General features: G+C 66.0%; 110 protein-coding genes and 1 tRNA gene (2 of these 111 cut by a window edge). 46 read left to right on the top strand and 65 right to left on the bottom strand.

Annotated elements, in window-relative coordinates; all coding sequences use genetic code 11:
- The 3 genes from FEJ81_RS11620 to FEJ81_RS11610 all read left to right on the top strand — a co-directional run.
- Window positions 1-110, top strand: the final stretch of a protein-coding gene (locus FEJ81_RS11620; protein ID WP_138245446.1) for a HEAT repeat domain-containing protein. 916 nt of this gene lie to the left of the window's left edge; 110 of the gene's 1026 nt are visible here — the last part of the coding sequence; its start codon lies beyond the left edge, outside the window; its stop codon occupies window positions 108-110.
- 92 nt (window positions 111-202) lie between these two features.
- Complete coding sequence (locus tag FEJ81_RS11615) at window positions 203-592, top strand: secondary thiamine-phosphate synthase enzyme YjbQ (RefSeq protein WP_138245445.1); 390 nt, start codon at window positions 203-205, stop codon at window positions 590-592.
- 162 nt (window positions 593-754) lie between these two features.
- A complete protein-coding gene (locus tag FEJ81_RS11610) occupies window positions 755-1144 on the top strand; it encodes a hypothetical protein (RefSeq protein WP_138245444.1) in 390 nt (129 codons plus the stop codon).
- Between the two features lie 117 nt (window positions 1145-1261).
- On the opposite strand, the gene FEJ81_RS11605 is transcribed toward FEJ81_RS11610, so the two are convergent.
- Window positions 1262-1927 carry a glycerophosphodiester phosphodiesterase gene (locus tag FEJ81_RS11605; RefSeq protein WP_138245443.1) on the bottom strand — a complete coding sequence of 222 codons (666 nt, stop codon included), beginning with the start codon at window positions 1925-1927 and terminating at the stop codon, window positions 1262-1264.
- A 184-nt stretch (window positions 1928-2111) separates the two neighbouring features.
- Here FEJ81_RS11605 and FEJ81_RS11600 point away from each other — a divergent pair, with 184 nt between their 5' ends.
- Window positions 2112-2558, top strand: a complete 447-nt coding sequence (locus FEJ81_RS11600; protein ID WP_138245442.1) for a response regulator — start codon at window positions 2112-2114, stop codon at window positions 2556-2558.
- A gap of 68 nt (window positions 2559-2626) precedes the next feature.
- Window positions 2627-3361 (top strand): SDR family oxidoreductase, encoded by a 735-nt coding sequence (locus tag FEJ81_RS11595; RefSeq protein WP_138245441.1) that lies wholly within the window; start codon window positions 2627-2629, stop codon window positions 3359-3361.
- A gap of 21 nt (window positions 3362-3382) precedes the next feature.
- Here FEJ81_RS11595 and FEJ81_RS11590 read toward each other — a convergent pair whose 3' ends face one another.
- Window positions 3383-4732 (bottom strand): sodium-dependent transporter, encoded by a 1350-nt coding sequence (locus FEJ81_RS11590; protein WP_138245440.1) that lies wholly within the window; start codon window positions 4730-4732, stop codon window positions 3383-3385.
- Window positions 4733-5002: 270 nt separating this feature from the next.
- Here FEJ81_RS11590 and FEJ81_RS11585 point away from each other — a divergent pair, with 270 nt between their 5' ends.
- Window positions 5003-6547, top strand: coding sequence for an acyl-CoA carboxylase subunit beta (locus FEJ81_RS11585; protein WP_138246771.1), 1545 nt, complete (start codon window positions 5003-5005; stop codon window positions 6545-6547).
- A 4-nt stretch (window positions 6548-6551) separates the two neighbouring features.
- Window positions 6552-6920, top strand: coding sequence for a hypothetical protein (locus FEJ81_RS11580; protein ID WP_138245439.1), 369 nt, complete (start codon window positions 6552-6554; stop codon window positions 6918-6920).
- A 138-nt stretch (window positions 6921-7058) separates the two neighbouring features.
- On the opposite strand, the gene FEJ81_RS11575 is transcribed toward FEJ81_RS11580, so the two are convergent.
- Window positions 7059-8219: an SPFH domain-containing protein gene (locus tag FEJ81_RS11575; RefSeq protein ID WP_138245438.1), complete on the bottom strand. Its 1161-nt coding sequence runs from the start codon at window positions 8217-8219 to the stop codon at window positions 7059-7061.
- Between the two features lie 258 nt (window positions 8220-8477).
- Here FEJ81_RS11575 and FEJ81_RS11570 point away from each other — a divergent pair, with 258 nt between their 5' ends.
- Complete coding sequence (locus FEJ81_RS11570) at window positions 8478-10313, top strand: acetyl-CoA carboxylase biotin carboxylase subunit (protein ID WP_138245437.1); 1836 nt, start codon at window positions 8478-8480, stop codon at window positions 10311-10313.
- Between the two features lie 431 nt (window positions 10314-10744).
- Here FEJ81_RS11570 and FEJ81_RS11565 read toward each other — a convergent pair whose 3' ends face one another.
- Window positions 10745-11890 (bottom strand): TIGR04053 family radical SAM/SPASM domain-containing protein, encoded by a 1146-nt coding sequence (locus tag FEJ81_RS11565; RefSeq protein ID WP_138245436.1) that lies wholly within the window; start codon window positions 11888-11890, stop codon window positions 10745-10747.
- Between the two features lie 147 nt (window positions 11891-12037).
- Here FEJ81_RS11565 and FEJ81_RS11560 point away from each other — a divergent pair, with 147 nt between their 5' ends.
- Together FEJ81_RS11560 and FEJ81_RS11555 are read left to right on the top strand one after the other, a co-directional pair.
- Window positions 12038-12415: an Htur_1727 family rSAM-partnered candidate RiPP gene (locus FEJ81_RS11560; protein ID WP_138245435.1), complete on the top strand. Its 378-nt coding sequence runs from the start codon at window positions 12038-12040 to the stop codon at window positions 12413-12415.
- Entirely contained in the window at window positions 12412-13629 is a 1218-nt protein-coding gene (locus tag FEJ81_RS11555; protein WP_138245434.1) for a TIGR04347 family pseudo-SAM/SPASM protein, read from the top strand. The genes FEJ81_RS11560 and FEJ81_RS11555 overlap by 4 nt, the downstream gene beginning before the upstream one ends.
- Window positions 13630-13704: 75 nt before the next feature.
- Here FEJ81_RS11555 and FEJ81_RS24200 read toward each other — a convergent pair whose 3' ends face one another.
- The 3 genes from FEJ81_RS24200 to FEJ81_RS11545 all read right to left on the bottom strand — a co-directional run bounded on the left by FEJ81_RS24200 (window position 13705) and on the right by FEJ81_RS11545 (window position 14800).
- The gene (locus tag FEJ81_RS24200; RefSeq protein WP_267877908.1) at window positions 13705-13836 is read right to left on the bottom strand and encodes a DUF7577 domain-containing protein; all 132 of its coding nucleotides are present in this window, start codon (window positions 13834-13836) and stop codon (window positions 13705-13707) included.
- Window positions 13837-13932: 96 nt separating this feature from the next.
- A complete protein-coding gene (locus FEJ81_RS11550; RefSeq protein WP_138245433.1) occupies window positions 13933-14238 on the bottom strand; it encodes a CGCGG family putative rSAM-modified RiPP protein in 306 nt (101 codons plus the stop codon).
- Window positions 14239-14344: 106 nt separating this feature from the next.
- Window positions 14345-14800 carry a pterin cluster protein gene (locus FEJ81_RS11545; protein WP_175416407.1) on the bottom strand — a complete coding sequence of 152 codons (456 nt, stop codon included), beginning with the start codon at window positions 14798-14800 and terminating at the stop codon, window positions 14345-14347.
- 93 nt (window positions 14801-14893) lie between these two features.
- Between FEJ81_RS11545 and FEJ81_RS11540 the strand changes: the two genes are divergently transcribed.
- Window positions 14894-16276, top strand: a complete 1383-nt coding sequence (locus FEJ81_RS11540; RefSeq protein ID WP_175416406.1) for a heme-copper oxidase family protein — start codon at window positions 14894-14896, stop codon at window positions 16274-16276.
- A gap of 35 nt (window positions 16277-16311) precedes the next feature.
- On the opposite strand, the gene FEJ81_RS11535 is transcribed toward FEJ81_RS11540, so the two are convergent.
- Entirely contained in the window at window positions 16312-16911 is a 600-nt protein-coding gene (locus FEJ81_RS11535) for a hypothetical protein (RefSeq protein WP_138245432.1), read from the bottom strand.
- Window positions 16912-17006: 95 nt separating this feature from the next.
- On the opposite strand from FEJ81_RS11535, the gene FEJ81_RS11530 reads away from it, so the two are divergent.
- On the top strand, window positions 17007-18278 hold the full coding sequence (locus FEJ81_RS11530; protein WP_138245431.1) for a cation:proton antiporter: 1272 nt from the start codon (window positions 17007-17009) through the stop codon (window positions 18276-18278).
- 28 nt (window positions 18279-18306) lie between these two features.
- Here the strand turns inward: FEJ81_RS11530 and FEJ81_RS11525 are convergent, their stop codons facing one another.
- Both FEJ81_RS11525 and FEJ81_RS11520 read right to left on the bottom strand, forming a co-directional pair.
- Window positions 18307-20655 carry a catalase gene (locus FEJ81_RS11525; RefSeq protein WP_138245430.1) on the bottom strand — a complete coding sequence of 783 codons (2349 nt, stop codon included), beginning with the start codon at window positions 20653-20655 and terminating at the stop codon, window positions 18307-18309.
- Between the two features lie 340 nt (window positions 20656-20995).
- Window positions 20996-21628: a hypothetical protein gene (locus FEJ81_RS11520; RefSeq protein ID WP_138245429.1), complete on the bottom strand. Its 633-nt coding sequence runs from the start codon at window positions 21626-21628 to the stop codon at window positions 20996-20998.
- Between the two features lie 245 nt (window positions 21629-21873).
- Between FEJ81_RS11520 and FEJ81_RS11515 the strand changes: the two genes are divergently transcribed.
- Complete coding sequence (locus FEJ81_RS11515) at window positions 21874-22155, top strand: HalOD1 output domain-containing protein (RefSeq protein WP_138245428.1); 282 nt, start codon at window positions 21874-21876, stop codon at window positions 22153-22155.
- Between the two features lie 143 nt (window positions 22156-22298).
- Here FEJ81_RS11515 and FEJ81_RS11510 read toward each other — a convergent pair whose 3' ends face one another.
- The 3 genes from FEJ81_RS11510 to FEJ81_RS11500 form a co-directional block, all read right to left on the bottom strand.
- Window positions 22299-23051, bottom strand: coding sequence for a ribonuclease H-like domain-containing protein (locus FEJ81_RS11510; RefSeq protein ID WP_138245427.1), 753 nt, complete (start codon window positions 23049-23051; stop codon window positions 22299-22301).
- 66 nt (window positions 23052-23117) lie between these two features.
- Window positions 23118-25013: a putative sodium/potassium/calcium exchanger gene (locus FEJ81_RS11505; RefSeq protein ID WP_138245426.1), complete on the bottom strand. Its 1896-nt coding sequence runs from the start codon at window positions 25011-25013 to the stop codon at window positions 23118-23120.
- Between the two features lie 190 nt (window positions 25014-25203).
- Entirely contained in the window at window positions 25204-25860 is a 657-nt protein-coding gene (locus FEJ81_RS11500) for a DUF7504 family protein (RefSeq protein WP_138245425.1), read from the bottom strand.
- A 137-nt stretch (window positions 25861-25997) separates the two neighbouring features.
- Between FEJ81_RS11500 and FEJ81_RS11495 the strand changes: the two genes are divergently transcribed.
- Window positions 25998-26786 carry a DUF7547 family protein gene (locus FEJ81_RS11495; protein ID WP_138245424.1) on the top strand — a complete coding sequence of 263 codons (789 nt, stop codon included), beginning with the start codon at window positions 25998-26000 and terminating at the stop codon, window positions 26784-26786.
- A 48-nt stretch (window positions 26787-26834) separates the two neighbouring features.
- Here the strand turns inward: FEJ81_RS11495 and FEJ81_RS11490 are convergent, their stop codons facing one another.
- Together FEJ81_RS11490 and FEJ81_RS11485 are read right to left on the bottom strand one after the other, a co-directional pair.
- Window positions 26835-27194: a nucleic acid-binding protein gene (locus FEJ81_RS11490; protein ID WP_138245423.1), complete on the bottom strand. Its 360-nt coding sequence runs from the start codon at window positions 27192-27194 to the stop codon at window positions 26835-26837.
- Window positions 27191-28351, bottom strand: coding sequence for a thiolase family protein (locus tag FEJ81_RS11485; protein ID WP_138245422.1), 1161 nt, complete (start codon window positions 28349-28351; stop codon window positions 27191-27193). The genes FEJ81_RS11490 and FEJ81_RS11485 overlap by 4 nt, the downstream gene beginning before the upstream one ends.
- Window positions 28352-28492: 141 nt before the next feature.
- On the opposite strand from FEJ81_RS11485, the gene FEJ81_RS11480 reads away from it, so the two are divergent.
- Entirely contained in the window at window positions 28493-29359 is an 867-nt protein-coding gene (locus FEJ81_RS11480; protein ID WP_138245421.1) for a hypothetical protein, read from the top strand.
- Between the two features lie 68 nt (window positions 29360-29427).
- Here the strand turns inward: FEJ81_RS11480 and hflX are convergent, their stop codons facing one another.
- Entirely contained in the window at window positions 29428-30729 is a 1302-nt protein-coding gene (gene hflX, locus FEJ81_RS11475) for a GTPase HflX (protein ID WP_138245420.1), read from the bottom strand.
- Window positions 30730-31083: 354 nt separating this feature from the next.
- On the opposite strand from hflX, the gene FEJ81_RS11470 reads away from it, so the two are divergent.
- The gene (locus FEJ81_RS11470) at window positions 31084-31401 is read left to right on the top strand and encodes an FUN14 domain-containing protein (protein WP_138245419.1); all 318 of its coding nucleotides are present in this window, start codon (window positions 31084-31086) and stop codon (window positions 31399-31401) included.
- Window positions 31402-31441: 40 nt separating this feature from the next.
- Here FEJ81_RS11470 and FEJ81_RS11465 read toward each other — a convergent pair whose 3' ends face one another.
- The 7 genes from FEJ81_RS11465 to FEJ81_RS11435 form a co-directional block, all read right to left on the bottom strand.
- Window positions 31442-32167: a ribosome assembly factor SBDS gene (locus tag FEJ81_RS11465; protein WP_138245418.1), complete on the bottom strand. Its 726-nt coding sequence runs from the start codon at window positions 32165-32167 to the stop codon at window positions 31442-31444.
- Between the two features lie 141 nt (window positions 32168-32308).
- The gene (psmA, locus tag FEJ81_RS11460) at window positions 32309-33079 is read right to left on the bottom strand and encodes an archaeal proteasome endopeptidase complex subunit alpha (RefSeq protein ID WP_138245417.1); all 771 of its coding nucleotides are present in this window, start codon (window positions 33077-33079) and stop codon (window positions 32309-32311) included.
- Window positions 33080-33083: 4 nt separating this feature from the next.
- A complete protein-coding gene (locus FEJ81_RS11455; RefSeq protein ID WP_138245416.1) occupies window positions 33084-33569 on the bottom strand; it encodes an Rpp14/Pop5 family protein in 486 nt (161 codons plus the stop codon).
- Window positions 33570-33572: 3 nt separating this feature from the next.
- The gene (locus FEJ81_RS11450; RefSeq protein WP_138245415.1) at window positions 33573-34202 is read right to left on the bottom strand and encodes a class I SAM-dependent methyltransferase; all 630 of its coding nucleotides are present in this window, start codon (window positions 34200-34202) and stop codon (window positions 33573-33575) included.
- Window positions 34186-34890: an RNase P subunit p30 family protein gene (locus FEJ81_RS11445; RefSeq protein ID WP_138245414.1), complete on the bottom strand. Its 705-nt coding sequence runs from the start codon at window positions 34888-34890 to the stop codon at window positions 34186-34188. Before FEJ81_RS11445 ends, FEJ81_RS11450 begins: the two co-directional genes overlap by 17 nt.
- Window positions 34891-35190: 300 nt before the next feature.
- Window positions 35191-36009: a transcriptional regulator TbsP gene (gene tbsP, locus FEJ81_RS11440; protein ID WP_138245413.1), complete on the bottom strand. Its 819-nt coding sequence runs from the start codon at window positions 36007-36009 to the stop codon at window positions 35191-35193.
- 394 nt (window positions 36010-36403) lie between these two features.
- Window positions 36404-38545, bottom strand: coding sequence for a hypothetical protein (locus tag FEJ81_RS11435; protein ID WP_138245412.1), 2142 nt, complete (start codon window positions 38543-38545; stop codon window positions 36404-36406).
- 163 nt (window positions 38546-38708) lie between these two features.
- Between FEJ81_RS11435 and glyA the strand changes: the two genes are divergently transcribed.
- Window positions 38709-39956 carry a serine hydroxymethyltransferase gene (glyA, locus tag FEJ81_RS11430; protein ID WP_138245411.1) on the top strand — a complete coding sequence of 416 codons (1248 nt, stop codon included), beginning with the start codon at window positions 38709-38711 and terminating at the stop codon, window positions 39954-39956.
- Window positions 39957-40012: 56 nt separating this feature from the next.
- Here the strand turns inward: glyA and FEJ81_RS24195 are convergent, their stop codons facing one another.
- Window positions 40013-40144, bottom strand: coding sequence for a hypothetical protein (locus FEJ81_RS24195; protein WP_267877907.1), 132 nt, complete (start codon window positions 40142-40144; stop codon window positions 40013-40015).
- A gap of 132 nt (window positions 40145-40276) precedes the next feature.
- Between FEJ81_RS24195 and FEJ81_RS11425 the strand changes: the two genes are divergently transcribed.
- The 3 genes from FEJ81_RS11425 (at window position 40277) to FEJ81_RS11415 (ending at window position 43150) form a co-directional block, all read left to right on the top strand.
- Window positions 40277-41218 (top strand): hypothetical protein, encoded by a 942-nt coding sequence (locus FEJ81_RS11425; RefSeq protein ID WP_138245410.1) that lies wholly within the window; start codon window positions 40277-40279, stop codon window positions 41216-41218.
- 127 nt (window positions 41219-41345) lie between these two features.
- Window positions 41346-42158, top strand: coding sequence for an alpha/beta fold hydrolase (locus FEJ81_RS11420; protein WP_138245409.1), 813 nt, complete (start codon window positions 41346-41348; stop codon window positions 42156-42158).
- 98 nt (window positions 42159-42256) lie between these two features.
- The gene (locus FEJ81_RS11415; protein ID WP_138245408.1) at window positions 42257-43150 is read left to right on the top strand and encodes a bifunctional methylenetetrahydrofolate dehydrogenase/methenyltetrahydrofolate cyclohydrolase; all 894 of its coding nucleotides are present in this window, start codon (window positions 42257-42259) and stop codon (window positions 43148-43150) included.
- 144 nt (window positions 43151-43294) lie between these two features.
- On the opposite strand, the gene FEJ81_RS11410 is transcribed toward FEJ81_RS11415, so the two are convergent.
- The 3 genes from FEJ81_RS11410 to FEJ81_RS11400 all read right to left on the bottom strand — a co-directional run bounded on the left by FEJ81_RS11410 (window position 43295) and on the right by FEJ81_RS11400 (window position 46699).
- On the bottom strand, window positions 43295-43642 hold the full coding sequence (locus tag FEJ81_RS11410) for a PqqD family protein (RefSeq protein ID WP_138245407.1): 348 nt from the start codon (window positions 43640-43642) through the stop codon (window positions 43295-43297).
- Window positions 43639-45615: an OPT family oligopeptide transporter gene (locus tag FEJ81_RS11405; RefSeq protein ID WP_138245406.1), complete on the bottom strand. Its 1977-nt coding sequence runs from the start codon at window positions 45613-45615 to the stop codon at window positions 43639-43641. The genes FEJ81_RS11410 and FEJ81_RS11405 overlap by 4 nt, the downstream gene beginning before the upstream one ends.
- 373 nt (window positions 45616-45988) lie before the next feature.
- On the bottom strand, window positions 45989-46699 hold the full coding sequence (locus tag FEJ81_RS11400; RefSeq protein WP_138245405.1) for a DUF7117 family protein: 711 nt from the start codon (window positions 46697-46699) through the stop codon (window positions 45989-45991).
- A 315-nt stretch (window positions 46700-47014) separates the two neighbouring features.
- Between FEJ81_RS11400 and FEJ81_RS11395 the strand changes: the two genes are divergently transcribed.
- The 5 genes from FEJ81_RS11395 to FEJ81_RS11380 all read left to right on the top strand — a co-directional run bounded on the left by FEJ81_RS11395 (window position 47015) and on the right by FEJ81_RS11380 (window position 51794).
- Window positions 47015-47749 (top strand): hypothetical protein, encoded by a 735-nt coding sequence (locus FEJ81_RS11395; RefSeq protein WP_138245404.1) that lies wholly within the window; start codon window positions 47015-47017, stop codon window positions 47747-47749.
- Between the two features lie 352 nt (window positions 47750-48101).
- On the top strand, window positions 48102-48248 hold the full coding sequence (locus tag FEJ81_RS23190; RefSeq protein ID WP_006429946.1) for a hypothetical protein: 147 nt from the start codon (window positions 48102-48104) through the stop codon (window positions 48246-48248).
- A gap of 454 nt (window positions 48249-48702) precedes the next feature.
- Window positions 48703-48978, top strand: coding sequence for a PadR family transcriptional regulator (locus FEJ81_RS11390; RefSeq protein ID WP_006429947.1), 276 nt, complete (start codon window positions 48703-48705; stop codon window positions 48976-48978).
- A 117-nt stretch (window positions 48979-49095) separates the two neighbouring features.
- Window positions 49096-50394, top strand: coding sequence for an MgtC/SapB family protein (locus FEJ81_RS11385; protein WP_138245403.1), 1299 nt, complete (start codon window positions 49096-49098; stop codon window positions 50392-50394).
- A gap of 41 nt (window positions 50395-50435) precedes the next feature.
- The gene (locus tag FEJ81_RS11380) at window positions 50436-51794 is read left to right on the top strand and encodes an aminotransferase class III-fold pyridoxal phosphate-dependent enzyme (protein ID WP_138245402.1); all 1359 of its coding nucleotides are present in this window, start codon (window positions 50436-50438) and stop codon (window positions 51792-51794) included.
- A 65-nt stretch (window positions 51795-51859) separates the two neighbouring features.
- On the opposite strand, the gene purD is transcribed toward FEJ81_RS11380, so the two are convergent.
- Window positions 51860-53152 (bottom strand): phosphoribosylamine--glycine ligase, encoded by a 1293-nt coding sequence (gene purD / locus FEJ81_RS11375; protein WP_138245401.1) that lies wholly within the window; start codon window positions 53150-53152, stop codon window positions 51860-51862.
- Between purD and FEJ81_RS23185 the strand changes: the two genes are divergently transcribed.
- Window positions 53151-53291 (top strand): hypothetical protein, encoded by a 141-nt coding sequence (locus FEJ81_RS23185; RefSeq protein WP_175416405.1) that lies wholly within the window; start codon window positions 53151-53153, stop codon window positions 53289-53291. The genes purD and FEJ81_RS23185 overlap by 2 nt on opposite strands.
- A gap of 253 nt (window positions 53292-53544) precedes the next feature.
- Here FEJ81_RS23185 and FEJ81_RS24190 read toward each other — a convergent pair whose 3' ends face one another.
- A complete protein-coding gene (locus FEJ81_RS24190) occupies window positions 53545-53676 on the bottom strand; it encodes a hypothetical protein (protein ID WP_267877906.1) in 132 nt (43 codons plus the stop codon).
- Between the two features lie 225 nt (window positions 53677-53901).
- Here FEJ81_RS24190 and FEJ81_RS11365 point away from each other — a divergent pair, with 225 nt between their 5' ends.
- The 6 genes from FEJ81_RS11365 (at window position 53902) to FEJ81_RS11340 (ending at window position 60006) form a co-directional block, all read left to right on the top strand.
- Window positions 53902-54243, top strand: a complete 342-nt coding sequence (locus FEJ81_RS11365; protein WP_138245400.1) for a winged helix-turn-helix domain-containing protein — start codon at window positions 53902-53904, stop codon at window positions 54241-54243.
- 2 nt (window positions 54244-54245) lie between these two features.
- The gene (locus FEJ81_RS11360) at window positions 54246-54584 is read left to right on the top strand and encodes a DUF7521 family protein (protein ID WP_138245399.1); all 339 of its coding nucleotides are present in this window, start codon (window positions 54246-54248) and stop codon (window positions 54582-54584) included.
- A gap of 120 nt (window positions 54585-54704) precedes the next feature.
- Complete coding sequence (locus tag FEJ81_RS11355) at window positions 54705-55709, top strand: CPBP family intramembrane glutamic endopeptidase (protein ID WP_138245398.1); 1005 nt, start codon at window positions 54705-54707, stop codon at window positions 55707-55709.
- A gap of 335 nt (window positions 55710-56044) precedes the next feature.
- Window positions 56045-57061 carry a thymidylate synthase gene (thyA, locus tag FEJ81_RS11350; protein WP_138245397.1) on the top strand — a complete coding sequence of 339 codons (1017 nt, stop codon included), beginning with the start codon at window positions 56045-56047 and terminating at the stop codon, window positions 57059-57061.
- Entirely contained in the window at window positions 57058-57597 is a 540-nt protein-coding gene (locus FEJ81_RS11345) for a dihydrofolate reductase (protein ID WP_138245396.1), read from the top strand. Before thyA ends, FEJ81_RS11345 begins: the two co-directional genes overlap by 4 nt.
- Window positions 57598-57822: 225 nt before the next feature.
- The gene (locus FEJ81_RS11340) at window positions 57823-60006 is read left to right on the top strand and encodes a thioredoxin domain-containing protein (protein ID WP_138245395.1); all 2184 of its coding nucleotides are present in this window, start codon (window positions 57823-57825) and stop codon (window positions 60004-60006) included.
- Window positions 60007-60093: 87 nt separating this feature from the next.
- On the opposite strand, the gene FEJ81_RS11335 is transcribed toward FEJ81_RS11340, so the two are convergent.
- A complete protein-coding gene (locus FEJ81_RS11335) occupies window positions 60094-60465 on the bottom strand; it encodes a thioredoxin family protein (RefSeq protein WP_138245394.1) in 372 nt (123 codons plus the stop codon).
- 226 nt (window positions 60466-60691) lie between these two features.
- Here FEJ81_RS11335 and FEJ81_RS11330 point away from each other — a divergent pair, with 226 nt between their 5' ends.
- Together FEJ81_RS11330 and FEJ81_RS11325 are read left to right on the top strand one after the other, a co-directional pair.
- The gene (locus FEJ81_RS11330; protein WP_138245393.1) at window positions 60692-61675 is read left to right on the top strand and encodes a PLP-dependent cysteine synthase family protein; all 984 of its coding nucleotides are present in this window, start codon (window positions 60692-60694) and stop codon (window positions 61673-61675) included.
- A gap of 97 nt (window positions 61676-61772) precedes the next feature.
- Window positions 61773-62438, top strand: coding sequence for a hypothetical protein (locus tag FEJ81_RS11325; protein WP_175416404.1), 666 nt, complete (start codon window positions 61773-61775; stop codon window positions 62436-62438).
- Between the two features lie 25 nt (window positions 62439-62463).
- Here the strand turns inward: FEJ81_RS11325 and FEJ81_RS11320 are convergent, their stop codons facing one another.
- The 5 genes from FEJ81_RS11320 to cyaB all read right to left on the bottom strand — a co-directional run bounded on the left by FEJ81_RS11320 (window position 62464) and on the right by cyaB (window position 67899).
- Entirely contained in the window at window positions 62464-63093 is a 630-nt protein-coding gene (locus FEJ81_RS11320) for a DUF5804 family protein (protein ID WP_138245392.1), read from the bottom strand.
- A gap of 271 nt (window positions 63094-63364) precedes the next feature.
- Window positions 63365-64543, bottom strand: a complete 1179-nt coding sequence (locus tag FEJ81_RS11315; RefSeq protein WP_138245391.1) for a tRNA sulfurtransferase — start codon at window positions 64541-64543, stop codon at window positions 63365-63367.
- Window positions 64544-64618: 75 nt separating this feature from the next.
- Complete coding sequence (locus tag FEJ81_RS11310) at window positions 64619-65878, bottom strand: MFS transporter (RefSeq protein ID WP_138245390.1); 1260 nt, start codon at window positions 65876-65878, stop codon at window positions 64619-64621.
- A 170-nt stretch (window positions 65879-66048) separates the two neighbouring features.
- Window positions 66049-67254, bottom strand: a complete 1206-nt coding sequence (locus FEJ81_RS11305) for a methionine adenosyltransferase (protein ID WP_138245389.1) — start codon at window positions 67252-67254, stop codon at window positions 66049-66051.
- A gap of 102 nt (window positions 67255-67356) precedes the next feature.
- The gene (cyaB, locus tag FEJ81_RS11300) at window positions 67357-67899 is read right to left on the bottom strand and encodes a class IV adenylate cyclase (RefSeq protein ID WP_138245388.1); all 543 of its coding nucleotides are present in this window, start codon (window positions 67897-67899) and stop codon (window positions 67357-67359) included.
- Window positions 67900-67987: 88 nt separating this feature from the next.
- On the opposite strand from cyaB, the gene FEJ81_RS11295 reads away from it, so the two are divergent.
- Together FEJ81_RS11295 and FEJ81_RS11290 are read left to right on the top strand one after the other, a co-directional pair.
- Entirely contained in the window at window positions 67988-68953 is a 966-nt protein-coding gene (locus FEJ81_RS11295; RefSeq protein WP_138245387.1) for an FKBP-type peptidyl-prolyl cis-trans isomerase, read from the top strand.
- A gap of 90 nt (window positions 68954-69043) precedes the next feature.
- Window positions 69044-70039: a hypothetical protein gene (locus tag FEJ81_RS11290; RefSeq protein WP_138245386.1), complete on the top strand. Its 996-nt coding sequence runs from the start codon at window positions 69044-69046 to the stop codon at window positions 70037-70039.
- A gap of 28 nt (window positions 70040-70067) precedes the next feature.
- On the opposite strand, the gene FEJ81_RS11285 is transcribed toward FEJ81_RS11290, so the two are convergent.
- On the bottom strand, window positions 70068-70694 hold the full coding sequence (locus FEJ81_RS11285; RefSeq protein WP_138245385.1) for an RAD55 family ATPase: 627 nt from the start codon (window positions 70692-70694) through the stop codon (window positions 70068-70070).
- Window positions 70695-70853: 159 nt separating this feature from the next.
- Between FEJ81_RS11285 and pyrB the strand changes: the two genes are divergently transcribed.
- From pyrB to FEJ81_RS11265, 4 genes are all read left to right on the top strand, one after another.
- The gene (gene pyrB / locus FEJ81_RS11280) at window positions 70854-71798 is read left to right on the top strand and encodes an aspartate carbamoyltransferase (RefSeq protein WP_138245384.1); all 945 of its coding nucleotides are present in this window, start codon (window positions 70854-70856) and stop codon (window positions 71796-71798) included.
- Window positions 71791-72279, top strand: coding sequence for an aspartate carbamoyltransferase regulatory subunit (gene pyrI, locus FEJ81_RS11275; RefSeq protein WP_138245383.1), 489 nt, complete (start codon window positions 71791-71793; stop codon window positions 72277-72279). Before pyrB ends, pyrI begins: the two co-directional genes overlap by 8 nt.
- Window positions 72280-72537: 258 nt before the next feature.
- Complete coding sequence (locus FEJ81_RS11270; RefSeq protein ID WP_138245382.1) at window positions 72538-73383, top strand: hypothetical protein; 846 nt, start codon at window positions 72538-72540, stop codon at window positions 73381-73383.
- Between the two features lie 268 nt (window positions 73384-73651).
- A complete protein-coding gene (locus FEJ81_RS11265) occupies window positions 73652-74983 on the top strand; it encodes a hypothetical protein (RefSeq protein WP_138245381.1) in 1332 nt (443 codons plus the stop codon).
- Window positions 74984-75132: 149 nt separating this feature from the next.
- Here the strand turns inward: FEJ81_RS11265 and FEJ81_RS11260 are convergent, their stop codons facing one another.
- From FEJ81_RS11260 to FEJ81_RS11195, 14 genes are all read right to left on the bottom strand, one after another.
- Window positions 75133-75987: a hypothetical protein gene (locus FEJ81_RS11260; protein WP_138245380.1), complete on the bottom strand. Its 855-nt coding sequence runs from the start codon at window positions 75985-75987 to the stop codon at window positions 75133-75135.
- A 100-nt stretch (window positions 75988-76087) separates the two neighbouring features.
- Window positions 76088-76852: an enoyl-CoA hydratase/isomerase family protein gene (locus FEJ81_RS11255; RefSeq protein ID WP_138245379.1), complete on the bottom strand. Its 765-nt coding sequence runs from the start codon at window positions 76850-76852 to the stop codon at window positions 76088-76090.
- A 181-nt stretch (window positions 76853-77033) separates the two neighbouring features.
- Complete coding sequence (locus tag FEJ81_RS11250) at window positions 77034-77702, bottom strand: helix-turn-helix domain-containing protein (RefSeq protein WP_138246767.1); 669 nt, start codon at window positions 77700-77702, stop codon at window positions 77034-77036.
- A 133-nt stretch (window positions 77703-77835) separates the two neighbouring features.
- Window positions 77836-78753: an ABC transporter permease gene (locus FEJ81_RS11245; RefSeq protein ID WP_138245378.1), complete on the bottom strand. Its 918-nt coding sequence runs from the start codon at window positions 78751-78753 to the stop codon at window positions 77836-77838.
- Entirely contained in the window at window positions 78750-79712 is a 963-nt protein-coding gene (locus FEJ81_RS11240) for an extracellular solute-binding protein (protein WP_138245377.1), read from the bottom strand. The genes FEJ81_RS11245 and FEJ81_RS11240 overlap by 4 nt, the downstream gene beginning before the upstream one ends.
- 133 nt (window positions 79713-79845) lie before the next feature.
- Window positions 79846-80397 carry a molybdopterin-guanine dinucleotide biosynthesis protein B gene (gene mobB, locus FEJ81_RS11235; RefSeq protein WP_138245376.1) on the bottom strand — a complete coding sequence of 184 codons (552 nt, stop codon included), beginning with the start codon at window positions 80395-80397 and terminating at the stop codon, window positions 79846-79848.
- 97 nt (window positions 80398-80494) lie between these two features.
- Window positions 80495-81772, bottom strand: coding sequence for a P-loop NTPase (locus FEJ81_RS11230; protein WP_138245375.1), 1278 nt, complete (start codon window positions 81770-81772; stop codon window positions 80495-80497).
- Window position 81773: 1 nt separating this feature from the next.
- On the bottom strand, window positions 81774-82466 hold the full coding sequence (locus FEJ81_RS11225; RefSeq protein ID WP_138245374.1) for a hypothetical protein: 693 nt from the start codon (window positions 82464-82466) through the stop codon (window positions 81774-81776).
- Window positions 82463-83362 (bottom strand): HEAT repeat domain-containing protein, encoded by a 900-nt coding sequence (locus tag FEJ81_RS11220; protein ID WP_138245373.1) that lies wholly within the window; start codon window positions 83360-83362, stop codon window positions 82463-82465. The genes FEJ81_RS11225 and FEJ81_RS11220 overlap by 4 nt, the downstream gene beginning before the upstream one ends.
- The gene (locus FEJ81_RS11215; RefSeq protein ID WP_138245372.1) at window positions 83359-84393 is read right to left on the bottom strand and encodes an ethylbenzene dehydrogenase-related protein; all 1035 of its coding nucleotides are present in this window, start codon (window positions 84391-84393) and stop codon (window positions 83359-83361) included. The genes FEJ81_RS11220 and FEJ81_RS11215 overlap by 4 nt, the downstream gene beginning before the upstream one ends.
- Entirely contained in the window at window positions 84390-85094 is a 705-nt protein-coding gene (locus FEJ81_RS11210; protein WP_138245371.1) for a TorD/DmsD family molecular chaperone, read from the bottom strand. The genes FEJ81_RS11215 and FEJ81_RS11210 overlap by 4 nt, the downstream gene beginning before the upstream one ends.
- Window positions 85095-85101: 7 nt before the next feature.
- Window positions 85102-86283 carry a 4Fe-4S dicluster domain-containing protein gene (locus FEJ81_RS11205; RefSeq protein WP_006429982.1) on the bottom strand — a complete coding sequence of 394 codons (1182 nt, stop codon included), beginning with the start codon at window positions 86281-86283 and terminating at the stop codon, window positions 85102-85104.
- The gene (locus FEJ81_RS11200; protein ID WP_138245370.1) at window positions 86283-89444 is read right to left on the bottom strand and encodes a molybdopterin-containing oxidoreductase family protein; all 3162 of its coding nucleotides are present in this window, start codon (window positions 89442-89444) and stop codon (window positions 86283-86285) included. Before FEJ81_RS11200 ends, FEJ81_RS11205 begins: the two co-directional genes overlap by 1 nt.
- A 210-nt stretch (window positions 89445-89654) precedes the next feature.
- On the bottom strand, window positions 89655-90329 hold the full coding sequence (locus tag FEJ81_RS11195; RefSeq protein WP_138245369.1) for an MBL fold metallo-hydrolase: 675 nt from the start codon (window positions 90327-90329) through the stop codon (window positions 89655-89657).
- Window positions 90330-90565: 236 nt separating this feature from the next.
- On the opposite strand from FEJ81_RS11195, the gene FEJ81_RS11190 reads away from it, so the two are divergent.
- Window positions 90566-92077, top strand: a complete 1512-nt coding sequence (locus FEJ81_RS11190) for a hypothetical protein (RefSeq protein WP_138245368.1) — start codon at window positions 90566-90568, stop codon at window positions 92075-92077.
- A 78-nt stretch (window positions 92078-92155) separates the two neighbouring features.
- Here the strand turns inward: FEJ81_RS11190 and FEJ81_RS11185 are convergent, their stop codons facing one another.
- The 3 genes from FEJ81_RS11185 to FEJ81_RS11175 form a co-directional block, all read right to left on the bottom strand.
- The gene (locus tag FEJ81_RS11185) at window positions 92156-93091 is read right to left on the bottom strand and encodes an alpha/beta hydrolase (RefSeq protein WP_138245367.1); all 936 of its coding nucleotides are present in this window, start codon (window positions 93089-93091) and stop codon (window positions 92156-92158) included.
- 276 nt (window positions 93092-93367) lie between these two features.
- Complete coding sequence (locus FEJ81_RS23760) at window positions 93368-93586, bottom strand: hypothetical protein (RefSeq protein WP_138245366.1); 219 nt, start codon at window positions 93584-93586, stop codon at window positions 93368-93370.
- Window positions 93587-93826: 240 nt separating this feature from the next.
- Entirely contained in the window at window positions 93827-94162 is a 336-nt protein-coding gene (locus tag FEJ81_RS11175; protein ID WP_138245365.1) for a winged helix-turn-helix transcriptional regulator, read from the bottom strand.
- Window positions 94163-94299: 137 nt separating this feature from the next.
- Here FEJ81_RS11175 and FEJ81_RS11170 point away from each other — a divergent pair, with 137 nt between their 5' ends.
- A complete protein-coding gene (locus FEJ81_RS11170) occupies window positions 94300-94938 on the top strand; it encodes an NAD(P)-dependent oxidoreductase (protein WP_138246766.1) in 639 nt (212 codons plus the stop codon).
- 902 nt (window positions 94939-95840) lie between these two features.
- Here the strand turns inward: FEJ81_RS11170 and FEJ81_RS11165 are convergent.
- Window positions 95841-95914 (bottom strand) — tRNA-Lys (locus tag FEJ81_RS11165).
- A 164-nt stretch (window positions 95915-96078) separates the two neighbouring features.
- On the opposite strand from FEJ81_RS11165, the gene FEJ81_RS11160 reads away from it, so the two are divergent.
- Entirely contained in the window at window positions 96079-97536 is a 1458-nt protein-coding gene (locus FEJ81_RS11160) for a DHH family phosphoesterase (protein ID WP_138245364.1), read from the top strand.
- Between the two features lie 32 nt (window positions 97537-97568).
- Here FEJ81_RS11160 and FEJ81_RS11155 read toward each other — a convergent pair whose 3' ends face one another.
- The 3 genes from FEJ81_RS11155 to FEJ81_RS11145 all read right to left on the bottom strand — a co-directional run bounded on the left by FEJ81_RS11155 (window position 97569) and on the right by FEJ81_RS11145 (window position 101265).
- Window positions 97569-97862 (bottom strand): PRC-barrel domain-containing protein, encoded by a 294-nt coding sequence (locus FEJ81_RS11155; RefSeq protein ID WP_138245363.1) that lies wholly within the window; start codon window positions 97860-97862, stop codon window positions 97569-97571.
- Window positions 97863-97996: 134 nt separating this feature from the next.
- Entirely contained in the window at window positions 97997-99157 is a 1161-nt protein-coding gene (locus tag FEJ81_RS11150; RefSeq protein ID WP_138245362.1) for a phosphotransacetylase family protein, read from the bottom strand.
- Window positions 99154-101265 carry an acetate--CoA ligase family protein gene (locus FEJ81_RS11145; protein ID WP_138245361.1) on the bottom strand — a complete coding sequence of 704 codons (2112 nt, stop codon included), beginning with the start codon at window positions 101263-101265 and terminating at the stop codon, window positions 99154-99156. The genes FEJ81_RS11150 and FEJ81_RS11145 overlap by 4 nt, the downstream gene beginning before the upstream one ends.
- A 207-nt stretch (window positions 101266-101472) precedes the next feature.
- Between FEJ81_RS11145 and FEJ81_RS11140 the strand changes: the two genes are divergently transcribed.
- Window positions 101473-101928 carry a hypothetical protein gene (locus FEJ81_RS11140; RefSeq protein WP_138245360.1) on the top strand — a complete coding sequence of 152 codons (456 nt, stop codon included), beginning with the start codon at window positions 101473-101475 and terminating at the stop codon, window positions 101926-101928.
- Window positions 101929-101934: 6 nt separating this feature from the next.
- Here the strand turns inward: FEJ81_RS11140 and FEJ81_RS11135 are convergent, their stop codons facing one another.
- The 6 genes from FEJ81_RS11135 to FEJ81_RS11110 form a co-directional block, all read right to left on the bottom strand.
- Window positions 101935-102954 (bottom strand): metal ABC transporter permease, encoded by a 1020-nt coding sequence (locus FEJ81_RS11135; RefSeq protein ID WP_138245359.1) that lies wholly within the window; start codon window positions 102952-102954, stop codon window positions 101935-101937.
- Entirely contained in the window at window positions 102954-103691 is a 738-nt protein-coding gene (locus tag FEJ81_RS11130; RefSeq protein ID WP_138245358.1) for a metal ABC transporter ATP-binding protein, read from the bottom strand. The genes FEJ81_RS11135 and FEJ81_RS11130 overlap by 1 nt, the downstream gene beginning before the upstream one ends.
- Window positions 103688-104740, bottom strand: a complete 1053-nt coding sequence (locus FEJ81_RS11125) for a metal ABC transporter substrate-binding protein (RefSeq protein WP_138245357.1) — start codon at window positions 104738-104740, stop codon at window positions 103688-103690. The genes FEJ81_RS11130 and FEJ81_RS11125 overlap by 4 nt, the downstream gene beginning before the upstream one ends.
- Before the next feature lie 185 nt (window positions 104741-104925).
- Complete coding sequence (locus FEJ81_RS11120; RefSeq protein ID WP_138245356.1) at window positions 104926-105348, bottom strand: hypothetical protein; 423 nt, start codon at window positions 105346-105348, stop codon at window positions 104926-104928.
- Between the two features lie 69 nt (window positions 105349-105417).
- Window positions 105418-106590 (bottom strand): YhjD/YihY/BrkB family envelope integrity protein, encoded by a 1173-nt coding sequence (locus FEJ81_RS11115; protein WP_138245355.1) that lies wholly within the window; start codon window positions 106588-106590, stop codon window positions 105418-105420.
- Window positions 106591-106660: 70 nt separating this feature from the next.
- Window positions 106661-107620, bottom strand: coding sequence for a carbohydrate kinase family protein (locus tag FEJ81_RS11110; protein ID WP_138246765.1), 960 nt, complete (start codon window positions 107618-107620; stop codon window positions 106661-106663).
- 83 nt (window positions 107621-107703) lie between these two features.
- On the opposite strand from FEJ81_RS11110, the gene FEJ81_RS11105 reads away from it, so the two are divergent.
- Window positions 107704-108837, top strand: a complete 1134-nt coding sequence (locus FEJ81_RS11105) for a hypothetical protein (RefSeq protein WP_138245354.1) — start codon at window positions 107704-107706, stop codon at window positions 108835-108837.
- 63 nt (window positions 108838-108900) lie between these two features.
- On the opposite strand, the gene FEJ81_RS11100 is transcribed toward FEJ81_RS11105, so the two are convergent.
- Window positions 108901-110370 carry an aldehyde dehydrogenase family protein gene (locus tag FEJ81_RS11100; protein WP_138245353.1) on the bottom strand — a complete coding sequence of 490 codons (1470 nt, stop codon included), beginning with the start codon at window positions 110368-110370 and terminating at the stop codon, window positions 108901-108903.
- Window positions 110371-110575: 205 nt separating this feature from the next.
- Here FEJ81_RS11100 and dpsA point away from each other — a divergent pair, with 205 nt between their 5' ends.
- The gene (gene dpsA, locus FEJ81_RS11095; RefSeq protein ID WP_138245352.1) at window positions 110576-111121 is read left to right on the top strand and encodes a DNA starvation/stationary phase protection protein DpsA; all 546 of its coding nucleotides are present in this window, start codon (window positions 110576-110578) and stop codon (window positions 111119-111121) included.
- A 128-nt stretch (window positions 111122-111249) separates the two neighbouring features.
- On the opposite strand, the gene FEJ81_RS23180 is transcribed toward dpsA, so the two are convergent.
- Window positions 111250-111414 carry the 3' portion of a hypothetical protein gene (locus FEJ81_RS23180; RefSeq protein WP_175416403.1) on the bottom strand. The gene runs 3 nt beyond the window's last position, so 165 of the gene's 168 nt are visible here — the last part of the coding sequence; the start codon falls outside the window, past its right edge; its stop codon occupies window positions 111250-111252.

Below are 111414 nucleotides of genomic sequence, written 5' to 3'. Positions count from 1 at the left end.
GGTACGGTCGCGTCGAGGCGGCCGTGTCTCACCTCGAGAATCTCGCGAGCGAGGACCCGGCACCGACGGTTCGCGACCGCGCCGCGTGGGCCGTCACGCAACTCTCGTAGCGGCTACGGCGAAGACGCCGTCCCGCCGTCCACAGTCCTCGCCGACCGCGGCGACCGGAACGCACTCCGTTCTCGCGATTGTGGACTCGCACATGGCCTTTCCCGTCGAGACCGAGTCCCGACTGACGACCGTCGACGTGACCGATCGCATCGCCGCGGCCGTCCCCGACGATCTGGAATCCGGGACCTGTACGGCCTTCGTCGAGCACACGACGGCCGGCCTCGTCGTCCAAGAGGACGAACCGCGGCTCCGGGGCGATTTCGAGTCGTTCCTGCGAGATCTGGTGCCCGACGAGGGGCACGCACACGACGAATTGGACGGGAACGCGGACTCGCACCTGCGAGCGGCGCTGATCGGCCCCGACGTGACGATTCCGGTCGCAGACGGCGAGTTAGCGCTCGGGACGTGGCAGTCGGTGTTGCTCGTCGAGTGCGACGGCCCGCGAACGCGGACGGTGTCCGTGACGACCGTCGGCGACTAGCGCTCGACTCTCAAACAGGCGGTACCGCGGCCCTGTATTTTCACAGATCTCGTTCAAGTACCAGCGCGGCGTACGCCCGATGAATTGACTCGAGAGGCCTCGAGAGCGCGCGAGATAGATACGGACGACTCAGGCGCGGTCCCCGTCTCGCGACGAGCGGCCGTGCGACGGGCAGCGTTGCTCCTCGGCAGTTCCGTCCTCGGACTGCTGGGTGCCCAACGGACACGCGCTCGAAACGAACGCGAGGACCGGGCCAGACTGTACGGCAGCGACTGGCATCCGGACGCGCGGTTTCGCGTCGTCTCTCGGCCCCTCGAGTACAAGCCGTCCGTTTCGGTACAGGAGGGCGAATCGTTTCTCGCCGACCTCTACTGGAGCGGATACGAGACGCGCGTTATTCGGTACGAGAACACCCGGGAACGGGTGCTGTTCTTCCCGCCGGCCGAAGCCGATGTGGACCGAAATGCGACGTACCGAACCGGAGCGATACGCTCGACGGACGAACTCGCGGAGGGCGTCGTGACCATCGAATTCCAGCGGCCGGGGCGCTAGCGCGAAACCGATGGCTGACGACGGGACCACTGGGCCACTGCGCCGTCCGACGTGGACTGCGAATCACCGGACTCTCGAGGCCGGTCGTGGGATAGCCGGACACTCCGCACCGAGCGGTTAGACGCGGATCGGCCGATCCGCCGAGACGCAGTCGACGCCGCGCCGCTCGAGCAGCGTCGCCATCGGTCGCCGTTCGATCGACCATGAGTGGACCTCGAGCCCCACGGCTTTCGCACGCGGCACGATCCGGGTCGCCAGACAGCGCCAGCAGCTCGCGCCGAGGACGTCGCAGTCGAGTTCGACCGCCGTCGTGACCGGCGTCTCGAGGTGGCGACTGGCGAGCAACCCGATCGGCTGACTCGGGTCGCGCTCGCGGATCGTCCGCAGTTCGCCGGCGAGAAAGGAGGTCGTCACGACCCGGGTGTCGATAGCCGCGTCCTCGAGCGCCGCGAGCACGTCGCCCGCGATACCGGGCTCTTTCAGTTCGAGGTTGACCTCGACGGTCGGCGGCAGGGCCGCGAGCATCGCGTCGAGGGTCGGGATCGACTCGTCGGACTCGAGGACGGAGTGAGCGGTGAGTTCGCTCACGGTGGCGTCCGCGACGGTCCCGGAGCCGTCGGTGACGCGGTCGATGGTGTCGTCGTGGACGACGACGAGTTCGCCGGAGCCACACCGCCGCACGTCGAACTCGACGGCGTCGGCGTGCTCGGCTGCAGCCCGGACGGCACCGATCGTGTTCTCGGGGGCTGTCGCGGCGAACCCCCGGTGTGCGATGAGTCGCATTCAGTGCCCTCATCGATCCCCGGCGGCTTTAGTCGTCCGTCGAGTTGCATCCACAGCGGCTGGTGCGATTCGCCGCGGGATTCCAAATTACTTAGCAAGTAGCCTTAAACGAATACTCTGACTAGAAGTGCATGATTACTGGAGTGGATGAAACAGTCACTGACGTATTCGTCATGGGAACAGTATGAGCAGTCGACACGACGAACCGATCGACGTGCTCCTCGTCGAAAATGACGACGAGGACGTGCAGTTCATCCGCGATGCGTTCGGTGGGTTAGATCTCGATATCTCGATCCACGTCGCCACCGACGGCGACGAGGCGCTCCTGCGGCTGACCGACCGCGGCGACGAGCCGCCGTCGGTTCCGGACCTCGTCTTGCTGGATCTAGACCTCCCGCGGATGGACGGCCTCGAGTTCCTCGAGGCGCTGACGGACGAGCCGACGCTCGCGCGACTCCCCGTGCTCGTGTTGACCCAATCGGCGACCGTCGAGGATATCCACGAGAGCTACGAACTCGCGGCCAACGCGTATCTCACGAAACCGACCGATTCCGAGGAGTACGCCGAGATGGTCGAAGCGGTCGCCGACTTCTGGTTCAGGCGAGCCGCGCTGCCGACGGACTCCTCGTAACGCCGACGTGGTCGACCGGCCGTCCGATGGCCCCGCCCTTTCATGCGAACGGCCCGCGAACGTCTCGTATGGCAGTGACGACTGCGTTCGACGTCGACTTCAGCGGGACCGTCGCGGTGATCACCGGCGCGAGCGGCGCGCTCGGCAGCGCCGCAGTCGACCGATTTCTCGAGGCGGGGGCGACCGTCTGTGCCGTCGACGTGATCGCGCCGGCCGAGGCGGACAGCCAGCTCGAGCGCGATCCCGACGACGAATCGGCCCTCGCGTTCTACGAGACGGACCTGACCGACGAGGACGACGTCGCGGCCCTGATGGAGGCCGTCGTCGACGACTACGGCCGGATCGATCACCTCCTGAACATCGCCGGGACGTGGCGCGGCGGCGACCACGTCGAGGAGACCGACCTCGAGGCGTTCGAGATGCTCGTCGACATCAACCTGAAGACCGCATTTCTCGCCTCGAAACACGCCCTGCCACACCTCCAGGAGACGGACGGCTCGATCGTCAGCATCAGCGCTCGATCCTCGCTCGAGGGCGGCGAGGGGGACGGCCCCTACCGGATCACGAAGGCCGGCATCCGGCTGCTGATGGAGACGATCGCCGAGGAAAACAGCGGGACGGTGCGGGCCAACAGCGTCATGCCGAGCGTCATCGACACGCCGATGAACCGGGAGATGATGCCCGACGCGGACCACGACTCGTGGGTCGATCCCCTCGAGATCGCGGACGTGGTGGCCTTCCTCTGTAGCGACGGGGCCGCGGTGACAAGCGGCGCTGCTGTGCCAGTGTACGGCGAGGCCTGATCGGCGAAAACGGACCGCCGATCAGGTGAGAATACCGCTGATCGCCTCGTACGCACCGATCGCGTTCAGCCCGAGGATCACGACCAGCGTGACGACGACGGGAACTCGAAGGGCCCAGATCCAGGCCGTTCCCCAGCCGCTGAGGTTTCGAATCCCTTTGCCGAGTTCCTCGAGGCCGATGTCGGTCTCCACCCAGCCGATGTAGATGGATACCAACAGTGCGCCGAGGATGAGCAGGATGTTGTTAGCGAGTTCGTCGTAGACCGTGAGCCACGAGAGACTGCCGTCGTACGCGACGGGAACGCCGAAGAGGAAGATCGCGGTTCCGATGAGGAGCGTCGCCGGGACGCGATCGACGCCACGTTCGTCGATCAGGTAGGAAACCACGACCTCCATGATACTGATCGCGCTCGAGAGCGCCGCGATGAAGACGGTACCGAAGAAGATCGCCCCGAGAACGCTGCCGAGCGGAATGTTGCTAAACGCCTGCGAAAGTGCGATGAAGATGAAGCCCGGTCCGTCGCCGATTGCGACGATGTCGGCGATACCGAGGTCACCGGAGAAGAGGACCGGGAACGCGACGAGGCCGACGGTGAACGCGATCGCCGTGTCTAATCCGACGATGATGACGGCGTCTTTGGCGAGGTTACGATCCTCTCCGAGGTAGGATGCATAGGTCATCATCACGCCCATCCCGAGCGAGAGCGTGAAGAACGCCTGTGCGGCGGCTGCGGGTAAGATACTGGTCCAGTTCGCGGCGATCGTACTCAGATCAGGTGACAGGTAGTACGCGTAGGCCTCCCCGGCATTCGGGAGCGTTCCGGCGTAGACCGCCAGACCGACCAAGAGGATGATGATCGCGGGAACCATCAGCTTCACGGAGAATTCGATACCGCGCCGAATACCGAATCCGACGACGGCGATGACGGCCGCCATGAAAACCGCGTGTGTGAGTATCGACATCATTCCCCCGGTTGTTGCTCCGAACTGCGCCGCACCGTCTGCGGCGTAGTTCCCTTGCAGGCCGTAGACGGTGTACTGCAAGACCCAGCCTGCGACGACGCTGTAGTACGAGAGGATAACGAAGCCCGCGACGACGAACACCCACCCGATCCGCTGCCAAGAGTTCGTGCCGATCTGCTTGAGTGCACCGACGGGATTCCGTTCCGTGTACCGGCCGATAGTAAACTCGACCAAGATCACCGGGAATCCGATGACCGCGATCAAAGCGAGGTATACGACGAGGAACGCCGCTCCGCCGTATTCACCGACTTGATACGGAAACCTCCAGACGTTACCTAATCCCACCGCACTGCCGACCGCGGCGAGAATGAACCCTGCTCTCGTTGCCCATGTTTCGCGTTGTGCCATGTTGGTCGGTTTGAAAGAGCCACTATATAATTGTTCGTGGTTTCTAGAATGAGATACGCCCGCTGAAGACGACAATTCGCTGTCGAGACGGCCAAAATACCGAACCGGTCCGTTCGAGTTACTTTTATACATTATAGTAGTTCGACGTCTCGATCGGATGCGACCGGTTGGCTCGAGGAGTGATAAATCGTGAAGGTATTACGGAATCCTTTTCCTGTTGGTCCTCGCACAACGGCGTATGAATCGAGCAGGGGTGTTCCCGGCATGACGATGGAAGACCGCATCGACGAACTCGAGGAATTCCGTGAGGAGGCACGGAAGGGCGGCGGCGAAGCGCGGATCGAGAAGCAACACGACAAGGGGAAGATGACCGCTCGCGAGCGGATCGATTACTTCCTCGACGACGGGACGTTCACGGAGTTCGACCAGCTCCGGACCCACCAGACGAGCCAGTTCGGGATGGAGGAGAAGCAGATTCCCGGCGATGGCGTCGTCACGGGCTACGGCGAGGTCAACGGGCGGACCACGTTCGTCTTCGCCCACGATTTCACCGTCTTCGGCGGCTCGCTCGGCGAGGTTTTCGCCGAGAAGGTCTGTAAGGTCATGGACATGGCGATGGAGGTCGGCGCGCCCGTCATCGGGCTCAACGACTCCGCCGGGGCCCGCATTCAGGAGGGCGTCAAGAGCCTCGCCGGCTACACCGAAATCTTCCGCCGGAATCAGGAGGCCAGCGGCGTCATCCCACAGATTTCGGGGATCATGGGGCCGTGTGCCGGCGGCTCCGTCTACTCCCCCGCGATCACCGACTTCATCTTCATGGTCACGGACACGAGCCACATGTACATCACCGGGCCCGGCGTCACCAAGACCGTCACCGGCGAGGAGGTCACCCACGAGGAACTCGGCGGCGCGATGACCCACGCCAACAAGACCGGCGTCGCCCAGTTCGCCTGCGAGAGCGAGGAACAGGCCCTCGACGATATCAAGCGACTGCTCTCCTATCTGCCACAGAACAACGTCGAGGACCCGCCCCGGGTCGAGCCGTGGGACGACCCCGACCGCCGCGACGACGCGCTGACCGACATCGTCCCGCCGAGTCCGCAAAAGCCCTACGACATGACGAACGTCATCGACAGCGTCGTCGACGAGGGTTCGTTCTTCGAAGTCGCGGACAACTTCGCCCAGAACCTCGTCGTCGGCTTCGGCCGCCTCGACGGGCGCTCGGTCGGCCTCGTCGCCAACCAGCCCCGCGTCAACGCTGGCACCCTGACCGTCGACGCCTCGATGAAGGGCTCGCGGTTCGTCCGCTTCTGTGACTCCTTTAACATCCCCATCGTCACCTTCGTCGACGTCCCCGGCTACATGCCCGGGACCGATCAGGAACACCGCGGGATCATCCGCCACGGCGCGAAACTGCTCTACGCCTACGCCGAGGCGAGCGTGCCGCTACTGACCGTCATCACGCGGAAGGCGTACGGCGGTGCCTACTGCGTGATGGCCTCGAAGAACCTCGGCGCGGACGTCAACTACGCGTGGCCGACCGCCGAAATCGCCGTCATGGGCCCGCAGGGCGCGGTCAACATCCTCTACCGCGAGGAACTCGAGGAGGCCGAGAACCCCGACGAACTGCGCGACGAACTCATCGAGGAGTACCGCGAGGAGTTCGCCAACCCCTACACTGCGACGGACAAAGGCTTCCTCGACGACGTGATCGTCCCCACCGAGACTCGGCCGCGGCTGATCGACGACCTCGAGATGCTCGAGACGAAACGCGAGTCGAACCCCGACAAGAAACACGGCAATATCCCGCTGTAGTCAGATGACCTCCCAGCAACAGCCGACGACCGACGACGGCGAGCGACCTGCGAGCGCCGGTGCCGACGGTTCGAACGGCGACGACGGCGGGTCGACCGGTCTCGAGGCGGCGCTGCCGACGGACGCCGACCTCGAGTTGCCCGACGACGCGGACGACGAGGAGGCCGCGGCCATCGCGGCCGCCATCGGCGCACACCTCCACGATCAGGCGCTTGTAGCCGCCGCAGCGGCGGCCGACGGCGAGGAGACGTGGGACGACAAGCGCTGGGCGTTCGCCGGCAAGGTCCGGACACAGCAACACCGGACCGTCCGCGTGCCCCGGGAGGCACCGACCGATCCGTGGTCGGCCGCGGGACGCACGGAGCGGTTCTGAGCGCCGGCAACGCTGTTTTCGATTCGCGAGATCGAGTTCTCGAGAGAAGCGTCGGCGATGTGGCCGTGACGATCGTTCCGGCCCGTGACTGCGATCGGCCGTCGACCGCGAGCCGCCAGCCGCTCGCGGCGGGCAACGTTACTCCGAGTCGGAGCCGAGTTCGGACTCGTCGTCGGTCTCGGACATGGTGATCGACTCGTCGGGGTCCGGACCCGCGTCCGAACCCATGTCTTCGCCCTCCTTGATCGCCTGTGCCTCCTGTTCCATCGCCTCGACGTCCATCTCCGCTTGCTCGTCGATCTCGCCGATGATCTCGGCGATGTCGTCTAACCCGATCAGTTCGCGGGTCTCCTCGTCGAACTCGAGGCTCTCGAGGTCGGCACCGTTGCCTTCCACGTCGCTGCCCGAGAGGTGCTTGCCGTAGCGGCCGACCAACGAGGTGAGTTCCTGGGGCATGACGAAGGTCGTCGACTCGCCTTGCCCGATCTCGCCCAGCGTCTCCATCCCCTTGTCGATGACCGCACGTTCGCCCATCGATTCGGCCGAGCGGGCGCGCAGCACGGTCGAGATCGCATCGCCCTGTGACTCGAGGATCTGGCTCTGCTTTTCACCCTGGGCGCGGATGATGTTCGACTGCTTGTCACCTTCGGCCTTCTCGACGGCGCTGCGGCGTTCGCCCTGTGCCTCGAGGATCATCGCCCGTCGGCGGCGCTCCGCGGAGGTCTGTTCCTCCATCGCTCCCTTGACGCCTTGGGAGGGGGTGACCTCGCGGACCTCGACGCTCTCGACGCGAATGCCCCACTCGTCGGTGGGTTCGTCGAGTTCCTGCCGGATGCGCTCGTTGATCATCTCCCGCCGGGAGAGGGTGTCGTCGAGTTCCATGTCGCCGATCACGGCCCGCAGGGTCGTCTGGGCCAGATTCGAGACCGCCCGCTGGTAGTCGTCGACCTCGAGGAACGCGCGCTTTGCGTTCATGACTCGGATGTAGACGACGGCGTCGGCGGTCACCGGCGAGTTGTCCCGCGTGATCGCCTCTTGACTCGGCACGTCGATCGTCTGGGTCCGCATGTCGAACGTGTAGATCCGGGAGACGAACGGCGGCACGATGTTCAACCCCGGTTCGAGGAGTTTGCGGTACTCCCCGAAGACGGTCAGTGCCGCCCTGTTGTAGGCATCGACGATCTCGACCATCTGCCAGACCGTGATCACCGCGAGGACGAGCACGGCTCCGCCGATGAGCAACAGGGGGTCCTCGAGCACCGATTGCGTCTGCAACGGGCCGGGGGCCAGTTCGTACATCGTCTATGCCATGGACTCGAGCCGAATAACTGTTGGCCATGCATACTGTGCGAGGGTGTCACTTGCGGTTCAGTGCCACGGATGGAATCTGCCTCGAGTCGCGTCGGGTCCCGAACTGGCGTCACATCGTCCCGTACTAGGAGCAATCCGTCCGAAATCGACCGCCGGCAGCCGCATTTGGCAGTCGCCGAGGACTGTCGGTTCGCCGAACCCGTTGCGAAAAAGTAAGGTGGGCCCCTGACGACTGTTCCCACAGGAATGTTCAGGAAGGTTCTCGTGGCGAACCGCGGGGAAATCGCCGTCCGCGTCATGCGGGCGTGCGAAGAGTTGAACATCGGGACCGTCGCCGTCTACTCCGAGGCCGATTCGGACTCGGGGCACGTGCGCTACGCCGACGAAGCGTACAACGTGGGGCCGGCGCGTGCGGCCGACTCCTATCTCGATCACGAGGCCGTCATCGAGGCCGCGCGGAAGGCCGACGCCGACGCCATCCACCCGGGCTACGGCTTCCTCGCGGAGAACGCCGAGTTCGCTGGCAAGGTCGAGGAGGTCGAGGGGATCACGTGGATCGGCCCCTCGAGCGACGCGATGGAGTCGCTGGGCGAGAAGACCAAGGCTCGTACGATCATGAACGAGGCCGACGTGCCGATCGTCCCCGGGACCACCGACCCCGTCACCGACCCCGAAGCGGTCAAAGAGTTCGGCGAGAAACACGGCTACCCGATCGCCATCAAGGCCGAGGGCGGCGGCGGCGGCCGCGGGATGAAGGTCGTCTGGGACGAAAGCGAGGTCGAGGACCAACTCGAGAGCGCCCAGCGCGAGGGCGAGGCCTACTTCGACAACGACTCCGTGTATCTCGAGCGCTACCTCGAGAAGCCCCGCCATATCGAGGTCCAGATCGTCGCCGACCAGCACGGGAACGTGCGCCACCTCGGCGAACGTGACTGCTCGCTGCAGCGACGCCACCAGAAGGTCATCGAAGAAGGACCATCGGCGGCGCTGACGGACGAACTCCGCGAGAAGATCGGCGAGGCCGCCCGCCGCGGCGTCGCCGCGGCCGACTACACCAACGCCGGCACGGTCGAGTTCCTCGTCGAGGAAGAGCCGGGTCGCGACGGCCCGCTCGGCCCCGACGCGAACTTCTACTTCCTCGAGGTCAACACGCGGATTCAGGTCGAGCACACGGTCACCGAGGAGATCACCGGGATCGACATCGTCAAGCGCCAAATCACGGTCGCCGCGGGCGAGGAGATCGACTTCGCACAGGACGATGTCGACATCGACGGCCACGCGATGGAGTTCCGAATCAACGCCGAGAACGCGGCCAACGACTTCGCGCCCGCGACCGGCGGGACCCTCGAGACGTACGATCCGCCGGGCGGCGTCGGCGTTCGACTCGACGACGCCCTGCGGCAGGGCGACGAACTCGTCACCGATTACGACTCGATGATCGCCAAACTCGTGGTTTGGGGCGAGGACCGCGACGAGTGTATCGAGCGCTCGCTGCGCGCGCTGCGGGAGTACGAGATCGCGGGCATCCCGACGATCATCCCGTTCCACCGGCTGATGCTCACCGACGAGGAGTTCGTCCAGAGCACGCACACGACGAAGTACCTCGACGAAGAACTCGACGAGAGCCGCATCGAGGAGGCCCAAGCGCAGTGGGGCGGCGACACCGGCGACGGCGGTGCGAGCGACGACGAGGAGTCCGTCGAACGCGAGTTCACCGTCGAGGTCAACGGCAAGCGCTTCGAGGTCGAACTCGAGGAACACGGCGCGCCCGCGATCCCGACCGGCGACGTCGACGCCGGCGGCGCACAGGCCAGCCGACCGGAGCCGGCGGGCGGGGAAAGCGGCGGCGGGTCCGAACTCGAGGGCGAGGGCGAGACCGTCGACGCCGAGATGCAGGGGACGATCCTCGACGTCAAAGTCGACGAGGGTGACGATGTCGCGGCCGGCGACGTGCTGGTCGTCCTCGAGGCCATGAAGATGGAAAACGACATCGTCGCCTCGAAGGGCGGCACCGTCACCCAGATCGCCGTCGAGGAGGACCAGAGCGTCGACATGGGCGATACGCTGGTCGTCCTCGAGTAACGTCGGCGCGACACGACATCGACGCAACCGTCGGCGAACGTCTTCGGGAGAACGTCGAAGGCGGTTCCCGCTCGTTTCGTAACCGCACGCGCCACCGGCCGTCCTGCGAGCGGTCGACGGAAGCGGTTGCCTGCGCGACCACCATCCATACATCCCTGCCACGGGGGTGCGTGCACTCGACGCCCGGTCTGACACCGGCGTCTCGATGCGGCGGCTCCACCGAGCTATCGGTGGCGGCGCTCGAGACCGTGCGATCGCGGGACTTGCGCCCCCGCGTGGACGTTCCGGCCGTTCGATCGGCCACGCGATCTTGGACGCCGCTCGAGTCGTTTTCTCGTATTGCCGTCTCTGAGAGCGAGAGCCGTCGGTCCCGATCGGGGATCGCTCGAGTCGAGCAGCGGGGTCGGACGAGAAACCGCTCGAGACGGTATTCAGTCCCCGCTCGAGACGCTGCGAGCCCCGCCGTCGGCGTCGTCCCACGGTAACGGCCCGTCGTACTCCTCGGGGACGAACGGGCAGAGCGGATCGCTCGCCAGCGGGTCGCCGGTGTGGGCGAAGGCCCGGGAGCGACTGCCGCCACAGACGTTGCGATACGGACAGGCACCGCACTTGCCCGAGAGCTGATCGCGGTCCCGGAGCGACTGGAACAGCTCGGAGTCCCGATAGAGTTCGGTGACCGGCCGGTCGCGGACGTTGCCGGCCGATTCCGGCAGGAACCCGGAGGGGAACACCTCCCCCGTGTGGCTGACGAAGCCGAAGCCGTCGCCCGCGACGATGCCGGTCCGGCGCTCGATACCGGGATTCGGCGTCCCGTCGCTGCCATCTCCCTCGGCATCGTCGCTCGCTTGCCCTTGCTGGCGCTGCATCGCGACCCGCCGATACTGGGGTGCCTCGGTCGTCTTGACGCCGAACGGTTCCTCGTCGCTGACCTCGGCCAGCCACTCCATCACCGCGTCGGCCCACTCGGGCTCGATCGGCTCGAGGACCCGCCCGCGCCCGATCGGGACGAGGAAGAAGACGCTCCACATGACCGCTCCGATTTCGGTCAGCAGCTCTCGAATTTCGGGGAGCTCGGAGACCGTCTGGCGGCAGACGGTGGTGTTTACCTGTACGGGGACGCCGGCCGCGCGGGCGTCCTCGACGGCGCGGATCGTCTCCTCGAAGCTGCCGTCCTCGCCGCGGAAGGCGTCGTGGCTCTCCGGCGAGGCACCGTCGAGGCTCACCGCCATCCGTTTGAGCCCCGCGTCGGCCATCTCTCGGATCCGATCGGCGGTCAGCGAGCCGGTTCCGCTCGGCGTGATCGTCATCCGCATTCCGAGGTCGTCGCCGTGGGCGATCAGCTCCGCGACATCGTCGCGGACGAGAGGGTCGCCCCCCGAGAGCACGACCAGTTGGCCGTCGCCGAACTCGGCGGCTCCCTCGAGCAGTTCCTTCCCTTCGGCCGTCGAGAGTTCGTCGGGGTGGCGCTGGGGTTTCGCGTCGGCGCGGCAGTGATCGCAGGCGAGCCCGCAGGCCTGCGTGAGTTCCCAGATGAGGACGAACGGTCGCTCGGACGTATCGAGATTGCCGGGGCGCATACCGGTGGCTGGGTCTCGGGCGACCGAAAGCGCCCCTCTCGTTCCCGCGGTTCGGGAAGACGGGAAGATGTTCGCCGGTTCGGGCCTGTGTTCCCGCGCACTGGGAGGTCGCGCAACGACCTTCGGTCTCGTCCCGAAGGTCTCGATATGGTCGAGAAAGCACGCCGGTCGGCGGTCGAGAGCGACGAACGAGGGAACCCGACTCGGCAGTGGGAGGTCTTCGTCCGAGAGGAGGCGGGCGACCCGATGCGCCACGTCGGCAGCGTTGCCGCCGCGAGCGGGACCGAAGCGCACGAACACGCGTCCCGGCTGTTCGGCTGGTACGCCGCCGACGTCTGGCTCTGTCCGGCCGAGGAAGTCGAACGGTACTCGACGCGCGGCCTCGCGGACGACGCCGCCGAACGGTCCGACGAGGCCGGCGGAGACGACGATGACGGCGACGGCGACGGCGAGGCCGACGACGAGAGCGAGGAACCGCGCGTCTACAAGGAGACCGCGGGTGCCTCGGAGGTGAACAGCCTGTGATCTCGATCAGCAAACTGCTCTGTGATCTCGACGCCGAGGGCGACGGCCTGCGCTACGACGCGGCCGACGAGTCGGACAAGCCCCAGATCACCGAGGAGAAACAGCGGCGACCGGTCGTCGTCTGGAACACGACCCGTCGATGCAACCTCTACTGCTCGCACTGCTACGCCGGAGCCGAGACCGACCCCGCGACCGGCGAGTTCACGACGGCCGAGGCGAAGTCATTCCTCGACCAACTCGCGGACTTCGGCGCACCCGTCATCCTCCTCTCCGGCGGTGAACCGCTCGTGCGCGACGATCTGGTCGAACTCGTCTCCTACGCCGCGGACCGCGGGCTCCGCCCCGTCCTCTCTTCGAACGGCACCCTGCTCACCCCCGAGAAAGCCGCGGCGCTCCGCGACGCCGGGCTGCAGTACGCCGGCATCTCGGTCGACGGCCTCCCGGAGCGAAACGACCGGTTCCGGGGCGAAGACGGCGCGTTCGACGCCGCCGTCCGGGGTATCGAGAACTGCCTCGAGGCCGGGCTCAAGACCGGGCTGCGGTACACGATCACCGAGGCGAACGCGCCGGACCTCGAGGGGGTCGTCGAGCTACTGGTCGACAAGGGCCTCGACCGGTTCTGTTTCTACCACCTCGATTACGGCGGTCGCGGGGCCGAGATCGTCGACGCCGACCTCTCGCCCCGAGCGAAGCGCGAGGCGATCGAGCAGGTGGCCGATCTCACGCTCGAGTACCACGACCGCGGCGAGGAGATCGAGACGCTGCTGGTTGGCAACTACGCCGACGCGGCCTTCCTCGTGGAGTACGCCCGCGAGCACTTCGGCGAGGCGAAGGCCCGGGCGGTCTACGACCACCTCGAGCGAAACGGCGGCGACCCGACCGGCGAGCGGATCGCCGACGTGGACTATCAGGGTAACGTCCACCCGACACAGTTCTGGCAGGGGTACAGTCTGGGCAACGTCCGCGACCGTCCGTTCGGCGAGATCTGGGACGACGAGTCGAACCCGCTGCTCGAGGCGCTTCGGAACCGCGAGGAGCGCCTGAAAGGGAAGTGTGCGGACTGTCAGTATCAGTCGATCTGTCGCGGCGCGTCGCGGCTGCGGGCGCTCGCCACGGCGGGCGACCTCTTCGCCCCCGATCCGCAGTGTTACCTCAGCGACGACGAGGTACGCGACGAGGGTTCGGGACCGGTCGCCGGCGGTGCCGCGGACTGAGCGCCGGCGAACTCCCCGCTCGGGTTCGAGAAGAACGGATCGTTCCTCGCCGGTTCGAGGGCTGCGAGGTGCCGTTCAGCGCCGGGAATCGGGTCTCGCGGGAAGCTGCCCGAGACAGTGCCGGCAGTAGGTGTAGAGGTGTTCGTTTTCGGTGCCACAGATCCGGCAGGTGACGGGTTCGTCGGTCGCGTTCGCTCGGGTGCTCATCATCGACTGTAGCGAGCGGGATCAAATATCCCTCCGCCTGACGATTGCAAGGAAATGCGGGCCGTCCCCCGATTTCGCCGCGATCGCCGACCGCGCTCACTCGTCGCCGACGTGGACGCGGGTGACGTGTCCGCCACAGCCACACCGGTCGACGTACTCGAGTCGAACTCCCTCGAACGCGGCCTCGAGGTCGTCCCAGAGGTACGTCTCGGGGTGGCCGTGGTCGCCGTGAGTGACGAGGTTGACGTGGTAGCCGTCGGCCGTCGAGGCGACGGCGTCTTTGGCCTCCTCGACGATCAGGTCCCGGTCCGCGGCGTGTTCGGGCCCCTCGAGGTTCGCCGACCACGAAGCCGCGTGCTCGTTGCGCGTCACGGGTTCGACGCCGGAGACATCTTCGGTCATGGTCGGTACTCGGTCCCGAACGGGCGTAAGGGCTGAGACGAACCCGTTCGGGGGTCCGCCGACGGTCGACCGCCGGCCTCGGCGACCGCCCTCGCCGCCGTCGCGCTCAGCAACAGAACATGAACGGATAGATCAACGCGACGCGGTCGTCCTCGGTGAGTTCGGCCTCGAACCCGCCGAGGTGCTCGTTGAACCGCCCGTTGATGCAGACCCGCGCGTACGGCCGCGTCTGTTCGCCCTCCGGGTTCTTGCGCCACGTGCCGGGCAGGTCGTCGGGCACCGGTGCCCAGCCGCTGTGGGTCGCGTCCGCCTCGGTTTCGGCGATGAGCATGTCCTCGAGGTCGTACTCCTCGAAGAACGACTCGAGGAAGTCCCGGAGTCGGTCGCCCTCGAAGGTGAACTCGAGTTCGTGCGTGCCGACGGCGTCGCGGACGTGGCCGGTACAGCGCACGGTGACGGTCGTCGTGGCAGCGTCTCGGTCGGTGGCCGGGGCCGACGGTCGGTCGGTGGCGGTCCCGCCCGCTCGCTCCTCGGCGGCGGTCACGGCTCGATTGGAGTCCATGATTCGGTCGACGGTACGTGACGAGTCGGCAAACCCTCCGTTCCGAACGTGTTCGGGGCGAACGGCACGGCCGTGCGGACCGAACCGCGAGACATGAACGGAATACCGGGCGGGTTGCGGACCGACCAGCAGCCCCCGATGGCGATCCCGCTACGCCACTTCGTGCTCGCGCTGGGATTCCTCGTCGTCGGGGTCGGCGGCGGCACGGCGATGGCCGTCGGGACGCTTCCCGGACGCTCGAGTCTGGCGCACCTCCACGTGTTGCTCGTGGGCTGGATTGCCGTGACGATCATGGGTGCGATGACGCAGTTCGTCCCCGTCTGGTCCGGCGTGACGATCCACTCGAAACGGCTGGCGGTCGCCCAGTTGTGGCTCGTCACCGTCGGACTGGCTGCCTTCGCCGCGGCGCTGCTCGCGGGTTCCCTCGAGTGGCTGCCGGTCGGCGGCGCGCTCTTGCTCGCGGGTATCTGGCTGTTCGTCTACAACGTCGGGCGGACCCTCGCCCGTGCGCGCCCGTTCGATTTCACGGAGCGACACTTCGCGGTCGCGCTCGCGTCGTTCGGCCTCGTCGCACCGCTGGGCGCCCTGCTGGCGGTCGACTTCACGACGCCCGTGTTCGACTCGCTCTCGGTCACGCGGTTCGAGGTCCACCTCTCCCACGCGACGCTGGTGCTGTTCGGGGCGCTGCTCGCGACGGTCGTCGGCGCGCTCTTCCAGCTCGCGAAGATGTTTACCCAAGCCGAACCCGACCGGCACAGCGAGCGCCTGCTGACCCTCGAGCAGCTGTGTGTCCCCGCCGGGCTCGTCGCGCTCGTGCTGGGGCGCGGGCTCGCGCTCGAGGCGTTGGCTCGCGTCGGCGCGGTCGCGTTTCTCGTCGGACTCGCCGCGTTCGTGATCGTGATCGGCCGACTGCTGGCCGGCGCGACGGTCGAGCGATCGCCGATGCTCGCCCGCTACTGGGTCGTCGCGGCGGCGCTCGCCGCGTGGATCGCCCTCGCCGCGCCGACGTGGTGGGCCGAGTCGACCGCCTACGAGTCGCTGTTCGGCCACCCCGACGCGCGGCAACTCCTGCTCTTCGGGGTCTTCGGCTTCGTCGTCATCGGCTCGCTCTACCACATCGTCCCCTTCATCATCTGGATCGAACGCTACAGCGACCGGCTCGGCTTCGAGCAGGTCCCGATGATCGACGACCTCTACGACGACCGCCTCGAGCGGGCGGACTTCTGGACCACGCTCGTCGGCTTCGGCGGCCTCGCGGCGGCACCGCTGATCGGGCTCCCGGCCGCCGCGGTCACCGCGAGCAGCGTCATCGCGACGCTCGGCGTGGGCCTGTTCGTCGCGAACATGCTGCTGACGATCCACCGCCACGGTCCCGACGGGATCGCGGGCGTTCTCGCGAGCGCGCTCGAGTCGGGTGACGACCGCGCTGCAACGGGCGGTGGAGAGCCCGATGTGGACGTGTCGCCCGATCAGTGACCGAGAACGGCCGATCAGCACAGCACGGCTCGACCCTACTCCTCCGGCGAGACATCGACCTCCGGCTCGTATCGCTGGGATTCGATCGTCGAGACGACCAGTTCGCCGTATTCCGCGGCCGTCAGTTCGCCCGCGTTGTACTCCGCCGCATGGGTGGTCTCGACCGTCGCCGAGCCGTACGACGCGGGCGCGTCGTCGAGGATCGTCGCCCCCAGCGCGACGGCGTCGTAGCCGGCGTCGAGCAGCGCCGCGTAGCCGCCCGCGATCAGGGCGACGTCGTGGACGTTCCCCTCGTCGGAGCGATCCGTGTTGACGTACTCGAGCGTGAGCACGTCTCGGTCGCGTTCGACCGACTCGACGGTCATCTCGTACTCCTCGAGCGTCGATGCGAGCCCCTCGGGATCGGCGATATCGGCGGCCGCGAGTTCCGGGATCCGGTCCTCGTGGATCGCGCTTCGCTCCTCGACGGGGAGGTCGGGGACGTACTCCGAGACCGGCCACTCCGTGTTCTGGGGGAACTCAGTTCCCATCTCCTCGATGCAGCCGGCGAGTCCGACGGCCGCGGCGACGGACCCGGCCTGCAGGAACCGCCGCCGCGTCGCGGTCTCGTGTTCGTCTCCCGCGGTCCGATCCATGGATATCGGGTCGCTCTCTCGAGACAAATGGATTCGTTCTGCAAACGCCGGCACCGGGATGAAGGGCCGATTTGTCGTAGGGTGGAGTGCCCCAGATGGCCCTCGAGCTGTACAACGTCGGTCTGGTCGTGCTCGGTGTCGGACTGTTCGGCGTCGCCCTGCTCCCCCGCTTTGTCTCCGATCGAGCGATCTCGCTGCCGATCTTCTTCGTCGCCTTCGGGATGCTCGTTTTCGGACTACCGATCGGCCTCCCCGCGCCCGACCCGCTCGAGCAGGGGACGACGACGGAACACCTCGCGGAGCTCGGGGTCATCATCGCCCTGATGGGCGTCGGACTGAAGATCGACCGCGTGCCGGGGCTGCGCGCGTGGGCGTCGACGTGGCGGCTGCTCGCGATCACGATGCCGCTGTCGATCGCCGGCGCGGCGCTGCTGGGCTGGTGGACCGGGCTCGTGATTCCGACCGCGGTCCTACTCGGCGCGTGTATCGCCCCGACGGATCCCGTGCTGGCGTCGGAGGTCCAGGTCGGCGGCCCGGGAATGGGCAGCGAAGAGGAAGCCCTCGAGGAGGCGGCCGGAAAGGAAGACGAGGTCCGATTCGCGCTCACCTCCGAGGCGGGACTGAACGACGGACTCGCGTTCCCGTTTACGAATCTGGCGATCGCGATCGCCCTCGTCGGGATCGCGCCCGGCAACTGGCTCGGCGAGTGGCTCCTCGTCGACGTCGGCTACCGGATCGTCGTCGGCGTGATCGTCGGCGTCGTCCTCGGCTATCTGACCGCTCGTGCCGTCTTCGCGACGGAGCCCGACACCCCCGTCGCGGAGTCGGTCCAAGGGCTCGAGGCGATCGCCGGCACCCTGCTCGTCTACGGTGCGACCGAACTCGTCGGCGGCTACGGCTTCATCGCGGTCTTCGTCGCCGCACTGATGGTCCGCCACTACGAGCGATCCCACGACTACAACCGGTCGCTTCACGAAGTCAGCGAGTTCGCCGAACAGGTGATGATGGCGCTGATCATGCTCTTTTTCGGCGGGGCGATCGTCGGCGGCCTCCTCGAGCCGCTCACGCTCGAGGCGATCGCGGCGGCGGTCGCGATCGTCTTCCTCGTCCGACCGCTCGCCGGGCTGATCGCGTTTCTCGGCTTCGACCGCGACCCCGCCGAACGGGTGACGATCGCCTTCTTCGGCGTGCGCGGGATCGGCTCGTTCTACTACCTCGCACACGGACTGAACGAGGGCGCGTTCCCCGACGCGGACCTCCTGTGGGCCACTGTCGGGGCGGTCGTCCTCATCTCGATCATCGTCCACGGCATCACCGCGACGCCGGCGGTCCGCTGGCTCGAGAAACGGGCCGAAGCCCGCGAGTGAGCGGGACTCCGGGCTCGCCGAACGACGGCTATGCGGGGACTTCCTTCGGACTCCGCTCCCAGTGACGGTGCTCGGCGATCGCGTCGACGAACGCCTCGGCGAACGCCTCGAGGTCGTCGTCCCTCCCCGTCACCACGCCGTCCGATGAGACCGTTTCGCCGTCGTCGGCGATCTCCACGTCCGGTAGTTCGACCGTCTCGAGCAGCTCGGTTCCCTCGCCGGCGGCGGCGATCGGTTTCTTGTGTTTGAACGTCTCCGCGACGAAGTGCTTGGCGTCGCCCTGCTCGAGGAGCGCGTCGACGCTGTCCTCGCCGCCGGGGACGAAGACGGCGTCGAACAGCACCGACTCGGCGGTCGCATGACTCTCGTCGGCCGCGATCGAGTCGCCGCTCTCGGATTCCTTGTCGCCGAGTGTCTTCGAGACGATATTCACGCGAGCGCCCTCGTCTTCTAGCGTCGACGTGACCGTCTCGAGGGCCTCGCCGTCGTAGCCGTCGTCGACGAGGACGGCGATCTTGCGGGTCTCGATGGAGTCGGCGTCGCGGCGTTCCTCGATGCTCAGGCGGGAGTCCTCGCGGTCGTGCGTCGGCATCTCGTCGCCGGGCTCCTCCGGCGGATCGACGTCGATGCCCTCCGCGACCCGTTTGGCGAACTCGTGGTCGACGTTGTTGAACAGGTCGTAGACCATCCGCTCGCGGATCTCCATGCGATCGACCTTCCCGAGTTCGAAGCGAGCCGCGTCGACGATGTTCTGCTTCTCGGACTCGGTCATGCTGTTCCAGAACAGTCGGGCCTGCGAGAAGTGATCCATGAAGCTCTCGCTGCGATTGCGGATCTTCTCGCCGGAGATTTTCTCGGCGAAGTGCTCGTAGCCGCCCTCGTCTTCGGGGGCCTCCGCGGGCTGGTCGTCGCCAATCGAGTTGGGCTTGTAGGAGGCCTTCCCCTCGTTGATCTCCTGGCGCATGAAGCCGGCCCGCTGGTTGTTGTGCCGCTCGGTGATGGGGCGGTTGATCGGGATCTCGTCCCAGTTGGCGCTGTTGAATCGGTTGAGCTGGGTGTCCTGATAGGAGAAGAGCCGGCCCTGCAGGAGCGGATCGTTCGTGAAGTCGATCCCCGGCACGACGTTGCCCGGGTGGAACGCGACCTGCTCGACCTCCGCGAAGAAGTTGTCCGGCGTCTCGTTGAGCACCATCTTCCCGATCGGACGCACCGGCACCTCGCTCTCTGGGACTATTTTGGTCGGGTCGAGGACGTCGAAGTCGAACTCGGCGGCCTCGTCCTCGTCGAAGATCTGGACGCCCAGTTCCCACTCGAGTTCGTAGCCCGACTCGATGACGTCGTAGAGGTCCATCCGGTTGAAGTCGGGGTTCTTGCCGGCGATCTTCTGGGTCTCGTCCCAGACGAGTTGGCTGGTGTCGAGTGCCGGCGTCCAGTGGAACTTGACGAACCGTGCGTCGCCCTCGTCGTTGACCAGCCGGAAGGTGTGGACGCCAAAGCCCTGCATCATGCGGTAGGCGCGGGGTAGGGCCCGTCCCGACAGCACCCACATGACCATGTGGGTGATCTCGGGCTTGAGTGAGGCGAAGTCCCAGAAGGTGTCGTGGGCCGACGAGGCCTGCGGGACGGCGTCGTCGGGCTCGGGTTTGATCGCGTGGATCAGATCGGGGAACTCCATCGCGTCCTGAATGAAGAAGACGGGGATGTTGTTCCCGACCAGATCCCAGTTGCCCTCCTCGGTGTAGAACTTGGTCGCGAACCCGCGGACGTCCCGAACCGTGTCGGGCGACCCTCTCGAGCCGACGACCGTCGAGAACCGGGTGAAGACGGGCGTCTTCTGGTCGGAATCGGTCAGCACCTTCGCTTTCGTCAACTCCTCGATGTCGTCGTACTCGCCGAGATCGGCGTCCTCGTAGGGCTGGAAGTAGCCGTGAGCGCCCGATCCGCGGGCGTGGACGACCCGTTCCGGGATCGACTCGTGGTCGAACTGGGTCATCTTCTCCCGGAAGTGGAAGTCCTCCATGATCGTCGGCCCGCGCTCGCCGGCCTTCAGGGAGTTGTCCGTGTCGCTGACCTTGACGCCGTGGTCGGTCGTCAGCTCTTCGCCCTCGGAGTTCTCGCGGACCTCCTCGAGCTGCTCTTGCTTGCTGTTCTCGTCGACATCGTCACCGTCGCTGCTGCCGGCCCGGCCCGATCCGGAGTCGGGTCGCGATTCACCGTCGGAACCGCCGTTCGTCGTCGGCCGGTGCTCCGAGCCGTCGGTCACCGTCTCGTCGCGGTTCGATCCATCGTCCCTGTCGCCGGATTGCACCGATTCGCCATCGGTCGCGTCCGGCCGTTCGTCGTCTCGCTCGTCGTGGGTTGAGTCGTTGTCTGCCATAGTTCGAACTCCGATTAGTCGATCGCTGACCGCGGGTCATCGGACCCGCGTCGCGACTGCGTGAGCTGCCGGTCCGTCGCTGACGCCCTCGAGCGGACGGGACACGTCGCTTTTCGCCACCGTCGTGCCCTTCAGCGATCGACGAAGAGATAGGGCACGGCTCTAGCGGTCGCTCACGGCGCTACGTACCGTCAGTTCGCGTCGCGACGGCCGTCTCGTCTCTCGGCGTCCATCGACGATAGCACGAGACCGGCGTACGTCATCGACCAGAATAAGCGAGGTAAGCGTCGCCCCGTCCATCGCAAGGGTCAGGTGTGGCTCGGCGTGTCCCCGTTGCCGGTCAGAAGGGCGACTGGACCGTCGAATCGTCAGCCCGTCCCCGATCGGGCGTCCCGGTCCTCGGCCCCTGCCCGTCCGAATCGGTCGGTACTTCGCCGGACTCGCGGTACTGCGACTCGAGGGACTCGAGCGTCTCGTTGAGCGATTCGGACTGGTGGTGGGACGGCCGGACGCGAACGCGCACGAGGTCGTACCCGTGGCGGTCGCTCAGCCCGTTCCACGCGCGGAACGAGCCCTTGACGAGCGCGTCAGCCTGCGGGCAGAACTCCGTCGTGGGGCTGAACTCCGCCCGGAGCACGGTCGGGTCGTCGGCGTCGACCGCGTACCGGTAGCCCGCCTCGGGGTGACGCCGGTCGAGGTTGAGTCGCGCCAGATTGTAGCCGAACGTCGCGTCGTAGACCCCCCGCTCTTCGAACAGGTCCCGCGCGATGTCGTGGAAAGCGACGTGTGCCTCGCCCTCGAGCACGTCGTGGCCCTCGAGGAACGGCCCCGGGTCCGGCAGGTGGTCCGGGACGAACGCGTCCGGTTCGTCGAAGCTACCCTCGCCGTCGGCGTCCGCCGATCGCCCGCTCGAGAAGGGATTCATTGTATCGCGGACTACGCTCCCGATCGTCCAGTAGCTCTCCCCGAACATGTGACGCGGTTTGATAGCCGGTCCGAACCGCCACGACTGCCGGACAGGCGGCTACAACCGGTGCTTGTACGGGCCCCATCGCTCTCTGAATCGTTTTGGAAATCGTGACTGAAATAGAATTAGTATAGAATCGATCCCGAAAAAATACGACTATGTACATATATAGTTTATCATGCCCAGAATTGGTAGCCAACATCGGATTAGGGCCAGAGGATTTATATCTTATCGAAGAAAGAGTCCGGCCAATGCTACTCTCAGTCGATCGGTCGGAAGCCTCAGCCGAGCAGTCTATCAGTTTCGACGTTATCGCTGCCGTCGCCGAACGGGAAGGAATCGACCCCGTGGACCTCGAACCCCCAGAATACGACGCTCTGTACGATGTCATCAATCCGGAGGCGCTCGACGCGCTCTTTGCGACCCGCGAGAACGGCCGAAATCGGCCGACTGGCCGCGTCGAATTCCCGTTCTGTGGCTATCACGTCGTCGTCACGAGCGACGGCGACGTCGACGTTTCTCCGCTCGAGTAACCCGCGTCGGTACCGTGGTCGACAAATCAGCTATCGCGGAGTGACACGGCCGTTGTGATCTCGTCGCGAGAGTCGTCCGCGTACGGATCGACGCCGGAGAGACGGGTGGAACGTTATCGGTCTCGCCGAGAAGAAAAGCGCGCTCAGTCGCCGGCCATCGCCGCTTCGAACACGTTCTCGTGGAGCCGGTCCGTGATGATCTCCATCAGTGGCTCCATGTTCCGGGTGTCCGCGCGGTTGTACTCGATGAGCGTCTCGAGTGAACTCTCGTCGCCGGCTTCGTACTCGTGCCAGAGGCGGACGGCGTCGCGGCCGCTGATGTCCAGCATGTCCCGGTCGATGCCGAGATCGCGTTCGATCGCCTTCAGCCCGCCGTCGAGCCCGAGCTTCTTACAGGGGTACATCAGATCCACGTGGGGAGCGTCGACGTCGACGTCGAAACACGTCTCGAGGAAGGGAACGTCGAACCGCTGGCCGTTGAACGTGGCGAGCAGCGCCGCGTCGTCGAGTTCTCGCTCGAGGCGCTCGCTCGTGAGGTCGCGTCCTTTGACGAAGGTCTTCGTCTCACCGCCGCGGTGGAGGCTAACGGTCGTCACATCGTTACAGGCGGCGTCGAGTCCGGTGGTCTCGATGTCCAGGAAACACGTCTCGTCGCGGACGTTCTCGTAACACCGCCAGCGGCTCGCGGCCGGCAGCGCCTCCGCGAAGAGGGACACGTCCCCCCGGTCCAAGTGGGTCCGGCCCTCGTCGATGAACGTCTCGATGCGGTCGGAAAGCGTCGCGCCGACGACGCTGCCGTCGAACTCGTCCCAGTGGGTGATACCGTTCTCCCACAGGCGTCGTTCGGTGGTTTCTCCGACCCCGTGAACGGGAATGAAACTGTTCTCGATTCGCACACCTGTTGGGGGGCACGGAGCGGGTAAAAACGCTTGGATCGCAAGCGGTGTCGGCGGACTGCGGCGTCAGTTGCTGTTGTCGGAGAGATACAGCGTTCGATCGATGATGCTGACGGCGGCTTCGCCCCACTGCTGAATCGCGGCCCCGTCCGAGTCGGGAATCTCGATAACGATCCGGTTCCGACCGATGGTCACGTCGCCGTCCGGCGTCGACGCCTGATCCGCGAAGCTCCGCATCTGATACTGGAGCAGCCGTTCCGTCGACCCGGTGATATCGACCGTCTCGGCGTCGAACTCGAAGGTCAGTACCGCGCTTCCGTCGTCGGTCTCCTCGGCCGTGACGTCGAACTGGTGGCTCGAGAGTTCCGGTGCCGGCGCGTCCTCGTTCATCGTGTCGACGGCCTCCTCGACGGTCACGTCTTCCTCCTCTGGTTCGAACTCCTCATCGTCGAACTCGAACCCGGAGAGCGCGTCCACGGGCGGGTCCTCGGCGTCGTCGGCCTCGGATTCGCCGTCAACGGTATCGGGTCCGGGTTCGTCCTCGGCCGTCTGGGCGTCGGACTCGTTGTCCGCATCGGCTCCGGCGTCGGACTCGGCGGCCGAAAGTTCAGTTTCGCTCGAGTCGTCGACGAGGTCGGGAACATCTGCGTGCGCGTCCTCGTCACCGGAGCCGTCCTCACCACCGGTTTCGTTCTCGTCCTCGCCATCGGCCCCATCCTCGGCGGGGGCGGCCGATCCGGAATCGGATTCGTCCTCCGTTCCGTCGTCGAACGACAACACGTCGATCTCCTCGGTCGATTGCGGGATTTCGTCGACGGTCGTGTCTGCCGACTCGTCTCCCTCGAGACCGGTGTCGGCGTCGGTTTCGTCCCCGTCCTCGTTCTCGACCTCGGCGTCGCTTCCGTCGGACTCGGTTCCGTCGGCGTCTTCGCCGTCGCTTTCGTCGGCTTCCTCGAGCGAGTCAGCGTCGTCCGAGGCGACCACTTCGTCGGAGGATTCGACTGCGGACTCGGCTTCCGCGTCAGCCGTCGGGTCGTCGGAAGCCGAGTCGGCGGGCGCGTCGTCGCCGTCATCGGCGTCCTCGCTCTCGTCGGAACCCTCGTCAGTTGGCGTCGTCGCCGCGCCCGGCATCGGCGTCGCCACGGCATCGTCCTCGTCGCTCGCAGCCGCTTCGCTCTCGTCGCCCGGACCCGCGGCGATCACCGCCGAGTCGTCGGGTTCCGATTCTGAGCCGTCCGGGAGCGCGCCGGCGATCGTCGGGCGGGCCGCGTCGATCGCCTCGCGGTCCAGCGGCGTGGCGTACCACGCCGTTCGATCGGGCGAGGTGATGAACCGGCCGCGATTGCGTTCGGCGTGTGGGTGCTCGGGCGGTTCGTCCTCGGCGTCGGACGCCTCGGCCGCCGGCTCTTCGTCTGGCCACTCGTCCTCCGGTTCGGCGTGCTCGCCGTCGCCCGACTGGGCGCTCTCGTCACCGGTTTCGTCGATATCCTCGTCCGCTTCCGCCGGGTCGGCCGCGGCCGGCTCCGCCTCCGATTCGGGTTCCCGCCGGGCCGCTTCCGACCGCTGTTGATACTGGGGATGGGACGCAGGCTGTGGCCCGGCGTTTGGCGCATCCTGTCGACGGGCATCGGCCTGTTGTGGCCCCATCGCCTGTTGCTGTCCCCCCTGTTGGGCCTGCTGTGCCTGCTGGGGCTGATTCGCGCCCGGACCGGAACTGATCGTCCCGCCGCTCAGGTGGAGTTGCGTCCCGCCACCGCCGCCGGGGCCGTTCGACATTCCATCTAAGCTGTGGGCGATATCCGTCAGATCGTCGTCGATATTGTCCTCGAGTTTGTCGATCTTGTCGCCGACGCTTCGCAGAGCGAGGGCCACGTCCCAGAGGACGACGACGCCAAAGAACAAGAGCGCGAGGAAAACGGTAACGGCGGCTCCACCGAGAAGCTCAGTACTAGCTTCGACCATGTATGCTACTCTTTGAACCGATAGGTCGTTCGATATATAGACCTTATGCCGTAACACGGATAATGCTGGAGTGAGACGGCCGGAGACGGACGAACGCGCCGTTCTACTCGCAGCTGCTCTCGCCGACGGAGAGACACGATCGAATACGTGTCCGATATATTATTGGATATCGGTCCGCGACTGGCTCGCTCTACAGCTCGAGCCAGTCGGTGGTGGTCTCCGTTTCTCGGAGGTGCCACCGCTGTTCGTCGGTCCCGCGCCGGGACCGCACCGTCACGACCGCATCGAACAGCGGTTCGAAGAGCGCGACGGCGTCGTGGTCCGGCGCGAGCGGGACGTGATAGTGTCCCATGCCGCGGGCCCGGTTGACCCGCGACGTCATCACGTGTAGCAGGCGAAACATCGTCTCGGCGTCGTACTCCCGAAGCAGCGGGACGAGCGAACCGATGCAGACGCGAAGCGCCGACGGATCGAACCCGCCGGCGGCGGCATCGAATTCGTCGATGGTCTCGACGATTCGGATTCCGAGCGCGCCGAGCGACGACGCCCCGCTTTCGGCCGCCGGTTCCGTCTCGGTCTCGAGCACAGCCCTCGAGTCGATCGTGTGGATCCGTTCGATCGCGGCGCTATCGGCGTTCTCGCACGCGACGTGATCGCCGTCGGTCGTGACGATCAGCTGATAGCGAGAGTCGTGGTTCGCCGCGCCGAGTAACCGATGGCAGGCCCGCTCGTGTGCCGCCGGCGCTGCGCCGACGAGCAGAATGTTGCTCCCCTCCCGCTTGAGCGCGCTCAGAGTCCGCGCGAACGTCGCCCGATCCGGCACGGCGTCCCCACACTCGTCTTCCATTCGTCCTATCAATCAACCGATTCCATCATAAAAATTGTGGCATCATTCGATTAGAAAAGGAGATCGCTATCGGAAATCGTCGTCTCAGTGATCCGTCTAATCGTCCGGTTTTTGACACCGGCGGCCGTAGCTCGCGCATGGCCAACGATGACGACGAACTCGTCGACGCCGTTCGCGAACTCGCGCGGACGATCGACGACCTCCGCGACGAACTCGAGGGGCCCCGCTCGCGACGGCGGCCGCCCCTTCGCCCGCCGACCCCGAGAGAACTCCTGCGGTTCACCGACGAGATAGCACTGCCCGCCGCGCTGACCGTCCTCGAGACCAGCGTCCGCGCGCTCGAGGCGTTCCAGCGGAGCCTGCGCGTCGTCCGGACCGAACGCGAGGCCCGCGACCGAACCGGCGAGGCCGTCGAGGCGACGAGCGAGCGCGCGAACGAACTCCAGCGGACGACGCTCTCCCAACTCGATACCGTGCTGGCGGAACTCCAGCGCGCCGCGTCCGACGGCGGGTTGCCCGCCGACGAGACGGCTCGTGACCTCCTCAAAGAGGCGCGCGACCTCCGCGACGACGTGGATAGCCGCCTCCGGGACGCTGCCGACCGGGAGTCGCAAACGGCCGAGACCGGAACCGATCGGACGGAGCCAGAAGGCGGGGTCACGATCGATATCGACGACGGGCCGCTGACCGACGACGAGACGGCAGGGGACGACGCCGACGGCCGCGACTCCGCCGTCGATGTCGACGCCGAACTCGAGACGCTGCGGGATCAGTACGCCGACGAGGAGGACGGCTCGAGCGAAACCGATGCCGGCGCCGCAGAGAGGAACGACGAACCGGATACGAACGACGGCGGCGACGGCGCGGCTGCGGACGACATCGATGCCGGCGCTGACGGGGCCGGAGAGGACGACGACGAAAACTGAGCCGCGTGTCAATCGAATCGGCGCGATACTGCGACCGCGTTCCTGCCGTTAGACCGGCTCGAACCGGTAGCCGTCCCAGTCCTGACTCTCGGGCTCTCTGATGCCAGCCCCGGGTTCGCGGAGTTCCTCGGCGTAGACCGGCTGCACTTCGTCGCCCGTCTCGAGGTCGTCAGTCGTCGCCTGGCCGATCGCACGGACCGTCTCACCCTCCACGTCGAACTCGACGATCGCGAGGTGGTTGGGTTCGCGGACGCCCGGCGGCGTCGCGGTGCTCGTCGTCCACGTTACGACCTCGGCGGTGTACTCGCTGAGGTCGATCGTTTCGACCGGCTCCGCGCCGCCGGGCCCGCGCGGGTGGCCGGGGTAGGTGATCGATCCGTCGTCGTAGCGCGTCGCTTCCATCGTCATTGTGCTGCCTCCATGATCGTCGTAATCACGCAGTTGCCGAAGCCGCCGACGTTACAGCACAGCCCCACGTCCGCGTCGACCTGTCGGGGACCGGCCTCGCCGACGAGTTGTTCGTAGATCTCGACGCCCTGTGCCACGCCGCTGGCACCGAGCGGGTGGCCCTTCGATTTGAGCCCGCCCGAGGTGTTGATCGGCAACTCGCCGGTGTCTCGCTCGGTGTAGCCCTCCTCGACGAGTTTCCATGCCTCGCCCTGCTCGGCGAAGCCGAGCCCCTCCATCTGCAGGAACTCGAGGATGGTGAACATGTCGTGGAGTTCGGCCACGTCGATGTCCTCTGGTTTGGTGTTGCTCATCTCGTAGGCCCCGCGACCGCTCTCGACGACGCCGCCCATCACGGTCGGGTCCTCGCGCTCGTGGACGACGTGGGTGTCCGTCGCGCCGTCGATGCCCGAGATGACGGCGTACTCGTCGGCGTATTCCTCGGCCACCGACTCGGGACAGAGCATCAGCGCCGCCGAGCCGTCCGTGATCGGACAGAAGTCGTACAGTCGCAGCGGATCGGCCACGATCGGCGACTCGAGGACCGTCTCGAGGTCGACTTCCTTCTGGAACTGGGCGTGTGGATTGTCGACGCCGTTCTCGTGGTTCTTGACCGCGACCTTGCCGAGGCTCTCCCGGGGCGCGTCGAACCGCTCTAAGTAGTGCCGTGCCGTCAGCCCCGCAAAGGACGGCAGCGTGACGCCGTGTTTGTACTCCGCGGGGTGGGTCAGCGACGCGATAACGTCGGTGGCCTCCCCGGTCGTCTTGTGGGTCATCTTCTCGCCGCCGACGAGCAGGGTCATGTCGCTGGCCCCGCTGGCGACCGACTGCCACGCGGCGTAGATGCCCGCGCCGCCACTCGAACTCGTCTGGTCGACCCGTTGCGTGTACGCCGGCATCGCGTCGAGGTCGTGTGCCAAGGCGTTGGGGACGCCCGTCTGTCCCTCGAACTCACCGCTCGCCATGTTCGACACGTATAGGTGCTCGACAGCGTTGGCCTCGACGCCCGCGTCCTCGAGACACTCGATCCCGGCCTCCGCGAGGAGGTCCTGGATCCACTCCCCCTCGCGTTGCCCGAACTGTGTCATCGAGGCACCGATGATTGCAACACGTTCCATAACTTACCGGACTCGAGTCAACGATTTATAAGTGAGGGTCGCGACGGTGGTCGCCGATTCAGCTACGCCGGGTCGCGGTCTCCGAGCGAGGGACCGACTCGGTCACAACGCTCTCGGTCGTGGCAGTCGAGACGCGATACGATGGCGTTCGCTGCCCCGTTCGACCGCATCGATCCGACCCATCGGCTCGTCGTTCGATCGCCGTCGGCAGCGGCCGAGAGCGATCGACCGGATCCGCTGGCCGTCGAAAATCGGATCGTCGAAATCGCGATGGACAGTGCCGATGCCGTCCACTGCTGTCTCGATCGCTCCTTTCTCGACGCGGCGGATCCGGCACGAACGAAGGCGTGTAATCGCCTGCACCGAGTCCGGGAATCGGACCGAGTGTTGGCAAGCGGCGAGCCGGAGTACCGAGCGGCCCTCCCGGCCGACCGCGACGCCGTGCGGGCGTATCTCTCCGTCGACCGGGAGAACACGGACGCGTGGCTCGCTCGCGTGTTCGGAATCGCCGAATTCGCCATCATCACCGACGACTCGTGGCTGTATCGGTCGGTTCCGCACCACGATCACATTCGGGAACTCAACGCGAACGCGGTCGACGGCTTCCTCGACGACGTGACCGCTTCGCTCGAGTCGATTCCCGGGTCGGGCGTGGTCCCGTTCGACGGGCTGGGAACGTGGCAGACGGAAGAGTATCGGTACGCCGTGACCGCACGATCGATCCGCCGAAGCACCGACGGAGACCGGTGGCAGACGTTCGATCTGGACCGGCTCCGCGCCGTCTCTCTGGTCCCGGAACGGTCGGAACTGCTGTTGCGCTGGGACTCGCCCGCGACGGATTCGTGGACGCGGCGTGCGTTCAGAACCGTCGTCGGACGGGGCTCGACCGAGCCGCCGAGTCGAGTGTCCCTCCCCGATCGCGAAACGACCGCCGAGTTCGCCGGGGCGCTTCGGGAGGTCGCCGACCGCCTCGAGTACGAATTCACGGTCGAAGCGATCGACGCGTAGCTCGAGCGCGATGGGACACAGAGTCGGAGCCAGCACCGGGTCAGCAACGCAGCGCGGAAGGCCGCTGGTTACGCTGATTCCGCCGCGGCCGTCCGCAACTCGCTCGCACGGGAGCGCGCCTGCGAGATCACCGCGGGCCGGGCCTCGAAGGAGACGGTAACGTCCTCGTCGCCGTAGGTGACGTCGTCGACGTGTGCGTTGTCGTGAATCCACGAGATCACGCTCATCGTGTCGTCGGTCATCGGCAACAGCAGCCGCTCTTCCTCCCAGTCGGGCAGTTCCTGATCGATCCGCTCGAGCAGGCCGTCGACGTTGAGTCCCTCTTTGGCGCTGACGGTGATGGGGTTCGGCGCGAGCGACGAGAGCGCGTCGCGTTTCTCCGCGAGTTCCTCGTCGCTCACCTGATCGATCTTGTTCAGCACGGTCACGATCGGGGCCTCGTTGCGCTCGTAGAGGGTGTCGTGGGAGGTGACCAGCTTCTCGTGGATTTCGTCGACGGGCTCGCTCACGTCGACGACCAGCAAGACCAGATCCGCCCGGTAGACCGAGTCCAGCGTCGACTTGAACGACTCGACCAGCCAGTGGGGGAGATCGCTGATAAAGCCGACGGTGTCGGTCACCAGCACGTCCCGGCGGTCGATCGCCGCGCGCCGGGTCGTCGTCCCCAGCGTCGTGAACAGCTTGTCCTGTGACTCGGCCGTCGGATCCAGATCCCGGTGGAGATCCTCGTTTTCCTCGACCTCGAGGTCGGTCGCGAGCTGGCGCAGCAGCGTCGATTTGCCGGCGTTCGTGTAACCGGCGAGCGCGACCAGATCGAAGCCGGAATCCCGTCGGCGCTCCCGCCGGTGTTGTTCGGTCTGCTCGATCCGCTCGAGCTCGTCTTTGATCCGGCTGATCTGGTCTTTGATGTCCCGCTCGCGGCTCTCGTCGTACTCGCCCAGCCCCATGAAGCCGGGGTGTTCCTCCCGCTTGGCGAGGCTCGTCTTCGCCTCGGCTCGGGGGAGTTCGTAGCGGAGTTCGGCCAACTCGACCTGGAGCTGGGCCTTGCGCGTCTGGGCGCGCTGCCCGAAGATCTCGAGGATCAGCGTGAATCGATCAATGACCTCGACGCCCTCCGGCAGGAGCTGTCCGAGGTTGTACGTCTGGTAGGGGCCGAGCCGGTTGTCGAAGATGACGGTCGTGGCGTCGGTTGCCGCGGCTAAGTCGGCCAGTTCCTCGGCTTTCCCCTCGCCGATCTGGAGGGCCGGATCGGCCCGTCTGGACTGCGTGACCTCGCCGACGACGGTGTATCCCGCCGCGCGGGCCAGATCGCGAATCTCGCTCGTATCGGCGGTGCCGGAATCGACGCGCTTGACGATGATCGTGTTCATGCAGGTAGCTGTCTCGCTGCCGGGCGTGGTCGGTCGTGCTCGCTCGAGCGCCGTCGCTCGTCGAGCCTGCGATTCGTCGCGCGCACGCGCCGGCCGTGTCGGCGTTGCGGACACCGCCGCGTGAACCCGGAGACGCTAACGATGCCGGTCGCACACCTCCGTTGGACGGACGTGACTCATGCTCGTCCGTACGCGACGAACCGTCTTGAATCCCGCGCCCGATTCCCTCTCGCGATTCGGTCGCTCGGCCGCTCGCACGCTCGAGCGGCGCCGATCGACCGGCGAGTGGCCGATATACCCGGCCGTGCATTCGACCACAACAGTCATAGGAACCGACTCGAATGGGACCGGGTAATGATAGATCTCGATCCGACGACCCTCGGCCTCGAGTTCGGGGGCGGCGCGGTCGTCGGCGGCCTCATCGGGTTCGCCGCGAAGAAGATCGCGAAGCTGCTGGCGATCATCGTCGGCGTCCAACTGATGGCCTTTCGCTACCTCGAGTCACAGGGGATCGTTATCGTCGACTGGAACCGGCTCTCGGCCGGGATTTTGAAGACCCAAGAGCGGGCGCAGGGGGCGGCGGACATCCACTGGCTCCAGTCGATGATCTCGACGCTGTCGATCGGCGCGGGCTTTACCAGCGGCTTCCTGATCGGATTTCATCGCGGATAGCCGGCAACTGGCGTCTCGAGCGGGCCGATCGACGCGAGGCTTACCGCGTGCGCAGGTCGTCTTTGTCTTTGACGATTTCCGTCTCCGCCTCGCCGCTCGTGTGTTCGTTGACCGTGTCGTAGAAGTCGTTTTGGAGCCCTGCCGGGAACGTGAGGACGCCGATCCACGAGCCGTCGCTCTGCCACTCCTCGCGCTCTAAGTCGCCGAACTGGCGGATCTTCGCCTGCGCGCTGCCCGCGTGGTCGGCGGGGACGTTGACGGCGACGGTGACCTCCTCGAACCGGATCGGAATGATCGGCCGCAAGGCGTCGAGCGCGTCGTCGACCTGCTCTTGGACCGGTTCCATCGGATCGACGGTGAACCCGGCCTCCTCCAGGGCGTTCTCGATCCGTTCCGGCGGATGGGGCGCGTTGTCCATCTGCGGGTTGACCGCGTTGCGCGTGATCGTGTCGATCAACTGCTTGCGCTTCTGTTCTTGCATCTCGCGGCGCTGATCGGCCGTGATCTGGATCTCCCCCTGCTTGATCACTTCGGGGATGATCTCGAGTGGCTCCGTGGTATCGAAGACCTTCTCGAGGTCGGCCTCCGCGGGCCGGTCACCCCGCGAGGCGTCCTCGAAGACGTCCTCGGCGGCGATTACGTCCTCGAGGTCGCCATCGAACTCGTCGCGTTTGATCTCGAGTGCCGCGTCGGGATCGACTAACACTTCGAAGCGCGCCCCGTGTGACTCGAGTCGCGCCGTCACTGCCTCGTCAAGCGAAATCATACCTGACGGTTCCGCCGCCAATGAAAAGAGTGTTTCCCGATTTGATCAGGCGAGCCGGTCGCTGGTCGGGGCTTGCAGACGGGAGACTCACACGCGCAAGGAAGTCGGAAAACGGCGGTCGGAAACCGAACGGCGTCTCGATTACTCGGCGGGTTCGTCGTCTTCGGGCTCGTCCTCGCCGTCGTCGAGGACGTCGTTCTCCTCGAGGTAGTCGGCGATCCGGTCCTGATCGAACTGCTCGAAGGACTCGGTTTCGACGTCGACGGTTGCCAGCCCCACTTCGTTGGGGAGCAGGGAGCCGTCGTTGACCGACGCGAGCGCGTCGAGTGCGAGTCGGATGCCGCCGTCTAAGTCGGCCTCGTCATCGTAGTTCTCCTCGAGGTAGGTCTGGAGTTCGCCGCGGTCGGAGCCGACGGCGAGTGCCTTCCACTCGTAGGGCGTCCCGGAGGGGTCGGTCTCGAACAGGCGCGGCTCGCCGTTCTGGATGCCGCCGACGATCAGCGCGACGCCGAACGGTCGGGCACCGCCGACCTGCGTGTACTGCTGGATGTGGTCGGTGACTTCCTTCGTCAACGTCTCGACGCCGATGGGCTCGCCGTAGCGCAGCTGGTTGACCTGCGTCTGGCGGCGGGCGAAGTCGATCAGCTGGCGGGCGTCGGCGACGTGGCCCGCGCTGGCGATGCCGACGTGGTCGTCGGCCTTGTGAATCTTCTCGACGCTCGAGTCCTCGAGCAGCGGGGAGGGGACTCGTTTGTCGACGGCGAGGACGACGCCGTCGTTCGTTCGGACACCGATACTCGCCGTGCCTCGCTTGACCGCCTCGCGAGCGTACTCGACCTGGTAGAGTCGGCCGTCGGGCGAGAAGATCGTGATGCCGCGGTCGTACGCCTGCTGTTGTTGTTGTCCCTGCATAGTATCACACTAAATGGTAATCGAGGTCTGTCGCGCCCACGAACGCCTCATCGAGTCGCACGTCCCCAACGTCGTCCCGCAGGACGGCGACTCGCTCCTCGTTCCCGAACACGACGTTTCTCTCTTCGGAATCTTGCCCGTCCCGTCCTAAATAGTTTTCTTCAGCCGCCCGGATCGTGCCACTGATACCGCTGACCCGAATCCCGACGGGAGCGCCGTCTATCTCGTCGATACAGGCCAGTGCCGCTCGAGCCGATTCGGTCTCTCCGCGGCGGACTTTGACGACCGCATCCCCCGTTCCGTCGGAAAACCGGAACCTGACGACGCTGAGATCGGCGTCGGCACTGCCCGGATCGCCCAGCAGGTTCTGGCCCGCGTACCACAGCTCGCGCTGGAACGACCGCCTGCCGAGCCGCTCGTCGGGCCACGTCTCGAGTTCCACGGCGAGGTATCGCCAGCGCGGCCGGAGGTGTTTTGGGAGGTGTTTCATGCGTTACTCGGTCGCCGGCTCGGCCGCGGTCGGACTCCGCTCGGCGACCAGTACGCCCACCTGATCGTGGACGCGCTCGACCGCCGTCAGCGAAAAGCCCGCGTCGGTAAAGGCGTCGGCGAGCACGCCGACCGTCGCCGGATCGTCGACCTCCGGGGAGTAGAACGGCTCCTCGGGGTCGGGCTCACCGAAGAACATCACGTCCCCCAGCACGAACCGCCGGGGCTCGAGGTCGGCGATGACCGCGATCGCCTCTTGCTTTTCCTCGTCCGAGAGGTGGTGCAGGGCGAAGTTCGAGGTGACCATGTCGACCTGCCCGTCGTAGTTCGGCTCGCGGAAGGTTCCGCGGTCGAACGCGAGGTTCTCGAGGCCTTCGTCGTCGGCCTTCTCCTCGGCTTCGGCCATCATCTCCTCGCTGATGTCGCGGCCGACGACCCGCTTCGCGTCGGGGGCCAGCGCGAGCGCGATCGCACCGGTTCCGGTGGCGAGATCGAGGACGATGTCGTCGCTTTCGGGAGCGGCGTGTTCGACCACGAGGTTCGCACAGGCGTGGTACTCCTCGGACTTCGACTCGTCGTACTCGCCGGCTTTCTCGTTGAATCGGGCGGCGTGTTCCTCAAGACTCTTCTTCATACCTGCCACGTTCGACCCCCGGCTCAATGAACGACTCGGACTGGACGTGCCGGTTGCGTTCGGCCACCCGCCCCCACTCCGCGAGGCCGTCTTCGACGAACTCGGCGGAGAACCCGATCTCCTCGCTGAGGGCTTTGAGTTCGCGGGGCGACCGCAACTCGAGGTGGGAGGTCGGGTCGGCGCTGACGACGTAGGGGGCATCGTAGTGATCGACGATCTCTCTGAGTTTCCGCAGCGACTGCAGAATTCGGACGCGGCGGCCGCCGCTCTGTCGGAGTACCCCACCGAAATTGAACTCGATGCAAACGCCGTTCTCGACGGCGGCTTTCGCCAAGACGTGGTTGAAATCCCCGTTGCCGGTCATCGGATGGGCGAGCACGTCCACTTTCGCCTGTTCGACGGCGAAGCGGTTCAGCGCCGTCGTCCCGCCGTGTATCCCGACAACCGTGTGAGACGTTCGGAAGTTCCCAACCGACCCGCTGGCCTGCTGTGGATCGTCGGCCCGAATCTCGACGCCCTCCACAACATCGATCCCGTACTCGTCGCGAATTTCGTCGGGATCGTACGCCGCTCGAGCGCCGTCGTGATTGCGGACGACCACACCCTCGAACCCGTAGTCGGCCGCCGTCTTCGCGAACCTGGCGACCGTGCTCTGTCCGTCGGGATGGGCGTGGACGGCCTCGTACATACTCGAGTCCTCTCGCGGCGGCGACTTGGGGTTTGCGTCATGCAGATCAAACGAACGAAATTGTCGTGGCCGGGAGCGCGGCTCGAGCGCTGCGAGAGACGTGCGACTCGGGGGAGGGCAGGCGGTTACCCGAAACTGACCGCGAGCGAGGCCGCAGGCCGAGCGAGCGGGCCGACGACCGATGTGGAGAACGCGACGCGTTCGGAACGGAGGGAGGAGTGCTTTTGATCGAAATTTTGCCGAGGGACATCGCGCTGGCGGCGAAGCCGTCAGCGCGATAGACCGCAGAGCAAAATTTCGTTAGTTAAGGATGGATTGGGCCACGGTCGCGAGTTGGCCGTTGTCGGCCTCGTTGAGCCGGTCGTCGCCGATCTTGAGACGCAGGCGCGGCCGCCCGACGTCGATCGGGACCTTCTCGGTGTCGATCAGGCCCATGTCCTCGAGTTTGGTCTTCGTCCGGCTGAAGGTGGCTTTCGAGGCGATCCCCACGTCCTCGCCCCACTTGCTGATATCGTAGAGCAGGGCCTCGTTCTTGGCGGCCACGAGCAGCGAGATGGTGACCTCGTCGAGGCCGTCGCCGTCGCCGCGAGCGGTCTCGAGGGAGTTGAGGATAGCGGTGAAGTCCTCCTCGGCGGCGGGGCTGATCTCGTCGGCGAGCGTTTCGCGAACGTCCGTGATCGGGGGCGTGCGCAGGTTGAAATCGGCGGCGTCCGCCCAGCGGTCGGCGTAGGTGTCGTAGGTGTCCGCGACGAAGCTCTCGTCGTCCGTGATGAGCCCGCCGACGCGGTCGCCGGCGTGGACGATGGCGACGACGCGGTCCTCGCTGACGACCAGCGAGTTTTCGGGTGCCTCCTCGAGCGTTCGCAGGGAGAGTGCGCCCTCGCTGATGAGGTCCGCCGCGTTCGAGGCGACGATGAAGTCGTCCATGACGTCTTTCAGCGTCCGTTCGTCGGCGAGCATGTGGACCGACGGCAGCTCGCCGTCGAATCCGGTCGCGACCGAAACGAACTCTTCGATGGCGTCTCGAGACGGGTTGACCATGTAGATGTCGCCGCTCGTATCCTCGAGAACGGACTCGAGAATATCGTCAATCTGGTGGTTGAGTAAATTCGAGGTCATGCCTATACAGAAGTAATCGAGAGCACTCCACTTAATTTTGGTGGCCATTTGCACACCAGAACTTGTCCTCTGGAGCCTGTACCGGTAATTTTTGTCCCATAACCCGTTAGTTCGCCGATGAAATATAGATATCACTTATATGCGTCGGACGACACGGATCTCCGGAAGTGTTGGTCGCACGCAAACCGCCGGATGACGGTTGTATAGCTATCAACAATAACTATATACAAGGAGTATAGTACGGTACTGTATGGCTGTCCAACACGAACGGCTGTGGTGGATCGTTCACGAGTTGGTCGACCGAACAGGAAACCGGGCGAGAACCGGTCGATTGCCCCGACAGTTCGCGATGCGAGCGAAGCGAGTCAGTACGTACGGCGGGCCGTAGCCGCGGTTAGCGATCGAACCGCTTACTCAGTTCCTCCGACCAGTAGATATCGCCGTCGTAGATCACTGATGCCTCCGTCTCCCCGAGCATGGTCGCGAGTTCCGACTCCGTCAGCGTGAAACTCGATTCGTTGCCACAGAGGTAGGCGAACTCGTTGGTCTCGGTGTGGGGGAAGTAGTACGAACCGGTCGCCCGCGTCGAGTAACAGTCGAGGGTCAGCGAGTAGCGCCGGTCGCCGTCGCTCTCGAGTTCCTCGAGCGTCGCGGTCGTCGGGAGCTGGTGTTCGCCCTGCGTGAGCGAGTGTGTGCCGTCCCCGACGACGGCGTAGTCTTTGCCCATCATGATTCGCCTGCGTGCGAGCCCCATCGCGCGTTCGATGCTGAAGCCGTGGACCAGTAGTTTGGCGAACGTCGAGCCGACCTTGATCGCGTGGTCGTTCAGCACTTTGGTGACCGTAACGGCACCGGCGACGCTTCCTTTCTCGATCAGTTCCAACCCTTCGTAGAAGGAGCCACAGGCGTTGAGGAAGAAGGTCTCGACGTTACAGCGGCCGAGACTCGAGGTCGCGAACGTCCCGTCGGGACAGCACAGCCCGTCGGTCTCGCAGTGGCCGATGTAGTGGACGAAGTCGTGGTCGTCTTCGAAGACCCGGGCGAGTTCGGCCGTTTCGAGCGACTCCGCGACGGTGACATCTATTGCCAGCTCCTCGGAGCGCTGGCGGTAGATCTCGGCGACATCCTCGTGTTCGCCGGCCATCTCCGGATCGTTCAGGACGACACAGATCGAGGTCGAATCGCTCGTCCGCTCGAGGAACTCGAGGCGGTTGTGGTAGGCCTCGGGCGCGGATTTGAAGACGTCGATCGGGACGCCGTCGGCGAGCCAGCCGTGGGTTCGGCCGCTCCGGAGGTCGGGTTTGACGATGTCGACCGAGGCGACCCGGCCGGTGCTGGCTCTGCTCGTTGCGCTGGCTTCGTCCGCTCCGCTGGCTCCCGGCTCCGCGCCCCGATAGAAATCCTCGAGCGAGCGCTCGACCAGTTCCCGCCCCTCGAGTTCGGAGGTTCGGGGCGTGTAGATCATGCTCAACCGGTCGAGCAGGAACGGCAGCGTTTCGACGCTGTCGTAGGTCGGCGCGACGTACGTCGAGAGGTGCCAGTCGGGGAGGCGGTGTTCGATCGCCGCGTAGGAGACCTCGAGATAGGTCGCGAGTCGCTCCTGCGGGGTGGCGTGGTAGAGCGCCTCGGCGTCGAGGTCCAGTGCCTCGAGCAGACTGCCTTCCGAGAGGGTCGTTCCGTAGGGGCCGACGTTCCGGACGAGACAGTCGAGGAAGAACGTCTTCCGGAGCAGTCGCTCAACGTCGCGTTCTAGGTCGGGCATCGGCGAGAGTTCTCGCTCGATACCGCGATCGCGGAGTCGAAGTCGCGGCCGGTCGCGCGTCGAACCGATCCGGTTACCGAGGATCTCGTCGGTCGTCCGCACGGTGGCTTGCAGGTAGTGCGCCAGCGGTGCGGTCACGAACAGCGACTCGTAGTCCGGCGGAACGACCAGTTCGATCCCGTGATCGGCGGTGTCGGCTCGGATACAGTCGGATATCTCGAGTTCGTCGCCGTGCTCGATCAGCGACGGGTGGCCCCGGAGTGTGGGGTAGGACCGATCCGGACCGGCCGTTTTGTGCGAGGCGGCCATGTGTGTGAGGGCCTCGGCGATCGCCGACGGAGAGTCGGGGACGGTGATCGTCCCGGCGGGGAATTCGTGGCGACAGCGGACGCCGAGGGTGACCCGGGTCCGCTCCGGAAAGGAGACCACGATCGATTCGTAGTTGTCGGTCTTTTCGATCGTCGCCCGCCCGTCGAAGCTGAGGTAGGACTTGATCTCCGTGTCGATATCGATCACGTACTCGCCGGGCGACAGCACCAGCGGTTCCCCGCTGGGGTCGAGTTCGTACTGCTCCTCGAGGTCGCGGGAGAACGCGTAGACGACCGCGTGCGGGAACCGGAGTTCGCTCGCCGTCAGGACGACCGTGTCGTCGACCGGCCGCGGGATGTCGACACCGGAGCCCTCGACGACGAGTTCGTCACCGTCAACCGGTAGCTCGGCGGTGTCCGCATCGGTGACGTGGAGGGTGTCGCCGTCTACCGCCCACTCTATCATTCAGTTGGCTGAATGTCACTCTGGTAAGTTAGTTGTATCGGGGTGTGCTGGTGTGTCAAACACGGGCCGCGACCGCCGGTTCGGTCGCCGCGCTGATCGGCGATAGTGGCTCGACTTGCCGGGGAAGGGTACACTTATGCAGCCGCCAGACCCCACTTCGACTATGAACCACGATCAGGTTCGGGACGTCGATCCCGCCGTCGCCGACGCCCTCGAGGGCGAGGTAGACCGCCAGCGAGAGACGTTACAGATGATCGCCAGCGAGAACCACGTCAGCGAGGCCGTCATCGACGCGCAGGGCAGCGCCCTGACGAACAAGTACGCCGAGGGGTATCCCGGCGAGCGCTACTACGGCGGCTGTCAGTACGCCGACGAGGTCGAGGAACTCGCGATCGAGCGGGCGAAAGAGCTGTTCGGTGCCGAGCACGTCAACGTCCAGCCACACTCGGGCACGCAGGCCAACCAGTCGGTCTACTTCGCGATGCTCGAGCCCGACGACAAGATCCTGTCACTGGACCTGAACCACGGCGGCCACCTCAGCCACGGTCACCCGGCGAACTTCACGGGCCAGCTCTACGAGGTCGAACAGTACGAGGTCGACCCCGAGACGGGCTACATCGACTACGACGACCTCGCCGACCACGCCGCCGAGTTCGACCCGGACATCATCGTCTCGGGCTACTCCGCGTACCCGCGCGAGATCGAGTGGGAGCGCATTCAGGACGCCGCCGACGACGTCGACGCGCTCCACCTCGCGGACATCGCCCACATCACCGGCCTCGTCGCCGCGGGCGTCCACCCGTCGCCCGTCGGCATCGCCGACTTCGTCACCGGTTCGACCCACAAGACCATCCGCTCGGGCCGGGGCGGCATCGTCATGACGAGCGAGGAGTACGCCGACGACATCGACGCCGCCGTCTTCCCCGGCGGACAGGGCGGCCCGCTCATGCACAACGTCGCCGGCAAGGCCGTCGGCTTCAAGGAAGCCCTCGAGCCAGCCTTCGAAGAGTACGCCGAGCAGACGGTCGCGAACGCGAAGGCGCTCGGCGAGAGCCTCTCCGAGAACGGGTTCTCGCTGGTCTCGGACGGCACCGATAACCACCTCGTGCTCGTCGACCTGCGGGACAGCCACCCCGACACCTCCGGCGGCGACGCCGAGGAGGCCTTAGAGGAGGCCGGCATCGTCCTCAACGGGAACACGGTGCCCGGCGAGACGCGCTCGCCGTTCAATCCGAGCGGTATCCGCGCCGGAACGCCGGCGCTGACCACGCGCGGCTTCGACGAGGACGACTGCCGCGAGGTGGGCGACCTGATCGCTCGCGTCGTCGACGCCCCCGAGGACGAGACCGTCATCGAGGAGGTCCGCGAGGAAGTCGCGACGCTGTGCGACGAGAATCCGCTGTACGAGTAAGAGAGCAGCAGGCGATCCGACGGATTCTATCGGATCCGATTACGAACCCACACTTCTCAGCCGACTATAATCATCGCGAGTACGCCGAGAGCGATCGCCGCGGCCAGCGTGATCGCTACAGTGAGACCGAACCCGACGACGGGCGATAGCGAGCGCACCGATTCGCGCGTCGTCGATCTCGAGGCCATAGGTAGCCCTCGAACCCCGAGGGGAAGAACGTACGCTTCGACTCAGTCCTCGAGTCGCTCGCTGACCGCTCGCAACGGCGCCTGTCACTCGCCGGCACGCGGCTTTTCCGCGGCCTGACCGTACCGCGGCCAATGTCTACACGTCCGACCGGAACGGTTCTGGACGACGATCAGTTGCTCGCGCTCCGGGAGACCGACGAGACGGCGGCCTCGGAGCTGGCGGTCGTGGTGACGCCGGTCGCCGACCACATGGGTGCCACGAGCGGCGACCACATCGATTGGGACGTCGACGACTACGAGGACGTTCCCATGCTCGTCTGCAGCGGGATCGAAGAGGCGGCCACCGCCGACGCGCCGTATCCGCGGCAACTCCGCGAGGAAGGAGGCGAAATCGTCGCACCCGTCCCCGATCCGCTGGTCCGTGCCGACCCGCCCGAAGGGCTCGGGCTCGACCTCGAGAGCTACGATACCGACGATCCGCTGCTGTTCGACGCCATCACGACCGGCGAGACGATCGGTCTCGTCCCGGTTCGGTTCGACAACGGGGAGACCTACCGCGCCGACCCGCTGCCGGGCGTCGCGGACGACAGCGACCCCGTCGCGGAGGAGGTCATCGCACACGAGGACCGCGGCGATCCGACGCCGCGGCCCGAGACCATGAGCGCGCCGATCGATGCCGACGCGTTCGAGGCGGCGCTCGCCGAGGCCGACCGCGACGCCTCGGCGACCGACGTGATCGGGATTCTCGAGGCGATCGAGCGCTTCGATCTCGTCGGCACGGGCGACCACGTCGCCGGCGTCCCGCCGTTGTCGGCCGACGAGCGGGCCGTCTGCCTGCTCGAGGACGACGTCTGGACGGCGCGACTCGGACCCGAACTCGAGGCCGAGAGCGTCGACGTGGACCCGGACGCGCTGGCGGTCGCTCGAGCGGTCCACGAGCGACAGGCTCGAGCGCTGATCGACGCGGCCGAGACGACCGAGTACAAGGGGCTCGCCGACGAGTACGCGCCGGTGGTGACCGACGCGCGTGACACGACCGAGTGGGACGTGGCCGAACCGGGCATGAATCGGTAGCGCTCCGCGTGTGCCTCGAGCGCCGGTAGATCGACCGTCTCGGTCGCCGGTCCGCCGCCGTACGGGCGCGTGTCGTGTTCTTCCGCATAACGTATCCTTTTCAGAGAGATTGTAGTTACCAATTCACATGGTCGACAAGACAGCCACCGAGATGTACCGATCCAGAACCGACGCGCTGACGACCGACTTCGGCGAAGGACAGCCGATCGTCTTCGCACACGGGACGCTGATGGACCGGACGATGTTCGCGCCGCAACTCGAGGCCTTGCAGGACGAGTACCGGGCCATCGCCTACGACCTGCGGGCGCGGACGGATCGGTACGCGCCGGGCTACGACCTGTGGGATCTCACCGACGACTGCGCGGCGTTGCTCGACGGCCTCGGCGAGGACAGCGCTATCATCGCCGGCATGTCGATGGGCGGCTTCACGGCGCTCCGGTTCGCGCTCGCGTATCCGGACCGCGTCGACGGGCTCGTGCTGATCGACTCGATAGCGTCCCCCCATCCCGACGACGAACGCGCGGAGTACAGCGCGCTCGTCGAGCCGTACGAGGACGCCCTCGAGCCGCTGCCCCGCGAAATCGCGGCGGGGTCGACGGCCGAACTGTTCGGCGAGACGACCCTCGAGGAGAACCGCGAACTCGTGGAGGCGTGGGTCGACCGCTGGGCGACCTACCCCGGGAAAGCCGTCTACCACGAACTCAATTCGTGGCTCGGCCGCGAGGACGTGACCGACCGGCTTTCCGAAATCGACGTGCCGGTACTCATCGTCCACGGCGAGGAGGATTCGACGCTCCCGCCGTCGCGGGCCGAGCCGATGCTCGAGGAACTGCCCGACGCCGAGATGGAACTGATTCCCGAGGCCGGCCACACCTCGACGCTGGAGAACCCGGGGCCAGTAACCGACGCGATCAGGGCGTTCCTCGACGCGCGGTTCTGAGACGGGTTGTACACGGAAGTGTATATTCGGCCCGAATTTGGGACCGTTCTGGGCACGAATCCGGGGATTAATGAGCCTCGCGGCCGCCAACTCAGGTAATGACCGAGATCATCGACGGCAACGCCGTCGCGAGCGAGATCCGGGACGATCTGACCGACGCGATCGAGACACTCGCCGACGCGGGTTCGCGGCCGGGACTGGCGACCGTGCTCATGGGCGACGACCCCGCGAGCCAGACCTACGTGAACATGAAACAGCGCGACTGCGAGGAGGTCGGCATCGAGAGCCACCACGTCGACGTCGACGGCGACGCCCCGCCCGAGGAACTGTTCGACACCATCGCCGATCTCAACGAGAACGACGATGTCCACGGCTACATCGTGCAGGCCCCGGTCCCGGACCACGTCGACTACCGCAACGTGATCCGCCGGGTCGACCCGGCCAAGGACGTCGACGGCTTCCACCCCGAGAACGTCGGCCGACTCGTCGCCGGCGACGCCCGCTTCCGTCCCTGTACCCCCCACGGCGTCCAGAAGCTCCTCGAGTCCGCCGACGTGGAGATCGAGGGCAAGGATGTGACCATCGTCGGCCGTTCGGACATCGTCGGCAAACCCCTCGCGAACCTGCTGATTCAGAAGGCCGACGACGGCAACGCGACCGTGACGGTCTGTCACTCCCGAACCGACGACCTCGCTGCGAAGACTCGCAGTGCGGACATCGTCGTCGCGGCGGTCGGCGTCCCCGAACTCATCGACGGCTCGATGCTCGCCGAGGACACGGTCGTCATCGACGTGGGCGTCAACCGCGTCGACGCCGACACCGAGAAGGGGTACGAACTCGTCGGCGATGTCGAGTTCGAGAGTGCAAAGGAGAAAGCCAGCGCGATCACGCCCGTCCCCGGCGGCGTCGGCCCGATGACGCGCGCGATGTTACTCTACAATACCGTCAAAGCCGCGAGCCTGCAGGAAGACATCGACGTTGAGCTTCCCTGACCTGTTCGACGCCAATTTCGAAGGTCGATTCCCGATCGTTCGAGAGCGGCGGACCCATCACCGCTGATACCCGTGGCGAACACCGTGAACGAGCGCAGCGCAAACGGAGACACAGAGGTGTCGTCCGAGGACCCGTCTCGGCGACTACTCGTCGAACCGGATCAGGTCGCGTTCCTCGAGTCGCATGAGGAAGTGTGCGAGCGTCTCGTCGACCGGTTCGACGCGGTCGGCATCGTGTGCGTCGGCGACGATCGACGCGATCTCCGAGACCGTGTGGTCGCCGTCGCAATGCCGCCAGACGGTCGTTCCGACCGGGTCCAGCGTGAGTTCGCGTTCTCGACTCGTCCCGAAGAGGTCGAACAGGAACCGATCGAGCCGGTTCCGCGGGGTTTTCGTCCAGGTGATCGAGACGCGTGAGTCACCGTCGACGGGCGTCTCTTCCCAGTCGTCCACGGCACGGCGCGGAACCGCGTTCGGTCCGTGTGCGCTCATTTTTCGGCCGTCTCGGGCGGATTTCGGAGGACACTGACCGTAAAGAGGCCGACGAGCGCGACGACGGCGACAACGCCGAGGATCGCCTGCGTCTCGCCGGCGAGTCCGATGGGGAACGGCGCGCCCTCGGCGTTGCCGATACCGGTGATATAGAGCGCGCCGATGACGATTCCCATGATCGCCTCGCCGGTGATCAACCCGGCCGCGACGATCCGTCCTCTCGAGGTCGTGTGCTCGGCGAGCGATCCGTCTTCGTCGTCTTTCCGCGCTACGTACCGGTCGATTCCGGCCCGGAGCAGGCCGCCGAGGAAGATCGGCGTTGCGAGCGTGATCGGCAGATAAATCCCGACCGCAAAGGGCAGGACGGGAACGTCCATGAGGATCAGGACGAGCGCGAAGACGGCGCCGATGAGGATCATTCCCCACTGTGCGGTGCCCGTGAGGACGCCCTCGGAAATCAGCGCCATCATCCCGGCCTGTGGTGCCGGAATGGTGTCGCTGCCGATGCCGTAGGCCTGATGGAAGAAGTACAGGACCCAGCCCGCGAAGAGGGCCGACAGCGCGATTCCGATGATCTGTGCGAGCTGTTGCTTTCGGGGGGTCGCACCGAGGAGGTAGCCGGTCTTGAGGTCCTGTGAGGTGTCGCCCGCGACCGCCGCGGCGATCGCCACCACCGACGCGGTCACCAGCACGACGACGGGATCGCTCACGCCGGTCGAGCGCAACGCCAGCGCTGCGATCAGGATCGTCGCCACGGCCATCCCGGAGACGGGATTCGAGGAACTGCCGACGACTCCGACGAGGTACGCCGAGACGGCAACGAAGAGGAACGCGGCGATCACGGCGATGAAGCCGCCCAGCAGGCCGACCTGGACCTGTGGGACTGCGACCAGCGCGAGCGCGATCAGGATCGCGCCGCCCACGACGACCTTCATCGGGAGGTCCCGCTGGGTTCGTTTGCGGTCCCCGGTCGCGGCCGCACCGGAGCCACGGACCTCCGCGGCCGCGGTTCCCAGCGCGTCGGCGATCGTCCCCCGCATCGAGAGGATCGCGTAGAAGCCGCCGACAATCATCGCCCCCGCACCAACGTAGCGGATGTACTCGTCCCAGACCGCGTCGGCCTGTGCCATCAGCGCCGCGTCGGCGGCCGACTCGGGAACGAATCCGCCCGTAATGAGCAGCGGAATCAGCATCATCCAGGCGATCAGCCCGCCGCCGAACACGTAGCCGGCGATTCGCGGACCGATGATGTAGCCGACGCCGATCAGGGCGGGCGTGAAGTCGCCGCCGATGGCGAACCCGTCGGTCTCGCCCGCCGAGAACGCCGTCTGAATCGTCGTCCGAAACGCGGCCATACCGTTGGCCAACCACATGTAGAGGAAACTCACGAGGAAGCCAAAGGAGATGAGCTTCACGCCCTCGTCGCCGCGCGAGCCGGCCTCGAGTACGTCGGCACACGCCGTTCCCTCCGGATAGGGGAGTTCCTCGTGTTTGTCGACGATGAGATAGCGCCGCATCGGGATCATGAACAGCACTCCGAGCAGGCCGCCCAGTACCGCGACCGCGGCGGTGCCGGCGATGTCGATGGGCTGGTCGAGGAACGTGACGCCGGCGATCGTGAAAATGACGCCGGCCGCCAGCGCCTCGCCGGCGGAGGTCATCGTCTGGACGATGTTGTTCTCGAGGATCGTGCCGCCGATGCCGACCCGGCGAAGCCCGTAGAAGACGCCCATGCTGATGACCGCGGCCGGGATGGACGCGCTGATCGTCATCCCCGAACGCATCCCGAGGTACATGTTCGCGGTCAGCATCACCACGTTGAGCGCGAGACCGATCAGGACCGCCTTGACGGTGAGCTCCGCGACGCTTCGTCCGGCGGGAACGTAGGGTGTCGGCCCGTCGCCCGCCGCTTGGTCACTACCGATACGACTGTCGCGCGGTTCCGTTCCTTCTTCCGATGGTCCGTGTGACATAGTCTGGTGCAGCGAACAGCCCGATCGGCTCCGTTCCGGAGAGACCGAACGCCGCGCCGACCGACTGCGGTCGGTTCCGATCTCAGTGGGCGAGGGGTCGGCCAACCGGTCGGGTCGACCCGACGGTCGACGCTCGGGAGGAGCGAGTCCGGACGGGGTCCGCTCCGTTCGCTCGGTCGATAGCCGGTCCGCGTATAAATGTAACAAGATTCGGAACGATCGTGTCGTATCAGCGATCAGTTGCCACGCGGTCCCGGATTCGTCCGCTCCACCGGAGTCACCGTTCCGCGGAGCAATCGCGGGGATCGCTGCGGGCGCGTCGACCGTGACCTGACGGAACCGTGTCCGCGACCTGCTATCGCCCCGGCGCTCCTCACTCGAGACTATCCAGTCGCTCTCGGGCCTGCGAGAACGCGACCTCGTCGCCGCGCAGGCCGTCGGCCAGATAGCGGGTCGCTTCGACGAGCCGTTCGGCGGTCCGCGGGTCGACATCGCCGTCGAGCATCCGAATCCGCTTGACGTGCTCGGCGAGCGTCTCGAGTGCGGTCCGCTCGCTCGCAGTCAGATCGCGGTCCTCGGCCCACGTTCGGATATCGCGGCGGTACTCACGGACTGCATTCGCGTACGCGAGCCCGCGGGCTGCCCGCAAGGTCTGGGGAACTTCCTCGACGGGCGGGCGCTCGCCCTGATCGGCGTCCCGAAGCAAGGAGAGGAAGTACAGTTCCTCACGGTCCTCGAGTCGGATCTCGCGGGCGACGATGTCGGCGACGTGGAGCAGTTCGGTCGCCGCGAGGTAGGTGTCGTCGAGTTCGCGGAGGGTGCCGGCGTTGACGAATCCGCGACGGCGGACGTACTCGCGACAGCGGTCGCGGGCCCGTTCGGCGATGTCGTCGGTCGCTGCTTCGTCGATCGCGTTCCGAACGGGGGTGAGATCGAACGCGACCTGCAGGTCCGTGTGCTCGGTGCGTTCGTCGACGCCGACGCTGCGCAGACTGCCACAGGCCGGACAGCCGACGCTGCCGGTCTCGTAGTACGACCAACGGGTCCCACACGCCTTGCACTCGCGCTCACCCCGGATCTTCATGGGCGGGGGTACGGCCGGGACACCGAAAGTTTCACCGGACCGCCGCGACGCGGTGTCCTGTCTTTGGGATTCGGCTGCGGACTCGAGGGGCGAGTAGTCCGGGTAAGTCACCGGACACGGTATGAACGTCGGCCGAACAGTTTGGCCAGTGACACCGTCGACCTCTCGGAGAGTGTCGCTTTCCGTGTTATTTCCGTCTCGTTGATGGTGCGAAGGCGATGACGATCACCAGTTTCTGGGCGTCGTTCAATAGGTGATTAACGGACGGCAGGTGCAGGCCACATCGAAACCAGACGGAACGTCCTACCCAGATATATGTCCCGTAAGCGACTGAACCGACGGACGTTCGTGACCGCAGCAGGAACAGCAAGTGCGCTCGCGCTGGCCGGCTGTGCCGACAGCGGCCCTGGCGGCGATAACGAGACCGAAGACGAGGAAGGAACGGACAACGAGTCCGGAAACGAGACCGAAGACGAAACGGAATCCGGTGACGAGACGTATACCCTGACCGTCACGGTCGAAGACAGCGAGGGGTCGGTCGAAGGCGCGACCGTCACGCTCGAGCAAGCGGGCATGGGCATGACCGACGACGAAGGGACGGGCAACGAGTCCGACAACGAATCCGAGAACGCGTCGGACGACGAGATGATGTCCGACGACGAGGCGGGAATGGACAACGAGTCCGAGAACGAATCGGACAACGAGACGATGACCGATGACGAGGAGGGGATGAACGAGTCCGACAACGAATCCGAAAACGAGTCGGACAACGAGACGACCGGAACCGGTACCGGTCAGGAGTTCCCGATGGAAGACGAGACGGACGAGAACGGCGAAGTCGAGTTCGAAGAACTCGAGGACGGTGAGTACACCGTCACCGCCGAAAACGAGGGCGAGGAAACCGAGGACGACGTCGAGATCGACGGCGACGACGAGGAAGTCACGCTGACGTTCGGCGAGGGCGGCGCTGGCGGAAACGAGACGGACTCCGAGGACGGCAACGAGAGCGAAAACGAGACCGAAGGCGGAGACGACAACGAGAGCGAGTAATCGACGCCGGACCCCGCCGTCCCAGTCGTCGAGGCGTCACTACCGGTTCGGTTGTACCACACTCGAGACCGATCGCTGTCCGCGCCGACTTTTTCGGTGCCGCCGCTCTCGAGAGCGGCGGCTACGGGGTGAGCACCTGTCGTCCCGAGAGCAACGGCCGATCCGCGGGCGCGGTCTCCGTCGAACCGTCCCGTCGTGTGATCGACCGTTCGCGATCGTTTCACGGCGGAAATCGGGCCCTTCTCGAGTGAAACGGTGAGAGCACTGCTGCGAGCGAGCCGTCTGCGGTCTCGCTCGCCGATCGAACCGCCGCGTGGCGACTTTTTTCCCGTCTCGGTCGGTAGTGATGGGTATGCGTGACGAAGACGAAATCCGCGAGCAGTACGAGTTCCTCAAAGAACACCTCGAGAGCGACGAGATGCGCCACGACGGCGTCGAGGAGATGTTCACCTACTACAAGCGCGCGATCGGCTGGGTGCTCGAGGAAGAACACATCTGATCGCGTAGAGCGGACTCGACACGACTCGTGGCTGTCCTGTGTCGTTACATTTAAGTACACTCAGCGGAATCATCCACGTGACGCTTCGCTTGGAGGGCCGAAGCGTCAGCGGGGACCAATTCAGGGCGGCAAGCGATCGCGTGACATTTTTCCGTCACGCGATCTGCTTTCCTGTTTCGAACTCACACGACACAGTGGCGACGCTTGTGGATCGTCTCGATCGATCTCGAGCCGCTGGCTATCGTGCTCGTTCAATATAATTGTACCGAAACGTAACTACTGAACTGTAAACATGAACTGCGCATTATGTGTGGTTCGGCGGGGGATTCGTCACGGGTGTTATGAATCGTGAGCAGTGAAAACGAGACTCCTCGCTGGTAATAGGCCTCTTTCGATCGTAACAACCCGATAGCCTTATTAAAATTCGACAGTAAGTGAGAGTGGTACTTTCCCAATGTACGACCTGACAGGATTCCAGCGTGACCTACTCTACGTCATCGCTGGCGAGGATGAGCCCCACGGACTGGCGATCAAAGAGGAACTCGAGCAGTACTACGAGAAGGAGATCCACCACGGGCGGCTCTACCCCAACCTCGACACCCTCGTCGACAAGGGGCTCGTCGAAAAGGGCCGGCGCGACCGGCGGACGAACTTCTATACGCTCACCCGCCGCGGCCGCCGCGAACTCGAGGCGCGCCGCGAGTGGGAGACCCAGTACGTCGATCTGTAGCGCGCCCCGCTCGTCGGAGACTCGATTCCGTCACGTCACTGGTCCCCTGCAGCGATCGCTATCGCTCTCCGATCTCTCGGCACGTCGCTTATATGCAATCACGGCAAATGATCAGCAGTGAACGAGGTCGCGCTGCAACTCACCGATCCGCCCCTCGAGGAGACGGTCGTCCGGCTCGCCCTCGCGAGCGCGCTGGGGATGTTCCTCGGGCTCGAGCGCGAGTGGTCCCAGAAGTCCGCCGGTATCCGGACGTTCTCCCTGATTAGCCTGCTCGGCGCGGTCTTTACGGTACTCGTCAACGAGGGTGGCGTCGGAGAGAGCCTCCTCTTACTGGGCGGACTGCTCGTCATCGTTCAGGGTGTCCTGCTCGCCGTCCAGGGGCTCACCGAGGACGATCCGGAGGAAACCGGCCTCTCGCTGACGACCTCGGTGTCGATGCTCGTCGCCTACGGCGTCGGCTCGCTGGTCGCCGTCGGGTTCATCATCGAGGGGGTCACGGTCGCCGTCCTCTCGTCGCTGCTCCTGATCTTGAAGCGGGAACTCCACGAGTTCGCGTGGGGGCTCTCCCGCGAGGAGATGCGCTCGACCACGGAGTTCGCTATCCTCGCGTTCGTCATCTACCCGATCCTCCCCGCGACCTACGAGCCAGAAATCGCGGGCATCACCATCCCGCTCGAGCCCCAGGTCATCTGGCTGATGGTCGTCGCCGTGGCGGGCATCGGCATCGCGAACTACGCGATCGTCTCGACCTACGGCGGCCGCGGCATCGCGATCACCGGCTTCTTCGGCGGGCTGGCCTCCTCGACGGCCGTCGTCGGGACGATGCTCGATCACGTCAACCAGCGGCCCGAAGCCTCCTCCTACGCCGTCGCTGCGATCTTGCTCGCAAACGCCGCTATGGCCGCCCGCAACCTCGCGATCGCGGTCGGCTTCACGGCCGGCAGCGGGAGCGATATCCTGATCGAGGCCGTCGTCCCGCTCGGTACCGTCATCCTGCTGGCGTTCGCCGTCGCCGCGCTCACCGCCGACTGGAGCGAGTCCGGTCCGATGGAACTCGAGAGCCCGTTCTCGCTGAAGAACGCCCTCGCGTTCGGGGCCGTCTTCCTCGCCGTCCTCGTCTTCGGTTCGCTGGCCGAGACGTGGTTCGGAACCCTCGGCTTCTACGCGACGGCCGTCGCCAGCGGCTTCGTCTCGAGCGCCGGCGCGACCACCTCGGCGGTCGTCCTCTACCGCGGCGGCCAACTGGGTCCCGCGGAGGCGACGATCGCAATTTTGCTCGCGACGGTCTCGAGCATCGTGGTCAAGGCACTGCTGGCGGCGACCTCGACGAACGACGGCTTCCGGAACCGGGTCGCGGCCTACAGCACGATTCTGCTGTTGGGCGGGGCTATCGCGTCGATTCTCATCGTCATCTAGGGCGTCGAGTAGTTTTAGCCGCCGGCGACCGAAGGGATCATATGGACCGAGCAACGGTCGAACCGCAGGGAGACGCGATTCCCGGCGAACGGGCGAGCGAGTGGGTCGACTACCACCACCGGTTCGCCGCCCCGAGCACGTACGTCTACGAGTTCGTCTGGGACGCCGGTGGTGAGGCGGTCGGCCCGTTCTGTACCGATGTCGACGGCAACGTCTTGCTGGATTTCACGAGCCACGTCGCGGCCGCGCCGCTCGGTTACAACAATCCGACGATCCGGGAGAAACTCCGCGAGTTCGACCTCGTCGACCCGCTGAAGATCGCCGGGCAGGACTTCTACGTCAGCGGCGGCGGCCGCCCCGAGGACCCCGATTTCCCCGGCCCGACCCAGCTGATGGACCGGCTGGTCGCGATGACAGAGCACTACGACATGGATCGGGTCTTCCTCTCGAACTCCGGCGCGGAGGCCATCGAGAACGCCATCAAGATCTGCTACGCCGCGGGCGGCCACCGCGCCGTTACCTTCGACGGCGCCTTCCACGGCCGAACGCTGGGCGCGCTCTCGCTCAACCGCTCGAAAGCCGTCCACCGCAGCGGCTACCCGGAAATTCCGGGCGTCGTCAGCGTCCCCTATCCCGCGACCGACGAGGCGTACGAAACCCGCTGGCGAACCGACGGGCCCGGCGGGAACGTCGTCGCCGACGCGCTCCATCCCGAGCGCGGCGTCATCGATCCTGCCGAGGTCGCCTACCTCATCCTCGAGCCGATCCAGGGCGAGGGCGGCTACCGGGTCGCCCATCCCGACTTCGCCCGCGACCTCGAGGCGCTCCGCGAGCGGTACGGCCTCCGAATCATCGCCGACGAGATCCAGTCGGGGATCGGACGGACGGGCGAGCTGTGGGCCGTCGACCACCTCGATCTCACGCCGGATGTCATCACGAGCGGGAAGGGGCTGCGCGTGGGCGCGACGATATCGCGGTCGGATATCTTCCCCACCGAAAAGAGCCGTCTCTCCTCGACGTGGGGCGCGGGCGATCTCATCGCGGCCATGCAGGGCGTGCTCACCATCGATACCATCCACGAGGACGACCTGCTCGCGAACGTCCGCGAGCGCGGCGAGCACTTCCGCGCGCGACTCGAGGACGCCATCGCGGACGGCGACGCGCCCGGCGCGGTTGAGGTCCGCGGTCGCGGACTCATGCTCGCCGTCGAATTCGATACCAAAGAGCGTCGCGACGCGGTCCTCGAGGGCGCGTTCCGCCGCGGCCTGTTGACCCTCGGCTGCGGCTACAAGACGCTGCGATTGCTGCCGCCGCTCGACGTCACCGAGCGCGAGATCGAACTCGGGTCGCGACTGCTGCTCGAGACGATCGCAGACGTCGCGGCGGAGCGCTCCGCATAGAAGTCGAGAGCGTCGATCGCGGGCTCGAGCGCATTGTTTCCGACGCGGCTCGGTCGATCGGGCCGTTACTCGCCGCGGAGTTCCGCCATGTGGTCGATCCGGCGCTGGATGAGGTCGGCTGTGCCGATGTCGTGGCGCACGCGCAGTCCCTCCTCGCCGGCGACCGCGAGCGCGTCCTCGGCGATCTCCTCGGCCTCGTCGATCGAGTCTGCGACGCCGACCAGCGCGAACGACCGCGAGGTGGTCGTGTAAATGCCGTCGTCGCGTTCGTCCACGCTGGCGTAGTAGAGCAACGCGTCGCCAGCGCTCTCTTCATCGACTTGGACCTTCGCACCCGACTCCGGATCGGTCGGGTAGCCGTCCGGCACGGCGTACTTACAGACCGTCGCCTGCTCGGCGAACTCGAGTGCCGGCGGCGCGTTACCGTCGCGGGCGGCGGTCAGGATCTCGAGGAAGTCGGTCTCGAGGACCGGCAGCGTGTTCATCGCCTCGGGGTCGCCGAAACGGGCGTTGAACTCGACGACGCGCGGGCCGGTCTCGGTCAGCATGAACTGGCCGTAGAGGATACCCCGGTAGTCCTCGAGGGCGTCGACGGTCGCCTCGATGATCTCGACGGCCTCGTCGTAGTCGGATTCGGTCATGAACGGCAGCTCGTTCGTCGCGTCGGAGTAGCTGCCCATCCCGCCCGTGTTCGGCCCCTCGTCGCCTTCGTAGGCGCGCTTGTGGTCCTGCACTGCAGGCGCAGTCCGGAACTCACCGTTCGCGACGAACGCCTGAATCGTGAACTCCTCGCCGATCAGCCGCTCCTCGAGGACGATCCGGTCGTAGTCGGACTCGCGGATGTACTTCTTGCCCTCCTCGGCGGTGACCTGATCGCCGATGACCTTGACGCCCTTGCCGCCGGTCAGCCCGGCGGGCTTGATCGCGAGGTCGCCGTCGTACTCGTCGATGAAGTCACAGGCGGCCTCCATGTCGTCGAAGGTCTCGAAGTCCGGACAGCCCGGCACGTCGTTTTCCCGCATGAACCGGCGCTGGAAGGCCTTGTCCGTCTCGATTCGGGCGTCTGATTCCTTCGGGCCGAACGGGTAGACCCCCGCGGCCTCGAGTTCGTCCGCGACGCCGGCCTCGAGGGGCGCTTCCGGGCCGATGACGGCGATAGTTGCATCGACCTCCTCGGCGTACTCGACGACCGCCGTCGGGTCAGTCGTCTCGAGCGTCTCGAACCCGGTCGCGATGCGGGCGATGCCGGGGTTCTTGTTGCCGGCACAGGCGTAGAGGTCGGCCTCACTGTCCTCGAGCGCGCGGGCGATGGCGTGCTCGCGGCCGCCACCCCCGATCAATAGGACGTTCTCTCGCATGGTCGATAGCGGAACGCACGAACCTGTAAGCGTTGCTCTTTCCTCGAGCGGAAATATGCACGGTCGTGGCTATTCGGGTGGCGTGATCGAGTGCGATGAAGAGATAGAAGCGATAGTAGAGATAGACGTAATCGCCTAAATATCACACATATGGACCCCCCATCTGTTCCTCCAGTCCTTCGCAGCCGGGGTGCTCTTCCGACAGCTGGCTGCATGGACTCGCTTTCCGCTTACCGCGCCACAGTTCGATTCGGGCACCGTCTTCGCGGCGTCACGGTTCGATGGCGGCGTCCTCATCGCGCGGATGGACGAATTCCTTGCCACCGACAACGCGGTGGAGGTCGCGTGTGAGCGCGGCCGCACCGACCACGAGTCGTCCGCACCCTCTTGATTCACAATCTCCTGTCCGAACGAAAAGACGTACCAAGCGTGTGGGTGTCGTGGCCGGTCGCGTCGAGCGCCAGTTCGTCGGCCATTCGCTCGGCGATGGTCCTGAACAGTTCCGACTCGGTCGAATCGGTCATACGACTCCGTCACAGGTGAGGGATTGACTCGTTTGGATGCAGTTCCCTCCAGACGATGTCGGTATAACCCCGAACGAACTCCGCGAACGAATCCTGTGGCTGCAAGCGCTGAGTGACGCGGCGAGAGTGCCTCCGATTACGAATCAATTCGAACGGACACTTGCGCGGCTTCAGATCGTGAAGTTGCGGAGGTTACCTTACACTACCCGAAATGGACTGCCAGCCATGGACGAGGACTGCGACATCGAAACCATCGGCGGCGTTCTGGAAGACGCCGTGGCCCGGTCCATCCTCGTTCACGCCCGCACGGAATCGCTGTCGGCGAGCGCGCTCGCTGATCGCTGCGATGTCTCGACGGTAACGATCTATCGACGGCTCGAGACGCTTCGCGAACACGATCTCGTCGTGGCGTCGACGGTTCCCGAGCGCGATGGCAACCACTACAAGGTGTATCGGACGAACGTTCGTCGCCTGACGGTTGATCTCACCCAGGAGGGATTCGAGCTGGAGATCGAGCGCACGGACACGCCCGCCGACCGATTCACTAGACTAATCGAGGAGATGTGACTATGATTCCGACCATCGACACGTCGTTCGAAGCGATCGCACAGGGAAGCCTGTTTCTCATCCTGACCGTTCTCGGCCTCGCCATTGTCATCGTCGCATTTCAGGGCTATCGACGGAACCAGAGCCGTCCCATGTTATTCCTCGCGGTCGGATTCGCCGCGATCATCGTCCCTGAAATCACGATGACAGTCGTCACGAGGGTTGCCGAAGTCTCCGAGTTCGAGACGATAACTGTGTATCAAGTGACCAATGTCTTCGCGTTCCTCTGTATCCTCCGCGCGATTACAATGGATCCCGGTCGCTCGCGAGCCGGCGATAGCCAAGGAGGTCTCGACGAGTAACCGACGTATTCGATCGGAGTACTGCTCTCGAACGCGCGACCAAGGATGGGTACCGGGCACGGGTTCTGCTTCTGAAGCTGCGATAGACGGTATTTGGTAGCCAGGCCGGTAGTCGGACCCATGGCCGAATCCACAGCCGATGGAACCGCCAATCGATCCATCAGTGAGCGGCTGCTGTACGACTCGAGCCGAAACCGACTGCGCGCTACCTGGCGGATACTCGTCCCGCTGGTCGTCGCCATGACGATCTACGCCGTTGGTCAGGTGCTGGTCAACCGCTTCGCAGCCGGCGTGCTCGAGGCAACCGCAGACGGAGCATCGAAAGTGGTCGCCACCGCGGTACTATTTCTCGGAGTGTCGGCAGTCGTCGCCTTCGCGGGCGTCGCTGGGTTGTTCGTCGCGTCACGGCTCGATGGACGTTCCATCTCGAGCTACGGGTTCGACGCGTCCCGACGGTGGGTAACGGACTTCGCCGCCGGAGCCGGCATCGGCGTCGCCGCCAGTGCGGGCGCGATCGGCTACCAGGTCGCTCGAGGGTATGTCACGCTTGATACGGCGGTGACCGGCGTCGGCGTCGACTCCCCGCTGCTGGGTGGAATCGTCCTCTTGGTGCTGGTTCCCTTTTTCCTCGCGAACAATGCATTTGAGGAAATCGTGTTCCGCGCCGTTCTGATCGGAAACGCGGCCGAAGGTCTCCGATCCAGATTGCCGGGTTCGACGACGGCCGTCGTCGGTGCGGTCGCCGTCACCCTCCCCGTATTCGGCGCGCTGCACCTCTTCAGCGGTGGTCTCGCGACCGTTATCACGAGCGCCATCGGTGGCGTCCTGTTCGCGACGGCCTACGTCCTCACGGGCCAGCTGGCGCTGCCGATCGGCGTCCACTTCGGCGGTGTCGTCGTCCTCAGCGTTCGCCAGCAACCCGTTTCAACCGATCCCGAGCTGACACTGCCGTCGCTGATCGTCGCCGAGCAGACCGGCAACCCGTCGCTCCTTGTTGGCGTCGAGTTCTGGATCGTTAGACTCCTCTTCGGCGTCGCTCTGATCTGCCTCTGGCTGTACGCGATGGACGGCGAGGTTTCGATCGCCGAGCGAGTACTTCCCGCCGATGCCGACCGCGAGGAATAGCCTGAACCGTCATAAAACGTTAGACGTAGAACAGGAAGCCGCCGCTCTCCGCCGTACTCCTCGTCGGGAGGTGAGCCTCGAGCACCGATGACGGGTCGCTTGGAACGTCGCACTCGACGAGTCCCCGATACGGATAGAGTGTTTGACAGCGCGATGAAAGTGGTAGGGTGGTTGGAAGACTGTGCCGCTAATACCACCACGAAAGCCCCCGTGTCAGCTGATCGACCACGCCACCGTGAGTGGGACTTTCGTGGTGTTCCCGATCATTACAGAGAATTGAACATCGCGTCCGTCGATAGGTGAAGATTTTAGTCGGGACTCCGAATTGGAGTGCAATGCAACAGTACCTCGAGCTAGTCGACACGGTTCTCTCAGAGGGCACCCACAAGCCCAATCGGACCGGCGTCGACACGATTTCGTCGTTCAGCGAGCACTACGAGGTCGACCTCCAGGAGGGGTATCCACTGCTCACCACCAAGGAGATGGACGGCTACCGCTGGAACTCGATGCTCCACGAAGTCTGCTGGTATCTCTCCGGCGAGGAGCACATCCGGAACCTTCGGGAGGAGACCAAAATCTGGGACGCGTGGGCCGATGAAGAGGGACTACTGGATACCGCGTACGGCCGCTTCTGGCGTCGGTTCCCGGTTCCGGACGAGGACGCCCGACTCGAGGGCGAGTCCTGGCCCGACGAGAGCCACCGGTGGGTCACCGAGGAGGCGGGCGGCCGGAAGACCTTCGATCAACTGCAGTACGTCATCGACACGCTCTCGGATTCGCCGAACTCGCGACGGCTCGTGGTCAACGCGTGGCACCCCGCCAACGCCGCCGTCTCGACGCTGCCGCCCTGTCACTACTCCTTCGTCTTCAACGTGCAGGGCGACCGGCTGAACTGCCATCTGACCCAGCGCTCGGGGGATACCGCACTCGGCATTCCGTTCAACATCGCGGCCTACGCGCTGCTGACGAAGGTCATCGCCCAGCAGACCGGCTTCGAACCGGGCACCTTCGCCCACACCGTCGTCGACACGCACGTCTACTGCGGTCGCGGCGACCGCGGCGACTGGTATGCCGACAATCTCGAGGCGCTGCAGTCGCGACTGGCCGATGTCGACGACCGCGAGGAGTACCTCGAGATTCGGGAGTGGCTCGAGTCCGAAGCGCCCGACGAAGCCGAGGGCGATGAACGGCTCGATCACGTCCCCGGGCTGCTCGAGCAACTCTCCCGAGAACCGCTCGAGCGCCCGACCCTCGAGGTGGCGGACGTCTCGATCGACGACCTCTCCTCCGAGGACGTCGAACTTCGGGGCTACGAGTCACACGACGGACTCGAGTTTTCGGTGGCCGAATGAGCGAGGATCGAAGCCGGATTCCGGCGACCGACCGCGAACTCGTGGCCATCGCCGCCGTTGCCGACAACGGCGTCATCGGGGCCGACGGCGACATGCCGTGGCACGTCCCCGCCGATCTGCAGCACTTCAAGGAGACGACGATGGACCGCCCCGTTATCATGGGCCGGGTGACCTACGAGGGCATTCTCGAGACGCTCGGCGAACCGCTGCCCGGCCGGACGACCGTCGTCCTGACGAGTCGCGACCTCGAGACGCCGGACGACGCCGTGGTGGCCCACGATCTCGAGGACGCCGTCGAAGCGGCCGCGACGGCCGCTCGAGAGCGCCACGATGGAGCCGACCGAATCTTCGTCGCCGGTGGCGCAACCGTCTACGAGCAGTTCCTCCCCGCGGTCGATCGGCTGGTCCTGACGGAAATCCACGACGCGCCCGAGGGCGATACCTACTTCCCCGACTGGGATCGGGAGGCGTGGACGGAGACGGCTCGAGACGAACGCGACGGGTTCGCGTTCGCGGAGTTCGTCCGCGAGCGGTAACCGAACGATCCGTGCCGACAACTGCGGTCACTGATTCCGGGGAACGGAGGGGGTGACCGCTCAGGACGGGGGCGGCGGGTCGTCGTGTTCGGCGAAAACTACCACCCGGTAGACTTCACCGGCACCTCGTCGCGGCTCGGTTTCGCGGACTCGAGCGAAACGGGGATCGAACAGCCGGCTCCGGATCACCTGTGGCTTTTAGCCGCGCCGGCCGTAGGACCGTCCATGACCGACCCGACCCGGCGCAACCGGCTCGACGAGGAGGAGAGCCCCTATCTGCGCCAGCACGCGGACAACCCCGTCAACTGGCAGCCGTGGGACGAGGAGGCCTTGGCGGCCGCGAAAGAACGCGACGTGCCCATCTTCCTCTCGATCGGCTACTCGGCGTGTCACTGGTGTCACGTGATGGAAGACGAGAGCTTCGAGGACGAGGCGGTCGCCGAGGTCCTCAACGAGAACTTCGTCCCGATCAAGGTCGACCGCGAGGAGCGCCCGGACGTCGACAGCATCTACATGACCGTTTGCCAACTCGTCACCGGCCGGGGCGGCTGGCCGCTCTCGGCGTGGCTCACCCCCGAAGGGAAGCCGTTTTTCGTCGGCACCTACTTCCCGCGGGACGGCAAGCAGGGCCAACCCGGATTCCTCGACCTCTGTGAGCGGATCAGCGACTCGTGGGAGAGCGAGGAGGACCGCGCCGAGATGGAAAACCGCGCCGAGCAGTGGACCGATGCGGCGAAGGATCAACTCGAGGAGACCCCGGACGCCGCGGGAGCCGGTGGGGAGCCGCCCTCGAGCGACGTGCTCGAGACGGCCGCCGATGTCGTTCTCCGGAGCGCCGACCGTCAGCACGGCGGGTTCGGAACCGGCCAGAAGTTCCCACAGCCCTCGCGTCTCAGGGTGCTCGCCCGGGCGTACGACCGCACCGGGCGCGAGGAGTACCGCGAGGTCTTCGAGGAGACGCTGGACGCGATGGCCGCGGGCGGGCTCTACGACCACGTCGGCGGCGGCTTCCATCGGTACTGCGTCGATCGGGACTGGACGGTGCCCCACTTCGAGAAGATGCTGTACGACAACGCCGAGATCCCGCGGGCGTTCCTCTCGGGCTATCAGTTGACGGGCGAAGACCGCTACGCCACCGTCGTCTCGGAAACGCTGGAGTTCGTCGATCGCGAACTGACCCACGACGAGGGCGGCTTCTTCAGTACCCTCGACGCCCAGAGCGAATCGCCCGAGACCGGCGAGCGCGAGGAGGGGGCGTTCTACGTCTGGACGCCCGAGGAAGTACACGAGGCACTCGAGAGCGAGACCGACGCCGCGCTCTTCTGTGCGCGCTACGATATCTCGGAGTCGGGGAACTTCGAGGGACGGAACCAGCCGAACCGCGTGGCCAAAGTGTCCGAACTCGCCGGTCAGTTCGACCTCGAGGAGAGCGAGATCCTGAAACGGCTCGACTCGGCCCGCCAGACGCTGTTCGAGGCCCGCGAGGAACGGCCCCGGCCCGATCGCGACGAGAAGGTCCTGGCGGGTTGGAACGGGCTGATGATCTCGACCTACGCCGAGGCGGCGCTCGTACTGGGCGAGGACGACTACGCCGAGACCGCCGTCGACGCCCTCGAGTTCGTCCGCGATCGGCTCTGGAACGAGGACGAACAGCGGCTTTCGCGGCGCTACAAAGACGGAGACGTCAAGGTCGACGGCTATCTCGAGGACTACGCCTTCCTCGCGCGGGCCGCATTGGACTGCTATCAGGCCACCGGCGAGGTCGACCACCTCGCGTTCGCACTCGAGTTGGCCCGCGTCATCGAGGCCGAGTTCTGGGACGCGGACCGCGGCACGCTCTACTTCACGCCCGAGAGCGGGGAGTCGCTGGTCACCCGGCCCCAGGAACTCGGCGACCAGTCGACGCCCTCCGCGACCGGCGTGGCGGTCGAAGCCCTGCTCGCCCTCGATGAGTTCGCTGCGGAAGGCTTCGAGGACATCGCCGCGACCGTCCTCGAGACCCACGCGAACAAACTCGAGTCGAACGCGCTCGAGCACGCGACGCTCTGTCTCGCCGCCGACCGGCTCGAGGCCGGCGCGCTCGAGGTGACGGTCGCTGCCGAGTCCCTGCCGACCGAGTGGCGCGAGCGGTTCGCGTCGCGGTACCTGCCCGACCGGCTGTTCGCGCTGCGGCCGCCGACCGAGGCAGGGCTCGAGGACTGGCTCGAGACGCTGGGGCTCGACGACGCCCCGCCGATCTGGGCCGGCCGCGAGGCCCGCGACGGCGAGCCGACGCTGTACGTCTGTCGCGATCGGACGTGTTCGCCGCCGACCCACGAGGTGGCCGAGGCGCTCGAGTGGCTGGGCGAGAACGCGGCAGTCGATGGCTCGAGCGCGTCGTCAGCCGAGGAGTCGGGGAGTCCGTTCTAAGCCGTCGCTGGATCGACCGCTCCGCGGCGGGACGGCCGCCGAATTCGCAAAGGAGAGAGACCGCGATCCGATCCCGAAAACGGGGAGTTACGCCAGTTCGTCCTCGAGTTGCTCGGCGATCCAGACCGCCGGTGGCACGGCTTCTTCCTCGACGAAGCGGGTGAGCTCTTCGCCCGCGTCGTTTTCGACGACGATCGTCGGGATGTACTCGATGTCGTACGCCTCGACGCCCGGCCCCTGCTTGTCCTGATCGACATCGACTTCCTCTATTCGGTCGTCGGGGACTTCGGCCGCCTCGAGCGCCGCGCCGAAATCGGGGAGCAGGGCGCGACAGTCCTTACACCAGTCGCCGCCCCAGACCTTGTACACCAGTTCGTCGTGCGCTGCGAGCGTGTCGACCGCCTCCTCGTAGGACGCCGCGTCCCACGTGGGGTTCGGCCGCATGGTCTCGAGACTCATACGCACGGGTTACGTCTCGGCGGGCTTAACCGCGGTGTTTCCGATGGGCTCTTCCCTCGAGTGGCTACCCGCTCTCTCGTAGCCGGCCGACCACCCACTCCCGGGCGAGACTTTCGAGGTGTTTGCAGTCCCCGGTCTCGCTTCGAAGAGAGCGCGAACGACACTGCCGACTTCGTGTAACTCGTTACAGCAAACAGTATACGTCTCGACTACCAATGGCTGGCCAATGAAAGGGAGCATCCTGGACACCATCGGGTCGCCGCTCGTCCAGGTCGACTCGCCGGAGGGTGCAACGATCGCTGCCAAGATCGAATCGTTCAACCCCGGCGGCTCGGCCAAGGACCGGCCGGCCCGCGAGATGGTTCGGGCCGCCGAACGCGACGGGCTGATCGAACCCGGCGACTGGCTCGTCGAACCCACGAGCGGCAACACCGGCATCGGCCTCGCGCTCGTCGCGGCCGCCCGCGGTTACGACCTGACGATCGTCATGCCCTCGGACAAATCGAAGGAGCGTCGGCAGGTCATGGCCGCCTACGGTGCGGACCTCGAGTTAGTCGACGGCGACATGGAAGACGCCCGCGCCCGCGCCGAGACGCTCGAGGCCGAGGGCGCGATCCAACTCGGCCAGTTCGAGAACCCCGCGAACCCCGAAGCCCACTACAAGACGACCGGCCCCGAAATCCTCGAGCAGGTCGACGGCCGCGAGATCGACGCCTTCGTCGCCGGCGTCGGTACTGGCGGCACGATTTCGGGGATCGGTCGGCGGCTCCGCGAGGAGTTCCCCGAAATGGAGATCGTCGCGGTCGAACCGGCCAGAAACGCCGTCCTCTCGACCGGCGAGTCCGGCAAGGACGAGTTCCAGGGGATGGGCCCCGGCTTCGTCAGCGACAACCTCGATCTCGATCTCATCGACCGCGTCGAGACCGTGAAACTCGAGGACGCGGAAGCGGAGTGCCGTCGCCTCGCCCGCGACGAGGGAATCCTCGTGGGCCAGTCGAGCGGCGCGACGAGTCTCGTCTCCCAACGCATCGCCCGGGAGATCGCCGAACCCGACCTCGAGTGTCCGGAGGTCCCGACCGCGTTCGACGAGCGGACGGAGCCGGCCTCTCCCGAAACGGACGGCGGACGAGCGGCCGACGACTGCCCGCTCGTCGTCACCGTCTTCTGGGACAGCGGCGAGCGCTACCTCTCGACCGGCCTTTTCGACTGAGCCGAGTGGGCTGACGATCTGTCGGCCCGCCGCAACGAAAAGCGCTCTTTCACCTATCCGAATCCCTTTTACTCGTTGCCCCCTACACTCAGGTCAGATGACATGCCCCTCCAGACGAGCGGTATTAGGCGGAACGGCGTCGCTGATCGCGCTGTCGGCCGGCTGTCTCAGCGGCGATGAGGACGAAGGGTCGCCCGACGACGGAACCGGCGATCCCGAGGACGGCGAAACCGACGACCTCCCCGACGCGCTGGCCAGTTACGAAACTCAGCCCTTCCAGTCCCCGGACCGGACGACATCGCCGAGCGCCGAGTTGATCCACGACCGCGACGCGGCCGACGACTGGCTCGACGTGCGAGACTCCCCACCCGAGTCGCTGACCGACTTCATCGAGGACACCGACTTCGAGGTGGCGGTACTGGCCAAACTCGAGGCCGGCGCACCCTCCCCGTGTCACGAGATGGGCCTCGAGTCGATCGGGATCGACGAGAGCGAGGAAAACGACGATTCCCTCGCGCTCAGGGCGGCAGTGCAGGAGACGGCCGACGAGAAGGAGGCCTGTGCTACACAGGAGGTGACCGTCGGCCGACTCGTCCGGGCGACCTTCGAGTCCGAGCCGCTGTCGAAGCTCTCGGTCAGTATCAGGGACCGACACGGACAATCCCACGGGATCGCGACGGCCAGCGAGAGCGTCTCCGAAAGTACGAGCGGGAACGACGGCGGAACCGACAACGCCACCGAGAGCGACGCGGACAGCGAGTAACGCGGCCAACGGCTCGAGCGACGAGTTACGGCGCGTATTCCGCCTCAGTCAGCCGGACGACGAGCGTGTCCTCGACGTCCCGGAGGTCGTACTCGGGGACCTCGCCGTCGGTCCGGCGGACGTACAGCGGCTCGACGAGCCGATACGTCGGCTCGGCGACGCCCGCTCGGTCGGGCTCTCTCGAGTCGTCACCGGCTGCGGTCGTCCCACTAGCTGCCCCGCTCTCGGAGTCGGCAACCGCGTTCGGGCCGGAGTCAGCAGCCGGACTCGAGTCGGCGGTCCCGTCCCCGGCGTCGTCGGCCGACTCGGATTCCGGCGCGACTCGCTCGAGGCCGTAGAGTTTGCAGAATTCGGCCGTCGCCGCGGGTTCGATGTCGCCGTTGCGGAGCGCTTCGGCCAGCGGCCGCGAGAGCCACTCGTCGTCGCTAATGCTCGGCTCCTGGACGAGCGCCTCGTCGACGAATCGAGTCAGATACCAGTTGAGATCGTTCAGCAGCGAGACGGCAGCCCCGACGCTGACCGTGCGGACGGCAAGCGAGTTCTCGAACGGCCGCGCCAAGTCGTACGTCGCCAGCGCTTCGCGAGCCGTCTCGCGGGAGAGCAGTTCGTACTGGAGGTTGGTCCCGGCCTCGCCGATGAGACAGACGCGGGTCACTATATTGTGGTGGGAGCGACGGTGTAATGTCGGTTTCGGCTTCTAGACGAGTTTCTCGAGAGCTTCCACGTTCAAAGCCCGAATTCCTCCGCGACGACAGCGACGATGAAAGCCCCTGTCTCTCTCGAGTCGAGGGGCTCGCTGCGCGCTGTCCTCACTACGTTCGGACAGTGCTCGCGTCGCCCGTCTTCCTCGAGAGAGCCAGCCCCTTTCAGTCCCACCCGGCGGTGGCTAGCTGAGTCAGCGACGAGCAGAGAGAGACCATCCGAGTTTACGGTTCGACGAGTTCCGCCTGCTTCGCCGCCGCTTCGGCGCGCTCGAGCAGGTCGTCCGGCTCGGCCTCGAGCAGCGGTTTCAGCCGGGCGTTGGTTTCGACCTGATCGGGGGTGACGCGGTTACAGCCGGCGTCCATCGTCGAGTCGGTATAGGTGCCGATCTCGCGGGCCTGAGCGACGATATACTGTTTGTCTCGAGTCAGCAGCGGGCGGTGGATCGGGAGCCGGGTCGCGCGGCTGGTGACGCCGAGGTTCCGGATCGTCTGGCTCGACTTCTGGCCGGCGGCCTCGCCGGTGACGATGCCGTTGGCGTCGACGCGGTCGGCGAGCGATTCGGCGGCGCGGTAGAAAAAGCGCCGCAGCGAGAGCATGCGGCCCTGTTCCATCTCCCGGACGAGGAGGTCGACGGTCTCGCCGCCCGGAATCCGGTAGACCTGCATGTCGAAGTTCGGCGCGTACTCCGAGAGGAGTCGAACCGTCTCCATCGCGCGGGCCTCGTGGTCGATCCCGCCGTAGTCGCCGAGATCGACGTAGGCCGGCACGACCGGGCTGCCGCGTTTCATCATCTCGTAGGCCGCGACCGGCGAGTCGATGCCGCCGCTGACCAGCGCGATGACCGGCTCCTGCGACCCGAGCGGAAGCCCGCCCGGACCCTCTACCTGCTCGAGGTAGACGAAGGCGATGTCCTCGCGGACTTCGACGCCGAAGGTCAGGTCGGGATCGTCGAGGTCGACTTCGGGCTCGAACTCGTCTTCGACGGTCTCCCAGATCGCGGTCCCGGCCTCGCGGGCCAGGTCCTCGCTGTCGTAGGGCAGACTCTTGTCCGAGCGGCGGGCGTCGACCGCGAACGTCCCGCCGTCGTAGTGCTCGCGGGCGGTCTCCTCGAGTACCTCGAGGATCCGCGCCTTCTCGGTGCTGACGGTCAGGGCGGGGCTGGCGGAGACGACGCCGAAGGTGTCCGCCGCGGCCGCGGTCGCGGCCTCGACGGCATCCGCGTCCGTGTGGATCAGCGGCCGGTTCCACCGGCGCTCGACCTCGCCGGGAACCGACCGCGCCGCGAGGAGGGCCTCGAGGTTCTCGACGAGGAGCCCCTCCATGTACCGCTTGACGGTGTTGCTCTTGGTGTTGAGGTCCCCGTGACGGATGAGGACCGTATCGGCTCCCGGCGGGTGCATGAACTGTGATAGACGGCCGCGGCTATAAGGGGGTTACGAGGACGGTATCCGGCTCGAGGCGCGACGGAACGCGGCTCAGACGACGGACTCCTCGACCGTCGGACTCAGACGCCCCGTGTAGCTGTAGATGCCGGCGACGAGAACGACGCCGGCCACCAGCGGGACGACCGCGCTGAGGGCGTACAGCACGTCGAACCCGACCGTGTTAGCGAACGGCAAGGATATCAGCGGTCCGAGACCGCCGCCCACGTCGCCGAAGATATTGTTCGTCCCCATCGCCCTGCCCATGCGATCCTCGGGTGTGAGGTCCGCGAGCAGGGCCGTCAGCGGGCCGCCGACGCCGCCCTGTCCCGCGCCGATCAGCCCGCAGGCGAGGACGACGGCACCGAAGGAGGGTGCGACCGTGAGGACGACGAACCCCGCACAGCTGGTCGCGAGGAAGGCGAGGAGAACGGGCATGCGCGCGCCGACGGCGTCGCTGATCTTCCCGCCGGAGACGGTAAAGACCGCGCCGGAGAGGGCCGACACTGCCATCAGCAGTCCGGACGTCCCCTGTTCGCCGTAGTCGATGCCGTAGCCCGCGAACTCGAGGGAAAGGGTCAGCGACTCGACCTCGAGATACAGGACGAGCGTGGAGAAGAGCACGCCGATGTACGCGAAGTAGAGCCCGAAGTTGACCAGTCCGACGGTGAGCGCGGGGAGGGTGGTCTCGAGGTCCCACGGTTTGATCGACGAGTCGGCCGACTCGACGTGGGTCTCGGGGACGATGAAGAAGGCGATGACGCTCGCGAGGGCGGCGAAGGAGGCCGCGAGCACGAACGCGGTCACGTTCCCCTGGAGTTCGCTGACGATCCCGCCCAGTACCATGCCCGCGGGGAAGCCGAAGGTGATCCCGGCCCGCACGATGCCCATGCTCGTCCCCCGGGTGGTGGCCTCGCTGACGTCGGCGGTGATCGTGTACGCCGTCGCGAACACGAGCGAGCTCCCGATCCCCCACATGATCCGCGCGAGGATGAACCAGACCTCCGGCATTGCGGACTCGATCGCGATGACGTAGCCGAAGGTCGCGAGCCCCTCGATCGCCAACCCGGCGACGAACGGTTTTCGTGTCCCAATTCGGTCGACCAACACGCCGGCCGGCCCGTTCGCGACCAGCCGCGTCCAGCGGTTCGCCGAGAGGATGACGCCGACCAGAAACGCCGAGATCCCCAGCACTTCGCCGAGGTTCGGCAGAATCGGGAAGACGACACCGCCGCCGAAGCCGACGAAGAAGGTACTCGCGACGACGGCGTAGACGACGGGACGGGCGGTCGATTCGGAACTCGAGTCTGCCACTGGCGGTCACTCCCGTTTCGATTCGTAACCCGGTACATCGGGCCCGTTCTTGAGTATTCGGGCGGCACACTCGCTATGCCGGTTTCGACCTCCGACTCGCGGTAACGGATCGGACCCGGACCCGTCTCGAGTCTCTCGAGGAAACGACGTGTACGTAGAAAAACCGCGGCTCAGAACGTCGACAGTTCGCCCTCGATCACGCTGCGCGTGATCTCGGTCACGTCCGCGAGTTCGCGGTCGACGATCGCTTCGACATCGGTCTCGACGTCCGAGACCGCGACGCCCTCGTCGGTGACGACCTGCACGTCGGCGACGTGGGGCTGATCGATCGGCCGGCCGATCTGGGAGAGGAGTCGCATGCGCAGGTCGCGGATGCCGTCGACCTCGCCGACGACCTCCTCGGCGATTTCCGTCGAGAGCAGGTTGTAGATCTTCCCGATGTGGTTGACGGGGTTCTTCCCGCTCGTCGCTTCCATCGACATCGAGCGGTTAGGCGTGATGAGTCCGTTCGCGCGATTACCCCGGCCGACGGAGCCGTCGTCGCCCTGCTCGGCGGAGGTGCCCGTGACCGTGAGATAGATCGAGCCCTCGTCGTAGTCGTCGGCCGTGTTGACGTGGACGTCGACCGCGCGGTCGGTGTGCTCGCGCGCGACGCCGTCGACGAACTCGCGGACATCCTCGACGGCCGCGATGTACTCGTCGAGATCGGCGACGTGCTCGTCGACCATCGCCGCCGCGACGGTGACATCGATCTCGTCGCCCTCGCGCTTGCCCATGAGCTTCACGTCAGGACCGAGTTCCGGGTTTTCCTCGGCGTACTCGCCGTTCAGTCGGCGCTCGGCCTCGAGGACGATCTGTTCGGTCTCGGTCAGCGGCGCGTGGCCGACGCCGAAACTGGTGTCGTTGGCCATCGGAACGGACACTTCGTCTTCGCCGAAGACCTCCTGCAGGTCGCCGCTGCCCTCGCCGAGTTTCACGTCGACGACGATGTCCTCGCCGACGGTGAGCTGGGGGATGTTCTCCTCGAGGTACTCGCGGGCGGCCCGCAGCGCGATGGTCTCGGCGGGGATGGTCTGGCCCTCGTAGTGTTTGGTCGCGCGGCCGACGATCAGCAGATAGATGGGATCGATGACCTCGCCGCCGCCGAAGGCGGGCGCGGCCTCGCCCGCGACGAGTTGGGTCTCGTCGGTGTTGAAGTGCAGCACTTCGCCGACGCGGTCCAAGTACTCGCGTGCGAGCGCTCCCGCGACGCTCTCGGCGATCCCGTCGCAGATAGAGTCGGGGTGTCCGATCCCCTTTCGCTCGACGATTTCGACCTCCTGATCCTCGACCGCTTGCCGATCGATAGACTCGATTCGGATGTTCCGCTCGCTCATTGCCGGGACTTGACGGAGCGGAGTCCTATAACTTGCGGAAACAGATACGGCCCATAAAATGCTTGCAGGTTATTCGACGCGGCGGCCGGCGCGCGTCCCGATTCAGGACTCGAGCAGCAAGCCGAGATACGAGGTTCTGAGCTGGTCGTCCGGATCGAGTTCCAGTCGCTCGAGGACATCGTAGGCCCCGTCTCGAGCCGCCTCGAGAGCTGATTCGTCCTCGACCTCGGTCTCGACCTCGACGTACTTGCCGACGTCGTCGACCGAATCGAGGGTGACGGTGTAGCCCGCGATCGAGAACCGTTCGCGCTCTTTTCGGACCGTCGCGGCGGCCTCGAAGCCGAGGTTCGTCAGTATCGCGTCGGTCTTCTCGTGGTCCGCGACGCTCGTCTCGACCTCCTCGCGGGTCTTCGACTCGCCGTCAACGAGCGGCCCCTTGTAAGTGACCCGCGTTTTCTCGGCGGCGTCTTCGGGCCGCTCCGAGCGAATCCGCAGCGCCTCGTCGGTCTCGGCGAACTCCCGATGGGGCGCGTCGTAGTAGGTGTCGACCTGCACGACCGCGCCCTCGGGCGTCGCCTCGAGCGCCGCGAGACGGTCCCGGACGACCGCGAGATCGGCGGGGACCTTCACTTCGACCTCGTACATGGGCGGGTGAACGGACGGCGGTCGTAAGTATCGGTCGCTCTCGCTCGAAAACGCGGTACTTAAATGTAGACGGCCGGACGTACCACGTATGACCGAGGAACAAGAGGCCGAGCTCGAGGAGCAGGCCGATGACGTCGATGAAGAAGTAAGCGAGGACGCAGCCGACGGAGCCGAGGGGCTTCAGGAGGGCGATTTCGTCGAACTCGAATACACGGCGTACACCACCGAAGATGAGCAGCTGGTCGACACGACCGACCCCGAAGTCGCCGAGGAAGAGGGCGTCGACGATCAGGGACAGGAGTTCAAGCCGCGAACGATCGTCCTCGGTGAGGGCCACATCTTCGAGGGCGTCGAGGAGTCCATCATCGGCTCCGAACCCGGCGACTCCGGCACCGTGACGATCGCCGCCGAGGACGCCTTCGGCGAGTACGACCCGGACGACGTCCAGACCGTCAGCGCCGAGAAGATCGACGAGGACGACCGCTACCCCGGCGCGAACGTCACGATCGAGGGCGAGCAGGGCTATATCAGTACGATCATCGGCGGCCGCGCCCGCGTCGACTTCAACCACCCGCTGGCCGGCGAGGACGTCGAGTACGAGTACACCGTCACCGAGGAGGTCGACGACCGCGAACAGCAGGCCGCCGGCCTCTTCGAGATGTACCTCGGGATGGAGCCCGAGCTCTGGATCGAGACGGACGAAGTCGAGGAAGAGGTCCCCGTCGAACCCGACGAAGATGACGAGGACGCTGAGCCCGAGTTCGAGACCGAGACCGTCGAGAAGGAGACGCTCTACCTCGAGGCCACGCCTCAGATGACCATGAACCAGCAGTGGATGATGGGCAAACAGCAGATCGGCCAGGACATCATCGAGAAGGTCGGCGTGGACCGCGTCATCGTCCAGGAAGTCATCGACGGCATGGGTGGCATGGGCATGGGCGGTATGATGGGCGGCATGGGCGGTATGGGCGGCGGCGACATCGAGGAAGCCCTCGAGGACGCCGACGTCGATGCCGACGAGATCGTCGACGAACTCGAAGGCGCAGAGGAGTAACGCGACCTGCGGTCGACGGCACGGCCGGCGACCGGAACCTGCGCGGATCGACTTTTTCGCCCGCGAACCTGTACGCTCCGAGCGTCCGCGATGGTCGGCTCGACGAGCGAGGACGAGGCGAAGCCGGTGTCAGACACTGCGACCGCTCGGCTCAAACAGTGGCTACTCCTCGACGGCGACCGGTTCGTGATCGCCGCCGCCATCGCGGCCGCGTTCGGGATCGCGTACGTCGCCCTCTCGATCGTCGGCATCGCTCCGATCGCGAACGGACAGCCGCTGTTCTACGCGTTCAGCGGATTGATCTCGGGCAACTTCACGCTGATTACCGTCGTCGTCTCGATCAATCAGCTGTTGCTCTCACAGGAGTTGCAGTCGCCGGGCGAACTCGAGTCCGAAATCGAGGACACCGTCGACTACCGCGAGGAGGTCGAAGCGGTGTCGAACCAGACCGCGCCGGCGGAGCCGTCGGGGTTTCTCCGCCTCGTCGTCGAGAGCGCGCGCCGGGACGCCCAGCGACTCGGCGGAACGGCGATCGACGACCTCTCGGCGGACGGCCGCGACGAAGTCGACGAGATCGTCACGGACCTCACAAACGAGTTCGATCGGATCGACGGGCTCGTCGCGGAGTCGGGCTCCGGGATCTTCAACACGCTCTCGACGATGCTCGAGACGAACTTCGCCCACGAGATACAGCGACTCGAGGAGTTCCGGCGCGCACACGGCGACGAGATGTCCGCGGACACGGACGACGCGATCGACGACCTGCTGAATCGGTTGCGGGAGATGGACATCGCCAGGCAGTACTTCAAATCCGTCTACCTGCAGGTCGAACTCTCCCGGCTCTCGCGGTACCTGTTCTACGCCGGGATTCCCGCGGTCGGGACTGCGATCGCCGCGCTGTTCGTGATGACCGTGGCGACGGGGCCGCCGTTCGGGCGGCCGGTCCGCGCGGTCGTCTTTCCGATCGCCGTGGCGGTCGGCGTCTTGCCGCTCACGATCCTCTTTTCGTACATCCTGCGGACGGCGACGGTCACCGAACGGACCGCCGCCATCACGCCGTTTACGACACCGGAACAGGAGGTGTGACCGGCGGCGAGCCGCCGTCGGCCGCGACTCACGCGATGTCGCGGCTCGTGTCGATCGCCACCTCTTCGGTGAGCTCGAGTTTGATCGCGTCGGTCGGCTGGCTCCCGCCGCGGAACTTCGGAATCGTCAGGTGGTTCTCGAGTTCGGTGCCGGCGATCGCGGTCCGAAGATCGAAGACGGCGTCGGCGGCGTGGTAGGTCCGAGACCGGTTTTCGGGTTCGTCGTCGGCTTTCAGACAGTGGAGGACGGCGATGCTGCCGGTCTCGAGCATCTTCGTTTTGAGTTCGTTGAGGAACGTAACGTACTCGTCCGTGTCGGCCCGCTCGAGGACGTCCATCGTGTCGATGATGAGGTTGGCACCGTCCGGGAGCGCGCCGATGAGCCGGGTCGCCTCCTCGAGCGGGTCGTCGCTGGTAACGTGTCTGACCGTCGGGCTGCCGACCGATGACGGAGAGGTCTCGATGGCGTGGCGGACGGCGTCGTCGGAGCGTTCCGTCGAGAGGTAGAGCGTTCCGCGTGCGGCCGTGAGTTCGTACAGGAGGAGTTCGGACTGACTGGCCGGCTCGGCGGTGTACGCGACGATACATCCCGGCGGGAGTCCGCCGTCGAGTTTCCGATCGAGCACGTCGATTCCCGTCTCTAACCGACCGACCATACAATTGTGATCAATTGCTGTAGTGCCTGTATAACTCTTTGCCTTACGTTCTCCATCTCTGAGACAAGGGCCGTCGCGGGGTCAGCCCCCGATTCGGTCCGTGATCGCGCGTCGTCGAATGGAGAGATTCAAGGGGCACGCCACAGCCTACACGAACGAATGCGCCACGATCACCTCATCACGAGCAAACAACTCTCTCGGGGGAACATCGAGAACATCCTCGACCACGCGGCCGAGATCGACGACGATCCGTCGACCGTCGCCGGCCGGCACGCGGAGACGCTGCTGGGCCTGCTCTTTTTCGAGCCGAGCACGCGGACGAAGATGAGCTTCGAAACCGCCATGAAGCGCCTCGGTGGCGATGTCGTCGACATGGGGCCAGTCGATTCCTCGAGCGTGAAGAAAGGAGAGACGCTCGCCGATACCGTCCGGGTCATCGAGGGCTACGCCGATGCGCTCGTCGTGCGCCATCCCAAGCAGGGCGCGGCGACGATGGCCAGCGAGTTCGTCGACGTGCCGCTGCTGAACGCGGGCGACGGGGCGGGTCACCACCCGACCCAGACGATGCTCGACCTTTACACGATTCGGGAAAACGCCGGACTGGACGATCTGACGATCGGCATCATGGGCGACCTGAAGTACGGCCGGACCGTCCACTCGCTGGCCTACGCGCTGACGAACTTCGACACCCGCCAGCACTTCATCAGTCCGGAGAGCCTGCAGCTGCCACGGGAGGTCGTCTACGACCTCCACCAGCAACAGGACGGCGCGGGGATTCGCGAACACGACTCCCTCGAGGCGATCCTGCCCTCGCTCGACGTGCTCTACGTCACCCGGATCCAGCGCGAGCGGTTCCCCGACGAAAACGAGTACCAGAAGATCGCCGGCGAGTACCAGATCGACGCCGACACGCTCGAGGCCGCGAGCGACGACCTGACGGTGATGCACCCGCTGCCTCGCGTCGACGAGATCGCGCCCGAGATCGACGAGACCGATCACGCGGCCTATTTCGAACAGGCGCACAACGGCGTCCCGGTCCGGATGGCGCTGCTCGACCTCCTGTTGAGCGACGACAAGGGGATCTGGGGTGATAGCGATGAGTGACGAACACGACCACCACGACGGCGACGCCGACCACGAACTGCGCGTCAGCAAGATCCGCGACGGCACCGTCATCGATCACGTCCGCGGCGGGCAGGCGCTGAACGTCCTCGCGATTCTGGGTATCGACGGCACCAACGGTGAAGAGGTTTCGGTCGGGATGAACGTCCCCTCCGACCGGTTCGCGCGCAAGGACATCGTCAAGGTCGAGGGCCGCGAGCTGAGTCAGGACGAGGTCGACGTCCTCTCGCTGATCGCGCCGGACGCGACGATCAACATCGTCCGGGACTACGACGTCGTCGAGAAACACCGCGTCGAACGCCCCGACGTCGTCGAGGGCGTGCTCTCCTGTCCCAACGCCGGCTGTATCACGACCGGCGACGAGCCCGTGACCTCGCGGTTTTCGGTGCTCGAGGACGGCGTTCGCTGCTCGTACTGCGAGACGATCGTCCGCGAGGAGATCGCATCGTTGATCGATACCTGATACCTGCCTCGAGCGAGCGCAGCGTGGGGATCGCGTTTTCACGGTCAGACGACCATCCAGAATAGCTAAGTGTTTGCCGACGCATTCTCTAGGTGTACATGTCACGTACCGTCAAGATTGTACTCGCCCTGTTCGTCATCGCCGTCCTCTACAAGGTCGCTTTCAGCGGCTCGTCGGACGTCGAAGTCGACTTCGAACCGACCGAAGAGTAGCGCTCGATTCCGAACGGCTTACGGGGACGGCGGCGTACACTGAGCTATGTACGGCGTCGTCACTCGTAACGCCGAAGAAGTACGGTGGCCGGAGTTCGACCGCGGCTTCTACGAGGTCAAAGACGTGACCGGCCGGTCCGCCGAACCGATCGAAGACGGGGTGAACATGGTCTCCTGTTTCGGCGACAACGCCGCCGCCGACGCCGACCCGTCGCTGATCCCCGTCGACGATATGGGCCGGCCGGCCGACCGCGAGCGATCGTACTTCGACTGGGCCTATATCTGCCCCTCCCGGGAGGACTACCGGGAGGGTCTCTTCGAGATTATCGACGACTGCGTCGCCGCAAACGAAGACGTTCGCCTCGACGACATCGGCTTCCCCCGCGCGGAGTACTGCCGCTGTGGCGTCTGCGAGCGCGAGTTCGAAGAGAGCGAGTACGACGACCGCATGGAGTGGCGGGCCGGCGTCATCACCGAGTTCGTCGCCGAAGCCGCCGACCGCATCCCCGGAACGGTCTACATGACGCTCTACCCCGATCCCTACCCCGGCCACCTCTACGAGCGCGCCGGGATCGATCTCGAGGCGATCGAGGAGTACGTCGACGAGTTCGTCGTGCCGCTGTACGACACGGCCTACGGCACGACCTACTGGCTCGAGACGATCGCGAAAGGGTTCGAGAGCGCGCTCGAGACGCCGTTCGATATCGAACTGTACGCGGTCAACGTCGACGTCGACAATCTGATTCACGCGGTCGAAGTCGCCCAGGAGTACGCCAACGGGGTCTTCTTCGGCTACGAGGCGAGCAACGGGCGCGCGGCGCTGCGCCGGATGCGAGCCGACGAACGAGACGGCGTGACACACGGCAACCCGGACTCCGGCGCGGACGGTTGAACGCGACCCGCCGATCTGACGAGGGTTCTCAGTTCTCGAAACTGTTCCTAAGCGGATATTACGTCGGTGTACAGCGATCTTATCCCCGATTACTCGGCGATAACGCGGTCGCCTCGCCGGTCCGCGGACCCCGGTGGCGACCGCCGGTTACGGGCGATTGGGCTCGAGCGATCGGTTGCAACTGACGGCGGCCTTTATTTGCGTCTCGGTCGCTCTCTGTCGTGACCGAGGATCGACGACGCCGGCCGCGGATCCTCAGGTGACGCATATGAGAGACCGACAGACCCAGCAGTCCACCGAGACGGACACGGAGCGGATGGCGGAATCGACGATGAACCAGAGCCAGCAGGCCATGGAGCAACTGATCGACCTCCAGCGCAACATGGCCCGCATGACGCTGAGCGCGCTCGAGTGGCAAGAGACCGCCCAGCAACAGGGCCTCGAGATGACGAAATCGATGCTCGAGAGCGCGCCGGGCCCGCAGTTCACGGAGTCGATGATGGAGAGCTATCTCCAAGGGATGGAGGCCGTCATGCCGGAGATGGAGCAGGTGATGGAACGGGGCATGCAGGCCGCCGCACAGCCCCAGATGAACCAGATGGGGAGTCAGATGCAGGGGATGGGAGAGCAGATGACCGGTCAGGCTCGGATGACCGAGCAGGGAATGAGCCAGCGCGGTCAGAGCGGCGGGATGGGCGGCCAGCAGATGGGGGGTCAGCAACGCAGCGGACAACAGATGGGGAGTCAGCAACGTAGCGGACGACAGATGAGCGGGCAGAGAACGCAACCGCAGGGGACGAATATGCAGTCGCAACCGAATACACAGTCGCAACCACAGATGCAGTCGCACGCACAGACGGGCGGCCGGCAGGGACCGAGCGGCGGGTCCCAGACTCACCAGTCCCAACAGCCCCGCGAGTTCCAACAAACCGGCGAGTGGGTCTCGCCGGACGAGTACGGCGGCGAGTCCGCCGGTGCGACCGGCTACGAGCAACAGCCGATGACCGCCGCGCCCGCTCACTCTCGAGGGGACGACTCCCAGCAGTTCGGACAGCAGTCCCAGCAGGGCGGCCGTCAGTCCCAACACGGTGGTTCCCGGCCACAGCGCGAATCCCAGCGAGCGCCGTCCTCCGGCCAGTTCGAGCAGGGCACTCGACAGGGACGGCAGACGCAGCCGCAGGGATCACAGCCGCAGTCCGGGACGCCACGGGGCTCGAGCCAGCAGGGCGGGCCGTCTCAGGGCGGTGACCGGTCTCGACGCGGCCGAGAGTACGACCAGCCGACGACTCGAACCCAGTCCGCTCCGGGACAGACCGATCAGGGACGGCTGCGCGATCAGTACTCACAGCGGATCGAGACCGACCGGCAGGAGGGTGGCGAACGGAACCGACCGACCACGCGGGACGCCCAGCAACGCGGCGGGCAGTCGTCCGCGCAGGACACCCAGCGTCGCGACTCCGAGGCGACCGACCGCGACCGGAATCGCGGCGAGACCGGTCCGCCAGAACGGCGCGCCATGGAGGAAACGGACATCACGTCCGAGCAGCCCCAGTCGAACGACGGCGGCCGCACCGACGAGGAGCGCACGAATCAGGAGTGATCGCCGTCTCGGCGGGCTGACTCCTCGTCGACCCGCCGCTCGAGGGGTTGCTGGGAGGCTGCAGTGGTTCGGGTGCAGTGTCGCCGAAACAAAAACGGATTCCGGCTCGCAGCCGCGGCGGTCGACTCGAGGGGGACTGAGAAGCGGTATTACCGGGTGTTGCTGCCGGTACGGGTATCGTCGTCATCGTCGCTCAGCAGCCCATCGTCGTCATCATCGTCGTTGTCGTCGCCGATGAGGCTATCGTCGTCGTTGTCGTCACCGATGAGGCTATCGTCGTCGTTGTCGTCACCGATGAGCCCATCGTCATCGTTCGTCCCGCGACGATCATCGGTATCGTCGCCGATTAGGCCGTCATCGTCGCTGGTGCCGCGCCTGTCGTTGCTGTCGTCGCCGATGAGGCTATCATCGTCGTCGCCGAGCAGTTCGTCGTCGTCATCGTCGCGGATGACGCCCTCGTCGTCGGTGCCGCTGATATCGTCCTCGTCCCGATCGATTCCTCGATCGGTGTCCGTGCCGGTGCCGGCGGCTCCGGTCGTTCCGGTGTCGGACATCCCGGTTTCGGTGTCGGTGCCGGTGTCGGTCATCCCGGTTTCGGTGTCGGTGCCGGTGTCGGTCATCCCGGTTTCGGTGTCGGTGCCGGTGTCGGTCATCCCGGTCTCGGTCTCGGTGCCGGTGTCTGTCATCCCGGTCTCGGTGCCGGTATCCGTCGTTCCGGTCTCCGTTCCCGCACTGCCACCGGTCGCTCCGGTTCCGCTCCCGGAGAGATCGCTTTCGAGGTGAATTTCGTCGTCGGTTACGCGACCGACCGCCTGATCCTGGAGCGGATAGGTGTCCTCACCGCCGCCGCCCCAGCCGAGCGCCGCCTTGATCGTGTCCGTGATGCCCGGATCCGGTTCGACGTGTGCTGTACCCTGCTGGACGTCGGCGACCATCCCGACCTCCTCACCGTCGGCGTTGACGACGTGCTTGCCGATGTCGTCGTCGGTAAACTGTGGGGACATTGCGCTTTTACTAACGGTATATCCCCGCAAGGCCGTGGTGCTTGCTGGTGCTTGCGGACGTGTCCGGTGGGTGACTAATACGCCGAGCGCTACCGTCCAGCTACTCGAAGTCCGGGCCCCGATCCTCGAGGAACGCGGCGACGCCTTCCTCGTGGGCCTCGGACGTGCGGGCCTGTGCCTGCAGCAGGTTCTCGTAATCGAGCGCCTCGTCCCACGAGCGGCTCATGTTCTCGTGCATCGCCTGTTTCATCATCCCGATCGTGGCCGTCGGCCCGTTCGCGAGCCCCGCGACGGTTTCGGCGACCCGATCGTCGAGTTCGTCGGCCGGAACTGCTTCGTTGACCAACTCGAGGTCGGCCGCGCGCTCGGCGTCGAAGAATTCGCCGGTAAAGGCGAGCCGTTTCGCGGCCCGCAGCCCGACGATGTGGGGCAGCATGACGGTCCCGCCGGTGTCGGGGATCAGCCCGACCCTGACGAACGCACAGGAAAACGTCGCGTCGTCGTCGGCGAACGCGAGGTCCGCGAGCGCGACGATCGAGAGCCCCGCGCCGATGGCGTCGCCGTTTACCTTCGCGACGATCGGCACCGGACACTCGAGCATCGCCTCGACGACGCGGCCGAAGGTCTCGGTGACCTCCTCGTAGGCCGCTTGCGACGACTCCGGGGTTTCCGCCAGCGACTCGAGGTCACCGCCGGCGCTGAACGCCGTTCCCTCGCCGGTGATGACGATCGCGTCGTACTCGTCGGGCGTCGCGGCTTCGATCGTCTCGGCCAGTTCGCCGGCTGTCTCGGTCGTGAGGGCGTTGCGCGCGTCGGGTCGATCGAACCGCAGCCGCAACACGCCGTCGTCGGTGTCGATCTGCATACCGGAAGGAACGGAGGCCCGGCTCTTAACGGTCGGCGGTCCGCGAGCCACACGGCATCGGGATCCGTTTGCTGGCTCGAGCGGCCGCTTCCGACCGGCGATTCGACTCACTGTCGGTCGAGCGGTCGCCGAAAAGCATCGAGTCTGGCCGGTGGGCGGGCCGTCGGTGTGCGGTCGCGAGTTAGTTCGTCGGGATCGGCGGCGCGGCGGTGTCCTCTTCGGTCACGTTGAGTTCGGACGTGACGAGCGCGCGGTAGGCCCGGCGCAGGCGTTCGGAGAGCGCCTGATGGGAGATGCCGAGCTCCTCGGAGAGCTCCTGCATCGAGACCTCGCGGGGGATCTCGAAGTAGCCGTGATCGATCGCCGCGACCAGCGTCTCGTACTGGCGGGTCGTCAGGCCACATTGGGAGTGGGTCTCCTCGGCCAGGTCGAACAGCCGGACGATGGTCGGCGTTACGTCGTTGTTATCGAGGCGGTCGTACAGCGAACTCACGCTCTCGCGGTCGACCACGCGGACGCTGAGCAGCCACGTGCCGTTCGAGGCCGACGCGCTCAGGACCGTGCCGCCTTCCTCGAGGATGATCTCGAAGGGGTCGACGGTGTCGGGCTCGAACTCGATGTCGTAGAGCCAGCGGTCCTCGTCGCTGCTGATCTGGGAGTACGTGCCGATCGCACCGGCCTCGTCGAGCGCGTCTTCGATCTCCGACTGGGACGGCCCCGACAGCCAGAGTCCGTGGCCGCTCGAGGCGATTACCCGCTCCATTTCACACGCCAGAGAGGGGACGGCCTCGAACAGCTCGCCGGTTCCGGTTCCGTCGGCCGGGATCTCGATGTCTGCGATGGATGTCATGAGTCTCATCTATGGATATGGCGACAACGTCCATAACCCCACTTCCAAAGCACTTAGAAGCGGTTTGAGCGAATTACACGCGTTCTGATCGGTTCGCTTGCGGGAGCCGCGACAGCGTCGCGGACGCGGCGGGTTAGCGTCGACGGGGCGTCCCGACCAGCAATTGGACGGCGAGGACGACGATCGCGGCGACGGCGAGAAGCGCCAGCGCGATCGGGACGATCGCGTCGATCCCGCGGGCGATAAACGAGACGCGGATCTGGGTGGGCATGGTCCGCGGGGTGTACGCGACCATCATCGTCGCGCCGAACTCGCCGAGCGCCCGGACGAACGTGAGGACGATCCCGGCCGCGATGGCGTTGCGCGCGAGCGGCAGCGACACCAGCCGGATCGTCCGGAGCCGTCCGTACCCCATCGTCCGCGAAGCCTCCTCGAGTCGTGGATCGACGCCGTCGAAGCCCGCGCGGGCGGTGACGACGAGAAACGGCGCGGCGACGAACGTCTGTGCGAGGACCACGCCGGCGCGGCTGTCGGTCAGCGGCATGCCGAGCGCGGCGGCGGCCGCGCCGACCGGCGTGTACCGACCGACGACGGTCAGCAGCATCACGCCGCCCACGATCGGGGGGACGACCAGCGGCAGCAAGACGACGGCTTCGACCAGCCGCTTCCCGCGGAACGAGCCCCGCGAGAGGACGTAGGCCAGCGGAACGCCGAAGACGGTCGCGATAGCCGTCGAAACCGGTGCCGTCACTAGTGAGGTCCGGATCGCGTCCCGAATCGTCGGATCTGCGAGCCCGCCGATGACATCGACCGTTCGCATTCGGGACAGAAAGACCGCGACGGGAACGACGAAGTACGCGAGCAACACCGCGCCGAGCAGCGCCGGCACGGCGAGCCCGCTCGAGAGCCGCTCGAGGCCCGCGTCGAACCGGGACGCGCCCGCGGTCGACTCCGCTGGCTCGCGGTCGCTGTCGCGATGGCGGTCGCGGCTCCGATCCCGATTCCGATTCGGGTCCCGGTCCCGATTCGGCCCCCGATCCGTGCGGCTCACGAGTCGATCCCCTCCGGCGGATCGCCGTGGAATCGGGGCAGCGAGTCGTCGACGCGCAGCCCGTGGTCGGCGAGCAGGTCGCCGTTCTCGAGGAGGAACGAGACGAACTCCCGGCCCGCGTCCGGGTCGTCGGCGTCAGTTCGGACCGTCGCGTTGTAGACGACCGGCGACCCCTCGACCGTCTGGCCGTCCGCGGTGGTGTAACTCGCCCGCGCGTACCGGTCCGCGGACGCGGGGTCGCCGAAGTTGTAGGCGTCGTCGAGTTTCCGGACGGCGACATCGCGCTCGGCGGCCATGTTACCGTAGGCGACCGCGCAGGCCCGCGTGCCGTTCTCGAGTCCGGCGAGCAGTTGCGGCTCGTCGGCGACGCGGGCGACCCGGTCGGCCATCGCGTCGCGAAAGCCCTCGAGGCCGTATTCGCGCTCGGCGAGTTCGAAGAGGAGGAGCGCCCGGTAGCCGAGCGGGTCGAGGTCCGGGTCGCTGATCGAGATCGCGCCGTCCTCGGCGTCGGCGAAGACCTCGTACCACGGCTCGCCGTCCGCGAGCCGCGCGCCCGGCTCCGTCTCCGGCGCGTAGGCGATCACGACCTCGTTGGTCGCGAACTCGACATCCCAGTCGGCCTGCGCGGGATAGAGCCGCTCCCGCAGGAGGTCGATGTCGGCTCCGATCACGACGTCCGGATGCTTCGTCCCGTCCGCGACCAACCGCAACACGGCGTTGGTCCCGTAGTATTCGCCCTCGTATCCCAGCCCCGACTCGGACTCGAAGGCCGGTCCGATGCCCTCCTCGAGGGCGACGGCGAGACTGCCCGCGGCGAGGACGCGAACGCCGTCGGTACCGCCGAGACAGCCCGCCGTGCCGACCAGCCCCGCCGTCAGTCCGCCCGCCGCGACGAGCGCGTTCCGCCGACTCCAGCGGGCCGGTCCGGGTCGGTCGTCGCGACCGTCGCGACTGTGCATACGTCCCGTTCGATCGCTGGCATAAATACAACTGGTTTCGGTTCCTATATTGTGGGAAGATAACTGAATGTGGTTACTCGAAGCTGAAGCGTCCGCTTGCCGCTGGCGTCCGAATCGCGAGGTTCTCGGGCGTTTACTCTGCCCCTGCGTCCGACTCTCCGGTCGTCTGGTCATCGATGGCGAGCCCCTCGAGCGAGCGGATCGTCTCGACCAGTTCGTCGATCGGGTCGTCGCCGCGCCCGACGATGGGCCCACCCACCGCCGAGGGCTCTCGCTCGCCGACGAGTATCGTCGGCAACGGCGACTCGGCGAACCCCTCCACGAGCACGAGATCGTAGCCGCGGCCCGCGAGTCGCTCGAGGGTGCTCGCGAGCGCGCGAATCTCGGGGTCGTCGGACTCGAGGAGGGGGTCGGCCGCGGACGCGGGCGGATCTCGCTTTCCGCGCGTCGTGATATCGAAAGTGAGGGTCGGCGTGATGCCGACGACGGTTTCGGCACCGGCGGTTCGGTGGCGATGGGTGTCGGTCCCCGGCGTATCGATCTCGATGTCGTGGTGGATCGACTTGACGGTCGCGACGCGACTGTCCGCGGCGAGTCGGCCGACGAGGGCCTCGACGAGCGTCGTCTTCCCGGCGTCGCTCGGGCCGGCCAGACAGACGACCCGCAGTCTCGAGTCCTGGGACATGTGTTTCGATCATCGTCACAGCGACAAGATCCGTTCGAACGATCGCCGGGGGGCCGGAGGGCGGTCCCGCGAGACGCGGCTCGACCGCCGGCCGACGCTATCGTTCGACGACCATCACCCACTCGTCGGGTGCCCGCCGACGAACCGCGTACTCCTCGAACGCGTCGCCGGGCGGTCCCTCGAGCCCGACGGCCGTCACGAGTTCGCCCGCGAGCGGCGACGGATCGTGGTCGTTGCGCAGGTAGAACGCCTCGCCGGGCTCGGTCGCGCGGAACTCCTCGATCGCCTGCTCGTGGCGGATCGACTTCGGGAGTCCGCGCAGGTCGAGCGCGTGGTCGGGCACCGAGCGGTCGCCGACGTCGTCCAGTCGCTCGAGGACGGTCTCGGCCAGCGCCGCGGTCTCGTCCGGTACGTCCGTGCCGAAGTCCCGAACCCGCTCGTCGAACGGGAGTTCGCACAGCACCGGCTGATCGAGTTCGGCCTCGATGTCGGCCTCGGGGAAGAGGTCGTGTTCGCGGCCGCACTCGCAGGTAAAGCCGCGCATGTTGACGACCGTGCCCAGCAGCGGAACGCCGTTTTCCTCGAACAGCGTGGCGCTGCGGGCCGTATCGCTGACGCTCGTGGGATGCGGCGTACTGACCAGCACCGCGCCGTCGATCGGGAGCGACTGCAGCGCCGTCAGGACGATGTCGCCGGTCCCCGGCGGCAGGTCGATAACGAGCGCGTCGAGATCGCCCCACGCGGTGTCCTCGAAGAGTTCGCTGACGGCCTCGTGGGCCATCGCACCGCGCCACGCCAACGGCTCGTCGTTCGCGATGAGCCCGACGCTCATCGCCGTGAGGTCGCCGTCGTCGATCGGCTCTGCGTTCCCCTCCGCGTCGGCCGAGACCGGCCCCTCGAGGTCGAGCAGGTCCGGCACGTTCGGCCCGTAGAGGTCGGCGTCGAAGAGGCCGACCTCGCGGTCGGGGTCGGCCGCCAGCGCTCGAGCGAGTTGCGCCGAGACCGTCGTCTTGCCGACGCCGCCCTTGGCGCTGGCGACCGCGATTACGGTGTCGACGCCCGCCGCGCCGTCGATGTCCGCGGCCGCGGCATCCGCGGGCGTCTCGCCCTCGACGGTCGCGCGCTCGACGCCGGGAGTGGCGAGGGCGTTTCGCCGGAGCGCCTCGGTGATGTCTTCCGCGGTCGGCTCGTCGAAGCCGGTGAGATCGGCGGCGATTCTGACGGTCCGATCGTCGACCGACACGTCCGTCACCAGTCCGGACTCGAGGACGCTCCCGCCGAGATCCGGGTCCTCGACGGACCGCAGGCTGGCGCGAACGCGGTCGGCGAGGTCGTCAGTCGGTACCTCCTCGGGGACGATATCGTGTTTTGCCATGTTACCAGGCCTCGAATTCCTCGGCGTCCTCGTCGGGTTCCCGCTCGGTCATCAACGTCCCGCCGTAGGGGCGGAAGTCGAGATCGTACGTGTTCGCGACGGTGTCGAGCGCGTCCTCGCGTTCGGCGATCGACGCGGTATCGAACTCGAAGTCCTCGACGGCCGCGACCAGTTCGTCGTCGCCGACCCGCCCCTCGGCGTAGCCCGCGGCGATACCGTCCCGGAGGACGTCCGCGTTCCGGCGCAGCCGCGTCGCCTCCTCGAACCGCTCGCGCAGGTCGTCGTCGAGCCCGCCCCGATCGAGGGGGATCCCCTCGAGCAGGTCGGTCGCCCGCTCGTCGTACCGGTCGGCCATCGTCAGCAGTTCGACGACCTGTTGGCGCGCGGAGAGCGACCGCCACGCGTCGCGGGCCTCGTCGGCGACGACGGCCTCGACGGCCTCCGTCCACTCGGTCGAGCGCTCGACGTCCTCGAACGCCTGCGCGACGAACGCGCCGACGTGGTCGTCCGGGATCGTGACGCCGAGGGACTCCTCTATGCCCGATCCCGTCCCCGCGGCGCTGCTCTCGGTCGTACAGCCCTCGTCCGAGCCCTCGTGCTCGTGGTCGGGGGCCGCGTTCGATTCGCCGGCCGCCTGCGGGCCGTCGGCCGGCTGCGATTCGTCCGTGGGTGTGCTGTCGAGTTCGTCGGTCATCGTCGATCACGCTGTCCCTGGGTCAGTCCGTCGATCGAGTTCGCGGGGCCGCGTCCCGGACCGGGACCCTGTCGGTCGCGCTCCCGCCGCGAGCCCGGACCGCCGCCGGGCGCGGCCTCGTCGTCCAGTTCGATGTCGAGTTGGTCGGGATCGACGCCGCGGGCCGTCGCGAGCGCCTGCTTCGCCGACCGCCGCACGTCGTCGCTGCGGTCGTTCAGTCCGTGTCGCTCGAGGACCGCCTCGGCGCGCTCGGTCCCGAGTTCGCCCAGACTGGTCGCGGCCTTCGCCCGGACGAACGCCGCCGGATCGCGGGCCAGCACCGCGGCGAGGATGCGGACGCTCTCGCTCACGTCGTCGGCGTACTCCCGCAGGTAGTCGGCCGCGTACTCCCGAACGCCGGAGTGGGGATCGTTCTTGATCCGGTCGATCAGTTCCTCCTGGGACGACGCGCCCGTCTTCGACAGGGCGATGACGGCGTTGCGCCGCACCCAGCCGCTGTCGTCCTCGAGCGCCGCCCGGAGCGGGGTCTCATTCCCGGGCGCGGCTCGAGACTGCGCGACGACGGCCTCGGCGCGGACCCACTCGCGGTCGTCGGCGAGTGCTGACCGGATCGCCTCGCTGGCCGCGTCTTTCGCAGCCGATTCGGCCGCGCTCGCGGCGAGGCCGAGCGCCTCGACGGCGAACTGCCGCACGTCTTCGGAGCCGTCCTCGGCCGCCAGTTCGGCCAGCCGTTCGATCGTCGCCGGTGCCAGACCGCCCTCGTCGGCCAGATCGATCAGCCCGAGCGCGGCGCGCCGGCGGTCGCGCTCCCGGTCGGCCTCGAGTCGGCTCCGGAGCGTCGATTCGTCGTCGTCGGGCGCCCGGCCGCGGGCACTTCGGTTCGCGTATTCGGTCATGGTTTCGCCCTCCAGTAGCTGACCAGCCACGCGGCGACCGTCGCGAGGACGATCGCGGCGGGCCAGTTGGTCGCGGCCCCGGCCAGCCAACTCGCCGATGCCATCGCGCTGGCCACAATGCCGTCGTTGCGCTCCGCGTCGGCGCTGTCGCCGCCGTCCGAGTCCGCCGCGCTGAGCGTTCCGTCGTCGGTATCCAGGGTGAGGAACTGGTACGACAGCGACTTCTCGCCGTTCGCCTCGCCGGCGCTGCCGTTCCAGACGGCGTAGGTGAGATACATCTGCTCGCCCTCCTCGAAGGAGGCGTCGTGCTCGCCGGTGGCGTCGTGCTCGCGCTGGAACGCGACCGCCCAGCCGTCCTCAGTCCGCTCGCCGTTGGCCGCCACCGGCTGGGTCTCCGCGTTGGTCAGCGAGCCGTAGCCGGTGGCGTAGTAGTTCTGCCCGTAGCGGTTGAACGACGACTGCGAGAGCGGGTTCCCCGCGGCCTCGCCCGGCTTCGTCTCGTCGTCCGGGTGCGGGTACGAGTACATGTCGCCGCCCGGATCGGCGTCGGAGTGTTGCCAGCTCGAGCGCCAGTACCAGATGTTGACCGGCTCGCCGGCCGCGCCCATGGCGACCGGCGGCTCGCTGCCGCTGCGGAGCATGATCGCCGCGGCGTCGCTGTAGGCGTCGGGCTCGTTGATCTCCGTGTCCGCGGTCGGGTCCTCCCACTCCATGCGGAAGGCGACGTGCGTGCCGTTGGTCACCGCTTGGACCGTCACGTCGTCGACGCTCCCGCCGCCGTGGGGCAGTGCCATCTGCTGGCTGTCCAGGGACACCGTTTTCGTCGATGCGTCGTCCCACGCGTCGGCGTCCGGCTCCGCGGGCACCGTGTTGACCGAGGTAAACGGCAGCGGGCCGCCCGTGAAGATCGCGACCACCGCGATTTGGGCGATCAGCACCAGACACAGCACGATCACGGCCAGTTTCGTCGCGTAGCGCGCGGCGCTGCGGTCGATCGAAATCGACCCGATCTCGAGGGATCGCGAACTCACGGGGCCTCACCCCCGTTCGCCGCCTCCGCCGACACCGTCGGCTCCGGATGCTGGCCGTTGTCGTAGGTGACCAGTTCCTCGAGGAGGTCCGCCGCGGCCGCGTACGCGTCTTCCTCGGTCGCCCGCCGTAGGTCGTGGGCCAGCGCCGGCACGAACTCGACCAAGTGGTCGGCGAGCACCGTCGCCTCGGCCCGCCCGACGCGCTCGGCGGCCGCGGCCTCGCCCGACTCGAGCGCGACCGCCCGCTGGCCGGCGAGCACCTGCGCGAGTTCGAGTTCGGCGGCGACGTGATCCTGGCGCTCGGCGAAGTCGTCGCTGGGCTCGAGGCCGAACTCCTCCATCAGCCCCACGACGGTCGCGATCCGGCGCTGCTCGCTGCTGATCTCGTCGCGGGTCGTGTAATGGGCCTCGTAGGGGATCACGGCGTAGGTGCCGTCGTCGCTGGGGAGCCCGAACAGCTGGTTGTAGGCCACCTGCAGGTCCTCGACCGGGGTTTCCTCGAGGGCCTCGAGCAGCGCGGTCGCCTCCGCGGAGACGGTGAGTTGCTCGGCGGCGCGTTCGATCCCCTCGCGGGCCTCGGGGTCGAGCAGTTCGCTGACTGTCTCCTCGCTCGGATACGTGAGCGCCGCGGCGGCGGCACAGTACAGCGTGGCCCGCGCGGCGTGGTAGTCGGAATCGGCTGTGTGAGTGGTCGGTGTCATCGGTCTGTTAGGGCTGATTGGTCCACATCTCGCCCTCGCGGACCTCCATCTCTTCCTCGAAGGGCATGTCGACGACCTTGTTCCCCTTGCGGTCCCACCCCTTCACGCGGTGTTCTTTGACGGTGTAGGTCTCGATGAGGCGGGTGGTCGCGCCGAACAACTGGAGGATACCGAGGACGTGGTGGCTCGGGTTTCGGACGCGGTCCTGGACGATCTTGATCGACTCCTCGAAGGTGCTGCCGGGCCAGTCGTTGCGCTTCTCGTCGGTGTTCGGCGTGAACATTTGGGTGAGGAACTCCGGCGGCACGTGGTACGGCGGCATGTAGAACACCTGCGGCCGGGTCCCGAACTGCGGGTACAGCGGCAGCGCGATCTTCTCGTCACTCTTGGCGAGGTAGTTGACCGGACTCCGGCCGGCCGCCGCGTCGGTGTTCCCGTTGGGGTGGCCGGCGTCGGGACCGCGATTGATGTTGCCGTGCAGGCGCGTCTTCCCGATACACGAGGAGACACACCGCGGGACGTTCCCCTCCTCGATGCGCGGGAAGCAGCCGACCGGCTTCTCCGAGACGCCCGTCTCGGGGTTGTACATCGGCTTGTGGTACGGACAGGACTTCACGCACTTGCGGTACCCCCGACACCGCTCCTGATCGAGCAGGACGATGCCGTCCTCCTCGCGCTTGTAGATCGCCTTCCGCGGACACGCCGCCAGACAGGCGGGGTTCTTGCAGTGATTGCACAGACGCGGCAGGTAGAACTGCCACATGTCGTGGTACTCGTCTTCCTCGAGATCGCTCTCGACGACGTCGCCGGTGGGGTACTCGCCGTGGACCTGGTCGTCGCCCAGCGCGGGGTACTCCCACTCCTCTTTCTGGGCGACGTAGCCCTTGGCGGCCTCGCCCTCTTCGGCGGCCTCGAAGATCGTCTCGTCTTTGCCCAGATCGTCGAGCAGCCGCATGTCCCAGCCCATCGGGTAGCCGCCATAGGGCTCGGTCTCGACGTTCATCCACCACATGTACTCCTCGCCCTCCCCGCTCGTCCACGTGGACTTGCAGGCGAACGAACAGGTGTTGCAGTTGATACACCGGTTGATGTTGATGATCATCCCCCAGTGCCAGTCGCGTTCCTCCTCGCGGTGTTCATACGGGTAGCTGTGCTCGCGCCCGAGTTGTGGATTGTAGGTTTCCGGCATCAGCTGTCACCTCCCTGCAACGAACCGCCGATATAGTCCTGCACCAACTCGTCTTTCCGCGCGTCGCCCGGCCACCAGTCCGCCTCCTCGTACTTCTCGACTTCCACGAGGTCGTCCCGGTTCGTGCCGGTCGGTGCCCAGACGGTCTCCTCGTAGCCGTGCTCGAGTTCGGCCCCCTTCCACGCGATGTCGTCCTCGACGTGCTCGGAGATGTTCGGATCGCCGAAGACGGCCTTGTGGACGAGGTCGTCGGTCTCCTGGGCCGGATCGAGCCAGATGTTCGTCGTGACGTTGTACCCCTTGACGCCGTCCTCCTGTTCCTCGTCGTCCGGGAACTGCTGGGGCCACCAGCCGTGCCAGAGGGTCAGTTGGCCCATGTCGCCGGCCGAGCGCGGCCGCTGGCGCTCGCTGACCATCACACGGACGACGAGGTCCCCGCGCTTGCCGCTGATGCGGACGTAATCGCCGTTCTCGACGTCGATGTTCGCGGCGTCTTCGGGGTGCATCTCGACGAAGGCTTCGCCCAACGGCGGGGTTTCCTCCGTCTCGCCCTCCCCTTGCGGGAACGAGAAGTCGTCGACCAGCCGCTCGGTCCCCTCTGGGTCGGCGTTGGTCGAGCCGAAGTCACGCGCCGACCAGATCAGGTTCCAGTCGGTCATCCCCCACGAGGAGTGAGTCCGGTACTTCGGGTGGGGCGTGTTGTAGTAGAACTGGTACTCCTCGTCGTGGTATAGCGGGTTCTCCTCGTCTTTCGCGTCCTCCCACTTCTGGTTCACCCCGTAGGGAGTCCCCTCGGGGCTCTCGATGTGGTCCAGATCCGCTCTGCCGAGCTCGAGGAAGCGGTCTTCCTCCTTGTGGAACTCCATGCGGCCGGTCTTGGTGTAGAACGGCCGGTCCTCGTTGATCTGGGAGTAGAAGGGGATCCGCGGATAGGTCTTCAGCTGGAGTCGCTCGGGGCCGTCCTCGATGTCCTCGACGTCGATGTCGCGGGTCGTCATCCCCGCGTCCAGCGTCTGCTGGATGTAGTCTCGGACGTCCTCGTCGTCGTCGAGGAACTTGTCGAAGTACGCCCGGTAGGAGTCGACGTTGCGCTCTTCGGGCGGGATCTTCTCGTCTAACTTCTCGGCGACGAGCGCGACGGCCTCACCGTCCTGTTTCGTGTCGTACAGCGAGTCCATGACCCCGTGGTCCATGTGGATGAACGGGTTCTCCGGCCCGACGGTGATATCGGGATACTCGCACTCGAGCCACGAGGGGACCGGGAGCACGATGTCCGCGTGGCGCGCGGAGTAGGTCATGTGCATGTCCGAGACGATCGAGAGCTCGTTGCTCGTGTCCGGATGTTTGACGAAGTTCTCGATGACGTGCTCCTGATGTTTGGTCTGGTTCAGGAGGTTGCAGTTCATCGTCCACAGGACCGTCGGCTTCGACATCGTGTACGACTCGGCGTTGGTCGGCACCACCGGCTCCTCGGCGTCGCCCTGCGGAACCAGATCGAGTTCGCGGTCGAAGTCCCCGCGGATCTCGTGGGCGTCGAGTTGCTCGCCGCCGAAGAAGGCGAACGCGTAGCCGGGATACATCCCGTGGGCTGAGTTCCCGTCGGGGTTGACGTAGGACGGGTAGCCGTCCAGCAACTCGATCTTGTACTGGCCGGAGTAGTTGTAGTAGCCGGCCCCCCGCTCGCCGATGTTGCCGAGCATCGACTGGACGAAGAAGATCGTCCGCTGGAGCGAGTCGTTCGAGTGGAACCAGTGGTTGATCCCCTCGCCGGTGAACCACTGGCCCTTGTCGGCGTCGGCGAACTCCCGGGCGGTCGTCCGGAGCGCGTCGGCCGGGATCGTCGTGATATCCTCGACCGTCTCCGGATCGTAGTTCGCCATGATGTTCGCCTTCTGCCGGGTGAAGTCGGTGTGGACGCCGACCGACTTGCTGTCGGCCAACTCGAGGTCGGTATCGACCTCGAGCTGGGGCGTAACGGGCGTCTCGTCGCCGACCTCCTCGCGGGTGACGGGGACGGGGTCGCCGTTCTCGTCGAGGGCGACGAAGTCGCCCCAGTCGTTTTCCTCGTGGCGCTGCTCGCTGTCCTCGGCGGGCGGTTCGTGGTCCGCGAACACCTCGTGTGCGCGGAGATACTTGCCAGTATCCTGCCGGATCAGGAGCGGCAGCGTCGTGAACTTCCGCATGAAGTCGGCGTCGTACAGTTCCTCGTCGATGATGACGTGGGCGACGCCCAGCGCGAACGCGGGGTCGCTGCCCGGCCGAACGGGGAGCCAGCGGTCGCACTTCTGGACCGTCGGCGAGTAGTCCGGGTAGACGCCGACCATCTTCCCGCCGCGCTCGCGGGTCTCCTGGAGGAAGTGGTTGTCCGCGAGCTTGTTGTGAATCAGGTTCTTCCCCTGAATGATGGTGTAGTCGGCGGCCCGCCACGCCGACGCGTCGGCGTCGCTGGTCTGGTAGCCCGTCGTGATGACGTGACCCGGCGGCAGGTCGGCGTACCAGTCGTACTCCGTCCACTCGCAGCCGCCGAAGATCGAGGCCAGCCGTCGCCCGGCCCCGTGGCGCGTGATCAGCCCGTCCGACTTGATCGCGTTGAAGATGTGGAACCGCTTCTCGTCCTCGAGGCTCGCCATCTTCTCGGCGATCAGGTCGATGGCCTCGTCCCACGAGACGCGCTCGAACTCGTCCTCGCCGCGGCCCTCGGGGTTGGGGTCGTCGGGACTCCATCCCTTGCGGACCATCGGGTACTTGATCCGACTCGGCTCGAACGTGCGGCGGTGGAGCGTCAGCCCTTTCATGCAGCCCCGCGGGTTCCAGTGGCGGCTGACGCCCGCCTCCTCGTACCCGCCGGGACTTCCCGGTCCGGGGCTGCCCTCCTCCTCGTGGTAGATCTGTTCGGCCCTGATCGGCACCCCGTTTTTCATGTAGAAGTTCAGCGCACACGACTGCGTACAGTTGGGGTGACAGACCGTCCAGTCGACCCTGTCGTACGAGTAGATGTCGTGGTAGACCTGCTCCCAGTCCCGGTTGGGATAGGACGTGAGCGGGTTGTCGACCTGCGTGATCGTGTCGACCGATTGCGTCGCTCCCCACGCGGAGCCGAGCAGGGCACCGACCGACCCTGTCCCGGCCGCCGCCAGGAAATCGCGTCGCGAGAGACTCATCACCGACCACCTCGTGTGGCGGAGCGTTTCGGTAGCATACACGACGACGTTTTCACTCTATTCTTTAACCGAACCCGCACGTTCCCTCGCGTTGGGGACGCTACCGCCAAAATCCTCCGAATTGGGGGTCTTTAAATCCAGAGGGGGTATCTCCGGATCAGAAGGGTGGTGGCGATCTCGGTGAACCGACAGCCGACGAAAACAGTCGTCTCAGAACAGTTCGACGCGAATCCCGTCGGCAGCGAGGTCGTCGGCGAACGCCTCGGCGTCGGTCTCGATCGGGTCGAACGTGTCGTAGTGTTCGGGCAAGACGAGGTCAGGATCGACGCTGCGCGCGAAGGCCGCGGCCTCGCGGCGGTCCATCGTGAAGTGGCCGCCGATCGGCGGGACGAAGACGTCGGCGCTGATCGACTCGTGATGTGGGAGGAAGTCCGTATCCGACGGGAAGAAGACGGTCGTCCCCTCGAGCGCGAGCAGGAGGCCGATCACCTCGCCCTCGGCGTGGAACGGCCCCCCGTCCTCGTCGAGGTGGTCCCCCTCGGGATCGTTGTAGGCCGGCACCGTCCGCACGTCGATCCCCGCGACGGTCGTCTCGCCCACGAGGGGCAGGTCGATGACCTCGAACGAGAGATCGCTGGTGTCGACCCCCTCGTAGGCCGCGATGGTGGCGTCGGTCGCCGCGACGGCCTCGAGCGCGTCCGGATCGTAGTGATCCATATCGTCGTGGGTGACGAACACCACGTCGCCGTCGCCCGGTTCGTCCGCGAGCACCTCGCCCCACGGATCGACGTAGACGACGAGTCCGTCGTCGGTCTCGAGGCGCACGCTCGCGTGGCCGAGTCGCTCGAACGTCAGGGTCTCGTAGTCGACGCTGTCGACGGGCATGATCGCTCGAGCGTACGGGCCGAGTTGGCTTATAGTTCGGCCGTTCGCCGCGCCGAAACCGGTGATAGTCGCTCGCGCCTAGCTGACAATTATCGGAAGGTTCCCTCCAGACGAAACCGTTCTAGCGACGACTTCAGCCGGGTTCCATCGAATTTTACGACAGTTCAGATACCGGTGCAATCTCGAACGGAATTACGCCGAGCATACGAAAGGTCGTCCGCTGCCCACGCTCGGACGTGACTTCGAACGAGTCGCTCAATCGGCGGTATCGGCGGCGATCGTACCTCAAAGGCTGTCTCGTCGGACTCGGGACGGCGGTCTCGGCCGGTGGCGTAGTATCGGCGACCGATAGCGAGAACGATCGCGAAGACGAGTACGAGACCGTCGTCGACGTCGTCGAGGCGGGCGCGGACGACAGCGGCAGCGAGTCCGTCACGCCTGTGTTGCGCGAGCACGTCGATGACGATACACTACTCGAGTTCCCCGAGGGGCGGTACTACATGGACGAACAGCTCCGGCTGACCAGCTTCGAGAACGTCGGGTTCGTCGGCGAGGACGCGACGCTGGTGCCGGCGACCTACCGCGAGTTCGACGGGCCCCAGTATCGCCTGTTCCGAATGGGGACCAGCGACGCTCCCGGGCGGGACCTCCGCTTCGAGGGGTTCCACGTCGATCAGACGGCGTCGGAGACGGGTATCCGCGTCCTCAGCGCACAGGTCGAAGACGGCCTCGTCGTGACGAACGTCTTCGTCGACGGCGTCCACGACAGTGGCACGTGGGGGCCGGGCCTATTCAACGTTACCGACCCCGACGGGAGCGGTCGCGTCGAACGCTTCTGTGCGTCGGACGGCGGCCGCCACGTCGACGAGACGCCGAACGCGGGGACCATGTGGCGCGGGCCGACCGGCATCAGCGTCGACCAACACCACCGCGGAACGCTCGTCTTCGACGGCTGCGTGCTCGGCGGCTTCCCGGACAACGGGCTGTACGTCTCGAGCGAGACCGGGCGGGTCGGCGTCGACGGCGGCCGGTTCCGAAACAGCGGCACCGCCTCGATCCGACTCAGCGGAACAGCGGGCGAGATCAGGGACGCGACGATCACCGTCGACGAGAACCCACACGACTCGAGGGGCCAGCACGCGATTCGACTCGATCGCGGGGGACGGTTCGAACTCGAGGGCGTGACCGTCGACGCGCCGCGACCGAACGGCGACGCGATCAGAGTCATGAACGACGTCGAGCGCGCGTCGATTGCGGACTCACGGATCGCCGTCGGCGACCGGCCGAACAGCGGGATCCGGATCGATCCCGGAGTGGGGTCGGCGACAATCGAAGACATCGACATCGAGATCGACGGGAGCGGGAACGCGGTCCGGATCCTCGGCCCGGACGCCACGGGGGTCGATCTCGAGGACGTCCGGATCACCGGCGACGCGGCCGGAACGACGCTGCGACACGCGATCTTCTGCGAGCGATCCGAGTGTCGGTTCGTCGGCCTGTCCGTCGACCAGCGGGGACCCGACAAGCGCCGCGGGCTCGAGCTCCGAGGTGACGACGCCACCGTCGCGGACTCCGAGTTCGAGACGACGCACACGCCGATCGTCGTCAACGGCGCGGACGGCGTCGCGATCGAGGACACGCGCGCCGCCTCCGCGGGCGACGGCTACTCGCTGCGCATCATCGACGACTCCGGCGCCGTCTCCCTCGCGGCCAACGAGTTCCCCGACGGCGTTCGGGACGATCGGTAGCGCGCCGGTCGCGTCGCTCGTCGCAGGCTGTTTCTCATCGGTGCGGGTCGAGCGCGAGTCGACCGTGTAATGGCGTGGTCAGTCGCGCTCGAGCGCGTCGGCGAGATCTCCGGCCACGTCCGCGATCGCGTCGCGGGCGCGATCGACGTCGCGGAGCGTCATGAAGCCGTGGATCATGTCCGCGTAGTTCTCGTAGCGCGTCGGAACGCCGTCCCGGACGAGTTGTTCGGCGTAGGCCTTGCCGCCGTCGCGGAGCGGATCGAAGCCGGCGGTGACGACCGTCGCCGGAGCGACGCCGGAGACGTCACCGGCGTTCGTCGGATCGGCGTAGGGGTTGCGCTCGTGGATCTCGCTCTCGTAGTAGCACTCCCGAAACCACTCCATATCGTCCTCCCCGAGGACGATGCCGGCGTGCTCCCGGACCGAGGGCTGGTCCGCGTCGATGCCGACGCTCGGATAGCAGAGCGCCTGATACTCGATCTCGGGGCCGTCGCGCTCGGCGGCCATGAGCGCGGCGACGGCCGCGAGCGCCCCGCCGGCGGAATCGCCCGCGACTGCGATCTGGCCGTCCCCGGCGACGGCCTCGGGGTGTGCGGCCACCCACTCGACGGCGGCGTAGGCGTCCTCGACCGCCGCGGGGAAGGGGTACTCGGGGGCGAGTCGGTAGTCGACGGAGAGAACAGCGCAACCGCTCTCTCGAGTGAGGTGCCGACAGAGCCAGTCGTGCGTCTCGATGCTCCCCAGTACGTACCCGCCCCCGTGGAAGAAGACGACCGTGGGGAACGGCCCGCTCGCGTCGGGGAGATAGAGGCGAGCGTCGAGGTCGCCCGCGGGACCGGGGATCGTTCGATCGATGGTCCGCCCGACGGGCGGCCCGTTTCGGTTCCGAAGCCGCATCAGCGGTCCGCTGAGGAGCCGGAGGAGTTTCAGTCCGTAGCGGCTGTGTGGCATCGGGATCCGCTGCTGGCGCTCGAGTGCCGCTTTCGCCTGCGGATCGATCCTGTCAGCGTTCATGTCAAGACGGTTTGACGAACCGGACAAAGCATTTCCGGTCCGGGAGTATCCATCGTCGGCCGTCGTGTGGCTGGCAGGTGGTGTGGTTTTCCGCGAGCGACGAGATGGACTTCAGAGGGTCGTCTCGAGGCAGTGACTCGAGAGCAGGCCGGGAGCGTATACAGCGCGAATGTCGCACGAGATCAGGTCCGATTTGCGAAAGTGGAGATCGCTCAGTACAGGTAATACTGATTTCGGATACGTTCTTTCAGTGTAGAATTTCACTGGGACTGTTAGCTATACACTGTCCGGTTCGAGAGCCTGTACACTTATCGAGATAAAGTAGACGAACATGAACAAGAAAAACCCAACTGTAAGTGGAATCATTCGACTATCAATGACAGCAAGATCTAAAATTGCTGCTGTGGCGATTGCGGTACTGTAGAATAGAATAATGGCTACTCCAATCGAATAGTAGAATCGAAGGTCTGAGTCAAAGTGGTCTTGAACGCCCATACCGCCGTTTGATCCGCGACTAATAAAAATGGGGTGGTGGTTCTGAATACGCCGGAATGGATTTCTTCATTCACTACTGTCCTCAGAACAGTATTTGGATGAAGCGACCAGTAAACAAATGTAGTTACCGTTCAGTATTCCGTCTAACTGATCAGTGTAGAGAACCGATACAGCAGAATCCCACTGATCCTTTGATCAAATCGGCCCGCATCAACCTATACACTGCTCAATCTCAGAAAATCACTTTGCATCAATCACCCACTTCTCACCCCATTCGTAAATCGCATCGAATGCCGAGAGCAGTTCTTCACCCTTCGGGGTCAGCGAGTAGTAGACAGCGACCGGGCTCTCTTCCTCAACCTCCCGGGTGACGTAGCCCTTCTCATCTAAATCATCGAGGACGCGAGACAGGGTTTGAGAGTTCGCACCCGTCGCCCGCTTGAGTTCGTTGAACCGGAGATCGCCCTCCCGAAGCACGTGGATGACCGTCATCCGCCACCGCGACCCAACCTCTTCGAGCGTTTGCACGACCGGACACTCTGCGTATTTCTCTTCAAGTGACTGTTGCGATGACATCGATGTGACCTGGTCATACCTATGTTCGCTAACCCATATAACAGTCACGCACCTACATCAGGTATGGTAATGTGACCGGCATCGCAGACACAGTATCTGCGTGCCGGGCGAACATTACCAGCAAACCCCATACAACAATGAACGTGCTACTACTCGGCGCAAGCGGACGAATCGGGCAACGAATCGCAACTGAACTCCTCGACCGTGGGCACAAAGTGACTGGCGTCTCCCGAAGCGGAGACATCGACGGAATCGACGATCCCGACTTCACAGCGGTCGCTGGTGACGCGACTGATCCTGACGATATCGCCGCCCTCGCGGCAGGACATGACACAGTGGCATCCGCCTTGGGTCCAGCAGAGGACGCAGACGTTGAGATCCTCACTGAGATGACCGAGGCAGTAATCGAAGGGCTTCGTGAAGCGGACGTTGACCGCCTAGTGTGGACAGGTGGTGCAGGCGGGCTGAGCGTGGGACCGGATACAAAGCTCGTCGACACCGATGAATTCCCGGAGGAGGCCGTCCCGATCGCAGAGGCGCATATCGATGCACTCGAAATTATCCGCGACGCCAATGACCTCCAGTGGTCATACATCGCACCAGCGACACTAATCGAACCGGGTGAGCGCACCGGCGAATACCGAACCGCAGACGGCGAACTCGTTACCGATGAGGATGGTGAGAGTCACATTTCGATGGAGGACTTCGCCATCGCGTTTGCCGATGAATTGGAGACTGACGATGCGGTCCACACCCAGCTCGCTGTCGGCTACTAAGGTCCAATAAACGATGCCAGCCCGATAGTACAGTACGGAAACGACGCTCTCACCGAGACGTCCCCCACACAAGCGCTTTATCCAGAGAACCTGATACAAGTCCGTCGGCCAAGCAGCCGAGGCCAAGACCGGACGAGTCGTCCATTCTGTTATCAGAATTTCCCGTTATCATTCTCCCACTCATCACGCGATGGAATCTCTTGGAGTATGTCCCAGTGTTCGACGATGTGCCCGTTTTCGATACGGAACAGGTCGTAGAACGCAGTGTGATTACCCGCAAATTCGCCTTCATTCACAGTGAGAACGAAGTTGCCTGTTAGACATCCGAATCAAAGAGATGGATCCATCAGGATTATTCTCGGAAGATCTATTCATCCCTCCCTGACTCCCTCCCTCTGCGGTTCCGATGAGGCGTTTCTTGTTAAGCAAGAAACGCCGAACTCGGAGAACTTGTCTGAGTTATCATTGTGGGAAGGACGTGGGATGATATCGACCAACAGAAGGAAGATGTGCGCGCGAGAACTACAGGTTAGATACCAGACGTTGTCGGATGCCGTTCACTGGGTAACTCAAATAAAACGGGAATCCTGTCGGCGCGGAGCCTATCCCCACGCCGTCTGCTGGTTAGCGTGACTCAAAGTCGTGAAGGAAGGAAGCGGCCGGGCGCGATTATGAACTACGCCGAGACGTTCCTGCTCGCTCGTTACACTCGCTCGCGGGCTGCGACTCGTCTACTTCAAATCGCGGTCGCCGCTCTGCTCGTCACGAATTGTTCCTCGCAGAAGCGGGCCGGGCGCGATTTGAACACACGGTCGGACGTGCTCACTGCGTTGCGCGCAACCTCCCTGCGATTCAAATCGCGGCGACCGTTTTGCCACTCGCGAACTTGCTCGTGGCAAAAGCGGGCCGGGCGCGATTTGAACACGCGACCGTCTGATTAAGAGTCAGACGCTCTGCCGGACTGAGCTACCGGCCCTGTACCTCCGACTTTCCCTCGGTCGTTCAAATACGTTTCCCTTGGCGGGCACCGTGGCAGTGGTCCACGAGGGGCGTCACCGCCCTCGAGTCGTCCGGTTCGGAGTTTCACGACGTAGGACGCTTCGGGACCGTTAAGTGCGACCGGTCCGACCACTCGGGCATATGAGCACGGGGGTTACGATTTCGTCGATCTCTGACTACGCTATCTTGGGCTGTGGGAGCGTGGGGTACGCGGTCGCGGAGGAACTCGTCGAACAGGGCAAGGACGTGTCCATCATCGATCAAGACGAGAGCCGCGTCGAATCCCTCCGGGATCAGGACCTCGACGCCCAGACGGCCGACATTCGCGAATCCGAGATCGCCGAGCTAGTGGCCGACCGCGACGTCGTCCTCATCCTCGCCTCGGATGTCGAATCGAACAAGCGCGCCGTCGAGCACATCCGCAACAACGGCGACACCCAGTTCATCGTCGCCCGTGCGAGCGATCCCGTCTCCGGCGACGAACTCTCCGAACTCGGGGCCGACATCGTCATCAACCCGTCCTCGGTCATCGCCGAATCGGCGCTCCGAGCCCTCGAGTCGGGCGAACTCGAGTACAACGCGGGCAAACTCGCCGAGTTAGTCGAGGAGACATCGACCCGGCTGGCGATCATCACGCAGGACAGTCCGGATCCGGACTCGATCGCCAGCGCGGCGGCCTTACAGGCGATCGCCGACCATCTCGGTATCGAATCCGACATCATCTACCTCGGCGACGTGGGTCATCAGGAGAACCGCGCGTTCGTCAACCTGCTCGGGATCGACCTCGTCCAGTGGGACGAGATCGAGGACCGCTCGGTCTACGACACCGTCGCCTTGGTCGATCACGCTACCTCGAGCGAGATGGAGCTCCCGGTCGACATCGTCATCGATCACAACGAGACGGAGTCGGAGTTCGAACCCGAGTTCGTCGACATCCGGCCGAACATGTCCTCGACGTCGACGATCATGACGAAGTACATCCAGGAGTTCGACATGAACGTCTCCGAGGAGGTCGCGACGGCCTTACTCTACGGCATCCGCGCGGAGACGCTGGATTTCAAACGCGACACCACCCCCGCCGATCTCACTGCGGCCGCCTATCTCTACCCCTTCGCGAACCACGACACCTTAGAGCAGGTGGAGTCGCCGTCGATGTCCCCCGAGACGCTGGACGTGCTCGCGGAGGCGATTACGAACCGCGACGTACAGGGCAGCCACCTCGTCTCGAACGCCGGGTTCGTCCGCGACCGCGAGGCGCTGACCCAGGCCGCCAGCCACCTCCTGAACCTCGAGGGAGTCACGACCACCGCGGTCTTCGGCATCGCAGACGAGACGATCTTCCTCGCGGGTCGCTCGAAGGACATCCGCATCAACATCGGCAAAGTCCTCGCCGACGCCTACGGCGAGATCGGCGAGACGGCCGGCCACTCCACGCAGGCCAGCGCGGAGATTCCGCTGGGCATCTTCACCGGGATCGAAATCTCGGAGGACACGCGGGACACCCTGCTCGACCTGACCGAAGAAGCGGTCAAGCGGACCCTGTTCGACGCGATGGGTGTCGAAGGGGGCAGCAGCAGCGAAGGCTCGAACGGAAGCTGAGAACCGAACGAAAACGCGAGTCGATATCGGATTCAGGCCAGCAGTTCGTCTTCTTCCTCGTCGGGGTCGCGAACGCGCTCGACCACGTCGTTGATCAGGATCACGTCGCCGACGGCACGGACCCAGCGGTAGGGGACGATGATACCCTGTCCGCTCCGGGCTTCGTCGGCGAACAGTTCGCTGTTCAGGTTCGCGAGCGCCAGTCCGGTGACGGCTTCGCCGTCGACGTTCAGCCGGAGATCCTCCACTTCGCCGACGAAGACGCCGTTGTTCGAGTAGACCTCGCGGCCGACGAGAGACGTGATTTCTTGGGGAATGTCGTCCATGTCTGGGCTCATGCGTGGCGGACTCTTAACTTTTGGTCAGACGCGACAGTCACCGGACCGAACGTGCGACGGCGACCAGGAAACGGACGGGACCGAAGCCCATGCGAGAAATCGACCGTCTCGAGGCCCAGTCCCTACCCCAGAATCGAATCGATGGCCGCGTGATCCGAGAGCAGCCGTTCCATCCGGTCGACGGTCTCGGCGTCTCGCGTCCGGCCGCTGCGAACGACGTCCTCGGCGCGCTCGACCGTCGTGAGGGTGTCCGTCTGGACCGAGAGGATCGGGACGCCCTTCTCGCTCGCCTGCCCCACGATCGCGCCCGAGGGCCGGTGGCCGCCGGTGAGGATGAGACAGCGGACGCCGGGGGCCTCGAGCGCGGCGGTGTGGATCTCGGCCCGGTCACCGCCGGTGATGACGGCGGCGTCTTTCGTCCGGCGGAAGTGACGCAGGGCGCTGTCGGGCCCCATCGCGCCGACGGTAAAGCGCTCGACGTAGGCGTCTCGGCCCTCCTCGACGAGCACCGACGCGCCGAGTTCGTCCGCGAGTTCGGCGACCGTCACGCCCGATAGCTCTCGCTCGCTCGGGAGCACGCCGTGGACCGGGATACCTCGCCCCTCGAGGAACGGAACGACGTCCGTCTCGAGCTGGTCGTAGGCCGCGTCGGGCACGTCGTTGAAGACGACGCCGGCGAGTCGGTCACCAAAGTCCGCTGCGGCGGCGAGCACGTCGTCGACGTCAGCGGGGATTTCGTAGGGCGCGACCAGCAGGACGCGAGCGTCGAGTAGGTCGGCGATGTCGGCGTCGGTGAGGTCGACGATCCCGCCGACGTCGTACCGACCGCCGCCCTCGACGAACAGCCGGTCGCGGTCGCCCGCGAGCGTGTCGAACGCCTCCGCGATGCGCTCGCGGAGTTCGTCGGGGTCCTCGCGGCCGCGGATCGCCTGCTCGACGAACGTCGGCGAGTAGACGACGGGCTCTAAGTCATGCATCTCGGCCTCGAGGTCCAGCAGGTCACGAGCGAGCAGCGGGTCCTCGTCCAAGGTCTTCCCGACGTTGCTCTGCAGGCGGGTCCCCTTCGGTTTCATGTAGCCCACGCGCTCGCCCTCGGCGGCCGCGAGTCGGGCGAGCGCGAGCGTGATTGCCGTCTTGCCGGTGCTCTCCTCGAGCGAACTGACGAGCAGGGTGTCGGTGTCGCCGGTGGCGGTCGCGCCTGCGCCGGGTTCGCTGTCGGTGGTGTCGGTGCTGGTCTCGCTGTCGGTGGCCCCGGAGTCGGGGTCTCGGTCGGTGTCGGTCATGGTTCCTCCGTGTCGAGTTCGTCCGCGTCGACGGTGAGTCGCAGGTCGATCGCCTGTACGCCATCGGGGCCCGCCACGAGCGGGTTGATATCGAGTTCGAGGATCGACGGGAAGTCGGTCACCAGTTGGGAGAGCCGCTGGACCGTCTCGACGACGCCCTCGACGTCCGCGGGTTCGCGACCGCGGGCACCGCGCAACAGCGGCGCGGCCGTGATCTCGTCGACCATCTCGCGGGCCTCGCCCTCGTCGATCGGCGCGACCCGAACGGACGTGTCCTCGAGGATCTCGACGAAGATGCCGCCAAGCCCGAACAACAGGAGCGGGCCGAACTGCGGGTCGCGATTCATCCCGACGATGGTCTCGGTCGAGGACTCGAGGTCGAGCCGCTCCTGAATCTGGACGCCGGTGATCGTCGCGTCGGGCTGGTAGTTGCGCGCTCGAGCGATGATATCCTCGTAGGCGTCGTATACATCCTCGTCCGCCACGCCGACTTTGACGCCGCCGATGTCCGACTTGTGGGAAATATCGGGGCTGACGATCTTCATGACGACGTCGTCCGCGATCGACTCGGCGACCTCGCGGGCGCGGTCGGGATCGTCGACGATCTCGCCCGCCGGCGTCGGAATGCCGTAGGCCTCGAGCAGGTCCATCGACTCGACGCCGAGGCGGTTGTCGGTCCGGCGCTGGGCGCGCGCCAAGATCTCGCGCGCCCGCTCGCGGTCGACGTCGAAGGTTTCGGGGCCCTCGACGGTCCGCTCGCGAATATCTCGGTAGCGAGCGAGCGCGTCGAGTCCCGCCACCGCCCGCGAGGGATCGAAGTAGTTCGGAACGCCCGACTCGCGCAACGTCGCCTCGGCCTCGCGGGCCCGCTCGCCGCCCATCAGGCAGGTGACGACGGGCGTGTCGTGTACCTCGAGTTTCTCGATGACCGTCTCGGCGAGGCCGTCGTAGGACAACACCGCGGTCGGCGCGGCGACGACGACCGCGCTGCCGACGTTCGGGTCCTCGAGCGCGATCTCGAGGGCCTCGCCGAAGCGCTCCACGTCGGCATCGCCGATCGCGTCGATCGGGTTGTAGACGTTGGCCTCGTCGGGCATCGCCTCGCCGAGCCGGTCGATCGTCTCGTCGGTGAAATCGGCCATCTCGAGGGTCGAGTCGCCGACGGCGTCGGTGGTGAGCACGCCGGGCCCGCCCGCGTTGGTGACGACGGCGACGCCGTCGGATTCGGGCTCGGGCAGCCCCGAGAGCGCCCGCGCGTAGTCGAACAGTTCCTGCACCGAGCGGGCGCGGAGCACGCCGGCCTGCTCGAGGCCCGCTTCGTAGGCGCGCTCGCTGCCGGCGATCGCGCCGGTGTGAGAAGAGGCCGCCTGCGCGCCGGCGTCGGTGCGGCCGGACTTGACGAGCACGATCGGGGTGTCGTCGGTCACCTCGCGGGCGGCGTCGATGAAGCCCCGTCCGTCGTCGACGTCCTCCAAGTAGCCGATGATAACGTCGGTCTTGGGGTCGTCGCCCCACTCGCGGACGAAGTCCGTCTCGTCGAGGACCGTCTTGTTCCCCAGCGAGACCACGTCCCGAAAGCCGATCCCCTGCTCGTTGGCCCAGTCGAGGACGGCGGTGATGAACGCTCCCGACTGACTCATGAAGGAGATCGAGCCCTCGATGGCGTCTTCGGGGCCGAACGTGGCGTTCATGCCGTTAGACGTGGCCATGATCCCCAAACTGTTAGGACCGACGACGTTGAGGTCGTGCTCGGCGGCGATCTCGCGAAGCCGTCGTTCGCGCTGTGCGCCCTCGCCGCCGGTTTCGGCGAAGCCGGCCGTGATGACGACGACGTTTTCGGTGCCGGCTTCGGCGAGGTCGCGCATCGATTCGATCACGATATCTGGCGGGACGACGACCACCGCCAGATCGATCGGCGGCGCGCTCGTCGCGTCCTCGTAACACTCGAGCCCGAGGACCTCCTCGCGCGAGGGGTTGATCGGTACGACCTCGCCGGCGAACCCGTCGCGCAGGTTCTCGAGGATCGCGCGGCCGACCGCGCCCTCGCGGTCGGTCGCGCCGACCACGGCGACGGTCTCGGGATCGAAGAGTGCGGATAACCGTCCCATCGCTCGAGCGTTGGCCGAGTAGCGTGTTAAGCGTGTGGCGTGTTCCAGCCCGCGGGGAGTCGTGAGACCGTTCATGTGCCGGACGGAGTCACAGTGGGTCAAGCGACGGACGAGGCGAAGCTGTCCGAGACGGTCGCACTCGAGGCCCGGCCAGCAGTCATTGTCGATACCGTTATCAGGGCGTCATGTCAACGGAATGGTGTCCCCATGAATCGCCCTCATCCCCGTTCGATCACCGCTGCCACCGTGCTGCTGGGCGTGATCAGTCTGCTGACCGCAGTAGTGTACTTCACGACGATTCCCGACGACCCGCCCGGCGACGGGTTCGCGGCCGGTCTCACCGGACTCTTCGTGATGCTGTGTCTCATCATCGGCACCCTCACACTCGTGGAGGCAGGGCTCCTGTTTCTCCTCACGCAGTTCCGGGACCCGACCGAGCGGTCACAACAGTTACTCTCGATAGGAGCCGGTGCAGGCAGTTGCTCCGTCGTCTTGCTCGTCGTTCCGATGCTGATCGCACAGGTCGTCGGCGGGCTTCCGCCCGCGTTTCTCACGTCGGGGTCCGGTATCGGACTCCTGCTCGTTCCGGTCGGAATCGGCTGCTCCGGAATCGGTGCGGTCCTCCACCTCGTCGACGAGTTTCGCGCTGGAAATCGCGCGTGACGGCTCTCAGTGCGTCGAAATCGCGGCCATCGACCGACTCGAGGCCAGCACCGCGAGCAGGTAACAGGCGATCGCGACGACGACGATCGAGCCGCCGGCCGGCAGCCCCTGCGAGATCGAGAAGACGAAGCCGCCGATGACCGAGACCTGTCCGAAGAGAATCGAGAGGTACAGCGTCTCGCGGAAGCTGTGGGCGACCTGCGTGGCGGCCGCGACGGGAACGACGAGCATCGCGGCGACGAGGATCACGCCGAGGATCTGCATCGCGCCGACGACGACCACGGCCGTCATCACGATCAGTAAGGTGTTGTACCAGGTGACGTTGAGCCGCGCGACGCGGGCGGCCTGCTCGTCGAAGGTGATGAACAGGAGCTGTTTGTAGGTCGCGACGGTGACAGCGACGACGACGACGCTGATGACGGCCATCAGCTGGGCGCCCGACGGGGTGACCACGGAGATATCGCCGAAAATGTAGTCCCGGATGTTGATGCCGGTCATCCCGTCGCCGTAGCTGATGATGAGCGTCCCGACGGCGAAGCTACCGGTCAGCATGATCGCGATCGGCACGTCGCCGTAGGTGTCTGTCCGCTCGGCGAGCCACTGGACGCCGAGCGCGCCGAGGATGCCGACGACCAGGGCGACGAGCATCAGCGAGCCGTTCCAGCCGGTCACCGAACTCACGAGGAGCCCGACCGCGACCCCGGCGAAGGCCGTGTGGGCGAGCGTCTCGCCGATCAGGGCCATCTCGCGGTGGACGAGGTAGGTGCCGACCAGCGGCGCGACGACGCCGATCAGGATCCCCGTCGCGATCGACCGCCACATGAACGGATGGGAGAAGACGCTCGTCCCGAGGTAGTAGTCCGCGATCCGGCCCGCGATCCGCGCCTGATCGTACACGCTGCCGACCACGGGATACGCCCGCAGCGCGTCGATCGCGAGCAGGACGATCATCGCGACCGAGAGGACGGCGGTCAGCCCGACCCCGATCCGCTCGAGCCGTCGACGGAGGGTGGCGTGCCGGCTCATCAGTGGTGGTGGTGGACGACCTGGCCCGTCGCGCCGTAGGCCTCGGTCAGTGCGTCGCTTTCGACGAACGATTCGGTGTCCCCGTGGTGGTAGAGTTCCGTGTTGATGCAGGCGATCCGGTTCGCCCGGTCCGTGACGACGCCGATGTCGTGCTCGATGAGGATGATCGTGATCCCCCGCTCGTTGAGCGACTCGAGCAACTGGTAGAACGCGTCGCGGGACTCGGCGTCGACGCCGACGGTGGGTTCGTCGAGGGCCAGCAGATCGGCCTCGGAGGCCAGCGCGCGTGCGATGTAGGCTCGCTGGCGCTGGCCGCCCGAGAGCTGGTTGACCTGCCGGTCGGCCAGTTCGGTGATGCCGACCGTCTCGAGGGCGTCGTCGACGATCGCGCGATCGTCGTCGGTCAGCCGGCCGTGGCCCGCGTGGGCGAACCGGCCCATGGTGACGGCTTCGCGGACGGTGACCGGCATCGACCCGCCGCCGCTGGTTGCCTGCTGGGAGACGTAGCCGATCCGTTCGCCGTCGTCGAACTGATCGACGGGCTCGCCGAAGAGATCGATCGAGCCGCTGTCGGGCCGGTGAAGGCCGAGCATGAGGTGCAGGAGGGTCGTCTTCCCCGAGCCGTTCGGCCCGACCAGCCCCAGAAACTCCCCGTGCTCGACCGTCAGCGAGACGTCCTGTACCGCCGGCTGCTCGCCGTAGGCGAACGTCACGTTCTCGAGGTCGACGACGGTCACTGTGCGTCTAGTACCTCTCTGAGCGCGGGGAGGTTTATTTCTTCCATTTGCTCCCGGTAGCCCCAGCCCTCGTCCCGCCACGTCGCGAGGGTCCCCGAAAGGTGAGTGATCGGCATGGTGTCGGTGGCGGTGCTCCCCTCGAGGATGTTTTCGACCAACTGGTAGGAGCCGTCGGGCGCGATGAAGGGATCGTAGAGGATCGTTTCGATCCCTTCCGCGTCGACGAGATCGATCGTCTCGGCGATCTGCTCGCTGGTGATCTGCTCTTGGGGTGAGACGCCGGCCGGCGTGTGCAATTCGAACCCGTATCGATCCTGCAGGTAGGTAAACGAGTCGTGGCCGGCGAAGACGGCGATGTGCCGGTCTGCCGCGTCGCTTACGTCCTGAAACTGCTGGTCGAGGGACTCGAGGTCAGCCGTGTACGCGTCGGCGTTTTCCTCGTAGGTCTCCGCGTTGTCCGGGTCGGCGTCGGCGAGTCCCGATGCGATGGTGTCGACGATGTCCTGTGCGATCATGGGATCGAGCCAGACGTGGGGATCGACCGACGAACCGTCGTGGTCGTGACCATCGTGGCCGCTCTCGTTCCCGTCTTCGTCGTGGTCGTGGCCGTCACCCTCCTCGTGGCCGTGGTCGTCGTGGCTCCCCGTCTCGACCTCGTGACCCCAGTCGAGCAACTGGTCGTCCAACCCCTCGAGCCCGTCGATGACGGTCACGGTGTCGTAGTCGGCCTCGAGCGTGGTCGCGATATCCTGTGCCCACGAGAACTCGGGGGTATCGAGGTAGACGAAGGCGCCGGCGTCGACGATCTCCCGAGTGAGGTCGCCGCTCGGCGACCAGCCGTGGCCGGCCTGTCCGGCCCCGACCGGGTCCTCGAACGCGATCGCGTCGCCGCTCACCGTTTCGGCCCAGTCCCACAGGGTGAAGAAGGCGGCGTAGCCGGCGTCGAGTTCCTGATTCGCCGGATCGATATCGTCGAGACAACCGGCGACAGTGCCGGTCGCGACCGCGCCGGCACCCGCTTTCACCAGCGCGCGTCGTGTTAGGTTCATACTCGAGACTACGTCTACCGGAGTATAAGAGTTATTATCTCTGAACCAGTTATTGTTAACTCTCGCCTTCGATGGCCGAGGCTATTAACAAAAATAGGCGGTATAGCGATCCGAGTTATTATCGCGGTCGTCGGGGGCCGTCGCCGCCGGATAGACGCATGCGTCGGCGCGTGGCAGTCGACGCTCTACTCGAGCGAGACCGAGATTTGAACCCCGTCGAGTCGCCGGTAGGCGGGCTTGCGACCGGGATCGGCGTCAGGAACGATTTCGAACGCGTCGAACCGGATCACGAGCCGTCCGGGACCGATCGTCGCCCGGAGGACGGGTCCGCGACTGGTCACGACGACGTACGGCGGCCCCGGGACGGGATCGGCCTGCAGTTCGTGGCCCGTCGCATCGACGGCGTCGGCGAGCACTTCCGGGAGGGCCCGGAGTATCCCGGCCTCCTCGAGGGCGCGGTGGAGTCCGTCGGCGACCGCGTCGCCGTCGGTGGTTCGCGAGGTATCCCACGGATCGGCGATCGCGTCGGCACAGGCGTCGATCCCGTCGACGACCGACACGTGTTCCGACTGGATTCGACGCCGGGCGGCCCGGACTGGATGGGACACGGTTCCCGGTGGGACGGGAACTCACTAAGGTGTCCCGACTCGGAACGCCACCATCGCGGCGAGGCGGCGCTACTCCTCGTGGTTCTCGACGACGCCGACGTTCAGCGTCCGAACCCGCGCCAGCGCGCCGCGCAATCGCCGCCGCCACGACGATCCTTGACGGGCCGCGAGGTCGCGTCGAAGCTGTTCGTTTTCGTCCTCGAGCGCCCGGTTTTCCGCCTCGAGCGTTTCGATCCGCACCTCGAGATCGTCGACCCGATCCTCGAGCCGGTAGCGACGCGTTCGCTGGGATTCGCGGTCGTTCTGTAACTGATCGCGCTCGCGCCGGAGTCGCTCGAGTCGGGCCTCGAGTCGCTCGCGGTCGCGCCGGGCCGAGTCGACGAACGAGCCCCGCTCCCCGTCCTCGGGGATGCCCTCGAGCGCGTCGGCTCCGTCGTCCGTCGCGTCGGGTTCGATATCGATGTGTCCCGAGTGAGTGGCGTTGACGACGGCTCCGAGGAGCAGTATCAGCCCGCCGAAGTACAGCCAGGTCAACAGGAGGAGGATGGCACCGATCGGTCCCGCCGAGTCGGAACTGCTCGAGACGGCGACGTAGACCTGAAAGAGCGACTGCAGCGCCGCCCAGCCGACGGCGGCGACGAGGACGCCCGGCAACACCTCGCGGACGGAGACGTCGACGTCGGGGAAGAGGTAGTACATCGGCAGGAAGGCGATCGTCAGCCCGACGACGAGCAACAGCGGGTTCAACAGGCCGATAAAGAGGCTGTTGGGGAAGAACGCGAAGACGATGCTGGTCGCTCCGGCCGCCGCGAGCGCGACCCCGATCGTCCCGAAGACGACGGCTCCGTCGGCCAACTGGCTGACGAGCGAATTCTCTTCGCTCGACGCGTAGATCTCCGAGAACGCGGTGTCCAGCCCGCGAAAGATCTTCAGCGACCCCCACAGGAGGACGAGGAGGCCGATGATCGACGTTCCCACGCTCCCGGTCGAGCCTTCGATCCCGTCCTCGAGGATGATCTGGCCGCTCTCCGGGAGGAAGCCCTCGGTCGCCGACGACACCTGTTGGGCGAGCCCTTCGCCGCCGAGAAACGAGACGAGAAAGAAGACGAGCACAAGCAGCGGAATCAGCGAGATAAAGGCCTGATACGCGATGCTGGCCGCCATGAACGTCACGTTCTTCTCCTGAATCCCCGCCACCACCGACTTCGCGAAAGGAGCCGCTCCGCGAACGTTGAGACCCATACTCGCTGTCCGTCACAGACTCGGATAGCGCTCCGGCTTGCAACCACACGGCGCTCGTGCCGTCGACGGCCTATTTCGGCTCGAGCAGCGGAGAGACCTCATCTCGAGTCGGTAGCACCGTCATCGCACCCGAAGCGGTAGTCGTCGTCGCCGCGACCGCGTTCGCGAAAGCCACCGTTTCCCGAAGGTCCCGCCCGTCTCGCAGGGCGGCGATCGCCCCGGCGACGAAGGCGTCACCGGCGCCCGTCGTATCGACCGCGTCGACCGCGAATCCGGCGTGGTCGACCGCGGCTGCGGGCCACGGCGCATCCGCACCCGCGACCGCGACGGCACCGTCGCCGCCCCGCGTCACGAAGGCGGTGTGAACCGGCCCGCGCTCGACCGCCGCGCGTGCGCTCGCCGTCGGCGACTCGCCCGCAAAGTCGAGCGCCGCGAGTTCCTCGACCGTCGCGAGACAGACGTCGACGTGTGCGAGCGCGTCGCCCACCACGTTCGCGAACGTTTCGGTGTCCGCCCACAGCTCCGGCCGCAGGTTCGGATCGAACGAGACCGTACACCCCGCGCCGGCGGCGCGCTCGAGCAGGTCAAACATCGCGGCGCGGGACGACCCGCTGGCCAGCGCCACCCCGCCGGCGTGGACCCACTCGCAGTCGGCCAGCGTCTCGTCGTCGATTCGGCCGGGCTCGAGGCGCGTATCCGCGGTCCCGTCCCGGTAGAAGGTGAACTCGCGGTCGCCGGTCTCGTCGTGCGTGACGAACGCGAGCGTGGTCTTCGCGTCCGCGTCGCGTTCGACGAACCGGGTCGGCAGGTCGCGGTCGGCGAGCGTCCGCTCGAGGTATCGACCGAACGGATCCGCGCCGACGCGGGTCCAGAACAGCGGCGGGCGCTCGAGTCGGGCGAGCGCGACGGCGACGTTCGCCGGCGCACCGCCGGGGCGGCGCTCGAATCCGGCGACATCCTCGAGCGGCCCCGGTCGCTCGGGGATGCAATCGATGAGCGTTTCGCCGGCGACGAGCACCTCGCGGGCCATGTTCGGTCGTGAGCCGCCGACGACGGTAGTTCTGTCGACTGGCAAGCTATACACGAGGTCGATTACAACCGACTCATCACAGTATGAAATACACTTCGCGCCGCGGACTACTCTCGGCGGGGACGGGTCTCGCCGTGCTCAGCGCGGGTTGTCTCGACCAAATCTCGGGCGACGAGACCGACGATCCGGGCGACTCGGACGAAACGAACGAAAGCGATGGGAACGACCTGTCGCCACTCGAGCGCTGGGTGCCCGCGTCGGGGAGTTCCGAACTCCTGTTTCACTACCGGGACCTCACCGCAGTTCGGCAGTACGAGGATGCGCTTCGGACTGACGTGGTCGAATCCGTGCCGACGCTGCCGGACGGAGAGAGCAGCGAGTTCGTCGAGCAGGTCGCGGACGGCGAGCCAGCAGTGGACGCCGTTTGTCGGTTCGGTTCCAAGGGCGTCGCCGGGAACGTCGTCGTCTCCGGCTCGTTCGACCCCGGTTCGGTCGACGCTGACCGCGAGTCGGCCGCTGGCGATTTCGAGGTCCTCGAGCGCGACGGCGTCTCGGTCGCCGTCTCCGAGGAGACCGTCGTCGTCAGTCCGTCCGACGGTGCGGATCTCGATGCGATACTCGCAGCGGGCCTCGAGGGAACCGATCGACGGATCGATGCACACGGGAACTTCGCACAGTTGACCGATCGAGTCGGCGATAGCACGTTCCTGTGGGGCGAATACGAGGGCAGCGATGACGGTTCCGGGGCTGCCTTCTCGTGGACGCTCGGTGCCGAGACGGCGACGTATTCGGCACTCGCCGTCTATGCTGAGGCCGATAGGACGGCCGAGTTCGAGGAAACGATGTCGAAGCGGTTCGACGACGTAACAGTCGAGGTCGACGGTACCGTCGGCGTTGCGACGCGAACCGTTCCGACCGAGGAGTACGAGTACCGCGATCTGTTCGCCGAACGCGGGAGTCAACCGGCCCGACCGCAAGCGGGGGTATCCATTGACCCCGACTCGTCGGACCGGACGGTGACCGTGACTTATGTTTCGAGAGGCAGCACGGTTGATCGGCTCGAAATTAGCGATGAGAGCGGGAACGAAGCGGAAATGACCCAAGTCGGGGAGACGATGACGTTCGAGTACGACGCGGGAGCGTCGGGAGAACTGACCGTCGTCGCCGTCGGGAGCGAGACCGAGGCCGTCGTCGCGACGTACACGTATTCCTTCTGAGCACGGGCGCGGACGGATTCGAGACGGGGCCGATAGTGACGGCCGGCAGTGGTAGATGCCGACCTACAGGATGATGCTCTTCTCGCGCATCATCTCGTGGATCGAGGCGTCGAGCCCTTCGCGGCCGATGCCCGAGTCCTTGTTGCCGCCGAACGGAACGTCGCCGAGACCGTGGCTCGGCGCGCCGTTGATCCGGACCGCGCCGGCGTCGACGCGTTCTGCCATCCGCATCGCGCGCTTGTAGTCGCTCGTGAAGACCGCGGCGTCGAGCGCGAGATCCGAACTGTTGGCGATCTCGAGGGCTTCGTCCTCGTCCTCGAAGGTGGTGATGGCGGCGATGGGGCCGAACTGCTCCTCGTCGACGATGCGGGCGTCGTGAGGGACGTTCGCGAGCAGCGTCGGCTCGAAGAACTGGTCGGCCAGATCGTCCGGCACGCCCTCGGGCGCGCGTCGCTCGCCACCGCGGACGATCTCCGCGCCCTTCTCGACGGCGTCGTCGACCAGTTCGGCGACCCAGTCGGCCTGTTCTTCGCTGATGAGCGGGCCGAAGGCGGTGTCCTCGTCGAAGAGGTCGCCGGCCTGCCACGCGTCCATCTGGCCGTCGATCAGCTCGACGAGCTCGTCGTGGACGGACTCGTGGGCGAGCACGCGCGAGATGGCCGAACAGCGCTGGCCGGCGTACTTGAAGGATCCCTTCGCGCAGTTGCCCGCGACATCGGTGAGGTCGGCGTCGTCGAAGACGATCGCCGGCGCGTTCCCGCCCAGTTCCATGTGCAGGTTGACCATGCCGCTCTCGCGGGCGACGTGTTTGCCCGCGCCCGAGGAGCCGGTCATCGCGATCGCGTTGATGCGGTCGTCGCCGGCCATGAGGTCGCCGATCTCGCTGGCCTCGCCGGGGACGAAGTTGAACGCGCCGTCCGGGATGCCGTCGACATCGGCGATGACATCGGCGAGGATCGCCGCCGAGATGGGCGTCTTGCTCGCGGGCTTGAGCAGGACGCTGTTGCCGGCCGCGAGCGCGGGTGCGACCTGCAGGGCCGTCGTCGCAAGCGGATAGTTGTACGGCGTGATACAGAGGACGGCACCGATCGGTTCGTGTTTGACGATCGCCTGCCAGCCCTCGTGGCCCGCCGTCGAGCCCTCGCGGAACTCGCCCTTGCTGACGATGTTGCGCGCTTCCTCGGCCGCGCGGTCGAAGCGCTCGGCTGCCTGTCCGACTTCGCCGCGGGCCGACGAGATCGGTTTGCCCGCCTCCCGGACGATGACCTCGGCGAGTTCCTCCTCGCGCTCGCGCAGTCCGTCGGCGATCGTCTCACACCACTCGGCGCGTTCGACGACCGTGGTCTCGCGCAGTTCCGGTTTGATCTCGTGGGCAGCAGCCAGTGCAGTTCGAGCCTCCGTCGGGCCCGCGGCGGCCACCCGCGCGAAGGTCTCGCCCTCGGCGAGGTCCGAAACCGACAGTTCGTCGTCGGTCTCGAGCCACTCGCCGTCGACGTAGATCCGCTCTCGCCGCTGTGCGATTCTCGTTGCCATATCTGTCCCTTGAACCTCCGCACTGAAAATGTTTACTCAGGGGTGAAAAAACAAAGAGTATATTGACGGTGCCGTTCGGCAATACGTTCATTGAGACTGATATCCAAATGCAACGCCCAATAACGAAACGATTCTTTAGGTATACCAAAGAAATGTTTCTGCATGGGTAACCTTTAAGTGATGCGCGCGTGTATGAAGGAGTAGGATGAGCACCCAAAAGACAGTCCGCCAGTCGGCTGACAGTGTCGAGGAGAACGCGCTTCGCCTCGAGCAAGACAAGGCCGAGCAGATCGTCGACGCGCTGAACACGGAGCTCGCCAACTCCTATGTCCTCTACCACCAGCTGAAGAAACACCACTGGGTGGTCGAGGGCGCCGAGTTCCTGCCGCTCCACGAGTTCCTCGAGGAAGCGTACGAACACGTCGAGGAAGGGGCAGACGTCATCGCCGAGCGCGCACAGGCGATCGGCGGCGTCCCCGTCTCCGGCCCGTCGAACCAGGAGGAACGCGCCACCGTCGAATTCGAGGGCGAAGACGTCTACGACGTCCGCACGATGTTCGAAAACGACCTCGAGATGTACGGCGACATCATCGAGTCGATGCGCGACAGCATCGAACTCGCAGAGAACCTCGGCGATCCCGCGACCGCCGAGATCCTGCGCGAGATCCTCGTCACGCTCGAGGACGACGGCCACCACTTCGAGCACTACCTCGAAGACGACACGCTGGTGCTCGAAGAAGCGACCCACTGAGCCGAGCCGTACACGAATAGCGTCGACGAGCGCCGGACCGTCGAATCAGTTTTTTGCGGCTGAGAAGAACGGCGAGACGTTCGCAGTCGGGACTGGGTCGGGACCGATCGACTCGAGTAACGACGCGTTCAGGGCTCGAGGTCGACGGCCAGGTCCGTCGCGATCCAGCCGTCGTTGTTATCTCGTTCGGTAAAGACGATCTTTCCGGGGCGGGTCTCGTGACTGGTCACGACCGCCGCCGGCTCCTCGATATCCTCGGTGAGTTCCGGGTCCTGCCTGCGCGCGGGTACGTC

This window comes from Natrinema versiforme (assembly GCF_005576615.1).
Taxonomy (GTDB): domain Archaea; phylum Halobacteriota; class Halobacteria; order Halobacteriales; family Natrialbaceae; genus Natrinema; species Natrinema versiforme_A.
This window is presented reverse-complemented; position numbering and strand designations above follow the sequence as displayed.

Bases quoted from the DNA above. Each gene is read 5' to 3' on its own strand.
- FEJ81_RS11175 (WP_138245365.1), bottom strand. From the start codon at position 94,162: ATGTCATCGCAACAGTCACTTGAAGAGAAATACGCAGAGTGTCCGGTC.
- FEJ81_RS11250 (WP_138246767.1), bottom strand. From the start codon at position 77,702: ATGACATCCATCGCAGACATCGAGATCCCGGCCGACGGAACCGGAACC.
- FEJ81_RS11105 (WP_138245354.1), top strand. From the start codon at position 107,704: ATGAAATACACTTCGCGCCGCGGACTACTCTCGGCGGGGACGGGTCTC.
- FEJ81_RS11525 (WP_138245430.1), bottom strand. From the start codon at position 20,655: ATGGCAGACAACGACTCAACCCACGACGAGCGAGACGACGAACGGCCG.
- FEJ81_RS11480 (WP_138245421.1), top strand. From the start codon at position 28,493: ATGGCGTTCGCTGCCCCGTTCGACCGCATCGATCCGACCCATCGGCTC.
- FEJ81_RS11240 (WP_138245377.1), bottom strand. From the start codon at position 79,712: ATGCACAGTCGCGACGGTCGCGACGACCGACCCGGACCGGCCCGCTGG.
- FEJ81_RS11560 (WP_138245435.1), top strand. From the start codon at position 12,038: ATGGTCGAGAAAGCACGCCGGTCGGCGGTCGAGAGCGACGAACGAGGG.
- FEJ81_RS11470 (WP_138245419.1), top strand. From the start codon at position 31,084: ATGATAGATCTCGATCCGACGACCCTCGGCCTCGAGTTCGGGGGCGGC.
- FEJ81_RS23760 (WP_138245366.1), bottom strand. From the start codon at position 93,586: ATGGGCGTTCAAGACCACTTTGACTCAGACCTTCGATTCTACTATTCG.
- FEJ81_RS11200 (WP_138245370.1), bottom strand. From the start codon at position 89,444: ATGAGTCTCTCGCGACGCGATTTCCTGGCGGCGGCCGGGACAGGGTCG.
- FEJ81_RS11155 (WP_138245363.1), bottom strand. From the start codon at position 97,862: ATGGACGACATTCCCCAAGAAATCACGTCTCTCGTCGGCCGCGAGGTC.
- FEJ81_RS11255 (WP_138245379.1), bottom strand. From the start codon at position 76,852: ATGCAGATCGACACCGACGACGGCGTGTTGCGGCTGCGGTTCGATCGA.
- FEJ81_RS11230 (WP_138245375.1), bottom strand. From the start codon at position 81,772: ATGGCAAAACACGATATCGTCCCCGAGGAGGTACCGACTGACGACCTC.
- FEJ81_RS11540 (WP_175416406.1), top strand. From the start codon at position 14,894: ATGAACGGAATACCGGGCGGGTTGCGGACCGACCAGCAGCCCCCGATG.
- FEJ81_RS11170 (WP_138246766.1), top strand. From the start codon at position 94,300: ATGAACGTGCTACTACTCGGCGCAAGCGGACGAATCGGGCAACGAATC.
- FEJ81_RS11545 (WP_175416407.1), bottom strand. From the start codon at position 14,800: ATGGACTCCAATCGAGCCGTGACCGCCGCCGAGGAGCGAGCGGGCGGG.
- psmA (WP_138245417.1), bottom strand. From the start codon at position 33,079: ATGCAGGGACAACAACAACAGCAGGCGTACGACCGCGGCATCACGATC.
- FEJ81_RS11145 (WP_138245361.1), bottom strand. From the start codon at position 101,265: ATGGGACGGTTATCCGCACTCTTCGATCCCGAGACCGTCGCCGTGGTC.
- pyrB (WP_138245384.1), top strand. From the start codon at position 70,854: ATGCGCCACGATCACCTCATCACGAGCAAACAACTCTCTCGGGGGAAC.
- FEJ81_RS11455 (WP_138245416.1), bottom strand. From the start codon at position 33,569: ATGAAACACCTCCCAAAACACCTCCGGCCGCGCTGGCGATACCTCGCC.
- FEJ81_RS11100 (WP_138245353.1), bottom strand. From the start codon at position 110,370: ATGGCAACGAGAATCGCACAGCGGCGAGAGCGGATCTACGTCGACGGC.
- tbsP (WP_138245413.1), bottom strand. From the start codon at position 36,009: ATGACCTCGAATTTACTCAACCACCAGATTGACGATATTCTCGAGTCC.
- dpsA (WP_138245352.1), top strand. From the start codon at position 110,576: ATGAGCACCCAAAAGACAGTCCGCCAGTCGGCTGACAGTGTCGAGGAG.
- FEJ81_RS11605 (WP_138245443.1), bottom strand. From the start codon at position 1,927: ATGCGACTCATCGCACACCGGGGGTTCGCCGCGACAGCCCCCGAGAAC.
- FEJ81_RS11160 (WP_138245364.1), top strand. From the start codon at position 96,079: ATGAGCACGGGGGTTACGATTTCGTCGATCTCTGACTACGCTATCTTG.
- FEJ81_RS11405 (WP_138245406.1), bottom strand. From the start codon at position 45,615: ATGTCACACGGACCATCGGAAGAAGGAACGGAACCGCGCGACAGTCGT.
- FEJ81_RS11360 (WP_138245399.1), top strand. From the start codon at position 54,246: ATGATTCCGACCATCGACACGTCGTTCGAAGCGATCGCACAGGGAAGC.
- FEJ81_RS11420 (WP_138245409.1), top strand. From the start codon at position 41,346: ATGGTCGACAAGACAGCCACCGAGATGTACCGATCCAGAACCGACGCG.
- FEJ81_RS11225 (WP_138245374.1), bottom strand. From the start codon at position 82,466: ATGACCGACGAACTCGACAGCACACCCACGGACGAATCGCAGCCGGCC.
- FEJ81_RS11345 (WP_138245396.1), top strand. From the start codon at position 57,058: ATGAGCGAGGATCGAAGCCGGATTCCGGCGACCGACCGCGAACTCGTG.
- FEJ81_RS11490 (WP_138245423.1), bottom strand. From the start codon at position 27,194: ATGACGATGGAAGCGACGCGCTACGACGACGGATCGATCACCTACCCC.
- FEJ81_RS11595 (WP_138245441.1), top strand. From the start codon at position 2,627: ATGGCAGTGACGACTGCGTTCGACGTCGACTTCAGCGGGACCGTCGCG.
- FEJ81_RS11355 (WP_138245398.1), top strand. From the start codon at position 54,705: ATGGCCGAATCCACAGCCGATGGAACCGCCAATCGATCCATCAGTGAG.
- FEJ81_RS11365 (WP_138245400.1), top strand. From the start codon at position 53,902: ATGGACGAGGACTGCGACATCGAAACCATCGGCGGCGTTCTGGAAGAC.
- FEJ81_RS11570 (WP_138245437.1), top strand. From the start codon at position 8,478: ATGTTCAGGAAGGTTCTCGTGGCGAACCGCGGGGAAATCGCCGTCCGC.
- FEJ81_RS11315 (WP_138245391.1), bottom strand. From the start codon at position 64,543: ATGCACCCGCCGGGAGCCGATACGGTCCTCATCCGTCACGGGGACCTC.
- FEJ81_RS11150 (WP_138245362.1), bottom strand. From the start codon at position 99,157: ATGACCGACACCGACCGAGACCCCGACTCCGGGGCCACCGACAGCGAG.
- FEJ81_RS11530 (WP_138245431.1), top strand. From the start codon at position 17,007: ATGGCCCTCGAGCTGTACAACGTCGGTCTGGTCGTGCTCGGTGTCGGA.
- FEJ81_RS11515 (WP_138245428.1), top strand. From the start codon at position 21,874: ATGCTACTCTCAGTCGATCGGTCGGAAGCCTCAGCCGAGCAGTCTATC.
- FEJ81_RS11390 (WP_006429947.1), top strand. From the start codon at position 48,703: ATGTACGACCTGACAGGATTCCAGCGTGACCTACTCTACGTCATCGCT.
- FEJ81_RS11265 (WP_138245381.1), top strand. From the start codon at position 73,652: ATGAGAGACCGACAGACCCAGCAGTCCACCGAGACGGACACGGAGCGG.
- FEJ81_RS11285 (WP_138245385.1), bottom strand. From the start codon at position 70,694: ATGGTCGGTCGGTTAGAGACGGGAATCGACGTGCTCGATCGGAAACTC.
- FEJ81_RS11380 (WP_138245402.1), top strand. From the start codon at position 50,436: ATGGACCGAGCAACGGTCGAACCGCAGGGAGACGCGATTCCCGGCGAA.
- FEJ81_RS11550 (WP_138245433.1), bottom strand. From the start codon at position 14,238: ATGACCGAAGATGTCTCCGGCGTCGAACCCGTGACGCGCAACGAGCAC.
- FEJ81_RS11395 (WP_138245404.1), top strand. From the start codon at position 47,015: ATGTCCCGTAAGCGACTGAACCGACGGACGTTCGTGACCGCAGCAGGA.
- mobB (WP_138245376.1), bottom strand. From the start codon at position 80,397: ATGTCCCAGGACTCGAGACTGCGGGTCGTCTGTCTGGCCGGCCCGAGC.
- purD (WP_138245401.1), bottom strand. From the start codon at position 53,152: ATGCGAGAGAACGTCCTATTGATCGGGGGTGGCGGCCGCGAGCACGCC.
- FEJ81_RS11400 (WP_138245405.1), bottom strand. From the start codon at position 46,699: ATGAAGATCCGGGGTGAGCGCGAGTGCAAGGCGTGTGGGACCCGTTGG.
- FEJ81_RS11125 (WP_138245357.1), bottom strand. From the start codon at position 104,740: ATGAACCTAACACGACGCGCGCTGGTGAAAGCGGGTGCCGGCGCGGTC.
- FEJ81_RS11325 (WP_175416404.1), top strand. From the start codon at position 61,773: ATGACATGCCCCTCCAGACGAGCGGTATTAGGCGGAACGGCGTCGCTG.
- FEJ81_RS11195 (WP_138245369.1), bottom strand. From the start codon at position 90,329: ATGCCCGTCGACAGCGTCGACTACGAGACCCTGACGTTCGAGCGACTC.
- FEJ81_RS11495 (WP_138245424.1), top strand. From the start codon at position 25,998: ATGGCCAACGATGACGACGAACTCGTCGACGCCGTTCGCGAACTCGCG.
- FEJ81_RS11295 (WP_138245387.1), top strand. From the start codon at position 67,988: ATGACCGAGGAACAAGAGGCCGAGCTCGAGGAGCAGGCCGATGACGTC.
- FEJ81_RS11575 (WP_138245438.1), bottom strand. From the start codon at position 8,219: ATGTACGAACTGGCCCCCGGCCCGTTGCAGACGCAATCGGTGCTCGAG.
- hflX (WP_138245420.1), bottom strand. From the start codon at position 30,729: ATGAACACGATCATCGTCAAGCGCGTCGATTCCGGCACCGCCGATACG.
- FEJ81_RS11585 (WP_138246771.1), top strand. From the start codon at position 5,003: ATGGAAGACCGCATCGACGAACTCGAGGAATTCCGTGAGGAGGCACGG.
- FEJ81_RS11465 (WP_138245418.1), bottom strand. From the start codon at position 32,167: ATGATTTCGCTTGACGAGGCAGTGACGGCGCGACTCGAGTCACACGGG.
- FEJ81_RS11600 (WP_138245442.1), top strand. From the start codon at position 2,112: ATGAGCAGTCGACACGACGAACCGATCGACGTGCTCCTCGTCGAAAAT.
- FEJ81_RS11270 (WP_138245382.1), top strand. From the start codon at position 72,538: ATGTACGGCGTCGTCACTCGTAACGCCGAAGAAGTACGGTGGCCGGAG.
- FEJ81_RS11335 (WP_138245394.1), bottom strand. From the start codon at position 60,465: ATGAGTCTCGAGACCATGCGGCCGAACCCCACGTGGGACGCGGCGTCC.
- cyaB (WP_138245388.1), bottom strand. From the start codon at position 67,899: ATGTACGAGGTCGAAGTGAAGGTCCCCGCCGATCTCGCGGTCGTCCGG.
- FEJ81_RS11290 (WP_138245386.1), top strand. From the start codon at position 69,044: ATGGTCGGCTCGACGAGCGAGGACGAGGCGAAGCCGGTGTCAGACACT.
- FEJ81_RS11590 (WP_138245440.1), bottom strand. From the start codon at position 4,732: ATGGCACAACGCGAAACATGGGCAACGAGAGCAGGGTTCATTCTCGCC.
- FEJ81_RS24190 (WP_267877906.1), bottom strand. From the start codon at position 53,676: ATGACCGATTCGACCGAGTCGGAACTGTTCAGGACCATCGCCGAGCGA.
- FEJ81_RS11425 (WP_138245410.1), top strand. From the start codon at position 40,277: ATGTCTACACGTCCGACCGGAACGGTTCTGGACGACGATCAGTTGCTC.
- FEJ81_RS11110 (WP_138246765.1), bottom strand. From the start codon at position 107,620: ATGGCCCGCGAGGTGCTCGTCGCCGGCGAAACGCTCATCGATTGCATC.
- FEJ81_RS11520 (WP_138245429.1), bottom strand. From the start codon at position 21,628: ATGTTCGGGGAGAGCTACTGGACGATCGGGAGCGTAGTCCGCGATACA.
- FEJ81_RS11340 (WP_138245395.1), top strand. From the start codon at position 57,823: ATGACCGACCCGACCCGGCGCAACCGGCTCGACGAGGAGGAGAGCCCC.
- FEJ81_RS11260 (WP_138245380.1), bottom strand. From the start codon at position 75,987: ATGTCCCCACAGTTTACCGACGACGACATCGGCAAGCACGTCGTCAAC.
- FEJ81_RS11485 (WP_138245422.1), bottom strand. From the start codon at position 28,351: ATGGAACGTGTTGCAATCATCGGTGCCTCGATGACACAGTTCGGGCAA.
- pyrI (WP_138245383.1), top strand. From the start codon at position 71,791: ATGAGTGACGAACACGACCACCACGACGGCGACGCCGACCACGAACTG.
- FEJ81_RS11305 (WP_138245389.1), bottom strand. From the start codon at position 67,254: ATGAGCGAGCGGAACATCCGAATCGAGTCTATCGATCGGCAAGCGGTC.
- FEJ81_RS11410 (WP_138245407.1), bottom strand. From the start codon at position 43,642: ATGAGCGCACACGGACCGAACGCGGTTCCGCGCCGTGCCGTGGACGAC.
- FEJ81_RS11535 (WP_138245432.1), bottom strand. From the start codon at position 16,911: ATGGATCGGACCGCGGGAGACGAACACGAGACCGCGACGCGGCGGCGG.
- thyA (WP_138245397.1), top strand. From the start codon at position 56,045: ATGCAACAGTACCTCGAGCTAGTCGACACGGTTCTCTCAGAGGGCACC.
- FEJ81_RS11210 (WP_138245371.1), bottom strand. From the start codon at position 85,094: ATGACACCGACCACTCACACAGCCGATTCCGACTACCACGCCGCGCGG.
- FEJ81_RS23190 (WP_006429946.1), top strand. From the start codon at position 48,102: ATGCGTGACGAAGACGAAATCCGCGAGCAGTACGAGTTCCTCAAAGAA.
- FEJ81_RS11565 (WP_138245436.1), bottom strand. From the start codon at position 11,890: ATGCGCCCCGGCAATCTCGATACGTCCGAGCGACCGTTCGTCCTCATC.
- FEJ81_RS11115 (WP_138245355.1), bottom strand. From the start codon at position 106,590: ATGGGTCTCAACGTTCGCGGAGCGGCTCCTTTCGCGAAGTCGGTGGTG.
- FEJ81_RS11580 (WP_138245439.1), top strand. From the start codon at position 6,552: ATGACCTCCCAGCAACAGCCGACGACCGACGACGGCGAGCGACCTGCG.
- FEJ81_RS11220 (WP_138245373.1), bottom strand. From the start codon at position 83,362: ATGACCGAATACGCGAACCGAAGTGCCCGCGGCCGGGCGCCCGACGAC.
- FEJ81_RS11205 (WP_006429982.1), bottom strand. From the start codon at position 86,283: ATGCCGGAAACCTACAATCCACAACTCGGGCGCGAGCACAGCTACCCG.
- FEJ81_RS11140 (WP_138245360.1), top strand. From the start codon at position 101,473: ATGAATCGCCCTCATCCCCGTTCGATCACCGCTGCCACCGTGCTGCTG.
- FEJ81_RS11505 (WP_138245426.1), bottom strand. From the start codon at position 25,013: ATGGTCGAAGCTAGTACTGAGCTTCTCGGTGGAGCCGCCGTTACCGTT.
- glyA (WP_138245411.1), top strand. From the start codon at position 38,709: ATGAACCACGATCAGGTTCGGGACGTCGATCCCGCCGTCGCCGACGCC.
- FEJ81_RS11415 (WP_138245408.1), top strand. From the start codon at position 42,257: ATGACCGAGATCATCGACGGCAACGCCGTCGCGAGCGAGATCCGGGAC.
- FEJ81_RS24195 (WP_267877907.1), bottom strand. From the start codon at position 40,144: ATGGCCTCGAGATCGACGACGCGCGAATCGGTGCGCTCGCTATCGCCC.
- FEJ81_RS11500 (WP_138245425.1), bottom strand. From the start codon at position 25,860: ATGGAAGACGAGTGTGGGGACGCCGTGCCGGATCGGGCGACGTTCGCG.
- FEJ81_RS11185 (WP_138245367.1), bottom strand. From the start codon at position 93,091: ATGAACGCTGACAGGATCGATCCGCAGGCGAAAGCGGCACTCGAGCGC.
- FEJ81_RS11435 (WP_138245412.1), bottom strand. From the start codon at position 38,545: ATGATAGAGTGGGCGGTAGACGGCGACACCCTCCACGTCACCGATGCG.
- FEJ81_RS11615 (WP_138245445.1), top strand. From the start codon at position 203: ATGGCCTTTCCCGTCGAGACCGAGTCCCGACTGACGACCGTCGACGTG.
- FEJ81_RS23185 (WP_175416405.1), top strand. From the start codon at position 53,151: ATGGTCGATAGCGGAACGCACGAACCTGTAAGCGTTGCTCTTTCCTCG.
- FEJ81_RS11135 (WP_138245359.1), bottom strand. From the start codon at position 102,954: ATGAGCCGGCACGCCACCCTCCGTCGACGGCTCGAGCGGATCGGGGTC.
- FEJ81_RS11445 (WP_138245414.1), bottom strand. From the start codon at position 34,890: ATGTACGAGGCCGTCCACGCCCATCCCGACGGACAGAGCACGGTCGCC.
- FEJ81_RS11450 (WP_138245415.1), bottom strand. From the start codon at position 34,202: ATGAAGAAGAGTCTTGAGGAACACGCCGCCCGATTCAACGAGAAAGCC.
- FEJ81_RS24200 (WP_267877908.1), bottom strand. From the start codon at position 13,836: ATGAGCACCCGAGCGAACGCGACCGACGAACCCGTCACCTGCCGGATC.
- FEJ81_RS11330 (WP_138245393.1), top strand. From the start codon at position 60,692: ATGAAAGGGAGCATCCTGGACACCATCGGGTCGCCGCTCGTCCAGGTC.